A 102098-nucleotide genomic window follows, 5' to 3' on the forward strand; every position below is an offset into this window, starting at 1 on the left:
TTGGTGGACGGGCCTGATTTTCCCGCTGATATCAAACCTGGAGCCACAGCCGCAAGAGATTATTTAAACGAAATTAAACAAAACGAAACACTTGATTGGACATTTTTCAGTCCCGCAATCGAAATGCATCCGGGATCGTCCGGCATAAGAGTTGGAAAATACAGAACTTCATTAGAATCGCCTGTTTTTGATGAAAACGGAAGAAGTATTTTGTCTGTGGAAGATGTTGCAGTTGCTTTAGTTGATGAGCTGGAACAAAATAATCACATTCGTGAGCGTTTTACAGCTGCTTATTAATTCTTTCTTGATATATTAAAATTTCGGCGGCACCAAAGGTGCCGCCGAAATTTATTTTTAATCAAATATTTTATAAATTCATAAACAACTTCGGATTGACCGGAGTATTGTTTTTATGTACTTCATAATGTAGATGCGGTCCAGTAGAACGGCCGGAATTTCCTGATTTTGCAATCACTTGACCTACTTTTACTTTATCATTTGTTTTTGCGACCAATTCTGATAAATGTCCGTAAAGCGTTGCTAAACCATTTCCGTGAGAAACAATCACGCAGTTTCCGTAGCCACCTTTTTGTCCTGAGAAAATCACAGTTCCGGCAGCTGTTGCAACAACGTCAGACCCGAATGGCACTGCAATGTCCAAACCTTTATGAAACTGCATCTGATCAGCTTCAGCAGGAGGATTATTTCTTTCAACAGGAACTTTAGAAGTAGCTGCAACAGATTTTTTTGAAGAAGCAGATGGTGCAGAAGCTACAGGCGAACTTGCCGCTTTCGGGGTAACCATTACTTTGACTTCTCTTTTATTTCCGTAGCTATCGGTAAGTTCGATGATTTTTTCTACAGGCTCAGCTTTTACTTCAGGCTTCGGAGCAGCTGCTACCGTTACAGGTTTTTCAGCAGAAGTTTTTACGGATGCATATACTGTTTTAAAAGGAATAGGATTTTTTCTGATTCCGAAATTCGAAGAAATGTAACCTTCACTTGGCATTCCCAAAGGAACCTGCATCAATTTTTTCTGAAGATCCATCAGGTATTGGCTGTATCTGTTTGATTGTTTTGCGAGATAAACAGAATTGGAAATACTGTCATTATTCAAAACCATAAGCTTCTCATTCTTAATGTTTTTTGACTTTAAAAATGAATTCAGCTGTGCGACCGTCTGATCTACCAGACCTAAATCTGTTTTCATCTTTAAGTAATCGACGCTGTCTTTTTCGGTATTTATTTTAACCAGATTTATTTCGTAATTCTTGTTGTCTTTTTCTGAAAATAATTTGGCAATGAAAATACTCTGTACAAAAACGAGCAGCAAAAGTCCGCCAAGCAGGAAGTTTACTTTCTTTTTGCTTTTTAAAAAATTCTTCATTTCTCTTTCTTAAAATTTAAACGGTTTTAAGGGTGCAAATTTAATTAAAAATAATGTTTTGAAGATATTCTTAAATTAAATTTATAATAGTTTGTAATTAACGGTGTTTTAGACATTTAATTTTATCACAATGTTAAATTTTTAAAAAAAGGCTTTTATAGGATGGTATAATTTCTGATAATCTTTGTTTTAATATATTTGCAGTTCACATTTCAATTATGGCGAAAAAGAAAACAATTTCAGAATCTAACAATTCGAAAAAGGCTAAAAATGATATTTCAGTAGGAGTTTTAGGCAGCGGAAGCTTTGCAACGGCTATTGTAAAAATGCTTGTCGAGAACTGTAAAACAGTGCATTGGTGCGTAAGAAGCGAATTTGTAAAAGGAGCTATTGAACTTCGCGGCCACAATCCGAATTACCTTACGGCGGTTAATTTTAACCTCAAACATTTAAAGCTTACAACAGACATCAACGAATTGGTTTCGGCTTGCGATGTTGTGGTTTTGGCGACACCGTCGATTTATCTTTCAGACGCGATGGATAAAATGAATTGTGAGTACAAAGACAAAATATTTGTTTCGGCCATTAAAGGGATTATTCCTAAAGTGAATGATGTCGTTGCACATTATCTGAAAGAGGAATTTCAGATTGGTTTTAGAAATCAGGCCGTTATTGCCGGGCCTTGTCACGCAGAAGAAGTTGCTATGGAAAGGCTTTCTTATTTAACGGTTGCAACCGTGGAAGACAAAACTTCCGACAAGCTGGTCAATATTTTCAGCTCAGATTTTATAAAAGTAAATTCCAGCAAAGATATTTTAGGAAATGAATACAGCGCAATTCTTAAGAATATTTTTGCAATCGGAGCAGGTATTGCGAGCGGATTAGGATACGGAGACAACTTTACGGCGGTTTTTGTATCAAATGCGATCCGTGAGATGGAAACTTTTCTTGAATCAATTTACGAGGCGCCAAGAGACGTCAACGAAAGTGCTTATTTGGGAGATTTGCTGGTGACGGCTTATTCTTTATTCTCAAGAAACAGAAATTTAGGAAATCTTATCGGAAAAGGATATACCGTAAAATCTGCAATTCAGTCGATGAATATGGTTGCCGAAGGGTATTACGCCGCAGATTCTATTTATCAAACAGCAAAACAAAAGAATCTTAAATTACCAATTATAGACACGATCTACGGAATTCTTTATGAAGGAAAAAATGCAGAAAAACAGTTTAAAAAATTGACTGCAAAACTGAATTAAAAAATTAAAAAAGTAATTAATAAAACATCAGTAAGTTATTTGCTGGTGTTTTTTTGTTTTTAAAAACTTAATAATCTTAACAGCTTAAAAATACTTAATGGTTTAAAAACTTAAGATTTTAAAATATGGAATTAACCATGTTAAAAATCATTAAACACAATTCTAATTTAAAAGTTTTCACGAAATTCGTAGTAAATTTACGTTATGCCAAATTCACTTTTAAGCAGAACGCCAAAGCCGAAATACGATGTTGTTTTAATCGGAGGCGGTATCATGAGCGTTACTTTAGCAACTTTGCTTCATGAGTTTGATCCGGATCTTGATATTGCGATTTTTGAGAGGCTCGGAAGATTTGCCAAAGAAAGCACAGCAGCCTGGAACAACGCGGGAACAGGGCATTCCGCTTTTTGTGAGCTTAATTATACTCCCGAGAATGAAGATGGAAGCATAGATATTTCCAAAGCAGAAAAAATTGCCGAACAGTTTGAAATTTCGAAACAGTTTTGGTCTTATTTGATCGATAAAAAGTATGTTCAAAATCCTAAAGAGTTTATCAATTCATGTCCTCACATGAGTTTGGTATTTGGTGAAAATGATGCCGAATATCTTAGAAAACGCTACGAAACAATGAAAACATCTCCGCTGTTTTCTGAACTCAAATTCTCCACAAACCATGATCAATTAAGAGAATGGATTCCTTTAATAATGAGCAAAAGAAATCAAACCGAAGTTATGGCAGCATCTAAAACCGACTTGGGAACCGATGTCAATTTTGGAAGTTTAACCCGAAAAATGGGAAGGCATTTGCTTGAAGATTCCAACGTAGAGGTTTTTTTATATCATGAAGTAAAAGATATTGATCCCAGAGATGACGGAAAGTGGGAAATGAAAGTAAAAGACAGAATTAATAATCATAAGCAGGAAGTCGTCGGAGATTTCGTATTTATAGGAGCCGGAGGCTATGCTTTGCCATTATTGGAAAGTTCAGATATTGAAGAAAGCGAAGGTTACGGTGGTTTTCCTGTTTCAGGAGAATGGCTGGTGACGCACAATCCGGAACTTGTAGAAAAACATTATGCAAAAGTATATACGCAAGCGACGGTAGATTCACCGCCAATGTCGGTGCCGCATTTGGATTTAAGGATAATTGATGGTAAAAAAGCCTTATTATTTGGACCTTTTGCAGGATTTTCAACCAAATTTTTAAAAGAAGGCAGCTATCTTGATCTTCCGGAAAGTGTGAATACAAAAAATATAAGGTCGCTTTTCGGAGCTTGGTGGCACAATATTCCTTTAACGAAATATCTGATAAGACAGGTTGCCATGACAAAATCTCAAAGGATACAGCATTTGAGAGAGTTTGTAAAAGATGCTAAAGAAGAAGACTGGGAACTGAAAGTAGCCGGACAAAGAGTGCAGATTATTAAGAAAGATGAAAAATTGGGAGGAAAACTGGAGTTCGGGACCGAGGTTGTTGTCAATAAAAAAGGAACGATTGCATCTTTATTGGGCGCATCACCAGGCGCTTCAACAGCAGTTTTTGCTATGCTGAATGTTCTTGAAAAATGTTTTCCTGAAAAGCTACACGGCGAATGGAAAGAAAAATTATTGGAAATGGTACCATCTTACGGGCAAAAGTTATCTGATAATCCTGAGCTGACTGAAAAGATAAGAGCGTACAGCAAAGAAAAACTAGAACTGAAATATTAAATATAATAAGGAATAATATAAAAATAATTCTTTATTATTACCAATTACTTATTACTCATATCATGGAAGAAGTTGTCGTAAAACCGATCATTGCAAAAGAGCTTTTGGCATCTCTTCAAACAAAATTTGAGGAGGAAAAGCAGGTTATTGTTCATTGCTGTTTTCCGGCGTCGCCTTATTTGGGGAATCTCATCAGAATATGGAATACCACTTATCTTATTGATCAGGTTTCGGGGCATCAAAGCAAGCTCATACATGCAGAAAACATCACATTGTTCCCAAATTGGACGATTGTTCCGTTCATGAGAGATTTTTGGTTTACTTTAATATTTTCGGGGCTTCCAAAAGATTGTGTAAGCTTTGATTTTAAAGAAATTATTCCCGAAGAAGGAGGCTTTTTTGTAAAATCTATCAAAAGAAATTCGTCGGATATCTACAGAATCAAAATTTCAGAGTAAATTGTTTTAGATTTAAAAAAATGAAAAAACACATTATTTTCTTTCTTTTTCTGCTTCCGTTTTTTGGATTTTCACAAGCGAATAAAATTCATTCGAAAGAAATTAAACAAATCAAAAAATTTCAGCAAGATCTTAATAAAGAATATTTAGATCCAAAAGAAACGCCTTTAAGAGAAGATAATTTCAAAAATTTTAAAGCTCAACCTTTCTTTCCGATCGATTTAAAATACCGTGTGAAGGCGAAATTTATAAAAACAAAAAATCCGCAACCGTTCGATCTTCCGACTTCTTCGGGAAAAACAAAATCATACCGCGAATATGGAAAAGCGACTTTTGCTTTAGACGGAAAAAATTACACTTTAACGATTTACCAAAGCTTAGATTTAATAAAGCTGAAAAAATATAAGGATCATCTGTTTCTTCCGTTTCGTGATGCAACCAATAACAAAGAAACCTACGGCGGCGGAAAATATATGGATCTAAAAATTCCGCAAAATGATACCATTATTTTAGATTTCAATCAATCTTATCAGCCTTATTGCGCTTATAATGCATACGATTACAGCTGTCCGATCGTTCCGGAAGAAAATAAACTTGCTGTGGAAATCCGCGCCGGTGTTATGTATGAAGATATTTACCATCACTAAAATAATATGATAGAATTAAAATTTTATGAGCCGGAAGACTTGGCCGAGCTGAATTATGTTTTGGACGAAATACAGTCTCAATTTACGGCTACAGCAAAGCAAGCGCTCGAAAGAATTGAAGAAAGAAATCAAAAAGAAGACTTTTTTGCTTATCCGATCACGATTTTTTACAATGAAAAAGCAGCGGGCTTTTTTGTGCTTGATTTTGGAGCTGATAAGTTTGACCTTACTGAAAATCCGGATTCCGTTTTGCTTCGTTCATTATCGATTAATCCTGATTTTCAAGGAAAAGGTATCGGAAAGTCGGCAATGCTTGAGGTTGATCATTTTATAAAAGAACATTTTAAAGATTGCAATGAAATTGTTTTGGCAGTAAATGAAAAAAATACTTCTGCGTTTCAGCTGTATACTAAAACAGGATATTTGTATGAAGGAAGACTAAATCAAGGCAGAAATGGGCCTCAATTTGTGATGTTTAAAAAACTTCAGAATATTTAAATCTAAACTTTAGTTTGGCGTGATACTTTCAATTAGATTTGGCAACACCAAATTATAAATTATGCAAGTATCACTTCAAAATCAGGTTGCAGTCGTCACCGGAGCGTCGAGCGGAATAGGAACCGGAATTGCCAAATCTATGGCTGAGGCCGGCGCAACTGTAATCGTGAATCATTCATCCGAAAAATCTTTAGAAAATGCTAAATCTGTTTTAAAGGAGATCACCGATGCCGGAGGAAAAGGAATTACTTATCAATGTGATGTTTCCAAGGAAGATGAAGTGGTGAAAATGTTTAAGGATGTAATTGAAGAATTCGGTACGGTTGATATTTTAGTAAATAATGCGGGGATTCAGAAAGATGCAAAATTTACAGAAATGACCCTTGACGACTGGAATGCGGTAATCGGAGTGAATTTAACCGGGCAGTTTTTATGCTCAAGAGAAGCAATAAAAGAATTTCTTCGCCGCGGTATTGATCCTTCACGATCTTTGGCTTGCGGGAAGATAATTCATATCAGTTCGGTTCACGAAATAATTCCCTGGGCCGGACACGCCAATTACGCGGCAAGTAAAGGAGCCATAAAAATGCTGATGCAGACATTGGCTCAGGAATATGGAGCAGACAAGATTCGCGTAAATTCTATCGGTCCGGGTGCGATACAGACGCCTATCAATAAACAGGCTTGGGAAACCGACGATGCTTTGAATTCTCTTTTAGAACTAATTCCGTACAACAGAATTGGACAGCCAAAAGATATTGGGAACTTAGCTGCTTTTTTGGTAAGCGATCTTGCTGATTATATTTCCGGGGCAAGTATTTTTGTAGATGGCGGAATGACGAGCTTAGAAAGTTTTTCCGAAGGTGGATAAAGTATTACTCAAAAATCTGCTGAATAATTTCAAGGGAAGCCGGAGTTTTAAAATCTGAAATATGATAATGATAATACACTAAAATACTGTCTAAAAAATCCTTTCTTTTGGCTGATGGAATCTTTATTTGGTAAGGATTCTGTGAAGAAATAACAGTTTTCCAAAGAATAGAATTGTCATCATCAAAAAAATGATGGGTAAGATGATTTGAGAAAGTTCCTGTTTCCGGATCAAGGTATTTAGCATCTCCAAAAAGAGGTGCAACGCCCTGAATTTTTAAAATTTTTATTAAAAAAATAAGATGTGACTGATAATTTTTATTGTTAAGTTCATCAATAAATTCATCAATACAGTTAAATAGGTTGAGATTTTTATTTTCGTTTCTTAAAATTTGGTTTAAGAAGTCTGCAATAAAAAAAATCACGGTGTTGGCTTTAATATCCATGTATAAATCATTGATATTTAGCATTTCAAATCGTGAAACAGTTTGCATAGCACTGCTTTTTCCCGAAAGAATTGAAAAGTTCAATTTATTTAAAGGTAACAGAAAAGCCTTTTTTTTGTTTTTCTTACTGTAAATTCCTTTTAAAAAATAGGTATTAAAACCTTCTTCTTCAGTAAAACAATGCAAAATAGCATCGTTTTCGCCATATTTCAGAAAAGAAAGTAAAAAGCCGTTTTGTGAATTCATTAATTGACAACGGCTATTTTTGCGGTTGCTTTATCACTTGCATCTTCATTGGTCATCAAAACAAAATAAATTCCCGATGCCACTCTTTTTCCTCTTTGATTATTAAGATCCCATTCATAATATCCGGATCTTGCTACTGCAGAATGTACAATATTTCCGGCTGCATCCGTGATTCTTATATTTGTTTTTTCTGCCAATCCTTTGATGGTGACTTTCCCTTTAAACTGCGAATAAACAACAGGATTTGGATATACCAAAACGTTTCCGAAATCAGAAGTCACATCGCCAACATCGCCCTGATAAGTAACAATACCTTCGTAAGTCACAAAGTATACTTTTCCGGTTTTTCTGTCAACCTTGATATCGGTAACACTATTGGTAGGAAGTGGTGAATTTTCTTTGGTAAAATGTTTTATAGTCCTTTCACCCGAATCCGAAAGGTAATAAACGCCGCCACCGTCTACAGAAACCCATTTTTGGTTTCCTCCATCAACCTCAATCTGTAAAATCTGCGAATCTCTGAAAAGCTCTTCTGCAAGACCTCCCTGTTCAATAATGATAGGTTCTACCTGGGGATCATTTTTAATTTCGGTAACAGCATTTGGCAAAATCCTCAAACCCGCATCTGTTCCTATCCAGGCATCACCTCCTTTATCAAAAGCAACAGCAGTACTGCCGAATGAATTGGCTGGTAGACCGTTGGACTCGGTTAATAGATATTGTGTGTCATCTGAAAAATTGCTGGCCGTCTTTTTATAATCATATACTACAAAACTATTGGTTCTCGGCAAAGGAATCCAAAATAAATTCTCGTATAAAAGAGGTTGCTGTATTGCAGCACTGGTGCCCATATTTTTTATAGAAAAGCTATCAGATGTATTATCATAAACAGAAATTGCAGAAAGTCCATTATCATATGCGATAGTTGCAAATAAATTGTTTTGATCATCATATGCAAATCCTACGGGTCTGCGGGATAAGGCATCCGAAGAATTCAAATTATAATATGTCACCAGTTCAAAATCTTTACTTCCCGAGTTATATTTCATTTTATAAATACCGTGCCCAGCAGCATTGTTGTAATTACTAAAATAAACCTCATTAAAATTTGCAGGATTGGCAATTGCGTCTAAAATATTAAAACTAGTTGTACTTCCTGTAAAAAAAGATGAATATATCCATTCCAAGCCATTAAAATAATAGAAGCCTGGATTTTTTGGATTATTCAAATTAGTGTTAAATCTACCCTCTCTACCTCCGGATGAAACTAGAAGTTGATTATCATTAAACAGTCTTATTTTGTAAGAATAATTAAAATAAGGTCCATCTGGCTTATAAGCAATATTATCTTCACTTTTTATGCCCGATACAATTGTACCGCAATATATTTTTGATCCTACTTTGGTTGCAGTATTGCAATTTTCTCCTACCGACACAGAGCCTGTGGAAGTTCCATTTGTAGTATAACTGTATATTCTGCTGCCGTCGGTAACAATAATGTTATCAGAATTTACAACCACATCGTTTACGTTTCCAAAAGTTTGCCCTAAAGGAGTTGAAACACCATTCGCATAAATATAAGTAGTCGTCGAAGATGAAAAAGCTAAAACAGACTCAGAATCTATATCCGTAAAATTACCCGCCATTTCTGAAGTCCAGGTTGAAAAAACCGGAAATGTGGTATTCATTTCATGGCTCATCAATCCTGTATTGGTTGCAGAGTATACTTTATTGTCTTTTATTGTTGCCTCATTGCTCGCTTGGTAAACTCCTCCCGTTACAAAAAATGCAGAATCTCCAAATTCCTTCTTTTTTAAATTAAAAATCGAAACACCATATCCAACGGAAACAGTTGCTAAATCTCCTGTAATAGAGATGTGATTGATCTTTTTACTTCCGGTATAGCCTGTTGCCAGAGGAATATCTACCACATAAATAATTCCATCAGGCGTAATGACATCCAAAGAGCCGTTTTGGTAACCTACAAGGCCAATTTTGGTTTGCGGATTATAATCAAAAGCTGAAATTTTTACTTCATGCAGGCCATTGGCTTTTGACAGCTTAGTAATTTCACCTGAAGAAACGGTGTAATAAAAAATTCCGTTTTCTGTTGCGGCAATTATTTTTCCGTTGTCTTCCTTCATGGCCAGGACATTATTGTACGAAAATAAATCTGCCCATTTTTTTGAAGAAATAGTTTGAGCATTCACAAATTGAAGAGATGCCAAAATACCAAGTGAAATAAAGAATTTTTTCATATTATGCTTTTATACTGCTGTCAATTGCCTGATTATTCCAGGAAATATGTTTTACATTTTTATTTGAATCAAAAAAGAAATCTATTCTTCCCAAAAGAAGGCCAGCCCAGCCAACCTGATTTACCAAAACGTTTTTCCCTTGTCTGTTTTTATAAGTTTGAGGTTCTGGTAAAAAAGTATGCGTGTGACCGCCTAAAATTAAGTCAATATTTTCTGTTTTTGCGGCTAAAATTTTATCACTTACTTTATTCGGCTCATCTTTATAATCGTAGCCGATGTGTGAAAGACAAATCACCAAATCACATTTTTTTTCGTTTTTCAGAAAGTTGGAATAATGTTGCGCAACATCAATCGGGTCTGAATAAACCGTTTCGCTATATTGCTTTTTGCCAACCAAACCGTCCAACTGGATTCCGACCCCGAAAATTCCAACCTTAATTCCGTTTTTATTGAAGATTTTATATTGTGAAGTTTTTCCGTCTAAAATAGTATTTTTAAAATCATAATTCGAACAGATAAAAGGAAACTTTGCATTCGGTAAAACCTTCAAAAATCCGTCCAAACCATTATCAAAATCATGATTTCCCATCGTTGAAGCGTCATATTTCATCATCGACATAAGCTTGAATTCCAGTTCGCCGCCAAAAAAATTAAAATAGGGTGTTCCCTGAAAAATATCACCCGAATCAAGAAGTAAAACATTATTTTCCTGATTCCGGATCTGCTGGATCAAGCTTGCTCTTCGTGCAAAACCGCCCTGATTTGGGTTTTTTGTATAGGTTTGATCAAAAGGTTCAATTCTGCTGTGTTGATCGTTTGTATGAAGAATGGTCAATTTATTGGCAGATTTAATTAGATTTAAATTCAACTCTTCAGCCATCATCATATTTGGAACTAAAGCCATTGCCAAAGTTCCGCCACTTATTGTTTTTAAAAAGCTTTTTCTGTTCATTACTTCTTACCGATAAAATTTAAACGAACATCTTCTTTAGGATTAATTTCAGAACTATTTTTAAAATATTCAATAAATAAATCTCTAAGCTTGATTCCTGTTGCGATTGATTCCCCTTTTGCGAAAAATTTCATATTATCGCCGCCCAAAGCCAGATAATCGGACGTTGCAATGTAATAATCCTGATCCGGATTTACTTCCTTTCCGTTGATTAAAGATTTGGTCAATTGTCCGTTATTTGTTTCGATGTATAAATGTGAAACAGGATTATTCACCTGAGTTTTTGCATAATAATCAAAAAGTCCCTGCAAATCTGCTCCTTTCATTTTTACAATAATCACTTCATTTTCGAAAGGCATTACTTCAAATACGCTTTTCAGTAAAATATCTCCTTTTCCGATCGTTGTGCGGATTCCTCCGATATTAATCAACGCTGCATCAACATTTTTTTTAAGATTTGCTTTTGCCCATTTGTCGGCGCCATCAAAAGTATAATCTGCTAAAAGATTTCCCAAATTACTGTTATCACCCTGTTTTGTAAGATTTACGCTGGTGTAAGAGATTTTTTGATTCATCTCTTTATCTAGTTTTTCTTTGTAAGGTTCAATAATTTTTACAAACTCCTCATCATTTTTCAGCTCATTATTAATAGAAATATTTTTCTGAGTCTGCACACCGGCAACTTGTAACGAAGTTGTTTTACAGGCTGTAAGTGAGATCAGAGCAATTCCCAGTAATAAGAATTTGTTTTTCATAATTTCTTTTAGTAAATGCAAATATAATTATATGTATAATAAAACATTATCATTTGTTACAAATTCTTAGTCTAATTTATTAAATTTGAAAAAAATAATTTTAAAAGATGAGTATTTTAAAAGGAGTTGGTGTTGCTTTGGTTACACCTTTCAATGAAGATTTATCTATTGATTTCGACAGTTTGACAAAGCTTGTTGACTACAATATTGAAAACGGAACCAATTATTTAGTTGTTTTGGGAACTACAGCAGAAGCTGCAACGCTTTCTGATGAAGAGAAGAAACAGGTAATCAATCATATCATTAAAGCTAATAATAAACGTCTTCCTTTGGTGTTGGGAATTGGTGGAAACAATACGATGGAGGTGAAAAAACAGATCGAAGAAACAGATCTTTCAGATTTTGAAGCTGTACTTTCTGTATCTCCATATTACAACAAACCGAATCAGGAAGGGCTTTACCAACATTATAAAGTGCTGGCTTCAACAGGAAAAAATATCATTATTTATAATGTTCCGGGAAGAACTGGACAAAACGTTGAAGCGGAAACAACTTTACGTTTGGCAAAAGAGTTTCCAAATTTATTTTTAATAAAAGAAGCTGCGCCCAACATTTTGCAGTATTTTGATATTTTAAGAAAGAAACCGGACGGATTTTCTTTAGTTTCCGGTGACGACGAATTTACTTTACCTGTCACTTTAGCTGGCGGAGACGGTGTTATTTCTGTAATTGGACAGGCTTATCCTAAAGAGTTTTCTACAATGGTGCAATTAGCTTTTGAAGGAAAAGTAAAGGAAGCATATGAAATTCACAATAAGTTGGTAGAAATCACACGTTTGATTTTTGCAGAAGGAAATCCTTGCGGAGTTAAAGTTATTCTTACAGAAAAGGGAATCATTAAAAATTATTTAAGACTTCCTTTAGTTCCTGCATCAGAAGGACTTTATGCAAAAATTAAGGCTGAAATGTCGAAGATTTAAAATAATGAATCGTCAAAAGTAATTAAATTACTCTTCAAGATTGACAATTTAATAATTAACAATAAAATGGTGAAAGGCTTTCTGCTTTTCACTTTTTTAATTACAAAAATAATATGAAACTAATCAAAGCGACAGAAAAAGATATTCCTTTAATTCAGGATTTGGCAAAAAGATCGTGGGAAAACGCTTATGCAGAAATACTTTCCAAAGAGCAAATGGAATATATGCTGAATACGATGTATTCCACAACTGAAATTTCACAGCATTTAAAAACCCCCAATTATCATTATTATCTTGTGTTTGACGAAAACCTGAATCTGTTTGACGGGTTTTTAGGCTACGAAAATCAATATGAAAACAATACGACAAAACTTCACAGAATTTATCTTGTGCCCGAAAGTAAAGGAAAAGGTTTAGGCAAAAAAATTTTGGAATTTTTAAATGAAAAAACCTTAAAAAGTGGTGATACAAGAATTATTTTAAATGTAAATAAACACAATTCCGCAAAGAATTTCTATGAATCACAAGGATATAAAATTTATGGCGAAGGCGTTTTTGATATCGGAAATGGTTTTGTGATGGATGATTATTTAATGGAGAAAAAAATATAAAGAATCAAATGATTTTATTTCTTTAAATCATTAAGAGATTTTACTCCACTTATTTTTTCCTTTGTAATATTGAAGATAATAATTTTTGATAATCTGATGTTCCGTTCTTGCGAGCAAAGGATCTGCTTCAAGAATTTTCTCAACCATATTTTTGGTATTTTTGATAATTGCAGCATCATTCACCAAATCAAGTCTTTTGAAGTCGACAACACCGCTTTGCTGAGTTCCCAAAATATCTCCCGGGCCGCGCAATTGCATATCGACTTCGGAGATTTTAAAACCGTCATTGGTTTCGGTCATGGTTTTAATTCTGGTTCTGCTTTCCGTAGTCAATTTATCGGAAGTCATCAGAATACAATAACTCTGTTCTGCACCTCTTCCGACACGGCCACGCAACTGATGAAGCTGCGACAAACCGAATCTTTCGGCACTTTCAATCACCATTACAGAAGCATTCGGAACGTTGACGCCAACTTCAATTACGGTCGTTGCAACCATGATTTCGGCTTTTCCGGATGCAAAATAATTCATCGCAATGTCTTTTTCATCAGGTTTCATTCTTCCGTGAAGCATCGTCACATTATAATCTGAAAAAGCATTCATCACATGCTCCAAACCTTCCATTAAATTTTTATAATCTAAAGTTTCGGATTCTTCGATTAAAGGATAAACGAAATAAATCTGTCTGCCTTTTCTGATTTCATCACGACAGAAATTATAGATAAAAGTTCGGTCTTTTTCCCTTCTGTGAGCGGTAATGATTGGTTTTCTCCCAACCGGCATTTCGTCAATTACAGAAACATCCAGATCCGAATAAAAGCTCATCGCCAAAGTTCTCGGAATGGGCGTTGCAGTCATTACCAAAATATGCGGCGGAATTTTATTTTTGGCCCAAAGTTTAGCTCTTTGCGCAACACCAAATCTATGTTGTTCGTCAATGATTGCTAAACCAAGATTTTTAAATTTCACTTTATCTTCCAAAACGGCGTGAGTTCCAATTAAGATGGAAAGTTCACCATTTTCAAGCTCTTCGTGAATGATTTTTCTTTCCGAAGCTTTTACAGATCCGGTTAAAATACGGACTTTAATATCGGTGTTTTTGAGTAAGTCTTTGATTCCGTTGTAATGTTGCTGAGCGAGAATTTCAGTCGGAGCCATCAAACAGCTTTGAAAACCGTTATCCATCGCAATTAACATCGTCAATAAGGCAACCATCGTCTTTCCTGAACCCACATCTCCCTGCAAAAGCCTGTTCATCTGAATAGGCTTTTTCATATCCAGGCGGATTTCTTTTAAAACTCTTTTTTGGGCATTCGTTAGATCAAAAGGAAGATGATTTTCATAAAAACCTGTAAAGTAATCGCCAACAACAGGAAAAGGATTTCCGTGCGATTTTGTTTTGTGATGAGCTTTTTTTAAACCAAAACCCAATTGAAAAAAGAAAGATTCTTCAAATTTTAACCTGAAATCGGCTTTCTCTAAATATTCTAAATTTTCAGGAAAATGAATGTTTAAATAAGTGCTTTGTCTCGACAAAAATTTCATCGATTTTATTAGATATTCCGGAAGGTTTTCCTGAATGAGACTAGGGATTTCTTTGCAGATATTTCTTAAAATTACCTGAAAAAACTTTTGATTGAGTCCTCTTTTTACAAGCTTTTCCGAACTTGGATAAATAGGGCGCAAACGGTTGTCTTTTTCTTTTTTTTCATCCAGCTCGATTTCGGGATGAGGCATTGAAAATTGGTTATTGAAAACATTAATTTTTCCGAAAATAAAAACTTCACGATTCACCGGAAGCTGCTCTTTCAGCCATTTTGAATACTGAAACCAAACCAAATCCATACTTCCTGTATCATCATTGAATTTGGCGGTGAGTCTTTTAATTTTACCATTATGAATTTCCTGAACATTACTTATTTTTCCTTTCAGCTGAATTTCAAGATTGCTTTCCTGGAGATTCCCGATTTTATAAACTTTATTTTTATCTAAATACCGGATCGGGTAGAAGTGTAAAAGGTCTTCCACAGTGGAAATTCCCAACACATTTTTGATGAGTTTAGCACGTTCAGGACCAATTCCTTTTACATATTCTATGGATGTTTCTAATGTCAGAAGCTAAATATTGAGGCACGAATTTCGGGAAAATTTGGAAATAAAAAAAGCTTTCACATTTGAAAGCTTTATGTTTTAATCTTTTATTTTAGAATTGAATTTTCTCTGGAAATCTTCCCATTCTTCCCTCGTTTTTATTTTTTTGTAAAGATCATTCGACATTAATGAAAGATAAGGTTCCAATTCTTTTGCAGACAATTCTCCTTGCAAAATGGTAATGGGAGCGCCGCTCTCATCTAAAAATACGGTGCTCGGAACGGCTCCCACATTCATAAACTGTGTAAATCCATGTAAAGAGTTTCTTCCTTTTTTCTGCGCTATATTTTCATTTGAAAATGTTCTTCCGAATATTTCGATTTGTTTTTTTTCTTCCGCATTAAATTTTACAGGATAATAACTTTCGTTTAAAACTTCTGCAATCACAGCGTGTCCGTACGTTTTTTTATCCATTATTTTACACGGTGCGCACCAATCTGCATAAAAATCGATAAGAATTTTTTTTGGTTTTATTTTTTGAGCGCTTATTGCTTCTTCGATAGTCATCCATTTTACCTGAGCAAAACTTAAACTTATCAAAAAGATAAAAAATACGCTTATTGTTTTTTTCATATTAATGTTTTTGATTCTTAAAGATAAACATAATTTGTTATCTTACCTCCTGCATTAGTTTTTTCACAACCGGAGATATCAAAATCAATACCACTCCCGCAATTACTGCGTATAAACCTAATTGTTTGTAACCTTCTGTGTATGTTATCAATGCGTCATAATTCGTAGATCCTTCTTTTGCTGTTGCCAAACCTGCACCGATAATTCCTGCAACATATTGTCCGTAAGCAGAGGCCAGAAACCACATTCCCATCATCATTCCCTGAAGGTTTTTTGTTGAAAGTTTGGTCATAATTGATAATCCGATTGGTGAAAGGCAAAGCTCACCTAAAGTAATGACAAGTAATGCAATTGTAAAGAAATTTAAAGAAGTGATTCCTTGTACATTAGCGAAGAATTTAGTTGCGAATAGAACGTAATAACCCAATCCGAGGAAAATAAATCCTAATCCGAACTTTATAATGGTGTTGGGTTCGATTTTTCTTTTGCTCAGCCAAATCCATAGCAAACCGATCAAAGGAGCCAGGAAAATAATGAAAAATGCGCCTCCTGAATTATTAACTCCATTTGGGTCTAAACCTAAAAGATCCTTATTTAAATTTTTGGCTGCAAAAATACTTAATGAACCGCCGCTTTGCTCATAAATTCCCCAAAATAAAATTGAAAACAGGATAAAGACTAAAGCTGCCCAAAGTTTTTTACGCTCATTAGGAGTTACTTTAGACATTTCATAGAATAAATAAATCAAAGTTATCGGACCAACTGTCCACATAAAATAATCTGTGTATTCCGGAACGGAAACCATCGTCATGATAATCGGAATAAATATCAGAGATAATATATAAACTCCGTATTCCTTCCATTTTGGCATTGGTATAGATTTAACTTCTCCTTCTTCCTGCAATAAAGGATTTCCGGGTTGAAGCCCGATTGTTCCTAAACTTTTTTGAGTAAATACAAAATTAATCAAACTGATTACCATTACAATTGCAGCCAAGCCGAACGCGATATTCCATCTCATATTTTCAGGAATAGTTTCTCCAAAAAGTTCGCCTTTGCCGATTGCAATACATAAATAACCGCCCAATAATGCTCCTAAATTGATTCCTGCATAAAAAAGCGAAAAACCTGCATCGGCACGTGAATCGTTTGGCTTGTAAAGCTGCCCGACCATTGACGAAATATTAGGTTTAAAAAAGCCTGTTCCGACAACAGTAAATGCAATTCCCAAAAAGAAAAACTTGTGTGGATCGGTTGCTAAAATTAAGCTTCCGACAATCATTAAAAGACCACCCCAAAAGAGTGATTTTCTAAAACCTAAAATTTTATCGGCAAAAAGTCCTCCAATAAATGTGAAAGCGTAAACAAACGCCTGTGTTGCGCCATATTGAAGATTGGCTTCTTTTTCGTGAAAATTGAGTTGTGAGATCATAAAGAAAACCAACATTCCTCGCATTCCGTAGAAGCAAAAACGTTCCCACATTTCGGAAAAGAAAAGGCTCCAGATTTGTTTCGGGTATTTTCCTTTGAAATTTTGTATCTCGTCGAGAGTTAGGTTCATTTTATAGAATTTTTTATTTAACGAAAATAGAAAAAACCACCGAATAATCAGTGGTTTTGTTTTGTATTTTATTTTTTAGAAAAATTAATTTACTCCGTGCATCATTCTTTTCAAAATAGGAGATATCAATGCTAAAATTGCTCCTGCAATTCCGCAAAGAATTACAAATACCATGAAAAAATCAAATAAATTATGAATTTCAAATCCAACAAAACTATTGTAAACCGTTGGAATTTGTTCTTTATTAAGAAGAGCTAACTGATCTGAATTCAAAGTAACTTTTTTATCTAATACATCCTGAAGATTAAACCCTAACTCTGTAGCCTTTTGGTATTTATCTCCTGTTGCGGGTAATATTGAACCTAAAGTTCCTGATAAAGCATAACCTGCAGCATTAGCAATAAAAAATACTCCAAATAAAAGGGATGCAAATCTTTTTGGCGCTAATTTCCCTACCAAAGATAAACCGATTGGGGATAAACAAAGTTCTCCCATTGTCTGGATTAGATAAAGTAAAATCAACCATTTCACTGCAAGTAATCCCGTATTTCCTAAATCTTTTACATTGTAGGCGATAATTAAGTAACTCAAAGCGATCAAACCTAGTCCAATTGCTTGCTTTAAAGGCGAAACCGGCTCTTTCTTGTTTGCTCTTAATTTGTCCCAAAGCATACTGAAAGGAACTGCTAAAACAACGATAAATAAACCATTAAAGATCTGAACCATTGATGGCGGCATATTCCAACCAAAAATATGTCTGTCCGTTTGGTTATCTGCAATAAAGGTTAAAGATGATCCTGCTTGTTCAAAAGCTGCCCAAAAGAATATGATGAAAAAAGATACGATATAAATTACCCAGATTCTATCTCTTTCTATTTTGTTTTCAGTTGCAGACATAATTAAATAAGCCAAAGCAAGTCCCATAGAATAAATGAATGGATAGATTACTGCTTTCACAAATTCTCCCATTCCAACAGAACCAAACCCAACTTTTTCAACAAATAAATATTGAAATCCGAAGAAAGTTACTAGAAAAACAACAACTGCAATACCAATAGATTTTCCGGAAAATTTGGCAGTTTGTGATTCACCTTCTTCAAAATCTTCTGCTGTGCTTTCACTAGGCAAACCACCAATTGGTCTTCCTTCTGGTGTTACAACATATTTGTTTTTAAGTAAAATGAACATTAATGTTCCAATCGTCATTGCGATAGAAGCTGCTAAGAATCCCCATTTAAAAGCGTGAATGTCTCTCAAACCGTTAGAATCTTTTACATCTCCTAAAAATGGACAGATAAATTGACCTAAAAATGCTCCCAAGTTAATCCCCATATAGAAAATTGTAAATGCAGAATCTAATTTAGATTTTTCCTGCTTTGGATAAAGGCTTCCCACCATCGAAGAAATATTTGGTTTGAAAAACCCATTCCCGAAAATGATTACCCCTAAAGCAATCCACATTAATGTTTGTGCTGATCCTAAATTGGAACCAAATGTTGATGCACTCATAAACATTAAAAATTGTCCAAGTGCCATTAATGCTCCTCCTACAATGATACAGTATCTATTTCCTAAAAATCGGTCAGCGATAAAACCTCCCAACATTGGTGTTAGATAACATAGAGCCAAAAAGCCACCATATATTATAGTAACCTCTCCTTCTTTCATTAATAGAGAATTTACCATAAATAAAGTAAGCAATGCTCTCATTCCGTAAAAGTTGAAACGCTCCCACATCTCTGTTCCGAATAGAACCCATAATCCTTTAGGGTGCTTAGTCTTCGACTGAACTGCTGTATCCATATATAATTGTTAATTTTTTGTTAAGACCCACAAATATAGTTTTTTTTGAGTTTTTGACAAGTTTTTTGCTTATTTTAAATAAAAAAAGCTGTAGAATTTTACCTACAGCTTTAGTTATTATTAAGAAATAGGATTAGTGACCTTTTTCTCTCATGATTTTATTTAATCTTTTTAGCATGGAAAGCCCTAATAATGTTGCGAAAATCAATAACGCAAAATTCACCAAGAAATAATTCATTTTGTTGTCATAGCTGTACCATGTACTTGCCAAAATTCCTGAAAGCTTGTTTCCTACGGAGTTGGCAAGGAAGAATCCACCCATCATCAACGCGGTAATTCTTGCGGGAGAAAGTTTGGAGACAAAAGATAATCCCATTGGCGAAAGGCATAATTCACCAATTGTAATGACTCCGTAGCTGGCAACAAGCCACCAAGGAGATACTTTCACGGCTCCGTTGTCACCGGCCATTACCGCCAAAACCATGACTAAACAGGAAAGCGCCGAAATGAATAATCCCAAAACAATTTTGGTAGGAGTGAGCGGTTCTTTGCCTCTTCTCCTCAGCAATGTCCAAATGCCTACAATTATTGGCGTTAAAACAATTACCCAAAACGGATTCACCGACTGGAATAATTCTGTGTTATATAAAAAGATCTGATTTTCAGGATTTTTTTCAAGCATTTCGCGCTTTTCGGGGGAAATGTTTTTAAAATAAATATCTTTTCCGGTTTCTTTGATCGATTTTCCGTCCGGACCTTTTTGAGATTGGTATTGATCGTCATAAACAGGCACTTCTTTGTCTTTATAGCTTGTTCCTTCAACCATGTATATACTTTCCAAAGGCTTTTCTATTGATGCAGGCACGCTTCTGTCTGTATAATAATTTGCCCATCTCGTCAAGGCTGTTCCGTTTTGCTTGAAAACCGCCCAGAAAAACATGCTTATCAAAAATATAGAAAGTAAAGCGCCAATGGATGTTTTTTCCTCTGGTTTTGCTTTAAAATAAAGTGAAACATAAAAATAAATAACAGGAATACATGCAAAAATAAAGGCATCCGAACTGTCGCTTCCGAAAATATTATTTGGAATAAACCAACCGATGGCTCCGGCAACAATTGCAGGTAAAAAAACTTTCATTAAAATTTCCGAAAGCTTTGTGTCGCCTTCCTGTACAGGCTTCATTTTTGCTGCGTGGATATAATGTTTTCTTCCGATCGTGAAAATCACCATACCAATCAGCATTCCGACTCCGGCAGTGATGAAGGCTTCGCCCCAACCGTATTTATTTCGCATAAAAGCTGCGATAAGGTTACAGATAAACGCGCCGATATTGATTCCCATATAGAAAATATTGTATCCGGAATCTTTGTTGGCTTTATAAGGTTCTTCAGAATATAAGTTTCCTAAAAGTGTAGAAATTGTAGGTTTAAAAAAACCATTTCCGACAATAATTAATGCTAAAGACCCATAAAACAAAGGCAATTCTTTGAAAACTCCCATCCCAATATATCCTGCAGCCATCAAGATACCGCCTAAATAAATTGATTTTATATATCCTAAAACCCTATCTGCTAAAAAGCCACCGATGAAAGGAGTAAGGTACGTCAAGGCAATATAAGTCCCGAAAATATCATCAGCAGTTTTATCGGGAAGCCCGAGACCGCCTTCGAAACCAGCTGGTTCTATGACATAAAGAACGAAAATTCCGAGAATCAGATAATACCCGAAACGCTCCCACATTTCAGTAAAAAAAAGATAAGGTAATCCTTTAGGATGTTTAGTCTTCATATTTTCAATTTTTTCAAAAATAGGTTTTTAATTTTAATTGATAAAATGAATTGGAATTTCATGTAATGATTAATGAAATTAATATAAAAATCCCTCTCAAAATATTGAAAGGGATTGTATTTTATATTGAGCAAAATCAATTTTATTTACAAATTCTCTAAAATAAAATCAGTCATTTTCTGATACAATTGCGGTCTTGTCTGCCCGCCGTAAATTCCGTGGTTTTTATCCGGATAAGCCATGAAATCAAACTGTTTTTTGTTTTGAATCAAAGCTTCCGAGAATTCCATAGAATTTTGAAAATGTACATTGTCATCGGCTGTTCCGTGGATTAATAAAAGTTTTCCTTTTAATAAATTTGCATATTCGGTTGGTGAATTTTTGTCGTATCCGTCAGCATTTTCCTGAGGTGTTCTCATGAATCTTTCGGTGTAAACAGTGTCGTAATATCTCCAGTTGGTAACCGGTGCAACTGCAATTCCGGCTTTGAAAACATTTGCTCCTTTTGTCAGCGCCAGGCTCGTCATATAACCTCCAAAACTCCATCCGAAGATTCCGATTCTGCTTTTGTCAATATACGATTGGTTACCGAACCATTTTGCTGCTGCAATCTGATCTTCAATTTCGTATTTACCTAAATTCATATAAGTTACTTTCTTGAATTTAGCGCCTTTATAGCCCGTTCCGCGTCCGTCAACACAAGCTACAATGTAACCTTTTTGTACCAAATGATTGAACCAAATTGCATTCCCATTATCCCAAGAATTGGAAACCTGTTGAGAACCCGGGCCTGAATATTGGTACATAAACAACGGATATTTTTTATTTTTATCAAAATTTTTAGGCTTCATAATCCAAGCATTCATCTGATCTCCTGCTTCGTTTGGAATGGTGAAAAATTCTTTTTCAACGAAATTATCGGCTTTTAATTTTTGAAGCTGCTCGTTGTTATTTTGAAGTTCTTTCACGACTTTACCGTTTCCGTCTTTTAAAACAAACGTGTAAGGTTTTGATGCGGTAGAAGATGTTTCGATAAAATAATTGTAATTTTTGCTGAAATTGGCAGAATTGCTTCCTTCCGGATTTGAAATCAGCTGTGCTTTTCCGTTTTCAATATTGATTTTAGAAATTACTTTATTGGTACTTCCTTTTTCGGTTGTCTGAACGTAAATTTCTTTCGATTTTTGGTTAAATCCATAATAATCAGTCACTTCCCAGTTTCCTTTTGTGACTTGTTTTTTCAGTTTTCCATCTTTATCATACCAATATAAATGACGGAAACCATCTCTTTCAGAACCCCAAAGGAAAGAATCGTCTTCCAAAAATTCTAAAGTCGGGCTGTCTGTATCGATCCATTTTTCGTCGGTTTCTGTGAAAAGTTTCTGAACGGCTCCAGTTTTTGTATTTACTTTTAAAACGTCAGATGCATTTTGGATTCTTTCGGAAGTAATTAAAACTATTTCGTCAGCTTTTGCGGTCTGAATCACATTTGGAATGTAATAATTCTTGAAAGAACTTAAATTGACAGGCATCGTTTTTCCGGAATCAAGACGAAATAACTGCGCTGAAACAACAGAATTTTTTTCTCCTGCTTTTGGATATTTATAACGCATTTCCTGCGGATACAAAGACTTTCCGTAAATTGGAATATAGATTTCCGGAACCTGACTTTCGTCTGATTTTACGAAAACAATCGCATCCGAATTTTTAGTCCATTCAAAAAGCCTTGCATGCCCGAATTCTTCTTCGTAAACCCAATCTGCCAAACCATTCAGAATAGAATTTTTCTTTCCGTCGTTGGTAATTTGCGTGATTTTCTCGGAACTTAAATCCTGAAAAAATAAATTGTTTTCAGATACAAATGCTACTTTCGTCGCATCAGGTGAAAATCTTGGTTCCTGAATTGGTTTTCCATTATTCAGGCTGATTGTTTTTCCGTATTTCAGATCTTTTACATCAAACTTTCCTAAAAAAGAATGTCTGTAAATTGGCTGACTTTTTTTTAAAAGTAAAATTTTTGATTCATCATCAGAAAATTCATAGCTTTCAAATTGCCCATCTACAATATTTCCTTCTTTCTGGGAAGTTTTGTAAGAATATTTCGCGATTCCGGTTGGTTCGATCACAAGATAATTTTCGCCGTTTTTCATAGAAGCGATTCCGGCAACACCTTTTCCGCGGTAATATCCTGAATATATTTTGTCTAAAGTGATTTCCTGCGCCGCTATATTTTGAAATACAGCAAAAAGGCTGAGGCTAAGTAATAATTTTTTCATTTTTAAAAATAAAGAATTCAAAGATAACAATTTTATCAAAAAATATTAAAATAATATGCTTTGGCAAAAAAATTGAATAGATTTATATCAAATAAATAATTATGAAAACGAACGCAAACGATCAGAAACTAAACCGCTACGAATTTGAAGATCAAATTGTATATACAGGTTTTTCAAATTTTAAAGATGCTGAAGCTCAATCGCAGAACGAAGGCGGAACATTGGTTGAGGTTGCTTTTAAAGACGGAAATGATAATCCGCAAGTTACTGATGAAGCAGGTTTAATAGAAAAAAGGATACATTATTTTGTTGATGCGGGGCCGGAATATAAATTTATCCATTCCACAGATCCGGGTTTCAGACAATATGCTGATGAACTTCAGAAAATTAAAGCAAAACTGCGTCAGGATGCGCCCGATGAAAGATATATTACCAATTTCGAAATTGAAAACGCAGAAGATCCGATTATTGTGCTTAAAAATGACGGATTTGAATCGGTGACTTCAAGAGAGCGCTCAAAATACCTGAAAAACGCGCATGTATATGAAATCGGAGTTTCTATATCAAAATCTTAAAATCTAAATAAAATGAGCAAGAAATATTCGGAAAAAGCTCAGGAAAAAGTAGGAGATGTAATGAAAGAATTCAAAGAAGGAAAGCTGAAATCATCTTCCGGAGAGAGAGTTACAGATAAAAAACAGGCAGTCGCCATTGGAATATCTGAAGCCAGAGAAAAAGGTTTGAAAGTGCCGAAAGAGAAAAAGAAAAAAGATTAGTCTTGAATAAAATGTCCGTGAAATTTTCACGGACATTTCTATTATTTATTTGTTTTGATTGTAAAGAATCTTGTAATATTCATCGGCCATTCTGTCGCTGTTGAATTGATCTTTTACGTCATTCATTGCGTTTTGCTGGATCTTCATCCATTTTTTTGGATCATCGTAATAAGTTGGAAGGATTTCATTTTCAAGGATTTCGTATAACTTATTTAAGTCATAATTATCCTGTTCGTAAATGCTCATATTCGCATAATCTGCTTTAGGCACGACAAAAGAATTTTCACCATGTTTCGCAAACTCCGGAATCCAGCCATCGTCTGTAGAAAGGTTGACAGAACCATTCATTGCAGCGGTCATTCCTGAAGTTCCCGAAGCTTCTCTCGGAACTCTCGGATTGTTTAGCCACAAATCTGAACCCTGCTTTAAAGACTTACTTAAAGAAAGTTCATAACCTGTAAGAACCGCCATGTTTTTGTGGTTTTTACTTTCTTCAACCAAAGTATTGAAAGTAGAAATTGCAGAATAATCCATCGGATAAGGCTTTCCGGCCCAAATAATCTGTACGGGATATTTCGGATGATTCAACAATTTATAAAATCGGTCTTTATCATGAAGCAGCATATCGGCGCGCTTGTAGCCTGCAAATCTTCTCGCCCAAACCATTGTGAAAATATTGGGATCAAACAAATTTCCTGTCTGATCGGCAACTATTTTGAATAGTCTTCTTTTTAACTGCTTTTTGCGGTATTCAAAAACGGTTTCATCACTTTCATCTTTAGCATTGTAAAGCGGCTTGTCGGACCAATATTTGAATTCCTGAGCATTCGTGATAGATTTGATTTCACAAATTCCCGGATATTTGCTCCACATTATCCTTGAAATAACGCCGTGAAGCTGAGAAACGCCGTTTGCAATTCTAGACATTTTCAAAGCACAAAGCGAGTGATTGAAAACTTCGCCATCCGCACCTTCCAGTTTTTTGGCTTCTTCCATGCTCAATCCGGAAAAATAAGACATATCGTAACACAATTTCAGGTTATGTTTTTCGTTTCCTGCTTCTTCTGGAGTATGGGTTGTAAAAACTAATTTTTCTCTTACTTTATGGAGATTTCCGTTATATTTTTTTAATAAATGAAATGCAGCAGGAAGCCCGTGAGCTTCATTAAGATGATAAACATCTCTGTCAATATTCATTTCATCTAATAACCTTGCGCCTCCTTTTCCCAGCAAAATATATTGCGCCAGCTTTGTGGCTTCATTGGCATCATAAAGTTTGTGACAGATTGTTTTTGAAACATGATCGTTTTCAGGAACGTCCGTAGAAAGCAAAAACATCGGAGCCGTATTGAAAATCTCAGGATCCAAATACCAAACTTTCACCCAAACCGGAGCACTGTGGATTTCTATCTGGAATTTTATTCCCGTATCTTCAAGGAAACTGTACAATTTTCTCGTCCATGTCGGCTGTAAAGTCTGATCATGATTTCTTGCCTGGTCATAATAACCGAATTTCCAGAGAATCCCGATCCCGATAAGATCCTGCTTCAGATTATAAGCGCTTCTCATGTGAGATCCTGCTAAAAATCCTAAACCACCTGAATATATTTTTAGAACCTGCTCAATGGCAAATTCCATCGAAAAGTAAGCAACTTTTTCAGAATATTCTGGGTTTATAGCGTAAGGTATTTTAAAATTTTTAAAATCCATTCATTTAGTTTTTTGATTATGTCAAAGGTATTAATTATGAAAATAAACTCTACATTAATATAAGGTAAATTATTTTTAAAAGTATCTTTCGAATAGTTTTTTTGCTTATCTTTAAATGTAAATTTTTGATAATCAAAAGCTTCAATAAATAAATTGAGTTTTACTTATCCTTTTTAATAATAAAAATATTGATGTATGAAAAAATTATTTTCGGAGGAAGATTTGATCAAGAGTTTGAGTTTATATCACCTGAATCGCCATTTGAAGAAAAAACCGATGGAAAAATACCATCGTACAATAGACGAATCTCCGCTTCACGACCGCGAAAAATATAGAAAGAAAGCAGAGATTTTACTTCTCAATTCTTTTATGCACCATTTTCCTGATGTGCAGTTTGAAAATTTTACCTGCGAAAGTCCTGATTTTATTGCAAAATTCAATGACAAAAAAATTGGAATTGAATTGACCGAAGTCATCAATCATCTTGAAATGAAGAAGGTTGAGAGCAATTTGAACAAGATTTTCCGTCAGGCAGAAATATTATTGGAACAAGAAGACACTACGAAATATCGTGGTGTTTATTTTTTGTCATTTCATTCAAATATTAAATTTGATACTTCGGAAGAGCAGCAGGAAAACGTGCTTAACATTTACAGAAGCATCAAAAAAAAGAAGGCTGTAGGTTGTGTGAAAAGCATCAGAAAATCCTCTCACCGCAGAAATGTTTTTATTACTCATGAATACAATATGAATCTTTTTGATGAGTTGTGCTCTGAAAAAATTTTAGAATTAATTGAAAAAAAGAATGAGAAATTTCCATATTATGACACTTCTGTTGACGAATGTTGGCTAGTGATTGTGTCGGACATGAATTCTCTTGCTTCACGATATACTTTTATTCAGGACAAAGAGCATTTGGAATCAGTAAAAAGCCCTTTCCATAAAATTTTTCATCTGGAAAATCTTTGTGGTAATATGACAAGTATTAAATAGGACAATTTTCGTTGAATCTAAATAAATAGTTTTGTTTTTCAATCAGCTTTTGTATTGAAATATATTCTAAATAGTTAATAAATTACTTTAAAATATTAATTATTAGTAAATATTTTATATTTTTGTTGAAATAAAACTATTTGATATGAATAAAATATTACTTTCGTTTCTCTTGTTGTTTTTTATTAATTTTTCTTATGCACAAGCAGATTGCGGAACAGCAATCAGTGTGTGTGGAAATTCTGATATTAACTATTCTCCGATAGGGATCGGAAATATTAATGAAAATCTTGGAGGATGTTTGCAGGCTAGTGGTGAGCATAACTCGATCTGGTACAAAATTACTATCGGTACCAGCGGCACACTTACTTTTAATCTGGTTCCAAATGACCCAAATGCCGATTATGACTGGACTATGTATGGGCCGAATCGTGCTTGTGGAAATTTAGGCGCACCAATCCGATGCAATGGCGCAACCACTGTTGGTGTGGGTGCAGCTACCGGGCTAAATATGGTAAGTATTATTACAAGCGCTCCAGGAGGTTCAATATTTCCTTATTGTAGATTTCTAAATGTAATAGCAGGTGAAACTTATTATCTGTATATCGATAATTGGGTTGGTAATGCAGTTAATGTTGTAGCTCCATTTTCATTGACATGGGGTGGTACCGCTACATTGGCGTCACCGTTTACAGATCCTGCGCTCACGCCCAATCCGTTTGTACCACCGGGGATTCCAAGTGCTACACCAAATGCTCCTAATGAAATTGTTGCTTGTACGAATCCGGCTGTTTTTGACTTCAGTACTTTATCTACGGGCATTTTAAATGGAAATGTCAATTTTGAAATAAGCTATCACACGAATGCTAACGACGCACTTGATGGTTCTAATCCTATTTTAGCGCCTCAAGCTGTTAATATTGTAGATACCTATTTTTATAGTATACATTATCAGGATCCTGTTGATCCGAATAATGCTTTGAATGCTTGTAAAGAAATAGGAAGATTTAAATTTGATCTTCGAAATATTGTAGCCAATGACGCCACCTTGACAGAGTGTAATAACAATAATCAGAGCACAGCTATATTTGATCTTACAACGGCTAATATTAATAATGATCCTGCAAATACAATACAATATTATCCCACAATTAATGATCTCAATGCAGGAACAAACGAAATAATGAATCCTACAACATATACCTCCGCAGCAGGAAAGGTAGCTGTAAAAGTAACATCTCCCTTCGAATGTACAGATATTGCAACAATAACATTGATGTTTCATCCTGTGGTGACAGTAAATGAGACTATTCTGAGATCTTGCTTTATTGAGGCTAATCCTTCGACAGCTTCCTTTGATCTTACAACAGCGGCAGTAACTGCACAAGCCGGGGCAGTGAGAGAATATTATACTTCATTAACAGATGCTGAAAACGGAACTAATCAAATACAAAACCCTACGATGTATATTGCTCCAAACGGGACAGTATATGTAAAAGTATTCAATGCTCAGGGATGTTATGCAATTGCTAAAGTGGATTTAATTGTTTTGGCTCCGATTTGTTCTACAGTTTTGGAAGATAAAATTATTTGTATAGAAGACCAGACAACACTGGATGCAGGACCGGGATTTGATGAGTATGAGTGGAGTAACGGAGCAATTACACAAACAACAGATGTTGGTGTTGGGACATATTGGGTAAACTTAAGAACCGGAGAATGTACCACAAAACAGACCGTAAAAGTTTATTCTTCTGAGCAGCCTGTAGTTTCAAGTATTGATGTTTCAAAAAATACTATTACGGTAAATGTTATGGGTGGAACTGCTCCATACCAATACTCGATGGATAATGTCGTTTGGCAGGATTCTAATGTTTTCACCAATATTTCAAGAGGTGATCATAAAGTGTATGTAAAAGATTCTTACGATTGCGATCCTATCGAAATTGTGGTTGTTGTACCAAACCTGATTAATGTGATTACCCCAAATGGTGACGGAGCAAATGATATGATCGATTATTCCGCATTAGCAGGAAAACAGAATCTTGTATTTACTATTTTTGACAGATATGGAAAGAATATTTTTCAGGCTAATAAGCTTAATGGATATAAGTGGGACGGAACATCAGGTGGCAAAAAAGTTCCTACCGGAAATTATTGGTATTCTGTAACATGGAATGAAAATGATAAGAGAAATACGCCGATCAAATATACAGGTTGGGTAATGGTAAAAAACAGAGACTAAGCATTGAATAAAAGTAAATTAGTAATTAAAAACCATCTTCGGATGGTTTTTTTTGTTTAAATGACTCTTAAAAACTATTTAAAAAACTTTTGTATCTTTAAAATAATCAGACAGGAATAATATTTTTCCGTTTTCACAAAACTGAATAACTGTACAGATATCATTTTCATAAATACCTTTTCCAAGCATATTTCCTAAAGAAGTTGTCTGGTAAAAATATTTGTTATTTCCTAAAGAAAAAATCTCCGAAACCGACCATTCAATATTTTCGTAGCGTCTGAAAATAGCTCTGAACAAAGCTAAAATCCTGTTCTTTCCTGAAATTTCTTTAGCCGGAGGAATCCAAATGGTGCTTTCATCCGTAAACCATTTTTCCAGCTGATCGGTATTTAAAGAATTTAGATCAATCATGAAATTGGTTATCTTACAAATCATAGACGGCAATTTACAGTTATATACGTGAAAAACACTAACTTGGTTTTTATTTTAATCATTATGAAAGATCTATTTATAAAACGTTTTGAGTATTACAAATCGCTCGGTGACAAAACTTTTGAACAGCTTTCGGAAGAAGATTTTTTTTGGCAATATAATGAAGAAAGCAACTCAATTGCTGTAATCGTAAAACATATTGCAGGTAATATGCTTTCGAGATGGACGAATTTTTTAACAGAAGACGGAGAAAAATCCTGGCGAAATCGTGACGAAGAATTCATCAATACTTTTAAAACAAAAAATGAAATTCTGGATTATTGGGAACAAGGCTGGAAATGCCTTTTTGACGCCTTAAGTCAAATTAATGATGAAAATTTATATTCAACAATTTATATAAGAAATGAAGCGCATTCCGTGATAGATGCGGTTTTCCGCCAGCTTGCACATTATCCTTATCACATCGGACAAATCACTTATATTGCTAAAATGTTAAAAAATAACGATTGGAAAACACTTTCAATTGCAAGAAATAAATCTCAGGAATTTAATTCTGAAATGAAAAATAAGCTTTCAGGAAATAATTTTGGAACAAATTCTTCGCCTGTTTGTTTTCAGAACAGCCCGGAAGTAAGAGACGGATACAAGCAATAGACTGAATCGATTCACAATTCATATTTAAATTTATTATCTTTGCAGTCACAAAATTTCAGGAACAATAAATGTCTCAATTTCATCGAACTGCCGCATTTCATACTCTTGGCTGCAAATTAAATTTTGCAGAAACATCTACCATTGCTAGACAATTGACAGATGCAGGTTATGATAAGGTAAGCTTTGATGATAAAGCAGATATTTATGTAATTAATACCTGTTCGGTCACGGAAAACGCCGATCGTGAATGCAAACTTCACGTAAAAAGAGCGATGAAAGCCAATCCTGAAGGTTTGGTGGTGATTGTCGGATGCTATGCACAGCTGAAGCCTGAAGAAATTTCACAAATTACAGGTGTAGATTTGGTTCTTGGAGCCAAAGAAAAGTTTAATATTTTAAGTTATCTTGATGATTTGGAAAAATCTGAAAGTGAAGGCATCGTTCATTCGTGCGAAATTGAAGAAACCGATTTCTTTATCGGAAGTTACTCGATTGGAGACAGAACCAGAGCTTTCCTGAAAGTTCAGGATGGCTGCGATTATAAATGTACTTATTGTACAATTCCTTTAGCAAGAGGAATTTCGCGTTCGGATACGATCGATAATGTTCTTAAAAACGCCAAAGAAATTGCCGAAAGAGATATTAAAGAAATTGTTTTGACAGGTGTGAATATTGGTGATTACGGAAAAGGCGAATTTGGAAACAAAAGACACGAGCATACTTTTTTAGATTTAATTTCAGAGCTTGATAAAGTTGATGGAATTGAAAGAATCCGTATTTCTTCCATCGAGCCAAATTTGTTGAAAGATGAGAGCATCGAATTGGTTTCTAAAAGCAAAAGTTTTGTCCCGCACTTTCATATTCCTTTGCAATCGGGATGCGACGATTTATTGAAAAAAATGAAACGTCGTTATCTGACGAAATTGTACAACGACAGAGTCAACAAAATCCGCGAGGTAATGCCTGATGCGGCAATTGGTGTTGATGTGATTGTAGGTTTTCCGGGAGAAACTGAAGAAAAGTTCATGGAAACTTATAATTTCCTTAATGATCTTCCTATCAGTTATTTACATGTTTTTACCTATTCTGAAAGAGAAAATACGGAAGCTGCCGAAATGGAAGACGTAGTTCCTGTTCCTGAAAGGAAAAAACGAAACAAAATGCTTAGAATTCTTTCCGAAAAAAAGAAAATGGCATTCTATCAAACCCAGCTTGGGAAAACGTTTCCCGTACTTTGGGAGCACGAAAATAAAGACGGTAAAATGTACGGTTTCACAGAAAATTATGTGAGAGTACAAAAAGATTTTGATCAGGCATCTGTAAATCAAATTGAATTCTTGAATTTAGAAAAAATCCTGTCAGATGGCACGGTTTCTGTGCAATCGTCTTACGAAAGTTTTTTAGCAAAAGCTTAGTCTGTTTGCTATATTTCCACTACATTTAATCTTTAACGTTTTAAAATATATTCTTATGAGAGATAAGTTTTTATCTTGGGGAATTTTATTGGTACTTGCTACATGGGCCGTGGCATTGCTGATCAGAGCACATTACTGGATTCCGATACTTTTAACGGCAATTTACGCATTAGGAGTGTATAATGCTTACCAGACAAAACATGCTATTTTAAGGAACTTTCCTGTTTTAGGATATTTAAGGTACTTTTTCGAAGGTATTTCTCCGGAAATGCAGCAATATTTCATCGAAAGAGAAACCGACGGAAAGCCCTTTCCCAGAAATCAGCGTTCTGCGGTTTATCGTCGCGCAAAAAATATTAGTGATACCGTTGCGTTTGGAACGCAGCTTGAGGTAAATCATCGGAAATATGAAGGCATAAAACATTCTATTTATGCTAAATCTCCGAAAGAAGAGCTTCCGAGAGTTTGGGTTGGCGGCGAGCAATGTTCGCAGCCTTATCATGCATCGTTGTTTAATATTTCGGCAATGAGTTTTGGTTCTTTAAGCGACAGAGCACAAATGGCGCTCAACAGGGGAGCTAAAAAAGGCAATTTCTATCACAATACCGGCGAAGGGGGAATTTCGGATTACCATCAGGAAGGAGGTGATTTGTGCTGGCAGATCGGAACCGGATATTTTGGTTGCAGAGACGATGAAGGAAAATTTAACCCGGAATTGTTTAAAAAATATTCAAATCTTCCGACTGTAAAAATGATTGAAATAAAACTGTCTCAAGGTGCAAAGCCAGGCCACGGTGGAGTTTTGCCGGGAATAAAAAATACACCGGAAATTGCAAAAATTCGTCATGTCACACCGGGAATTACCATTATTTCACCGCCATCACATTCTTCTTTTTCAGATGCAGCAGGATTGTTAAGATTTGTGAAGCAATTAAGAGAACTTTCAGGAGGAAAACCGGTTGGCTTCAAATTATGCATCGGTGATACAAAAGAGTTTGAAGATATTTGTGTGCAGATGAATGTATTAAAAATTTATCCTGATTTTATCACTGTTGACGGAGCAGAAGGTGGAACCGGCGCCGCTCCGCCCGAGTTTTCTGATGGAGTGGGAATGCCTCTTGAGCCGGCCTTGATTTTTGTAAACAGAACTCTCCATAGCTATAATTTGAGACATAAATTAAGAGTGATTGCAAGCGGTAAAGTTTTGACAAGCCTTGATATTTTAAGAGCCGTTGCAATGGGTGCCGATATGTGTAACAATGCAAGAGGATTTATGTTTTCTCTGGGTTGTATTCAGGCTTTGAGATGTAATAGCAACAATTGTCCGACAGGAGTTGCCACGCAGGATAAAATGCTGATTAAAGGTCTTGATGTGACTGATAAAGCCGAAAGAGTTTATCATTTTCACAAAAACACATTACATACCTGCAATGAATTAATAGCTGCAGCCGGACGAAATTCTTACGAAGAAGTTGATGCCACAATGTTCATGCGAGGAGATGAGTTTGAGCATCTATCCGATAAGTATTTTCCGGATATTTTAGGAAATGTGAGATAATAATTTAGATAAAAAAAAGCGCTTCGAGAATTTCGGAGCGCTTTTTGGTTTTTAAATTTTAATATTTTTAAGGTCTTGGAGTTGTTTTATACACCTGGAAATTAAAAATAAACGTTCTGTTTCTGAAAGAATATCCACTGTAATTATAATGAGCATCTCTTGCAAATGCTGCTCTTGAAGGCACGATAATCACTCCCTGCAAGTTATAATTCTCATCATCGGCCTTATTGAAAGCTTTAAATTTCTGCAAAGCTTCTCTGAAGCCTTCGATTTCATAATAGCTTTTTTGTTTTGCAGCATCAGTCGTTGCATTAGCAATTAACGGATCTTTATCAGGACCTTCGTCATCAATATAATAAAACTTAGGATCAACAACAGGAGCACCACTTCCGTCAAGCGGGCTGTAATTTACAAATTGCTCCGCAGTAAGAAATTTGGTTTCTCCGTCTTGATTTCCTGCAAGAGCGGTTCTTGCTCTCATCATTATTCTTGTAATATCCGTAGATCCGATTGGAGTTCCCGGAGTTGGCTGTGCGCCGGCTCTTTCGATGTAAATAACGCCTGAAGGTAATGTAACCGGAGCAGGAATCATCGCGCTCAGTTTTATTTCATCATCATCAGCGGTATCTGTTGCGCTGAAAGCTTTTATATTTCCTTGTGTGTCGAGGTAATTTTCATTCAGATATTTCTGAATAGCCTGATCGTCATAGGTGTTTTGTGTTGCGATGTCTGACGGCTCCACGTAGGTTTCCACTTCATCATCCTTCTTACAAGCTGAAAAACACAAAGATCCAGCAAGGATATATAAAAATATTTTTTTCATTTCAAAAAACTTTAATTACTTTACAAATAATATAACGGCAAAAGTATAAAAAATTATGAGAATAGATAAATTTTTATGGAGCATTCGTTTTTACAAGACCAGAACTGTTGCTACGGAAGAGATAAAAAAAAATAGAGTAGCCATAGGTGAATCTGTTGTAAAGTCATCCAAAGAAGTGAAAGAAGGCGATGTGATAAAAATCCGTAAAAATCAAATTGATTATAAAATTAAAGTAATACAGATCCCAAAAAGTCGCATCGGAGCCAAATTGGTTCCTCTGCATATCAAAGATGTGACCGATAAAGAGCAATATGAATTGCTGAAACTTCGCAAAATGTCGCAGGATTATTACCGAAACAGAGGCGAGGGAAGGCCTACCAAAAAAGACAGACGCGATATGGACGGGTATGTAGGAAACGATATAGATTCAGATTTTACCGACTGGGACGACTTTTTTGGTGAAAATGATCCCGATAAAGAAGAATAAAATGATTATAAATATAGTTTTTCGATGATTTCATTCATGATTTCTTCAGGATCTTTTGAGTCTGTGCTAATGCTGAATTGAGCTTTGCTGTAAAACTGATTTCTTTCAAACAAATGTTTGGCAATAAACTCGGGAAGATCTTCATCAGGAATATTAGCAATTAAAGGTCTTTTTTCTTTTTGCTTAGAAATTCTTTCAACTAAGGTGCTGATAGAAGTTCTCAGAAAAAAACTTGTAGAATTGTTATTAATGATTTCCATGTTGTTGTAATATACGGGAGTGCCGCCTCCAAGGCTCAACACAATGTTTTCCTTAGTGGCCAAGATCTCTTCTAAAGTTTCTTTTTCAAGCTTTCTAAAGTAGATTTCACCCTTTTTATCAAAGATTTCGGGGATTGTTGATTTATTCCGCTTACAAATTTCCTTATCGAGGTCGATGAGGCTGAAATTTATTTTCTCGCTTAATATTTTGGAAATGTGAGATTTGCCACTTCCCATGTATCCAACTAGTGAAATTATCATGAATTTATTTTGAACAAATTTGCGAAAAAGTTTTGAGAAATTAAAAAAAGTCATATCTTTGCACCACTTAAAACAAAGGGCATTACCTAAATGAATTTTGTATAAATAAGTGGCCGACTCGGTAGCTCAGCTGGTAGAGCAATACACTTTTAATGTATGGGTCCTGGGTTCGAATCCCAGCCGGGTCACTTAGCAAAAATATTATATTCTGTATAATTTTTTGCCTGCGTGGTGAAATTGGTAGACACGCCATCTTGAGGGGGTGGTTTCCTAAGGATGTGCTGGTTCGAGTCCAGTCGCAGGCACTGCAAATAAAATTTTGATAATTATAAATTTTATTCTATATTTATCAAATTAATGACCGACTCGGTAGCTCAGCTGGTAGAGCAATACACTTTTAATGTATGGGTCCTGGGTTCGAATCCCAGCCGGGTCACAAGTTTACTGAAAAGTAAATTTTTTTCATATTAATATTTTGTGATTTGGTGTTCAAAGGCTTCCTTCAGGAAGCCTTTGATTTTTTTAAATATTTAGGGATTAATCCAAATGCATATTGTCTATTAATCGTACTCCGTCTACCATCACAACAATAAATGCTCTATAATTTTTGTCCTTGTAGAAAAAGTCGGTTTCTTTTAAAGTTTTTTCATCAGCGATCATAAAATATTCCAGCTGCATTCCTTTTTGGTCATCAAAAACATGGGCAACCCTTTTATTGATTTCCGGAATCGAAACCGTTCTGAACCAATCGTTAACTTTTACAAGAGTTTCATAAATTATTTTTGAATCGTTTCTTCTGTGTTCCTGCAGTCTTTGGTTTCTTGAGCTTAATGCGAGCCCGTTTTCTGCTCTGTAAATGGCAACACCTGTTATCTTTACCGGAAGTTGTTCTTTTTGCACCATTTTTTTGATAATGGCAAGTTGCTGAAAATCTTTTTCCCCAAAATAGGCATTGTCCGGCTTTACCTGATTGAATAGTTCTTCAACCACGGTGCCCACGCCATCGAAATGTCCGGGTCTTGATTTGCCTTCCATTTCATTTTCCAGACCGTCGAAATCATAATGATGGCTTTGGGTTTTTTCGGGATAAATATCGTGTACTTCAGGAATGTATACAGCGTCTACTAATCCTGATTTTTCAAGAATTAAAATGTCTCTGTTGGTATCTCTTGGATATTTTTCTAAATCCTCGGCATTATTAAACTGTGTAGGATTTACAAAGATTGAAGATATAACAAGATCGTTTTCTGCTCTTGCAGCTTCATATAAAGAAAGATGGCCATTGTGCAATGCTCCCATTGTGGGTGCAAAGCCGATTTTCTTTCCCATTTCTTTCTGTCTTTCAATAAAATCCTGAAGCGTTTTTTTGTTTTTTAGAACTTCCATAGTTTGTTTTAATAGCAATTCAAAAATACTAAATTATCTTGTATTAATTTTTAAGATTTCATAGTTTGAACATGAGCATTATCGTAAAAAAATGTTAATTACATCAATGTTGGATGTTTTTTTGTAATTTTGCACATTCAGGATTATTTAAATAATATATAAAAAATTATATGCCCAATCAGAAAATACTGTACATTACCACAGAGATGTACCCTTATCAGGAAGACACAAATTTAGCAGCCGTGGTAAACAAGATGGCACTTAAAATGCACAATGAAGGCAATGATGTAAGAGTTTTTATGCCAAGATTTGGACAGATAAGTGAAAGAAAATTTCAGCTGCATGAGGTGATTCGCCTATCCGGGATGAATATTATCATTAATGATCTCGATCAACCTCTTATTATCAAAGTAGCTTCCCTTCCCGGAGAAAGACTTCAGGTATATTTTATCGACAACGAAGAATATTTTAAAAGAAAACAATATTATTTTGATGATGAAGGAAATGCGTTTCCGGATAATGACGAACGTGCTATTTTCTTTGCCAGAGGAGTTATCGAAACAATAAAGAAACTCAACTGGGTTCCTGACGTGATTCACCTAAATGGATGGATGGCTTCTTTTATTCCGGTTTATTTAAAAACGTATTACAAATCTGATACTTACTTCAAAGATGCAAAAATGGTTCTTTCATTATATAATGAAAAGGATGCACCTTTGGATAAAAGTGTTGTAGAAAAACTAAAGTTTGATAATATTTCCGATCTGGATGCGTTAAATAAACCGAGCTTTCAGAGTTTTGTTATCGAAAGTATGAAATATGTGGATGCAGTTGTGAAAGGAGATGAGTTCCTGGAAGGTGATTTAGACAAAGCTTTTAACGAAACTTCGACTTCAAAATCAGAGTATTTAGACATAGATTCAATCAATCAACTATATTAAAAGACATTTTGATGATTTACAATATTAAGAGAGCATTCACCATACTTTCTTTGGTGATTTTTGGTGGTGTATTGGTTTACAATTGTGAACCTGAACCGGATTCTTTAGGTGAGCAACTGTTTTTGGACGGTGCAGCAAACGGTAATGAAGTTTCCTACGATGTTATTGCATATAACATTAATAATAATGACAGCATAAGAAGTGATGCTTCCAAATTGGGATTGGCAACATTGGGCGCTTTTTCCGAAGGACAGTTTGGATTGCAAAAAGCTTCTTATTATACGCAATTAAGATTACCGGCTTATGATCCGGATTTTGGAGCAAATGCAACGGTAGATTCTGTAGTATTGGTTATAAAACCTCTTTATGCATCTGATTCTTTGACTACAACTACAAAGGATGATTATATTTTTCCGGATGGAGATGTTGCTGCTAAAAAAGTTGTAAACACTTATCCTGCAGTTAAATATGGAAAAGCAAAATTAAATGATGGTAAATTAACTGTTAAAGTTGAAGAAGTTACTGAATTTCTTGGAGGTTATAACGATATTGCTTATTCAGATAAAATCTATGCAACAGGAGTGGAATTAGGTTCTAAAGTATTTAATGGTAATGTAAATTCTGTTGCAATTACAAAAGATTCGGATAACAGCTCATTGTTTACATCCGATGCAGGATTTAGAATTCCTCTTGATTCTGATTTCTTCAAAACTAAAATTATTGATAAAGAAGGACAAATTGAATTAAAAGATGTTTCAAACTTTATCAGACATTTCAGAGGTTTAAAAATTTCTGTAGCAGAATCAGACGGATATTTGGTTCAGTTTTCTCCTTCAAATGTAGAATTGATAATGTATTACAAATCTGATAAGGTAGAAGGAAATACCACAACAAAAGTTCAGTCAACATATAAGTTCTCTGTAGGAAACGGAAATGCACATATTGGGCATTATAAGTATGAAAGAACTGGATCAGCTTTGCAGACTGCACCAGCGACAAATACAGCTACTGGCGACTTAAAACTTTTTACTCAGGGAATGGGTGGTAATTCTATTGGAATAAAATTCAAGAAAGAAGAAATTGACAAACTGAAAGAGCTATATCAGAAGAATAAAGCTGCCATTATCAGCGCAAAAATCAGAATGTACACAGATCCTACAAACTGGGATAATAAATATAAAAAACCAAATATCCTCACAATTGTGCAGGTAGATAAAGATGCTGAAGGTAAGCCAAAAACAGACTTTACTCAAGATATCCTATTAATGTCAGGAACTCCAAATTTTGCTTACATTAGAGTTTATGACTTAGAGAAAAATCCTGCAAAATATGAGTTTACAGTGACGCAATCTTTAAAAAATATTGTAGAATCTGGTGAAAATTATGAAAATAGATATTTCAAAGTAGATATGGGAACTTTCCTTGCAACTTCTACAGGAAATACTTTAGCAGGATATCAGTATACATCCAGACCTTATTCTACGGACAGAGCCGTTTTTGTAGGTTCAGATCCTAATAATCCGGATGATCCTGAGAATCCTTCTCGTGAAATCAAACTAATAGTTACTTACGGTACTAAATAATAATATTTTAAAAAACTTAATCAAATTATGTGTGGAATAGTTGGTTATACAGGTTTTCAAGATGCCTATGACATTGTTATTAACGGATTGAGAAGACTCGAATATAGAGGATATGACAGTGCCGGAATTGTTTTAGAAAGCAAAAACAATGCATTTAGTGTCGAAAAAACAAAAGGTAAAGTAGACGATCTGGTCAATATATCAGGTCAATTAAAGGGTGTTGCAAAAGTAGGAATGGGGCATACCCGTTGGGCAACTCACGGAGTTCCTAGTGATAGAAATTCTCACCCGCATTTGTCAAATAATGGTAAAATAGCAATTGTGCATAATGGTATTATCGAAAATTATGATACTATTAAGATAATGCTTACCAGCAAAGGCTTTACTTTCAAATCTGAAACAGATACTGAAGTTTTGGTAAACTTGGTTCAGTATTTTATGGATCTCAATGCTGAAACAGATTTTCCTACAGCGGTAAGATATGCACTGAATGAAGTGTATGGTGCTTATGCAATTACTGTAATGCACGAAGATTATCCCGGCGTTTTGGTCGTGGGAAGACTGGGCTCGCCTTTAGCAATTGGAATTGGTGAAAAAGAATATTTTATTGCTTCAGATGCTTCTCCGTTTGTAGAATTTACAAAAGAGGCTATTTATTTAGAAGAAGGGCATATGGCTATTCTTTCTTTAGAAAATGGTGTGGATATCAGAACAATAAACGATAACTCTAAAATAGAACCTGAAATTCAGGAATTGAAGCTGAGTTTAGAGCAAATAGAAAAAGGAGGCTATGAGCATTTTATGCTTAAAGAGATCTTCGAACAGCCAAAATCTATTCACGATACCATGAGAGGAAGACTTCTTGTGGAGGAAGGTATTATAAAAATGGCAGGTATTTGGGATCATGTTGAGAAATTCAAAAATGCCAACAGAATTATCATTATAGCTTGTGGAACATCATGGCATGCAGGCCTTATCGGTGAATATCTTATCGAAGAATTTGCGAGAGTTCCTGTTGAAGTAGAATATGCTTCAGAATTCAGATACAGAAATCCAATTATCACAGATAAAGACGTGGTGATTGCAATTTCTCAATCCGGAGAAACCGCTGATACGATGGCTGCTTTAAAATTGGCTAAAGAAAAAGGAGCATTCATTTATGGTATTTGTAACGTTGTGGATTCTTCAATCGCAAGAATTACAGATGCTGGTTCATATACGCATGCAGGTCCGGAAATCGGAGTTGCTTCTACAAAAGCATTTACCGCTCAGCTTACCATTCTTTCCCTTATTGCTTTAAAATTAGGAAAACATAATGGTAATTTAGGAAATGCAGAATTTATGAGTTTAATTGCCGAACTTAATGCGATTCCAAAAAAGATAGAAGAAGTTTTAGAGGCGACTCACGAGCTCACTCAGGAGATTGCCAAAGACTTTATTGATGCTACCAATTTCCTTTATTTAGGAAGAGGTTACAATTATCCGGCAGCATTAGAAGGAGCTTTAAAATTAAAAGAAATTTCGTATATTCACGCAGAAGGATATCCTGCAGCTGAGATGAAGCACGGCCCAATCGCTTTGATTGATGAAAATATGCCGATTGTAATCATTGCGCCTAAAAAAGGACATTATGACAAGATTGTAAGCAATGTTCAGGAAATTAAAGCAAGAAAAGGAAAAGTAATTGCGGTTGTCAATAAAGGAGATAAGCAGGTAAGCGCAATGGCAGATTATGTGATTGAAATTCCTGAAACTTCAGAATGTTTTTCACCAATCGTTGCGTCTGTTCCTTTGCAGCTATTAGCTTATTACATAGCAGTATACAGAGGTGCCAATGTTGACCAGCCAAGAAACCTTGCAAAATCTGTTACAGTAGAGTAAAAATACTTGCAAATAAAATAAATTTAGATTTTTTTCGTTATTCTAAAAAAAATCTTAAAAGTTTCTTAAAAAAATTATATATTTACGGCTTAATTATAAAAATTAACATGAAAAGGATATTTCTTTTATTATTGTCTGCGTCGGTAGCGTCGGTATCTTGTTCAGGTGGTGCATCTTCAGCAGGGAAACCTGGAACAAAAGGAGAATTGATACCAAGAGAAAAAACAAAATCATTTGTAGCAGAAAGACCATACGGTATGGTTGCCATTCCTGGCGGGTCTTTCATCGCAGGTTTAGCTGATGAGTCTTTCACAGGTACACCTGAAAAAGCTGCACTAAAAACTGTAACTGTATCATCATTCTTTATGGATGAAGCAGAAACTACTAATGCAGAGTATAGGGTATTTATCAACTATGTAAGAGATTCTATTGCCAGAACAATGCTTGCAGAAGCAGCTGGTGAAGGAGGCGAAGGCGGTGGTAGAGGACAAAGCATCGGAGACTATGCTTACCTTGCTAAAAAAGAAGAAGATTTAACACCATATCAGGAATATCTTGAAGGAGCAGGAGGAAGAGACGGCTATGATGAGACTAAAAGATTGGACTGGAAAATTCCTTTACACTGGAATACCACCAAATATCCTGATGTAGAATATGCTGAAGTACTTGAATCTATGTATTTACCGGTATCTTCAAGAATAGGAAGCGAAAGAATTTTAGATGTAAGTAAACTAAAATATAACTACAGATGGGGTGATATGGAAACTGCACTTGCTGAAAACGAAAGAGGTGTAAATTACCTTAGAAGTGAAAGTATTGCAATCTATCCCGATACTACAGTTTGGGTAAAAGATTTCCATTTTACATATAATGAGCCTTTATTTGAGCAGTATTTCTGGCACAAAGCATATAAAGATTATCCTGTAGTTGGGGTAACTTGGGATCAGGCAAGAGCATACTGTAACTTCAGATCTAAGTTAAAATCTGATTATAACGAAAGCTTAAAAAGAAAAAAACAAAGACCTTTGCAGTTCCGTCTTCCAACTGAAATGGAATGGGAATATGCTGCAAGAGGAGGTAAGCAGAACGCTACCTATCCTTGGGGAGGTCCTTACTTAATGGATGACAGAGGTTGTTACCTTGCAAATTTCAAACCGAAAAGAGGTGATTATATGGAAGATGCCAAAAAAGGTACTTACACTTATACAGCTCCTGTAAAGAAATTCAAGAAAAACGAATTTGGTTTATTTGATATGGCAGGAAATGTTGCTGAATGGACATTATCTGCATACAATAATTCATCTTATCTTTTCTCCTCAACACTCAACCCTTCTACTAAAGATACGGAAGATGCTACAAGATCTGTAAGAGGTGGCTCTTGGAAAGATGTTGGCTATATGTTGATGACTGGTGCAAGAGACTACGAGCACAAAGACTCTGCTAGAAGTTATATCGGGTTCAGAACTGTACAGGATATTCCGGAAGCTTCTGTTAAAGTAAAAAGAGTTAACAGATAATCTTTCAAATAAATTATTTTCAGTGCAATTTTATTTAACATTAAAAAAAACTAACTTATATGTTTAAGACTAAAGATGCGTGGATGAATTTCTTTTATTCATTCGGTGCTGCAATTGTAATTCTTGGAGCTTGGCTTAAAATTACTCACATTACATTTGGACCTATCAATGGTAACATCGCTCTTACTGTAGGGCTTGTTACAGAGGCAATTATCTTTATTATTTTCGCTTTTGACCCTCCGGCAGCTGAAGAGTCTTACCATTGGGAAAATGTTTATCCTGAATTATTAGATAAGCATGCAAACCCAAACCCGTTACATTCAAATGTTTCTTCTAAAAATACAATTGATCATTTTGCTGAATTAGAAAATTCTTTATCTGGTAAATTAGATAAGATGCTTCAGGATGCAAAACTAGATGTACAATTATTTGACAGATTAAGAACAGGAATAGACAAATTCTCAAGTTCAGTAGATCAAATCAATCAAACTGTTGACGTATCTGCTTCTACACATAAGTATAATGAACAATTAAATAAAGCAGCTCAGCATATGGAAAGTATGAATGCTTTATATGCAATGCAGTTGGAAAACGGTCAGAGACAATCAGACTTTGCTAAAAGATTTGTTGAAGATATGCAGAAATCTGCGGAGCATTCTGAAAAGTTCAACCAAGAATTACAAGGTTTAACATCTAATCTAAACAGCTTAAACAGAGTATATGGTGGAATGTTAACAGCAATGAAGTCATAATCCCAAACCATTATTAATTAAAAACTAAAGAAAAGAGAATGGCAAAAGGAAAACAGACTCCACGTCAGAAGATGATCAACCTGATGTATTTGGTGTTCATCGCGATGATGGCCCTAAATATTGATGCAGAGATCATCAGATCATATTATGATTCAACAAAAGCATTAAATGAAACAAGAATTTTAACAGAGCAGAAAAATCAGGATATCTTTGAGGTAACTCTTGCAGCGAAAGCACAACAGGTTCCGGATACTTATGCTCAGCCTTGGGAAGACTATAAAGTTTTAAAAGCTAAAATTGATGACTTGGTTGCTTCTGCACAAGACATTAAGGTTACATTAAAGAAAAAATCGGAGTTTGTCGATTTAGATCCTAAAACAGGAAAAGAAATTGATGTAAGTGAAAACTTTGCAGCTCTTAATAATAACGAGGCTACGATTGATTATTTCTTTAAAGAAGGAGATGAGAATTCTCCATCTGATAATGCATTAAAGCTGAAAGCTAAAATGGATGATGTAAGAAAATACATCGTTGCAACTTTTGGTAATAATCCTCAGCTTGAAAAATTAGTGGCTAGAGCTAATAAGTCTATCATTGCTGAATATCCGCAAGGTAAGTCTCCTAATGGTAAGACTTGGTTTCAGAATAAATTCTACAATCAGCCTTTAATTGCAGCGATGTCGAATCTTGAAATTATTCAGAATGATGCAAGAAACGTACAGTCTGACGCATTAGCATTGTTATTACAGGAAAAAGTAGATGCAAGCATCAAGTTTAATCAATATGAAGCGATCGTTTCTGCTCCGTCAGACATTCAGTCTGGTAAGAAAGCTGAAGCAGTTGTAATGTTAGGAACATATTCTAACAGTAATAAAATCAGAATGACTGGTGTAAGCAGACAAGAAGATGGTAAAGGATATCTTCCTTTAAATACATCTGGTCTTGGAGAACGTAAAATTGGAGGTGTAATTACTTTGATGGATGCGAGCGGGAAAGCTCAGGAATTCCCTTTCACACATACTTATAATGTGATTGCTGGCCCTCAACAGGTGAAACTTGAACAAGGTATGCTTCTTTCTGCTGATAAAATGAATGTGATGTATAGAGGTTTACAGAACCCTGTTACAGGATCTATTCTTGGTGCAGATAATTCTAAATTATCATTATCAGCTTCTAGTGGATCGGTAACAAATACTGGAAAAGGTAAATGGAATATTAAACCAACGACTGGAAATACTATCAACTTAACACTTTCCGGAACAGACCCAACAGGTAAGAGAGTTTCGCAGGTATTTGAATACAGAATTAAAAATGTACCTCCGCCGCAAGGTCAGATGAGAGGTCAGAATGTTCTTACAATGCCAGCTACTTCGATTAAAAACCAAACAGTACAGGCTGCGATTCCAGACTTTGATTTCCCTGTATCTTTCACTGTTACCGAATTTATGGTTCGTGTACCTGGTAAAGCTGCAATGTTAGTTAAGGGTAATTCATTAAGTGACGCAGAAGGTTTATTGAAAAATGTTAGACCTGGAGATATCGTTTCAATTATAGAAATTAAAGCGACAGCTCAAGGATTGGATGGTCAGATAATTAAGAGAATTACTCCAATCATTATAAATGTTCCATAAGATTAAAAAGCAATTATTATGAAAAAATATATTAGCAGTCTTTTAGTATTAGTTTCAGGGTTTGTATTTTCCCAAACTATTCTAAATGCTTCTTCTCCGGAAGAGTTCAGACAAATGAGAGCTGAAAATATGAGAAAAGTGGGAGATACTGTTATTAGTAATAAGGTTACACCACTTGAATACGGATTTGTAGATGATAAAGACATCCTTAAAAGTATGTTTGTATGGGAAATTATTGATCTTAATGATAAAATAAACCAGCCATTTTATTACGATAATCCAGACGGTTTGTTATCTAAAAATACAAGATCATTATACCAAATTCTTCTTGATGCAGCTTTAAGCGGTCAAATTGAGGAAGTTTATAATGATGAGAATTTTTCAGACAAACTTTCTCCTGATGCTATCAGACAAAGATTGGAAAAAGTAGTGATCAACGATGCTGCGATAGATATTTTAAATTCTGGAAGACAGCTTACTGAGCAGGAGAAAAAAGAATATACAGATATTTTCCAAACTACAACGGATAAAGTGAAGGTTCTTAAAATTATGGGAATGTGGTTCATCGATAAAAGAGATGGTCAAATGAAATACAGACCTCTTGGTATCGCTGCGATGGGACCAGATCCTGCAGTTCAAGGTGTTTATGATGCAGAAGGTAACCCAATTGCTGGTAAGGATGAATTAATTGATCTATTTTGGGTGTATTATCCAAAAGCAAGAGATATCTTAGCAAATAATTACGTTTATAACAAGAAAAATTCGGCTGCCGATTTATCTTTTGATGATGTAATTAATGCGAGAAGATTTTCTTCAATTATTTATAAATCTTCTACAGGTTTAGGTGATGGTATGATCAAAGATTACATTCCTAGAAACGCTGAAGAGCAGATCGAAGAAAGTGATAGAATCAAAGGACAGATTCTTCAAATGGAAAATGATATGTGGAATTACTAAATTTCACTTGATATTTATAAAAAACCTGAGTACTTTTACTCAGGTTTTTTTATTATGAAAAATGTAGAATATATAATAGTTGGTGATGGATATGCCGCACTTTTTTTTGCACATCAGTTAACGCAGAATAATAAATCATTTGTTATTTTTTCTGAGGGTAAAAAAAGTGCTTCACAGATTTCTGCGGGAATTATAAATCCTGTAGTTTTAAAAAAATTCACTACATTTTGGCTTGCTCAGGAGCAGTTAAATTTTTTAAAATCTTCGTTAAAGGAAATTCAATCATATACAGCTTCAGATTATTTAATTGATGCGCCAATTCATAGGATTTTTCATGATGAAAATGAACAGAAACTTTGGCTTAAAAAATCACAAACTGATGAGCTTTCAGGTTTTCTGGATCAAGAGTTTAAAAGTTTAAACATTGTTAATAATCCTTTTGATACCGGAAAAGTAAAGCAGTCCGCAAGATTAAGCGTCCATGGTTTTTTTAAGGATTTGTTATCATTTCATGAGGATAACTCACGACTGATCAAAGAAAAATTTAATTATGATCTTCTTGATGTTTCAAAGTCTTCTTATAAAGAAATCACTTTTAAGAATATTGTTTTTTGTGAAGGAATGGCTGTGAAAAGCAATCCGTATTTTTCAGATATCGAGGTAATTCCAAATAAAGGACATCATATTGAAGTACAACTTTCGAAACCAATCTCCGAAAGCTTAACGATCAAAAAGAAACATTTTTTATTTCCGTTAAAAGATAGTTTGTTCTTTTATGGAGGAACTTATGACAGAGAACAAACCCATGAATCTATTGATGATTCAGCGGTTGAGCAGCTAAAAAAAGGATTGTCTGAGTTTTATCCTCATGATTTTACTGTTGAAGAAACTAATTTTGGCTTCCGACCGACCGTGAAAGATAGAAGGCCTATAATAGGAAGACACTCTGAATTCCCAAATTTGTATGTTTTTAATGGTTTGGGCGCCAGAGGAATTTTAAATGGATGCTATTTTTCTAAAAGTTTGTACGACTTTATAGAAAATAATACGGATCTTCCGCAAGAGATTTCTCTCGAAAGATTTAAAATAAAAGACGCTAATTAAGAGCCTTTTTTGATCAATATTATTTATTGTGAAGCCATTTTTGATTCAGCTTGATTCTTTTTACTGTGAAAAAGCACCATATCGATGTCTTTTTTTAGAAATGTAACTTCATTTTGTGTTTCCGTATACTGATATTGGTTGTCTTCTGTAGAAAATTCCGGTGTTTCACGATTTTTTTTAAGTTCGTATGTTTTCCCGTTTAGATGAACTATTACAGTATTTTTCGTATTATTAGTAATAATTTCCATTTCTTCACCGTGGCGATCTGAAACTACTTCTTTACTAATATCGTCTTTAGGAGCTTCCTGAACGGTGGCGATCGTATTATCGGGGTCCTTAGCCGAATGTTTACAGGCAGCTAATGTAAGGATTATAAAAAATCCAAATAATATTGTTTTCATTGTGAATGGTGATTTTTGGTGATTATTTTGGTTTGATATTACTTGGTAAAAATACAATTATCATTCCATTATTTATGTTAAATTTTAATAATTTAAATAATTTAACTATTTATTATTGTGTTTATTTTATTTGAAATACAATAATTTTGATTATTACTAGCGATTTAATCATTAATATTCGTAATACACGTCAAGTTTTGTCGCATTACAGCGATAGCTTTGCTGTATTAAAATATTAAGGCTATGGAATTACCGTTTTATTTGTGTTTCAGAGAATTTGAAAGAAAATATTATAATGATCTTGAACAATGGTTTGAAAAATATCATAATACCAATGAAATTGATTTTTTGAAATGTTTGACAGAACTTTACAAACCGTATTTGAGTTACAGTTTCGTGAAAGATAAGCTTCAGACCGACGCAGTAATCAAAGTAAAGAATTGCTTTTTTTCGCACAATGAAAATTTCGGAATTTCATTTAATTTGGATGATAATATCAAAAAGACTAAAAGCTCAAAACTCAGCAATATTTCCGAATGGAAAACCATTACCATGATGGAATATGCTCAGCATATTTTGGATAAGATAAATACATATTTTCACCAGAACAAGATTTCAAAAGAAAACGAAAACATCCTGAATTATCTAAATCACTATAAAATCATCACTGCAAAAGAAAAAACAGGATATTGTATTGATTATAATTTGCATCAGAAGACGCTGCCATTTTTAAAAGCATATCTTCCATGTTTTGGAAGTACTGTAAATATTTCTTTATACCGCGATTTTTATTTTTCTCTGGTGCAGATTGCAGATTTTATTGATGAGAAACTAAAATCTGTAGAAGCTTTTGAATATAGTATTTACAGCGAACTTAAATCCGAAGCAACCATCAAAATTCACATGAAGGATCAAAGTTTCCTGACGATTTGTAATTAACAGCAAACATTCATATTAATTATATTGTTGTTTGAATCAAATGTATAAATGTATTCAAACAAAAAACAGATCAATTGATCTGTTTTTTTATTTTGCAGAGAGGAAGGGATTCGAACCCTCGATACAGTTACCCGCATACTACCTTTCCAGGGTAGCTCCTTCAACCACTCGGACACCTCTCTATTTTGAAGACTGCAAAAATAAACTATTTTGTTGAATTAACAAATGATTAATTTCAATTAGTTGTCACTTCGCCACACAGGCTTTTTGAAAAGTTGTCTGCAAAACTTCCGTTATAATTAGGATTGTTGATCAAATGCATGGCTTTTGTAATCGCACTTTCGGCAGTCATATCTTTACCGCTTATTGCTCCGATTTTAGCAAAAATATTACTGTTTTCATATTTTCCGAATGAAATTCCGCCTGATATACATTGGCTTACGACTACGATTTCGGTACCGTTATTTCTTATTTCCTGAAGAGTTTGCTGTGTTTTGTCACTGCTAAAGATCGTTCCTGAGCCAAAAACCTGCAAGATCAGGACTTTCATTTTAGGGATTTCTTTAAAATGATTAAGCTTCATTCCCGGAAAAATTCTCCAGAATAAAATATCTTCGGAAATATGCTGATCGACATGAAATTCGATTTTCGGATCACAACGGTAAAGATTATCTTTAACAATGTTTAAATGAACTCCGGACTGCCCGAGAATTGGATAGTTCGGACTCGAATAAGCGTCAAAATACTCGGCGGAATACTTCAAAGTTCTGTTTCCTCTTAATAGTTTATATTCAAAATAAATCGCAACTTCCTGGATCACGGCTTCATTGTTTTCGTACAAGCTGGCGTAATATAAACTTGTCAGAAGATTTTCTTTAGCGTCGGTTCTCAAATCTCCGATTGGTAGTTGAGAGCCTGTTAAAATCACAGGTTTTTTCAGGCCTTTTAGCATGAAACTTAATGCAGAAGCGGTATATGACATAGTATCTGTTCCATGAAGAATCAGAAAACCATCAAATTTTGTATAATTTTCATGAATATAATTGGCGATAACCTTCCATTCTTCAGGGCCCATATCGGAAGAGTCGAGCGGTTCTGCGAAAGGATGTACGAAAACTTCACATTCCATGAGCTTCATTTCGGGCATTTTCTCAAATATATTACCAAAATCAAACGCGCGGAGGCTTCCGGTTTCGTAATCTTTTTCCATACCGATTGTACCGCCGGTATAGATAAGCAGGACTTTTCTTTTCATACTTTTTATTAAAGAATTATAGGCTGTATCAGCTTCAGAATTTCAAAATTACGTTAATTTGCAAAGATTTGAAAATAGATGGAAGATTTAGCTAAAATTTACGAGTATTTAAAACAGTTTTTAACCGAAGAAAGATTAAGGAAAATAGAGCATTTTTCACCCGAAAGTTCAGATTTTGTATTGCCGGTTTTGGAAGATGTTTACCAGTTTAGAAATGCAGCGGCGATTGTACGTTCTGTAGAAGCTTGCGGATTTCATAAAGTTGTCGCTTTGCAGGAAGAAAATAATTTTGAACCCAATCTTCGGGTTACAAAAGGCGCAGATACTTGGGTAGAAGTAGAAAAACTGCCACGAAATATAGAATCTTTACAGAAAATTAAAGATAAAGGCTACAAAATTGTTGCTGTTTCTCTTGAGAACAACGCCAAAATGTTACCCGATTATGAAATCACAGAACCGATTGCATTAGTCTTCGGAACCGAACTGGAAGGTGTTTCGCAAGAGATTTTAGACTTTTCGGATGAAACTTTGGCCATTCCAATGTATGGTTTTACGAGAAGTTTTAATGTTTCTGTTGCTGCTTCAATTTGTATGTATGAGCTGAAGCAGAAATTACTCAAATCAGATATTGATTATAAACTTAATGAAGAAAAACTGTTGAAAATGAAAATCCGTTGGGCCGTAAATTCAATGCGAAGTGGCGAGCAGATTTTTGAAAAGTATTTAAAAGATAATAATATTGAATTTTAAACTTAACGGTTAAATCATCTTATTGTAATTCCAGGCAGCGACAAAAACTCCTGCTGTTTCCGTTCTCAATCTTTGATTTCCAAGAGAAACAGCTTTTATGCCTTTTTCGGCTAAAAATTGAATTTCTTTATCAGAAAAATCACCTTCCGGGCCAATAAGAAAAGTGTAGTTTTCTAATTTTGGAATAAAATTAAGCTCAGTTCTTTCTAAATTTTCATTACAATGAGCAACAAAAGTATTTTCAGAATCAATATTTTTTAGAAAATCTGGAAGTTTTGTTAAATCATTAATTACAGGAAAATGAAATCTCAAGCTTTGTTTTGAAGCAGCAATTGCTTGTTTCCTGATTTTATCAATATTCAAATTTTTGCGTTCGGTTTTTTCGGTTTGAAGAATTGTAATTTCAGAAATTCCCATTTCTACAGCCTTTTCAACGAAAAATTCTATTCTGTCGATATTTTTTGTCGGCGCAATCGCAATATGTAGTTTTGGATTGAAATCTTGCGTAAATTCTTTTATTTCTGAAACATCAAGGCTTGCTCTTTTTACTTCCAAAAGCAATTTTCCGGAAGCAAGATTTCCTTTTCCGTCTGTAATGTAGATTTCTTCACCATTTTTCATGCGAAGAACTTTTACGATGTGCTGTTGTTCTTCATCATTGATGATTGCTTTTCCGTCGATTATTTCTCCAAAAAAAAGTTTCATAGAAAAAAAAGGTTATTATTTTTAAAACGAAATCTCATTATCACTTAAAAACGCGACACCGGTTTTTATTGTAGTATAAACGTCACCATCGCAGTCTCTGTAAGAACACATATAGATTTCCTCAACCCAAATGTTGTTCATAAAAATCATATTCAAATATTCGTTTTTTCTTAAATTATTTTTGATGGACAAATAATCTCCTTCTTTTGGTTCGTAAGGAAAGCTGAAAACATTTTCGGAATTTATTTTTTCTAAAACCTCTTCCTTTACATTTTGAATATATCCAATATCCGAACTCGCCATTAAGTAATCTTCGTCTTCAGATTTTTCTGAAACTTCATTTTTTCCTGTAATCGTTTCCAAAACCCAGTAATATTTTGAGTTCTTTTTAGACTGTGTTCCAAGAATTTTTTCTTCTAATAATATTTTCATAAATCGTATTTAGACGTCGCCGTCGTTCTGATATCGGTAAATTCACCTCTTTCAAATTTCAATTGTGCAACCATTGCGATCATCGCTGCATTGTCTGTTGTATATTCAAATTTCGGAATATAAATGTTCCAGCCTAATTTTTCATTATTGTCTTGCATTACTTTTCTCAATTCAGAATTTGCAGAAACTCCGCCGGCAATTGCAACTTCTTTTATATCTAAATCTTTTGCAGCTTTTTCCAATTTATTCATTAAAATTTCAATAATGCATTTTTGAACGGAAGCGCAAAGATCGTTCATATTTTCTTTAATGAAATCGGGGTTTTTCTTCACTTCCTTCTGGATAAAATATAAAACCGAAGTTTTTATACCACTGAAAGAATAATCGTAATTGTCTAATCTAGGCTTGTTAAATTTGAAAGCATCAGGATTTCCTTCCTTTGCCAGCCTGTCAATAATAGGTCCGGCGGGATAATCTAAATCGAAAATTTTACCGATTTTGTCGAAAGCTTCACCTGCTGCATCGTCGATTGTTTTTCCGATGATTTCCATTTCAAAATAATCTTTCACCAAGACAATCATTGTGTGTCCGCCGCTTACCGTAAGACACAGAAAAGGGAATTTTGGCGGCACAGGATTTGCATCTTCGATGAAATGCGCTAAAATGTGCGCCTGAAGGTGATTTACTTCTATTAAAGGAACGTTTAGACTCATAGCCAGAGACTTAGCGAAAGAAGTTCCAACAAGAAGTGATCCCAAAAGTCCTGGGCCTCGGGTAAAACCTATGGCTGAGATTGCATTTTGTTGTATATTTGCTTTAACGAAGGATTTTTCAACTACGGGAATGATATTTTGCTGATGAGCTCGTGACGCAAGCTCAGGAACAACGCCTCCATATTCTTTATGGATTTCTTGGTTTGCGGCGATGTTTGACAGTATACAATTCCCTTTGATAATGGCTGCTGAAGTGTCGTCACAAGACGATTCGATACCTAAAATTATAGAGTCACTCATAGTAATGGCAAAGTTAGAGAATAATAACGAAAATGAGAACAAAAAATCAGTAGCTGAAAACTTAGGAGATCAGGTACAAAAGACGGTTGATAATGTTCAGGAGACTGTGAAAGAGGCTTCTGAGCTTGCTTCAGACGCTATAAAACATCCGGTAGAGACGGCTCAGGAATTTGGAAAACAGGCCGCAAAAGATGTAACCAGCTATTCTTGGTGGGCAAAATTATTGCTTATTCTTTTTTGGATAGGTATTTCGTTAATTGTTATTATTTTAATCGGAATCAATCTTCCGGTTACCAAAAGATGGGCTGCTAATCAGGCTTTGCAAATCGTTAACCGTGATTTTAAAGCAGAAATGTCTACAGAAAGCGTTGAAGTCAATTTTTTTGGTGATGTTACCATAAAAGGCTTAAGAATAAAAGATTATAAAGGTCTGGAATTTATTAAGGCGAGAGAATTTATTGCCAATTCCGACTGGTTTTCTTTAGCAACCAACATTGGAAAAGAAAATTCTTTGAGCTTCAATGCTTTGACTCTTAAAGATGCAGATGTAAAAGTTATTACTTATAAAGGAGACAGTATTTCAAATTTCATCCGTTTTACTCAGCTTTTTGACAGCGGAAAAAAACAAGATCCTACCAAACCGCCTTTTCAGCTCAATGCAAGATTAGACCTTATTGATTCTAAAGTTTCTATTGTTAATCAAAATTCACCAGGCGAGCCAGGAAAATGGCTGACAGCCACAAATGTAAATTTAAGAGCTCCAAAAGTAAAGATAAACGGATCTAATATTTCTGCTCAGATCAACAATTTTACTTTTACGACCAAAAGATGGGGCAAATCTCACTTCGTAGAAACTTTTTCTACAGAACTTTCTATGACGGAAGATTTTCTTGCATTGCGGGATTTAACATTGAATACAGATCATTCATTATTACAGGGAAATATTAAATTTAATCTTAATAAAGGATCTTGGGCCGATTTTGCAGATAAAGTAAGTTGGGATATGGATCTTAAATTAGGCAGCCAGCTGAGCGGATACGATATTAGCTATTTTGTGACCAATTGGGACAATTTTGTTCCTTTCAATATCTCCGGAAAAATGACCGGTCCACTGAATAAATTTACGTTAGAAAACTTTCTGATCAGAAATCCTGATGTGAACATTGCTACCCGAAAAATGAATCTTACCAATTTACTGAAAGGTAATTTCTTAATTCAAACCAATGATCTTTCTGCAGATTTTACGTATAAAGATCTGAAAGCCATGATGCCAAATTTCATATCATCAAAAATGAAAAATTTCGCTGATGATTTTGGAAAGTTAAAATACAACGGAACGGCAAAAATCACCCCAAAACAGGTTTATGTTTCTTCCGGAAACCTTATGACAGGAATCGGACAAGCAAAAATATCAGACTTTTCATTAACAGATTATAGTTCTGCAATGCCAAAATATGCAGGATATGCTGAAGTGAAAGATTTGAATACATCGGTAATCACCAAAAGTAAAACCGTTGGTCTTATTTCCGGTAAGTTTAATGTAAACGGACAAAGTTTCGACGTGAATACAATGCGAATCAGTACAAAATCCCAGATTTCCAGCATTGAAATAATGAATAAAGAGATCAATAATCTTTATCTGGACGGTTTGCTCGATCACAGAAAATACAACGGATTGATTACCGTAAACGATGAGCAGGCAAAAGCGACTGTAAAAGGGTTGATTGATTTTAGCAGTTCAAGAATTTCAGCAAATATTGATGCTAATGTCACGTATCTGAATATGAATTATTTCACCGATAAACCGGGAAGTCAAATCGTAAGCGGCCAGATTAACGGAAAAATGTCGATGACAAATCTTAATGATCTGAATTTGGATGTCGATGCCAATAATATCAATTTTGCAACGGCTACACAAAAATATCATATTCCGAATGCAAAAGTGAAAACGTTTATAGAAGGCGGAAACCGTGTGATTGACGTAAATGCTCCCGGAGCGGTCGACGGAAAGATATCGGGAAAATATAATCTTGCCGATTTGGCCGAAATGGTAGAAAATGGTTTAGGAAAAATTTTGGTAGGACCGCCGCCGAGAAAATTATATCGCGGGCAGAATTTCACCATGAATTTTGATGTTCAGCAAGGATTGGTAAGTTATTTTATGCCGGATCTTAAGCTTCCTCAAGGGGCAACGGTACAAGGAGAATATGACGGAAACTCAAATAATTTAATTTTAAATCTTGATGCAGCTTCCCTGAAATATGTAATGACCAAAAAAGAGGAAATTACAGATGCTGATGTCGCTTTGGCCAACGCAAACCCCGATTACAAAGTAAATGAAAGGGAAAATATCACCCGAGACAGCGCAATGGTTGACAGCGTTATGGTAAGAATCAACACGGCTAATCTCGATCAGCAGCTTTATGCAAAAATAAAAAGAGTAGAGTACAATAAAAATATACTTAAAGATATTATCCTTACCGGGAAAAACGACAATAATACAACTCTTCGAATCGCCACAAGTTTCAAGCATGGCAGCCCGGAAGACGAATTGGATGATAATCTGAAAAATTATGCTGTTAATTTTAATCAGTCCACCAATCCGGATGGTGATTACGTTTTCAGATTTGAGCCGACGGAAGTTAATTTTAATAATGTAACGTGGTCGATTGACACCAGTCCGGAATTGGATCATTATATAAGTTACAGAAAGAAAACTAAAGATTTCGAGATCAGAAATCTTAAAATTTATTCAGACAAAAGTTCGTTGCTGATTAATGAATCTACTTTTAAATCTATTAAAGATTTTTACGTTGATGCTGAGATTCAGGATTTTGCGATAGAAAAGCTTCTGGAAATGCAGGCTGGTGGCAATCCGATGGATATCAAAGGTTTAGCCAACGGAAACGTGAAGATAAGAATGGATAAAAACACTTTGCAGCCATTGGTAGATCTTACCGTTGATGATATAATGATGAACGGGAACGATATGGGCGATCTTACAATTTCTGCGGTGAACGGCTTTTCTTTAAATGTTTACGACGTAGATGTCAAAGTAACTTCTGCGGGAATAATAGGAAATAATAATTTGCATTTAACGGGTACAGTTAATAACAATACACTTTCACCAACTATTGATTTGGTGGCTCAGCTGCAAGAGTTTGATTTAGCCTTTACACAGCAGTTTGTACAATCGATTTTCGGGAATTTAAGAGGAAAAGCAACCGGTGATTTGAAGATTTCCGGAACTTTGAAAGATCTAGATTACAGCGGAGATATTGCATTAAAACAATTTGGATTAAAGCTTCTATTCACAGGAGTTGATTATTCTTTTGATGATACAGTGATACCGCTTTCGAGAGGTTTGGCGATTCTTAATAATATTGGAGTTCACGATGGAAGATCAAATTCTCAAGGGACAATTTCCGGAGCAATACAGTTTGAAACTTTATCGTCAATGGGAGTCAACCTTGTAATGAGGGCTGATAATCTGCTGATGCTAAGTACGACACAGAAAGAATATGATCTTTTCTGGGGAAGGGTTTACGGACAGGGTGATTTGTATGTCGATGGCCCGGTTTCGGCGCTCAACTTGTCTACACCCAACATGAAAGCACTGAACGGAAGTACTTTTACTTTTAACTCCAGTTCAACATCAAACGTTGAAGAGTTTAAGATGCTGAGATTTTTAAAAGAAGGAAAAGACGGATTTGTAACATTAGAGGAAAAGAAAAAGTCAGGCGCCAATATGAATATTGACTTTAGCCTTGATGTAGATAAAGGAACTACTGTAAATGTTTTGGTGGGTGATGATGTAGGAAATATTACAGTAAAAGGTATTGCCGATGATCTTAGATTCCAGATGAGCAGACAGGGAAATATCGCTATGAACGGCTCATATATGGTCGACAGCGGAACTTTTGTTTCTAAGGCGATTCTAAACAGGACTTTCCAGATTCAGAAAAACAGCAGCATCCGATGGGATGGTAATGCGATGAAGCCTGCTTTGGATATCACTGCCAATTACGTAAGAATGGTTTCCAATGCTGGAGAATATCTAAATATGGGTCAGCTGCAGCCAATCAGTATTTTGTTGCAGGCCAATATTACCAATACGTTGGATGATCCGGAAATAGCATTAAACGTGACCGCTTTGGATGTTTCAAGTCAGGTGAAAGAAACTTTAGCAGCAAAAATCAATCAGACCGAAGGCGAAAATGTGTTACAGTTTGGTTCCATTCTTCTATTAAACAGTTTTAATGTTTCAAATACCGGCGGAGTAAATATTGATGCAGTTGGTGTAGCGGAATCTTCTGGTTACAATATGCTGTTAAAACAATTGGGATCAGTCTTGAACACGATGAGCAACGAATTCCAGATTGACTTAAATTATGTAAGAGGCGATCAGTATTCTAATACGGGAGACAGAGCCAACGCAGGTGTAAGTTTTGATCTTTCCCCAAGAGTTACCGTGAAAACCGGGTTGGGAATTCCGCTTAGTAAAACGGAAGGTACAGATACCAACTATCTCTCAGGAGAAGGATCTATAGAGTATGATATTTCTAAAAAGAATGACGGAACTTTATTATTAAGAGGATATTCTAAGCCCACCAACATTGGTATGGGAATCGGTACGACATCAAGTAATGGCTCTGCCAATCAAGCTTATGGAGGCGGTATCGTATGGAGTAAAAGCTTCAATTCTTTCTTTAAAAAGAAGAATAAAGACAAAAAACAGCCTGCTGCTAATACTCAAATAAAAACAGATTCCACAACATCATCCCCTAAATAATCTGAATATTTTAATGATTTTTATCATCTGTGTTAATTATTGTTAATGTTTAATATATTTTCTTTAGTTAATTTATTTTTCTTAATTTTGTAAAAAATTTATTGATTTTTTAGGAAAAATATAATTTCACAATATGAACTATCAACTGGACGAAATAGACAAGAAGATTCTTGATTTCTTAGTAGAAAACACAAGAATGCCTTTTACAGAAATTGCTAAGCAGATGGATGTATCTGCAGGAACAATACACGTAAGAGTGAAGAAAATGGAAGATGCAGGTATTATTTTAGGATCATCTCTTAATTTAGATTATGGTAAATTAGATTACCATTTTACGGCTTTTATCGGGATTCTTTTGACAAAATCAAACCGCACACAAGAGGTTTTGAAAGAGTTGGGAACAATACCAAACGTAGTAGAAGCTAGCGTTATTTCAGGAAAATATAATATTTTCTGTAAAGTAAAAGCTAAAAATACTGAAGACGCAAAAAGAATAATTTATCAGATAGACGACATTCAGGATGTGATGAGAACTGAAAGTATGATTTCTATGGAAGAATACTTAAGTGATAAAAACAGATTGATCAACGCGATCTCGATTTAATCAAATTTTAGACGATATAAATACCAAAGAACTTATGAAATCATTCATAAGTTCTTTATTTTTGCATTATGGAAAAAGAGTACAGTTATTTTGATGAAGATCCGAAAAAAGGATTGGGTTTTATTCTGACACTGGCTTCATTGCTGTTGTTTACAATAATGGGCTTAGGAATTGATGTTGACGAATATTTGCAACACGAGTATTTGAATATACCGACATGGTATTTTTATATTATTTTTTCAATTGATATTTTGATGATGATCAGTTTGGTGCTGATGTATTTTTACAAAAAAATAGGAATTTTTACTTTTCCGGCTTTGCTGATTCTGCATTTCTTTATGCATAATTATTATCTATCAACATTTTTGTACACAGACGTTACCAATCTTTTCCTTTTTACGGGATTTGGAATGCTGGCAATTATTCCAAAATGGAAGTTCTTTAGATAATTGAAATTTAAAATAGGCTTAAGATCTTTTTAAGTTATTAAGAATAATTTAGCTCTTATAACGAAATTATTGCTCCGGCGGAACAAAATGTGTGTAGCAATAAATATTGTAGAAATAATGAGTTCCGTAGGAGCGGAATTTTAATCTTAAATTTACAGCATAAAAAAAGCATCCAAAAAACGGATGCTTTTTTTATTTCAATTTGAAATGTTTATGCTAAAACTCTTTTCACAGCTTCTTTTACAGCAGCAGCGTCAATTTTGTATTTCTTCATCAATTCAGCAGGTGTTGCAGATTCTCCGAAAGTATCATTTACAGCCACAAATTCTTGTCTTGTAGGTCTCTTTCTTGCCAACATTCCTGCAATAGATTCTCCTAAACCACCTAAATAATTATGCTCTTCGGCAGTAACTATTTTTCCTGTTTTTTCAACTGATTTTAAGATGATTTCTTCGTCTAAAGGCTTAATTGTATGGATGTTAATCACTTCACAAGAGATTCCTTCTTTTTCAAGTTCATCTGCTGCCACCAAAGATTCCCAAACCAAATGTCCTGTTGCAACGATCGTTACATCAGTTCCTTCTTGTAAAAGAATACCTTTTCCTATTTCGAAAGGCATATCTTCCGGCATAAATACAGGTACAGTCGGTCTTCCGAATCTCAAATATACAGGGCCCTCAAAATCTGCAATCGCAATCGTAGCAGCTTTTGTCTGGTTGTAATCACAAGGATTGATTACGGTCATTCCCGGAAGCATTTTCATCATTCCGATATCTTCCAAAACCTGGTGAGTTGCGCCGTCTTCTCCTAAAGTAAGACCCGCATGAGAAGCACAAATCTTTACATTTTTCCCTGAATAAGCGATAGACTGACGAATCTGATCGTAAACCCTTGAAGTAGAAAAGTTAGCAAAAGTACCTGTAAATGGAATTTTTCCTGTAATGCTCAAGCCTGCAGCAAGTCCCATCATATTTGCTTCAGCGATGCCTACCTGATAAAATCTTTCAGGTGCTTTTTCGATGAATTTTTCCATTTTCAAAGAACCGATAAGGTCTGCGCAAAGCGCTACAACATTTGGGTTTTTATCGGCCAATTCAGCCAATCCTGCTCCAAATCCCGAACGAGTATCTTTTTTTTCTGTATATGTATATTTCATGAGGATTTTTAAATGTTTTTTATTGAATCATGTAACCTTTCGGTTTCATTTTTTTCTAATTATTAATTAAGATTGCTTATTATCAATTATGTACTTATAATTAATAATCTGCCGGAGCTTCAAGGTATAATTGTTTGAAAGCCGTATCCAATTGTTCATCATTTGGGGCTTTACCATGCCAAGCGTGAGTTCCCATCATATAATCAATACCGAATCCCATTTCTGTATGAAGAATAATTATTACAGGTTTTTCCTTTCCTGTTTCAGTTTTTGCTCTTTCAAGAATTGCAATCACTGCTTCAAGGTCGTTACCGTTTTTTTCTTCTAAAACTGTCCATCCGAAAGCTTCCAGTTTTGCGTGCAAATTTCCTAAGCTTAATACATCATCAGTATCACCATCGATCTGACGGCCGTTGTAGTCAATCGTTGAAATGATATTATCAACCTTATTGGCAGCAGCATACATTAAAGCTTCCCAAACTTGCCCTTCCTGCAATTCTCCGTCTCCGTGAAGAGAATATACCAAAGAATCGTCACCGTCTAATTTTTTTCCCTGAGCAACTCCAAGAGCCACAGAAAGACCTTGGCCAAGAGATCCTGAAGCAATTCTGACTCCTGGTAAACCTTCATGAGTCGTCGGATGCCCCTGTAATCTTGAATCCAATTTTCTGAATGTTCTCAATTCATCAACCGGAAAGAAATCAAATCTTGCCAATGTAGAATAGAAAACCGGCGAAATATGTCCGTTTGAAAGATAAAAATGATCTTCGTTTTTTCCTTCCATTGTGAAAGGGTGGTTGTAGTTCATCACCTTTCCATAAAGTGCTGTAAAATATTCTGTACAGCCTAAACTTCCGCCCGGATGCCCTGAATTTACAGCATGAACCATTCTTAAAATGTCTCTTCTGATTTGTGTAGTAAGAGATTTCAGCTCTTCAATACTTTTACTCATTTTATAGGATTTATTTGCCTGCAAATTTACAATTTTTTAATGGCTTACCGAAATGCAAAAATCCGGGCGTAAAACACCGGATTTCTTATGACACTTTTGTCAAAGTTTAAAATCTTTGACAAAGTTTTGGGAAAAAGTAGAGTCTCGCAGCCCGACTTGAGCGGAGCTCTTTTTGCGAAACAAAAAAGCGGGAGCGGAAGGCGGAAATAGCTGCCAAAAATCTAAACCACCTTCAAATAATTCTTATTCTTAACCAACCAGAGACCAATAAACGTCAACAACCCATTTAGAATAATCAATTCTACACCAATACGATAATCGGTGTAAGTGGTAACCGACAAATTGATCAAATAAGTAATAACAGGAGCTAAAAGCGTTACTGCAAGAATTGAATATTTTTTTGATATTTTAAATTTGGTGAAAATTCCAAAGGCAAAAAGCCCCAAAAGCGGTCCGTATGTATAACCTGCAATTTCCATGATGAGATAAACGATCGATTTGTCATTCATCGCTTTGAAAACCATTATCAGAATAAAGAATACAACCGTAAACGTTAAATGTGCTTTCATACGAATACGTTTTTTCTCTTTCTCTGTTTTAGTTTTGTTTTCGTTAATATTAAGTAAATCAACGCAATACGAACTTGTAACCGCCGTCAAAGCGCCATCCGCAGAAGGGAATAATGCCGAAATCAACCCGATAATAAAAATAACGGAAATAACCATCGGAAAATGCCCCTGAAGTGATAAAGCAGGGAAAAGATCGTCTCCCATTATATTCGGAATATTTCCGGTGGCATCTTTAAATCCAAAAACATTAGAAATAGATTCTTTACCTTCAATAATATTGGTGATTTGTGCATATTCTGCACCATTCTGCAATGCAAAAAGATAAAGCAAGCCGCCTAAAAAAAGGAACGCAAGATTCACAATAAGTAAAGTTCCTGCAAAAGTCAGCATGTTTTTCTTTGAGTTTTGAAGATTGTCTACAGAAATATTTTTCTGCATCATTTCCTGATCAAGACCCGTCATAGCAATCGTTATAAAGATACCGCCTAAAATGGTTTTCAGGAAAAATGTCTTAGAATTAGGGTCAAAATTGATAAAGTGTGTATAGTTTTTCTGTTCGAGAATGGTGTACGCTTCGCCGAAAGATAAATTTAAATTTGATAAAATATATACGATACAAGCAATTAAACTGATTATCATAAAGGAAGTCTGTAATGTATCTGTAATTACAATGGTTTTTACGCCGCCTTCAAAAGTGTACAAAAGCACCATAAGTAAAAGTACCATTGCAGTCACCCAAAACGGAACACCCAAATCTTCCAATAAAAAAATCTGCAAAACATTTACAACCAAATACAATCTTGCAGTTGCACCAATGGCCCTTGAAACAATGAAAAATACCGAACCAATCTGATGAGCTTCTACATTAAATCTTTTTCCTAAATAGGTATAAATAGACGTAAGATTCATCTTATAATACAGCGGAAGCAATATGGCGGCAACGATAAAATAGCCGATAAAAAAGCCAATGACCATCATGTAATATTCGAAACCGCCAAAAATATATTCGGTTCCTGTCATTTTTCCGACAGTTCCGGGAACGGAAATAAAAGTCACGCCGCTCAGGCTGGTTCCTATCATCCCGAACGCCACGAGCCACCATTTACTTTTTTTGTTTCCGATAAAAAAGGATTGGTTATCAGAATTTCGGCTTGTGAAATAAGAAATCACCAAAAGGCCGATGAAATATATAAAAACAAAAAGCAAAAGTGTAGTTCCCGGATTCATGCTTAGATTTTAAATTTTAGCAAATATAGTTTTTTTCGATTCTACAAAAAGAAAAACCTTTCGGTGGTTATTCCGAAAGGTCATTTTTATTAAAGTTAAATATAAAAATCAACTTAAAACATCCTGCAAATCTTCATTTTTCTGAAAGGTTGCTTTCGCAAACGGGCAAAGCGGAATGATTTTTTTGCTGTTTTTTCTTGCAAAGTCTACTGCTGCAACCAGCATTTCTTTTCCTACGCCTTTGCCGTTGTACGCTTCTTCTACTTCCGTATGATCGATAATAAATCTTTCTTCGCCAGCCCAGGTATATGTCATTAATCCTGCACGTTTTCCATCAATTAAAGCTTCAAAGCTTCCGTGTTTTTCGTCGTTTTTTTGTTTTACTTCTATCATATTAAGAAAATTTGGTTTGAATTTCTATATTGTTCGTTAATATTTTATGTATCGGGCAGGCATCTGCAATTGCATGGAGCCGTTTTAGCTGATCTGCATTCACATCTGAACCTTCAAAACTAATGTTTCTTTTAAAAACGGCCAACTTCGTCAGAGGGAAATTTTCAAGTTCTACTTCTACATTAATGTTGTCTATATTCCATTCTTTTCTGTCAATATACATTCTCAAAGTGGCTGCTGTACAGCTTGCTAAAGAGGTTGCTAAAATTTCAAAAGGATTAAAGCCTTCATTTTTTCCGCCTTTATCAATCGGCTCGTCTGTGATGAGTTTGTTGTCGCCTGCGACGACTTCGGTGTAATATTTTGTTTTTCCTAAACTTGCTTTTACGGTTACAGCCATTTATTTAGTTTCTTTAATTTTAAAGTAAATTATAAGGTTATTAATTTTTTACTTGATTTTTAAAACTTTCAATTTTATCATTTAATTCTTTCAGCATATCAGGATTGATCACACCACTTTCCAGGTCAAAATTTTCATAAAACTTTGAAAGAGAAAAAGTCTCTTTTACGTCTGCCGCAAACTGAGGAAAAAATGTTTTGGCTGTATTCATCACATTTCCGCCGCCGTAACCTCCCGGAGAAGTGCTCATCAAAAGCATTGGTTTGTTTTGAAAAACTTTTACATTGATTCTTGAAGCCCAGTCAAAAATATTCTTGAAAGCTGCGCTGTAAGACCGGTTGTGTTCCGCAAGCGAACAAATAATAGCATCGCATTCTTCAATTTGCTTTAAAAATTGGTGAGCTTCATCAGGAAATCCTTTCTTTTCAAGATCAACCGAAAAAACAGGCATTGAATAATCATTAAGGTCAATTAAATTGATTTCATCTTCCTGAAAACTTTTCAGGACAAACTTTACCAATTCTCTGTTGATGGATGTGGAAGAGGTACTTCCTGCAAATGCTAATATTTTCATGTTGGTTTAAATTCAAGATTTAATTGAAAGCTTACTTTCTGTTTAAAATGGCTTTCGGAAGCGGAACAAACTCGCTTTCATCTCCCGGAACTAGAGGAAAAGCATCATGATTTTGATCGTTCCAGTCTACTTTTGCTTTATCGATTAATTCTTTGTCTGAATTTACAAAATTCCAGAAAATAAAACGTTCCTCATCGAAAGGTTCGCCTCCGAAAAGGTAAACTGTTGCGTTTTCGCTCATCTCAAATTCACACAATTGAGTGTTTTTAGCAACTAAAAGTTGTTTTGAGCCGTAAGAATTTCCGTCTGTGGAAACCGTTCCGTCCAAAACATACATTGCAGCTTCACCATAAAGATCTTTTCCGATGCTGACTTTTTTTGCTTCTTTAGTTTTAATTTCAATAAAAAATAATTTGCTATGAACCGGAACAGTTGATTTTCTTCCGAAAGCTTCTCCTGCAATCAATTTATATTGAATTCCGTCTTCTTCCCAAACAGGAATTTCATTAGCTTCGATATGATGAAAAGTAGGTTCAGATTGTTCCAGATGTTTCGGCAGACCGACCCAAATCTGAAAACCATGAAGTTTTTTATCTGTATTTCTTAAATATTCCGGCGTTCTTTCTGAATGTACCACGCCTTTCCCGGCTGTCATCCAGTTTACGGCTCCGGGTTTTATTTCAAGAGCGCTTCCGATGCTGTCTCTGTGAAAAATTGAGCCTTCAAGAAGGTAAGTTAATGTTGAAAGTCCGATGTGCGGATGCGGCGGAACGTCGAGATTCTGATAATCTTTCAGTTCGGAAGGTCCCATGTGGTCGATAAAAACGAATGGTCCAACCGCTCTTTTTTCACGGAAAGGCAAAAGTCTTCCCACTAAAAAGTTACCTATATCTGCTGATTTTTCTTCAATGATAAGTCCAATGTTTGACATGATATCAATTTTTATTTAGGCTAATTTAGTTAATATTTATAATGTTTATGGTACTTTAGAAAAATTAAAGTTGAGCATATCCTTCAAATCTTTCACTTACAATACGTTTCCATTCAGGATGTTTTTTGATGTATGCGAAAACGTATGGACAAAACGGCAACAATTTTTTTCCGCTGTCTTCAATGTACATTAAAGTTTTTTCTACAACTGCGGCGGCTGCGCCTGTTCCTGCCAATTCGGGATCTGCTTCTGTATGAATCAAGGATATTTGATGGCTGGTTTCTTTGTAATCTATAAATGCGAAATGGCTGTTTAATTCTATTTCAAATCGCTTTTTTTCTTCGTTTTTTACTAAAGGAATGTTTTCAAATTCTGGTTTCATGATTTTTGTATTAATATTGGTAAATGTATTTTTAATTTTAGTCTTATTTTTTAGTGTAAGAAATCAGGGTTTTCGATTATTATTTTTTTAATAAATATTGGCAACGTAAAGGCGCAAATTTTTTAATTTTATGTTGTTTTCAAAGCGCAAGAAAATAAGTTTTCGAATTTATATACTCAATCAATTTTATCAAAGATAAAATGCTCGCGCCTTTAAAATAAAAGCTTGTAACTAGCTTTGCGCCTTTGCGTTTTACCAACTTTAAACTAATCCTCCAAATACCCAAATTTTCCTGTATTGAAATCTTCAAAAGCCTGCATTATTTCTTCTCTGGAATTCATCACAAAAGGGCCATGTGGGAAAATTGGCTCGTTTAATGGCTCTCCGCTGATAATTAAAACAATAGAATCTTCTGTTGCTTCGATTGTGAAAGTTTCGCCACTATTTTCAAACAAAACAAAATTGTTGGTTGGTGCTTTTTCTTCACCATTCACAATAATATTTCCTTCAACCACCAAAGCTGCGGTATTAAAATTTGCAGGAAAATTAAAATTTGCTTTTCCACCGGATTTTAATTTTGCATTCATCATATTAACAGGAGTGAATGTAAATGCAGGACCTTTGTTTCCGTCATATTCTCCGGCGATGATTTCAATAAATCCGTTTTCACCCAAATCTGCTTTTTTCATTTCAGAATTTGAAATAGCCTGATATTTTGGCTTGCTCATTTTATCTTTTGCAGGAAGATTCACCCAAAGCTGAACCATCTGAAATATTCCGCCTTTTCTGGACCATTCTGTTTCGTGATATTCTTTGTGAAGTATACCGCTTGCAGCCGTCATCCATTGCACATCGCCTTCACCAATTATTCCGCCGCCGCCAGCGCTGTCGTGATGCTCAACTTTTCCCTGATAAGCAATCGTAACGGTTTCAAAACCTCTGTGCGGATGAACGCCAACTCCTCTCGGCGCTTCTGATGCGTTAAAATGAAACTTAGAATTATAATCCAGCATGATGAAAGGATCCATTCGCTTCATATCAAGCTTTTGAGCACTCGGAATAAAATTATGCACCCTAAAACCGTCTCCTACAAAATGTGCAGGCTTTGGCGGAATCACTATTTCTACTTTTTTAGTTGTCATAATATTGTTGTTTTAATTTTAAACAAAATTAGGACACCTTTATGTTAATTACATTGATGTGTGATAAGTAAGAATATTGATGAACAGAATCTGCAAAATTTGCTTAATCTGTGATGAAAAATTTAAGACAGCTATTCTTCAGACTTCATATTTCTTCCGTCCGAAACGTGGAGTCTCCTAAAAACTAAGGCTGATAAAATAGTTAAAACTCCAACTGTAAGAAAAGTGTAACGGAATGCGTTGTGTGTTTCATGTTGAATCAGTTCGGGGCTGTTTTCATAGATTTTTAAAACGATAAGACCAAAAGCGATACCGAAACCAATTGCCAATTGCTGGTTTACAGACAATAAAGAGTTTCCGCTGCTTGTCTGAAAATTCCTCAAATCTGCAATAGAAATTGTATTCATTGAAGTAAACTGAATCGAATTAAAAAAACCTAAAATCGCAATAATCGGAATAAACCAAAGTAGAGAAGTGTGAATATCCGGAATTGCCAGACAACAAATCAAAGTTCCAATGATAAAAGTATTTACCATTAAAGTTCTTTTGTAGCCGTATTTATTTAAGATTTTAATAACAGAAGATTTCCCGAACATCGCTGTCAAAGCCATCGGAGCAATAATCCAGCCTGAAACAACCGCCGATTGGCCGTACGCAATCTGAATCATCAAAGGAAGCAACAGCGGAACAGAACTGATTCCTAATCTTGTGGCGAGATTTCCAACAATTCCGACGCGAAAGGTACGAACCTGAAATAAGTTTAATGGAAAAATAGGGTTTCCTCTTTTTTTGGCGTGTCTGTAATAATAATAAAGGAATAAAAATCCTAAAATAAAAACTACTAAAACAGGCGTGATATTCTGAATATTGCCGAAAAGTTCTAAAGAAATGGAAAGCAGAAGCGAAGCCGCAGCAAAAATCAAAAAGCCTTTTAAATCAAAATCGGGATCTTTTGAATTGTAATTGGGCATGTATTTTAAGCCTAAAATGATCCCTAAAACTCCGATCGGAACATTGATCAGGAAAATCCAGTGCCATGAAAGATAATCTACCATATAACCGCCGACCAAAGGCCCCAAAACAGGTCCGATCAAAGCGGGAATGATGGCGAAATTCATTGCTTTTAACAATTCATTTCTGTCAAATGTTTTGATCAAAGCCAGTTTTCCGACAGGAGTCATCAAACTTCCGCCAACTCCCTGAATTACTCGCGAAATTACCAATTGCGTAAGGTTTTGAGAAAGCGCACAAAAAACCGAGCCAATGCTGAAGAGAACCAATGCAAAAATAAATACTTTTCTAGTTCCAAACCGGTCTGCCAAAAATCCGCTTGCAGGCATAAAAACGGCTAATGTCAAAACATAACTGATAATTGCATTCTGCATATCGAGCGGCGACTCATTCAGGTCTTTTGCAATCGAAGGTAAAGATGTATTAAGGATTGTAGAATCGAGCATCTGCATAAAAATGGCAGTTGCAAGAATCAACGGAAGGATTTTTTTTACGGTTTGGCGTGGTGATGTTTTTTCGAACATTGTATAAAATTAAAAAGTCCTGTGAGATTTCACAAGACTTTCTTATTTATTTTCTGGGTTTTTCTACTCCTATCCAAGCTTCACCTTGTCTTTTTACCTGACTCAGCGTGAAGTTTTCAAAATCATCGGTTTTATATTCTATATTGTCCGTATTTTGCTCAAAAGGCATGATGTAAAAGAAATCTTTATCTGTCTTATCGGTTTTAGTTCCTTTCTTTACAGTAGGCATATACTGTGTCTGGAATTTGTATTTCGGAAGATATTGTCTCAGCGAAGCATAGAATTTTTTATCTTTCTCACTCGGAACAATGTCTACGATTTTAAATTTATCATTCTTTCTGTCAACCCAAAGATAAAAATTGGTCTGTTCCCCTGTTTTTCTGTTTAAAGAAGCAAAGCCAAAAAATTCTTTTGGTACAAGTTCTTTTATTCTTTCAGGATCTACTTTTGTAAAGTATTGTCCTTGCGAAGGGTCCACATACGTTTCCAGATTGTACATCAATACAGAATTGTTCTGAAAATTTTTGTTTTTAAAATATTGGTCTAAAGATAATTCTGCTGTTTCTCTAAGATCTTTTCCTGTTGCATCCAGCTTTTTGGTAGGATTTTGAGGATTGATCTTTTTTACAAACTCATAAAGCACAACAGGTTTTATATCTTGCAGGTGAGGATACGTCTTTAGGTTTTCCGCCTTTACAAGCCAATAATATTGCTGATAATAATCTTCTTTTTCATTATCTTTTACGGTTTTGTACTTGAGAGCTAATTTTTTAGAGCTAAGATATTTTCCGTATTTACCTTGTCCGAAAGCGAAACTTACAGATAGTAAAGCAAAAAAAATAGTAATGTTTCTTTTCATTTTACAACAGAGATTTTTTTAATTTTTCAAATATAATTATTTATTAGATAATAAGTTTAATACTTAGTTAAATAATCTCAATATTATTTACGTATTTAATGAAAAATCCTGTACGGATACAGGATTGATAATTATTATTCAGATTTAATAAGAAGTTTCGTGCACTTTTACAGCCCGCCCGCTCGGATCGTTCATTTTCTTGAAAGCTTCATCCCATTCCAAAGCAATAGGCGTGGAACAGGCTACGGAAGGCACGGAAGGTACGGTTGCCGCTGCTGTTTCACTTGGAAAATGCTCTTCAAAAATTGTTCTGTAGCGATATTCTTCTTTGTTTTGAGGAGTATTTAAAGGAAATCTGAATTTTGCATTCGCCATCATTTCGTCGGTCACATATTTTTCTGCAATATCTTTCAGCGTGTCAATCCACGAATATCCTACACCGTCTGAAAATTGTTCTTTTTGTCTCCAGGCGATAGATTCTGGCAAAAGATCTTCAAAAGCTTTTCTTAAAACCCACTTTTCGATCTTTCCTTCAGCTTTATTGATCATTTTATCTTGTGGATTTACGTTCATCGCAATATCCATAAATTCTTTGTCCAGAAAAGGAACACGTCCTTCAATTCCCCAGCTCATCAATGCTTTGTTGGCTCTTAAACAGTCGTAAAGGTGAAGTTTTCCCAATTTCCTTACCGTTTCATCATGAAATTCTTTGGCATTTGGTGCTTTATGAAAATATAAATATCCGCCAAACAATTCATCGGCACCTTCTCCTGAAAGCACCATTTTGATCCCCATTGATTTAATAACTCTTGCTAAAAGATACATCGGCGTGGAAGCCCGAATTGTTGTAACATCATAAGTCTCTAAATGATAAATAACATCACGAATTGCATCCAAACCTTCCTGAACCGTAAAGTTTACTTCATGATGAACCGAGCCGATATGTTCGGCAGCTTTTTTTGCAGCCGCCAAATCCGGTGATCCTACCAAGCCGACCGCAAAACTGTGCAATCTCGGATACCAGGCTTCTTGCGTGTCGCCGCTTTCAATTCTTTGTCTTGCGTATTTTGCAGTAATTGCAGAAATAATAGACGAGTCTAAACCTCCCGAAAGCAAAACCCCATAAGGAACGTCGCTCATCAATTGTCGGTGAACAGCATCTTCCAGTCCTTTTCTGATTGCCTGAATATCTGTAATGTTATCTTTTACGGCTTCAAAATTTTCCCAATCTCTTTTGTACCATTGCTGAAGCTGAATACCATCTTTATTGTAAACAAAATGCCCCGGAAGGAAAGTTTCAATGGTTTTACAGATTCCTTCCAAAGCTTTTAATTCTGAAGCTACATAATAGTTTCCGTTTTTGTCCCAACCCTGATAAAGCGGACAGATTCCCATGTGATCGCGAGCAATCAGGTAAATGTCTTTTTCAATATCATAAAGCGCAAAGGCAAAAATCCCGTTTAATTTTTCTATAAAGTCTTTACCATATTTCTGATAAAGAGCCAAAATCACTTCACAATCCGACTGCGTTTGAAACTTGTAATCCGGAAATTCTTTTTTTAATTCACGATGATTATAAATTTCTCCATTCACGGCCAAAACAATTTTTCCGTTTTCAGAAAACAAAGGCTGTTTTCCTGAAGTTGGATCTACAATTGCCAGTCTTTCATGGGAAAACAATACTTTTTCATTTTGGAAGACTCCGCTCCAGTCCGGGCCTCGGTGACGGATTCTTTTAGACATTTCTAAGACTTGAGGTCTTAATATTTCGGTTTGTTGTTTGGCATCAAACAAGCATACAATTCCACACATGTTTTTATTTTATTTGAAAGCAAAAATAGATTTACAATTCACAAAATGCAATTATTATTTCAATTAAACTAAATATTTTTGTAAATTTAAAATATTTAATGTAAAATTTACTTATTTGGCGTAGTTTATTAGGCTTTAGATGAAATTTTTTCTTTTGAAAGAACTTGATCCTTACAAGAAATAAAAACTTTAAAAAAATTATTAAATGATAATAAATAATTCAAAAAAAAGTTATTCCTTTGTGGCTCGAAATAATTTTTTTTCATCATTTGTGTTTTTACCTCCTTGTAATAATATTGCAAGGAGGTTTTGTTTTATTCTGTACCAATCAAAGCTCCTGACACGTTCCATGCGCTGAAACTTGTGCCTTCCGAAGCGCCTTGAGGTATTTTTACCTGAATTGTATGTTTGCCGGCTTTTAAATCACCCAACTGAATAAAGTTTGGATTGGTAACGGTTCCCGGACACCAGTTTGATCTGCTTAAATCTGAAGATGAAAGTCCGTCCGCAAAATTTCCGGATGCAGGATTGAATAATCGGTAAGATCCGCAATCTGTTCTCCAAGGAACAAAAGAAAAGCTCATTTTTCCGTCTAAATAGATTGAATTTGGTTTTGGAATAAATTCGTCGCCGTTTTCCCAGCCGCCGTGTCCTGTTGTAATGTATCTCAATTGAACGTTTTTAAGATCTTTTTCTAAATTAAATTCCACAAAAAGCCCTTTTTCATTATTGAACATTGTCGCGTAATCTTGACCCGCCATTTCCATAATGTTGGTCGTATTGAAAAGCGGAATTACCTTATTATTTTTGTGTACGATCTGATCGCTTTTGTGAATTGTAACTTCCAAACTCACTTTATGACCGCCTTTGTCATAATTTCCAATGAAAGTACCAATCCAGATTTCTTTGTCTGAAAGCGAAGGTTTCAATTCTGTAATATCCTGACGGAAAGAGCTTATCGTTTGCCATTCTTTCCCTTTTAATTGAATATGATTAAACTTATCAATTCCAAAAGAAGTAAAAAAACGCATCATTTCTACGCTTGGATCATAATTTTCCGTTGATATTACGCCTTGATATTGCTTGCCGTTTCTGTTTTCATAAACAGGAAGTGTTTTTGCTCCTTTTTCAAGCCCGTCGAAAAAAGACATTGATTTGTTTTCGGGAATAAAAAATACAGTCCCGGTTCTGTCGTAAGCGTCGCCGTTGGATTGTTGCTGCAATTCCACAAAAATATTTTCACCTTGAGAAATTTCCGGAAACTTTACTTTTTTTAGAATAATCGTTCCGTTGGCAAATCTTTTTATGTTTTCATCAGATTTTGATTGGTCTGAAAAGTTAATGATTTCGTTTTCAAAAACCTTTAAAGTAGTAAATCTGCTTTTCCAAAGAAGATCTTTGTAGCTTAAAAGATCAGTTGTTTTTATCGGTTTATTGATAATGTTTTCAATTCCTGTTTTTTTGATTTTTTTAATAGAAGTTGCTGTTGTAGCGGAGTTTCCGTTGCGTTCAATTTCTAAAACCAGACCTAAATTTTGCCCAAGACTTGAAGGTCCGCCTTTTATTTTCAGATCATTGGTATACCAAATTTCAATTGTGTTTGAATTTATTTTTGTAACTGCTTTTTTACAATTATAATCCAATATTTTTTTAGTTTCTGAAGTAAGTTCAAAGTTTTGTTTGGCAACAGATTCTGAATCGGAAGTTGAAATGATATTTTCAGCGTTTAAAAATCCATAAGAAATGATCGTATTGGAAGGTTTTTCTATCTTGCTGATTTCAAAAGGATAATCATTTTTCTGTTCTTTTACTTTTGAATTTAAAATATAGTTTTCACCTGCATTTACCCAAACAATTAAAGGATTTTGATTGGGCTGCACTTTTCCGTTGTAAGAACTTTCGTATTGGATTTCGTAAGTCTGAGCAAAATTCAAAGTAAATAAGAAAATAAAAAAGCTGAATAAAAAACTTTTAAGCATAATATAATGATGGTTTTTACAAAGATAAAGTTTTGTGCAAATAAAAAAACTACTCCAAAAATAGAGTAGTCTGTATATTTTAATTTTCGAATAATTTTAAGCTAATCTTTCGATCAAAGCCATGTAAAATCCGTCGTAGCCTTCACTTGGCATTACTTTTTCTTCTTTTAACAATTTGAAATCCGGATTGTTTTTAAGGAATTCCGCAACCTGCTCGTTATTTTCAGATGGAAGAATTGAGCATGTCGCATACACCATTTTGCCGCCTTTTTTAAGGATTTTAGAATAATCCTGAATGATTTGCTGCTGTTCTTTTTTGATTCTGTCGATAAAATCCTGATCGATTTTCCATTTGCTGTCCGGATTTCTTTTTAAAACTCCTAAACCTGAACATGGCGCATCGATCAAAAGTCTGTCGGCTTTTTCGTGAAGTCTTTTGATGACTTTGTTGTCAGAAATTAGACGTGTTTCAATATTGTGGGCTCCGGCTCTTTTTGCACGGCGTCTTAATTCTGCTAATTTCCATTCGTAAATATCCAAAGCGATGATCTGTCCTTTATTGCCCATCAAAGCGGCTAAATGAAGTGTTTTTCCACCTGCGCCTGCGCAAGCGTCCACAACTCTCTGGCCTTCTTTTACATCAAGGAAATATCCTATTTTCTGGGAAGAAGCATCCTGAACCTCAAACAATCCGTCTTTAAAAGCGCTCGTGAGGAAAACATTCTTTTTCTCTTCAAGCTGCACGGCATCAGGATAATTTTTTACGCTGTAAGAAACTACGTTTTCATCAGATAAATCTGAAATAAGCTCTTTTGTTGAGGTTTTCAAAGAATTTGCTCTTAAAACTGTAGGAGCCTGCTCGTTTAAAGCTTTCATTTCTTTTTCCCAGTTGGCGCCCAATTCTTTTTCTAAAGTTTCGGCAAGCCATTCGGGAATAGAATGTTCGATTGCTTTTGTAGGAACCGTTCCTTTTTTAAGTTTAGTGATAATATCGGCGATTTTGATGCCTTCAAATTCCTCAAATCTTTTATAATTGCTTTCGCTCCAAAGAAGATAAGCGACGATCAATTTATAAATATTGTTGGGCTTTACTCCTTCGCCCATATAATATTCCAAACGTTTTTTCCAACGGATGATGTTGTAAAAAATCTCGGAAACAACGGCTCTATCTTGGCTTCCCCACTTTCTGTTAGCTTTTAAAAGTCTTTCGATTACTTTATCGGCATATTTATTTTTCTCGAAAAAAGTTTCTTGTAAAGCATCGTGAATTCCGATCGCTAAATTTCTGTGAATAAGTTCCATAATTGCTGTAAGCTGTTTGAACTTGCAAAAATACGAAATTTATAAATGTTATTTGTTATGAATTATAAGTTATGAATTATAAGTTTTATTTTGCTTTTACTTTTTAAATAATCTAAATAATTTGAATGTTCAGCATTGTTTAAATAAAAAATACATTTAATGTGGAAATCTTTTGAACTCACAATTCATTATTTTAACTCATAACTCAAAAATCCTACCTTTGCAGAAATTAATAATAATGAGTGATCCTATACTTTGTCCGAAATGCAGCTCAGAATTTACATATCCAAGCGATAATATGATGGTTTGTTCGCAGTGCTTTTATGAATGGAATCCTGAAGAATCAGCTGCTGAAAGCGACAATGCCGGAAAAATTTTAGACGCCAACGGAAACGAATTGCAAGACGGAGATTCTGTAGTTGTAGTAAAAGATTTACCTGTAAAAGGCGCCCCAAAACCTGTAAAAGCTGGAACTAAAGTGAAAAACATCCGTTTGAGACCGGAAAGCGATCATAATATTGACTGTAAAATTGATGGCTTCGGATCAATGGCCTTGAAATCTGAATTTGTAAAGAAAGCTTAGCTCGCAAATGGCTTAAATTATAGCAAATAAAAAAGGAAAAGATTGGACAGTGTAATCTTCCAAAGACTTAATTGCAGGAGAATGCTAATGTCTGTCTCATTTGGCGGAAGAGAATTAACCAAAAATTTCCTTATTCTGTTGTTGTATTACAAATGTAGGAAAACCATTGAAAATCAAATTGATAATTATTAATAATTTATCCACAAACTAACATTAACGGTCTAAAAGAAATGTTAATTATTGTTCAGAAAACGAAATATTTACGTTGCCTTCAATTTTCTGGTCAGTATAAATGATGATTTCCTTGGTTTTTAATTTCAGTTTATTCCAGTAATGGTTTCCCGCAAATCTGCTTTCCAAAACTTGAGAATCGATCCCGTTTTCTTCAATTTTTATTTGGTGAGGAAAATAAGCAAACCGGGAAATTGCAAAGTCTGAAATTTCAGGTTCTGTAAAAATATTTACTTCTCCAAAAAGCTTGGCAACATAAGTGTTGTAAGGATTTTTGTAAGTTTCTTCGGCGGAATCATTTTGTATAAGTCTTCCGTTTTCAAGAATAATAATCTGGTCGAGCCACGGAATAATATCCTGCAATTCGTGTGTAGAAATAATTAAAGAAATATTTTTTTCTTTCACATATCGGAACAGCTTTTCACGAAGCTCAATTTTACGCGCAAAATCAAGATGACTGAAAGGCTCGTCCAGTAAAAGTAATTTTGGAAGCACGGAAAGCGCTCTTGCAATCGCAACTCTTTGCTGTTGTCCGCCGCTCAGATATTTAGGAAGTACATTTGCAAATTCAGATAATCCAACAACTTCCAGAAGCTCGTTTACGGTTTCTTTTTTCTTTGCTAAATTGATGTTTGAAATAAATTTACCTACATTTTCGGCAACGCTCGCATAAGGCATCAAATCAAAATTTTGAGCCACAAACTTCATTTCACTTTCTCCGGGAACCAGATTTCCTTTTGGCCCTAAGAGTTTTTTATCCTGAAAAATAATTTCACCTTTTTCCCAATTCAGCAAACCATAAATAAGATTCAGCAGCGTAGATTTTCCACAACCGCTTTCTCCGGCTAATGCTATTATTTTTCCTTCATCCAATTTCAGATTAAAGTTTTGAAACAATTGCTGTTCTTTATGATGTGAAAAATAGAGGTTGTTTATTTCTAAAAGCATAATACAAAAGTAAGTTTTTTACAAAAAGGCTCAACTTTTTTTATTACTTTAGCGTGACATTAAATTTTATTAAAATGAAAAGAAAACTGTTTTCCCTTGCCATTCCGGCGTTTTTTGCTGCTGCTGTAATTGTTTCGTGTACAAAAGAAAAACCTGTAACCAGCGAAAGTAATGATGTGACGACTACGAAAGATGGAAATCAGTATGCGCTTGATACTCTGAACAGTAGAATTGAATGGAAAGGATATAAAGTATTTAAATCTGAAAATACCAGCCATTTTGGAACAATCACATTTGAAAGCGGTGATGTTACCGTGAAAGACGGAAAGCTGGAAAGCGGAAAATTTGTTACTGATATGAATTCTTTGACTTCTGTAGATTTAAAAGATGATGCAGATCAAATGAATAAGCTAAACGGACATCTGAAAAGCGCAGATTTCTTTGAAACTGAGAAATTTCCTACCGCTTCTTACGAAATTACAAAAGTAACTCCGGTTGCAGAAGGTGATTACAACACACTTTTGGATGGTAATTTGACGGTGAAAGGAATTACAAAACCAATACAGTTTAAAGCCAATATTGCAGTAAATGAAGGAGAAGTGAGCATTGCAACTGAACCAAAAGATATTAAAAGAGAAGAATTTGGTGTGAAATTCCAAAGTCCGGCGGAAAACGGTGTCATAAAAGATGAAGTGACTCTTCAGATCAATGTGAAAGCTTTGGAAAAGAAATAACCTTTCATTACAACTAATAAATTTTAAAATCTGTCTCTTGTATGAAGACAGATTTTTTTTATGAAAATTTCAAAACTTTTTTAAATTGAAAACCTTATTTTTGCAGATATATTTTTTGAAAGGGTTTAAGATAATGACAGATAAGATAGAGGAATTACTGATTGAAGTAAATGGTTTCAGCGCAACATCCAAAGATGAAATAGAAAATTTTCGAATCAAATATAATGGTAAAAAAGGGGTTTTAAATGATTTTTACGAAGCATTAAAAACTATTCCCAATGACCAGAAAAAAGAATTTGGGCAGAAAATTAATTCTCTGAAACAGGCTGTTGCTGCAAAGTTGGAAGATTTTAAAAATACTTCCGGATCTTCTGTTATCATTGAAAAAGAAGATCTTACAAGACCCGCTTTTCCTTTGGATCTGGGCTCAAGACATCCTATTAATCTGGTGAAAAACAGAATAATTGAAATATTTAAATCCATTGGTTTTGCCGTTGCAGACGGACCCGAAATTGAAGATGACTGGCACAATTTTACAGCTCTGAACTTACCCGAATATCATCCGGCAAGAGATATGCAGGATACTTTTTTTATCGAGCAAAATCCCGACATTCTTTTGAGAACGCATACATCTTCTGTTCAGATTCGTTATATGGAAGAAAATCAGCCGCCGATAAGAATTTTATCTCCGGGAAGGGTTTTCAGGAATGAAGCGGTTTCTTCACGTTCGCATTGTATTTTCCATCAGATCGAAGGTTTGTATATTGATGAAAATGTAAGCTTTGCAGATTTGAAACAGACGATTCAGTTTTTTACAACCGAACTTTTCGGAAAGTCTAAAATCAGAATGAGACCTTCTTATTTTCCTTTTACCGAGCCAAGCGCGGAGATTGATGTGTATTGGGGTTTAAACTCTGAAACAGATTACAGAATCACAAAAGGAACGGGCTGGCTGGAAATCATGGGATGCGGAATGGTAGATCCTGCCGTTTTGAAAAATGTAAATATTGATTCTGAAAAATATTCCGGTTATGCTTTCGGAATGGGTATTGAGAGAATTGTAATGCTTCTTTATCAAATGAGCGATATCCGAATGTTTTTCGAAAATGATATCCGAACTTTGGATCAGTTTAAGACTTTATAAACGATAAAATTATATAAATAAAACCTGTGAATTTCACGGGTTTTTTTAGTATTAATTGATGAATTTCATAGATAAAAAATTTAATTGCACAAAGCAAGCTGTATTTTTATAAGATTGCTTAATTTTACATTAGTGATAAAACGCTGCAACAAAAATTATTCACACCATAATATTATTTTCGTTGAAGATTTTAATGGCTTCAACAGCATATGTTATTACAGACTGGTAACGGTTGTTTTTGTTGAGTTGATTGAAAAATAGGATTAAATATGAAATCAAAATATGTTCTTTCAAAATTGTTGAATTTTAAATCAAGAAAAATTGTTCATTATTCTCTTATTTTATGCATTTTACTGATACAGCTTACTATAGCCGGATTTTTTTATAATGAATTTATTAATAGTAAAAATTTAAGTTTTATTGAAAAACAGCTGAAAGAAGTTCAATCATTGGAGAAATTGACTGATAATTCAAGAAGTGAACTTTTAAATGCACAAAAACATCTTCAGAAATTTTTTGAAAGTGAAGATGATAAATATTTGAAATCCTATTTCAATTCTGTAAACAAATTGGGTGAAAACCTCGATCGTATCAATCATTTTACAGATAAAAATCCAAGATTAAAAAACATCTTATTATCAAAGAAAAAGGATTCGTTGGGAACAGGGAACCTAAAATTATTGATAGATTCAACGTATCAATTTTCTACAACATCCAATTTTAAAATTCGTGAAAAATTACCCGAATTAAAAAAGTATGATTTTAATTACCAATTGGAAATTCCTGAAATACAAACCCAGACTTATACAGATACAATCGAGAAAAAGGGTCTTTTCGGACGTTTAAGAGATGCAATATCCGGAAAAGTAAACGTGAAAAAAGACAGCACAGTTGTTACGGTAAAGCAGGGCGACGGGCCGGATATGGCAAAAATACAAAATGACTTGGACAGTATTGTTAATCAGGTTAATAACCATTATTTCCGAGAAATTAAGAAAACACAGCTGAATGTTACTCAAAATCAGGATAATAACGGTAGATTTTATAAGGTTTTTAATAATCTTCTTATTTACAGTAATGGCTTAATGAATATTTATGAGTTTGCAATCAAAGATTCTAAAAGCGATCTTGAAAAAGAATATGCAGAACAAAATTCACTGAACAATAAAATCAGAATGTATCTCGTACTGGGCTTGATGATTTTGATGTTTATTGTTTCAGTATTGATCATGTATTTCACAAGAATGGCCTTTATTTATGAATGGAAACTGAACGCCGCAAATAAAAAAGTTAAAGAAAACCTGAATTTTAAAACCCGAATTTTGGGGATGCTCAGCCACGAATTTAGATCACCTTTGAAAATTATAGGCATTTTCATCAACAGAATTAGCAACAAAACGAAAGATGAAAGTATAAAAGAATATCTAAAATCAATAAGTTTCACCAATAATTCTTTATTGATACAGGCCAACCAAATTCTCGAATACGCCAAAGATCCAAAGAAGAAAAATAAATTGGTGCCTGTGGTTTTTAATCTTAAGAATGAAATACAATCAATCTTAAACTCTGTGGAACCTTATCTAGAAACACGAAACAACAGATTTGTCATTCATGAAAATATAGATCCTGATTTAATGGTTTATTCGGACAATACGAAAATCAATCAGGTTTTTATGAATATTATAGGAAATGCAAATAAATTTACCGAAAACGGACAAATCACTGTGACGACCAAAACAGAACTTGTAGACGAAAATACAGTTTCCTTGATAACAGAAATAAGCGATACCGGTGTTGGGATTTCCAAAACTGATCTTGAAAAAATATTTGAACCTTATTATCAGGGAATAATATCTGAAGAAGTCGAAAATCTCGGTGCAGGCCTTGGATTGAGCCTTTGTAAAGAAATTGTGGAGTTATATTCCGGAAATATATCTGCAACCAGCGAACTGAATAAAGGGACAACGGTAGCTTTCAGCATTAATTTAAGTATTAATAACCGATAAATGAACCACCAAAATCATAAAAAGACTACTTATCTGCTTGCCGACGATCACAGTCTTATCAGACAGGGCGTTGTTTTTCTTATAGAAGATTTGGGGCTGGATTGTGAGATTCTTCAGGCTTCAAATTTACAGCAGGTTTTAGATTCGATTAAAGTAAATACGATTGATATTGCCGTAATAGACGCCCATTTTCCAGACGGAAACAGCCTTACGATTTTACCGGAAATTAAAAAGCTAAGTCCCCAAACCAAAATCTTAATTTTTACCGGAATTGATGAAAATACACAATCACTAAAGTTCATCAATGCAGGGGCCAGCGGATTTCTAAGCAAGTTGAGCGATGAAGATATTATAAAACAAGCCATTCTAAAAATGCACAACGAAGGAGAATATATTTCTTCGGTAACGCAGGCTTTATTATTGAATTCTTTGCGAGATCCTAATCTCATCAATCCACTTTTCAGCTTGTCTGAAAGAGAATTGCAGATTGCAAAAATGTATGCCGAAGGATACGGAAATCTGGAAATAGCAAATGATTTGAATATTAAACAAAATACGGTAAGCACTATCAAAAAGAGAATATTTGATAAATTAAATATTGAAAATATTGTAGAACTTATTGAGTTGATTAAAAGTCATTAAACATCTTTAATTGTTGTCAAACAGCTGATTTTAAAGGATTAGTTATTAAGCGGAAATTAAAATTCCGCTTTTTTGTAGAAAAATATCTACAACTACAGCGATATATATCGATATGATTTGTAATGACCTTATGCTAATCTAGTGTTATCTTTGTATCAATATAAAGGTTATTTTATTGTAATCGTAAATATAAAGCTTTTCAAATACGATTTTATAACTTTATTTATGATTTAATTCTGAAATTATTTAAAAGACAACATTATTTTTAAAATAATATTTTGTATTGGTGTGGCAACACAGATGATGAAAACTTAAAGTATCATTAATTACGGAGTCTTAAGGGCTCTGTAAATGATACTAAAGAAACACAATTTAAGGAGGTTAAAAACACAAATGATATGTCGCAACAGATTTAAAACTCTGTAATGACAAAAACGCAATTTTTGAAAAAAGATTCTAGAAACAAAATGATGAAAAACTAGAGTATCATTACAGAGTCTGTAAATAATACTTAAAAAGAAACACAAATTCAGAGGAGGTTAAAAACACAAATGATGAAATGTCACAGCAGAATTTAAAAATTCTGTAAATGACAAAAACACAATTTTGAAAAAAAGGTTCTAGAAACCAAAGTGATGAAAAACCCTAAGGTATCATAATTACAGAGCTTTAAGCTCTGTAAATGATACTAAAAACAGAAACACAAACTCGTAAACAGTTCTAAGAACACAATGATGAAACCTCAAGAACAAGCGTACATAAAAATGTACGCTTGCTTTTTTGTAATGTTTTTTTAGAAGCGGTTGATCAAAATCCATGAAGTCCCGTCACCCTGAACGATAATACCTCTTCCCAAATTTTCACCCGATAATCCATAAGATCCACTGTTGGCAGGCTCTCCAGGTATATAAAGACTATTATTGGTAAAAGTGATATTATGTATGCCGCTACTTGCAGGATTACCTTTTATAATATGATAAATCCTTCCTTTGTTTGAAGCAGTCGCTTCAGGAACTGTAATGTCACCAGTTGCTAAAATCGTATGATCATTATTTTCTAGAGTTCCTGTACTCAGTGTACGGATTTTAGTTCCCAAAGAACCGTTTACCTCCAATGTAGATAACGGAGTTTCAGTATTCATTCCAATTTTTCCGTCAGATTTTATAACCATTCTGTTTGCCGGATTTATACTACCATTTGGAGTAGTGGCAAAAACAAGTTTTCCGGGCATAGAAGAGGAAGAAACGGTTCCTGTATTATCGACTTCAGAAGCGACTTCGGCAGCAATTGAAAAAGGGGAAACTGGGTTTGTGGCAGAAAGAGAAAGGTTAAATCCATTATAGCGTATGCCTCCTAGCCGGTCTCCGTTTTGTACAATAGAAGGATTTAGTGCGCTTGTACCTCTGGCACGGAAGACATCTAAATCCATATCATCAGTCGCTACTGTACTTGAAGTGGAAAAAATTGCATCTTTAGTCCCATCAGAATGCACATGAAACGCGCCTCTAGGTATTTGAATCCCTACCCCTACAACTCCCATGTGATAAATGGTTTCCGTATTGCTGTTTGATTTTGTATCATCTGTCGTGGTGAGTAATGATGCACCCTGATTATTCCAAGGTTCTTTCACTGTATCCAAAGGCTTCCAAATGCCGGCAGCAGAATCCCAAAAATGAAATCCTTTTGAAAATTGAGGATTTGTAGTTGTACCTGTTCCAACAATATCATTTATGAGAAATAACAACTGTCCGTTTTCCAATCCATTTTCGGATAAATCACTTACCCTTGGAATCAGAATTCCATCTTTCGAAGTGTTTGAGCCGTTGTCATTAGTTCCGGCGATATGTAGTGTAGTTACAGGAGTAGCAGTATTTACACCCACGTTACCTTGTTGTGCATAGGTAAGCGAAGTTGTAAATACAGCGAAGATCATAATTTTTTTCATGAGTTTCTATTTTTAAATTTATTGTAAAAATTTTAGTTATTAATGATAAATATAATTTTTTTTATTAATATTTTAAAATTAAATATGAAATTTTACAATATTGTAAGAACTTATGCTTAAATATTACAATAAGTATTTAATGATTAAATACAAAAAATGTCTGCGAAATTCACAGACATCTTTAATGTTAAATAATAAATAGATCATTTGGAAAACTTCATCGGATATTTTACATTTTTAAAATCATTCAGACTGGCTTTTAAAGATCCTACAGCTAGTTCTGCTTGAAGCAGCATTGGAACATGGTTGGCATCATTGGTCACCCACATTGTTACGCCTTCTTTTTCTTTAAATACCCTACCGCTTTTTACGGACGGAATAATTTTAAGACAATTGATGGTTCCAAATTTTGTTTTCAAGTTTTCTGTACCTACAACTCGCAGCTGAAAAGGAAACATTTCATCATCAATCCAGACATTCATATTGATTACCGATCCTATTCTCAATTCATTCGAACTTTTACTTCTTAAATAATAAAAGCTTGACAGCATATCCTGTACACCTTTTACTGATTTTATGGTTTTGGAGCCATTTGCCGGAGTTTTTTTATCGGTAAGCACCAAAGTATGATTATCATGATTAAAAACCGTCTGTAAATGCTGTCTGTAGCTACCTTCCTTTACATTTCTCACATAAAAGCTTGGCAATTCTGTTTGCATATTGATGTAGCTTTCGTAGAGATCTTCTACCTTGAAAAATGCTTTTACAGCACCGGTTGTTTGCCCTGTTCCTCGTGCATAAAGATGTGGTTTGCCCTGAAAATTTACAATTCTTGTAGATAAATTGGCAGTTCCTGCATTTAGAAAACCATAATGAATTCTAAATGTCAGTGATTCACCATTAGCAATATTTTTAATTTGGGAATTTCCAAGAAAAGAAACAAATAGTGCGATGAAAAAAAGTATTTTACTCATAATCATATATTTTACAAAAATACTGCCAAATTTTTAAGCAGAATTTTAAATAGCATTTGATAAATCTCAGTTATTTATTTAGACTGAATTAAATATGCTTCGCATTAAAATTAGTAAATTTGCAGTTACACATAAATTAAATTATCTATAATTATGATAACGACCGACATATTGATTATTGGAGCAGGACCGACAGGACTTTTTGCTGTATTTGAAGCAGGTTTGCTAAAAATGAAATGCCATATCATCGATGCGCTTCCTCAACCCGGAGGTCAGCTTGCAGAGTTGTATCCTAAGAAACCAATTTTTGATATTCCGGGTTATCCATCGGTAAATGCAGGTGAATTGGTAGATAATTTGATGGAGCAGATCAAGCAGTTTCAGCCAGGTTTTACGTTAGGCGAAACGGCGGTTTCTTACACCAAAGTTGATGATGAATGGTTTGAGGTTGTTACCAACAAAGGAACGGTACACAGAGCCAAAGCCATTGCAATTGCGGGAGGTTTGGGTACTTTTGAGCCTAGAAAACCTGCCATCGAAAATGTTGCTGATTATGAAGAAAAAGGCCTTGAATATTTTATCAAAGAACCTGAACATTTCAGAAATAAAAAAGTGGTAATTGCCGGCGGTGGAGATTCTGCTTTGGATTGGAGTATTTTCTTATCAAATGTTGCAAGTGAAGTGACGTTGATTCACAGAAGAAACGAATTCCGAGGAGCTTTGGATTCTGTAGAAAAAGTACAGGAACTAAAAAATCAGGGTAAAATTAAATTAATTACTCCTGCTGAAGTTACCGCAATAAAAGGTGACGGAAAAGTAGAAGCAATCACCGTGGTAAAAGATGGTGAAGAAGCTTATGATCTTGAAACCGATTATTTTATACCACTTTTCGGATTGACGCCAAAATTAGGCGAAATAGCTCAGTGGGGATTAAATATTGAGAAAAATGCGATCGTTGTAAATAATGCACTTGATTATCAGACAAACATCAACGGAATTTACGCAATTGGTGATATCAACACATATCCAGGAAAATTAAAATTAATTCTTTGCGGTTTCCATGAGGCAACATTAATGTGCCAAAGTGTTTACAACAGGTTGAATCCGGGTAAAAAATTCGTATTAAAGTATACAACCGTAAGCGGAGTAGACGGATTCGATGGAAGCCGAAAAGAAGCGGAAAAAGCGGTTGTGAAAAAAATTGACTAAAATTATGTCAGATATTAATATTAAGATTACCGATAGAGAAGGCGTAGCTCACGATATTGTTGCTCCGACAGATATGTCAATGAATTTGATGGAAATCATCCGTTCGTACGAGTTGGCAGAAGAAGGAACGATTGGGGTTTGCGGCGGAATGGCCATGTGTGCTTCTTGTCAGGTTTACGTGATTAATGATCCCGGGTTGGTAGAAATGGGCGATGAAGAAGATGCAATGCTTGCGGAAGCTTTTCATGTGAAAGAAAACAGCAGACTGGGATGTCAACTGCATATTGCCGAAGAAATGGAAGGTCTTGAAGTAGAGATTGCTCCTTATCCTTAGAAAAAAAAATTTAAATAAAAACCGTTCGAAATTTCGAACGGTTCTTTTTGTTTACAATAATTGTTTCTTATTAATTTTTAGAAGGCTGAAATTTTGGATGTCCTACTTGCCATAGTGCAAATGAATAAATATCTGCATATTCTTGGAAAACTACATCTAAATCATTTGTGAAGTGCCCATTTTGATAGTTGATATAAAGCAAAACAGGTTTTTGAGAAGCGGAATTATTCTGTAAAATTGCAGCAAATTTGCCAGGCATCCAAGGAACAACTCTAGAATCATTCATACCACTTCTTATGATAACTGCGGGATATTTTTCTCCTTTTTTTACTTTGCTTTGCGCATCCATTTCTATAATATGTCTGGTATCTTCTTCTTTTTTTAACGTTCCGATTTCAGGAATTTGATTTGGTCCGTTTGCTGTTACTTCTGTGCGTAAGGTATTCGTCATTCCTACTTCAGCAATTGCAACGGCAAAAAGATCAGGTCTTTCTGTGATGGCTCTTCCAATTAATACCCCTCCCATGCTTACACCATTTCCGATAAGTTTTGAAGGGGAAGAATATTTTTGATTAACAAGATATTCTGAACAAGCAATGAAATCTTTCCAAGTATTGGGTTTGGTAGCTTTCATACCGGCTGTATGCCAACTTTCACCTTTTTCGCCACCGCCCCTTACATGAGCATAAGCAATTACCACACCTTGCTCCAGTAAAACAGAAAGCATACTCGAAAACTGAGGCGTGTAAGAAACTCCATACCCTCCATATCCTGTGATATAAGCAGGACTGCTGCCATCCATTTTCATGTTTTTCGGATAAATAATAGAAAGCGGCACCATTACTCCGTCATGGCTTTTTACTTCGACTTCTTTTACTTGGTAAAGTTCTTTATAATCAGGATAATCTCCTGTTACATCAAAAGTTTTGCTCTTTGATGCGACTCCTTTATTAGAATTGTATTCATAAATACTGTAAGGACTAAGCCAACCGTAATTAAAGCATAAAAGGTCATCATTTTCACGCGCATTTAAGGATCCCGAAGTATTTACTCCATCAGGTAAGGGTATTTTTTTTGTGTCAAAAGTTTTAAAATTGATCTGATACTTATCCTGATTGATTCCGTCACTTAACCCATAATACAAATAGTTTTTAGAATTACTAATGTTTGTAATCACTTTATCGGTTTCAGGAACTAAAATTTTAGCGTTATCATAATCAGGGTTGTTTAAGTCTGTAATTCCTACTTTATAATTCGGAGTATTTTTATGAGTTAAGAAAAATAATTTATCGTTTTTTATAAGGTATTCTGTAATTTCATCAGAAGGTGAAATCAGAGCTTTCCAACTTATTTTCTTGTCTTTTACTGTAGAGTAGGGAGCATAGAATACCGGATTTTCTGATTTTGTAGAAGTAATTCTTAAGATGATGTATTTGTAATCATCAGTAAAATAAATACTAGTAAATTGTTCCGGAAGAATACTTAGTTCTGGATACTTTTCTCTGGATGCCAATACAATATCATTGTCGGAATTTGTACCGATTTGATGAAGCATGGCCTTCATGTCTTTCAGCAAATTATTACTTTTCGGATCACCTGTACTCATTTTTGTATAGATCAGAGATTTGCTGTCTGGAGTAAATTCAAAACCAAATTCGCTCCAGATAGGACCTAAAATATCGGTTAAAAGTTTTTTTGTAGATAAATCTAATATCCTTAACTCACAGATTTCTGCACCCGCTTTGGAAAAAAGTATAGCCATTCTTTCGCCTTTCGGATCAACTGAAAAACTGGTTATTTGAGTATCTTTTCCCAATGTTTCAGGGTCAAACAATAAAGTTTCTTTTCCCGTGAGAATATTTTTGGAATAGAGTTTTGAAAGTTTTGCGTTTTTTATAGTTTTCCCATAAAAATAAGTATTTCCAACCTGAGTAATGCGTCTATAAGAATCTCCACCCATTTTCTGTACTTCTTTCATTCTTTTGAAAAGAGCATCACGATTAGGAATTTTATCGATTACACTATTGCTGAAATCAGACTGAGTTTTAAACCAAGATTGCACTTCAGTATTCTGAGTATCTTCCAGCCAACGGTAATTATCGGTAATTTTTGTTCCAAAATAATCATCCACAACTGTTTTTTCAGGAGATTTTGGGTAATTGTATTGAGCCAAAAATAATTGACTCAAAAATAAGCTTATAGATAGAATAATATTTTTCATAAATATATTATGTGATAAATTGGTATCTGCGAATGTAATAAATTTTATTACTCAAAATCAAAAATATCCAAAATCAAACGACTTTGGATATTCAATATGTTATTTTGGGCTGTTATTTCTTCGGAATATTCGCTAAAATATCTTTAAAGAAGCTCCAGAATTTCTGGGCTGAAGGAATATTTGCCTTTTCATCGGGAGAATGAGCTCCTCGGATGGTTGGCCCGAAGCTTACCATTTCCATTTCAGGGTAATTGGCTCCGATAATTCCGCATTCCAAACCTGCGTGGCAAGCGCCAACATGAGGCTTTTCTTTGAACTTTTCTGTATAGATTTTCTCCATCAATTTAACTATTTCTGATCCAGGTTTTGGCTTCCAGCCGGGATAAGAACCGCTGAATTCTACGTTCATTCCTGCTAATTCTGCAACCGATTTTAACTGCTCAGAAACAGAATCTTTTGAAGATTCCACAGAAGATCTCGAAAGATTCAGAATTCTTAGGTTTCCACCATTTAATTCAACTCTTGCAATGTTATTTGACGATTCTACAAGATCTTTTACATCCGGACTCATTCTGTAAACTCCGTTGTGAAGAGATTTTAAAACCAAAATAATTTTCTTTGAATCTTCTTCGGAAAGCGCTTTTTCAGAACTTGTTGAATTTTCTAAATTGATGTGAAGATTAGGTTCAATGGAAGCAAATTCTTCTAAAATATCTTTTTTAAGATTGGTAGTTACCTCTTCGATAAATTCATTGGCATGTCTTACCGAAACAATTGCGAAAGCCTCTCTGGGAACTGCATTTCTCAAGCCTCCGCCGTCAATAGAAATCAGCTGAATGTTTTGATTGGCTAAACCTTTATATAAAATTCTACTCAGGATCACGTTAGAATTTCCAAAACCTTTATGAATGTCCATTCCGGAATGCCCACCTTGTAAACCTTTCACTTCGATTCTTACGATTTGGCCTTTTGCAACTTCTGTATTATATGACTGATTTATCGTAACATCGATTCCGCCAGCGCAGCCGATGTCGATTTCATCATCTTCTTCGGTATCTAAATTTAACAGAATTTCACCCTTTAGCTGGCCGGGCTTTAAACCTAAAGCTCCTGTCATTCCTGTTTCTTCGTCAATCGTAAATAAAGCTTCCAATTCAGGATGCGGAATGTCTGAACTTTCCAGAACCGACATGATTGTCGCAACTCCCAAGCCATTGTCTGCGCCCAAAGTAGTGCCTTTTGCCTTTACCCAGTCGCCTTCGATTTCCATTTTGATTCCTTCTGTTTCAAAATCAAAATTTACATCATTATTTTTCTGGCAAACCATGTCGAGATGAGATTGCAGCACGATAGATTTTCGGTCTTCCATTCCTGCGGTGGCAGGTTTTTTAATAATTACATTTCCTACTTCATCCATCGAAGTTTCCAGACCTAAATTTTCACCAAATTCTTTGATAAAAGCAATTACTTTTCCTTCCTTTTTTGATGGTCTCGGAACCGCATTCAATTTGGAAAAATTCTTCCAGATAACTTGCGGTTCTATATTTGATAGTTCCATAAAATTTATTTTTCTCAAAATTACAAAATTAAAAATGCTCCTGAAATTCAGAAGCATTATTTTTAAAAGCAGGAAGCCGGTTTAGCATCCACATTCTCCGTAAATCGGCGTTGTTACAACTGTGCCGTCGGGTTTTTCAATGGTAAGAGTACCTTCAAATAACAGGGCTTCTTCATGCTTTATTTTTTTTCCTTTTATAGAGATTTTATAATTTTCATTCTCTATTTCTTTGGTGATTTCATCGTCAACTTCCATATCGCTTGATGAGATCAGATTCATAGCCAGCCTTTTTCCGTCGAGCTTCATATAGGCTGTCTTTCCTGCATCATCGGCATAAATGTATTTTTCGTTTTCAAAATCTGCTTTGTTTTTCGCAAAATAGCAAGAGCATTCTTTGATCTCTTTTGGAAAAGGAAATACATCAACTAAGATTTTTCCTGAAGCCGAATCTGTTTTTACCGAATCCTGAACAATCGTAAGTGAATCCTGAGATGCGGGATCTGTAACGGTTTCTTTTTCCTTTTTACAGGCAATTAATAAAAACGCTGAAAAGAAAATGATAAAATATTTCATTTGTTTATTTTTTTTATTATCCTCTTGCTCTTTCCAGAAGAACCATCATCAACAATGATAAAACTACTAAACTTTCGTCTTCATCGTCAATATCGATCAGCCTGTCCAGCTGGAATCTTCTTCCAAACATTGAAGGCATTTTTTTTAGCTTAAAATATTCTTTTCCGTCTATTCCTTTTACGGTGTAAGAAGGGTTTAGGAAATATCCGGTAAACAATCCGATGATCGGGATCTCTCCAACCATGTTATCGAAAAACTTTACCCAGGCATTGTCTTCTGAGATCGTAAATTTAGCCTTATCAGATTCATCTAAAACATCATAAGTGGATTTCCAGATCGAGCGCATCCCTTTTCGGGCCAATCTTCCGAAGTTTTTTGTGTTGATGGCATCCTTTATAGAATAAGAAGCGTTAAAATCTATCCATTGATTGGCCTGAATTCTGAAAAGCTCCTTTGTTTTGCTTTCATCGTTGAAAACGACAACATCTTCTTTCAGCTTAAACATTTTCTGGCGCACATACGCCACATAGTTTCCGTGCTTATCGGTAATATTGAAATCGCTGGCAAGAGTTGTGATTTTAAATTTGAAATCCAGCGGATAATTGAGGTTATTAAGTACCATTTAGTTTACTTTTTTCATATATTCATCAAAGATAAATGTTTTGTGAGGATTTAAGAATTAAAATTGTTAATTATAAAGGTCAAAAATTTAGTTGTTTAGCTATAATTATTAAACTTTAAATCAAACAATCAACGATTGACTGACAATTAAAATTCTCAACTTTAATTCTTATTTTTGCATTTATGGATTATCCAAGTAAAGTATTGGCAAAAGCGGTTGAGGAAATATCGGGCCTTCCGGGGATTGGCAGAAAGACAGCGCTGCGATTGGCTCTTCATTTGCTAAAACAGCCCGGCTCGAGAGCGACGGGCTTGGGAAATTCTATTATCAATCTTGTGAATGAAATCAAATACTGTAAAGAATGTCATAATTTTTCAGATTTTGATATTTGTGAGATCTGCAGCAATGATAAAAGAAGTGATGAGCTGATCTGCATCGTTGAAGATGTGCGTGATGTGATTGCCATCGAAAATACCGGGAAATATAAAGGAAAATACCTTATTTTAGGTGGAAAGATTTCTCCGATGGAAGGAGTAGGACCTCATCAGCTGAACATTCCAAGTATCGAAAAAAAACTGCAGGAAGGTAAAGCCAAAGAATTTATTTTTGCACTGAGCGCTACAATGGAAGGCGATACGACAGCATATTATATTTATAAAAAGTTTAAAAGTTCCGGGATCAATTTTTCGAGTATAGCACGAGGAATTTCGGTAGGAGATGAGCTGGAATATGCTGATGAGATCTCTTTGGGAAGATCAATCATCAACAGGCTTCCATACAACGAAAAGGACTAAAATGAAAAGGAAGCTTTCAATAATCATCGTCAATTATAATGTAACGCAACTGCTGAGAAATTGCCTGTTGTCGATTAAGCGGTGTGTGACTGATATTGATTATGAAGTGATTGTGATTGATAACAACTCAACAGACAGCTCGTGGGGCGATCTCATTCCTGAATTTCCAAAAGTAAATTTTATAATTTCTAAAAAGAACGAAGGTTTTGCCAAAGCAAACAATAAAGCCATTGAAACCGCAAACGGAGACTATCTTTTAATTTTAAATCCCGATACGGAATTGGAAGGGTTTTATATGAAGGATATTTTAGACTTTGCAGATTCCAAGAGCAATTTCGGTTGTCTTGGTATAAGAATGCATGACGCCGAAGGGAATTTTTTACCTGAAAGCAAACGTTCGGTTCCGGATATGTTTAATTCTTTTGAAAAGCTGTTTACCAATTTTAAAAAGAAAGATTCAAAATCTTATTACAGAAACGATATCGGCGAATTTGAAGTTGCAGAAACAGAAGTGATTACTGGTGCTTTTTTTCTTGTAAAAAAAGAGGTTTATCAAAAGGTTGGCGGTTTGGATGAAGCTTATTTTATGTATGGTGAAGATATTGATTTGTGCTATACGTTACTGAAAAACGGCTATCAGAACTATTATTATGGCAAAGCTTCGATTCTGCATCACAAAGGCGAAAGTACCGTAAAAGATGAGCTTTATCTCGAAAGATTCTACGGAGCCATGCACATCTTTATCGATAAATATTATAAAAGCAACAAGCCTCTGCAATATTCATTTTTAAAAGCTGGACTAAGGCTCAGACATCATATAGAACGGATCAAATTAAAATAAAAAAGCAACTCAATCGAGTTGCTTTTATTTATCTTAAATAATTATTTTATTATTTGGAAGCAGGTACAGATACCGGAGCCGATTGAGAAGCTGGTGCATTCTGAGTAGGTGCTTCTGTTTTTACAGGAACTGGCTGTACAGGTGCTGATTTTGTAGGTTTACCGGTTACCACAACGCTTATCATAATAAGAATGATGATTACCGCGCCCAAAGACCAGGTTGCTTTTTCCATAAAGTCGTTGGTTCTCTGTACTCCAAACTGTGCAGAAGATGCACCTCCAAATGTACTTGAAAGGCCTCCACCTTTTGGGTTTTGAGCCATAACAACGATTACCAATAAAACGCTGGCAATCATAATAAGAACCATCAATAGTGTAAATATAGTATCCATTAATTTGATATCTTTTAGAATGGGCAAATTTAATCTTTTTTTATCGAATGGCAAAAAAAGATGTTAGCAAATGTTGATAAAATAAAAAGCGGCAACATAGTCACCGCTTTTATAATATTTAAATTATTCTTATTTGAAATCAGAATCTTTTGCCTGATTCACCTGATAAGATTTTACTTTCATGGTCATATCCATTCCCATTTGGGTTACAGAGATCGTGTAAGGCATTTTTACGCCTGCGACTTCTTTGTAATCAGAAAAAGTAGTTGGAATGGTCACTTCTTTCCCCTGAACTTTTGTAGTTTCAGTTTCCCCGGTTTTAAGACCTGTTTTTACGCTGTAATAATAAGTTTTATTATCAGTTTTTACAACATAAGAATCTTCACCGTTTACCTTTTCAATTCCTGCCAATTTGTAATCTCCGGATTTTTTGAAACCTAATTCTTCAAAAAGTTCAGTGTTTTTCAAGTTATCAGCAATTTCTTCTTTGGTCATGACTACTTTGTTCCCCATTTGCTCAGAATAACCTGACTTTCCGTCAAAAACCTGTTTTTGCACAGTTTGGCCCATTGCAGATACTGTTGTGATCTCTTTTCCACCTTGAGCTTTAACTATTTTAAAATCAATGTTTTGACCCTGCATCGAAATAGTAGCTTCGCTTGTGATAGAATTTATTTTCTGCACAGCAGATAAACCTCCAATTGCATTGATATATTTGTCTGCAATTGAAGCAACGGTAACACTTGCATCAACCTTCTGTGCAGTTGGTTTTGCAACAGGGTTTGCATTGCTGTCATAATACTTTACAGGATAACCCAATTTTTCTAAACCTTCAGAGATTTCAGATGCTTTACCTGCAATGAAAATTCTGCTTTGATTTGGATAAACAGTAGCTTTCACAGCGTTTGAAACATCTGCAGCAGTTACTTTATCAATAGATTTTAAATAATTAGTATAAAAATCTGCAGGAAGATCCTGAACTTTTTGGTTAACAGCAAATCTTGCAATCGTTGCAGGCTGTTCCAAAGCTAAGATAAAGCTTCCTTTTAATTTTGCTTTAGCATTTGCCAATTCGTCTGGTTTTACTGAAGAGATAGCATTGATCTCGTTCATGAATTCTTTTACAGCCTTATCGGTAACTTCATTTCTTACGCTTGCTTCAGCAGAGAATTCTGGAGAAAATTTGCTTGCGGTCATGCTTGAATAGGCACCGTATGTAAATCCGTTTTTCTCTCGAAGATTCATGAAAAGTCTTGCTTCACCACCACCTCCTAAGATGTAGTTTGCAATTGTAGCAGGGAAATAATTAGGGTCTTTCATTTGCAGCGTATTGATGTTTCCTACAGAAACTACAGATTGTACCGCAGAAGGCACGTCTACTACATTGATCTCGGTTTTGGCTACGTTAGAAGCCGGCTGTAAAGGTGCGAAAGTAGTGTTGGCTTTTTTCCAGTTGCTGAATGCCTTTTCAACCATCGGCTTTATTTTTTCATACTTTACATCGCCTACAATTACAAGATAAGCATTATCCGGAGCGTAATATTTTTTGTAAATATTCTGTACGTCGGCTAGCTGAATTTTGTTAATTGATTCTACAGTTTCAAATTCCCCTCTTGCTGTATTTTTTCCGTACGTTAATGCTCTTGAAACTTTCGAAGCAATAGAAGAAGTATTTTTTTCGTCAGCTTTTAAGCCTTCGATTGCTCTTTCTTTTGATTTTTGAACTTCATCAGCAGAAAATTTAGGGTTGATGATTGCATCAGACATTAATCCCAAAACTTCCGGGAAATATTTTGAAAGTGAATTCGAAGAAGCTCCCGATGAAGAAAATCCGATGTTTGCGCCTAAGAAGTCTACTTTTTTGTTGAATTCGTCTTTGCTTAAAGTTGTCGTTCCGTTACCCAGCTGATCCGCCATGATTTGGCTTACTCCTACAACTTCACCTTCGTAATAAGGAGGTCTGTCCATAGAAAGGCTCATGTTTACTCTTGGCAGTTTGTTGTTTTCAACCACCATTACGGTTAAGCCATTTTTAAGCTGGAAAGTTTTTGGTTTTGCAATATTGATTTCAGGAGTTGGTCCCGGCTTCGGCATTGCATTAAGATCTATTTTTTGGGCAGAAAGCATTCCTGTGAATAAAAATGCTACCGCTATATATGTTAATTGCTTTTTCATTTGTAAAATTTAATTTTTAATAATCCTTATTTAATTGTTGATATTTATAAGATTTAAAACTATTAATAAGGTTTAAATCTAATATCTTGAATCTATTTTAAAAGATTACTTTTTTTCAGGAACGTAATTAATGATTACTCTTTGGTTAGGATTAAGATACTTTTTAGCAGCATTTTGAAGATCTTCTCTTGTGATTGATCTGTAAATGTCTATTTCTTTATTGATTAAGTTGGTATCTCCCATCAATACATGGTTTGTTGCCAAAGAAGCAGCAATCCCCTGAATACTTGAATTCTGATTTACAAACTGATTTTCATATTGGTTCTGAAGCTTTTGGTAATCTTCCTTAGAAATCAATGTAGTCTGAAGTTTTTTGATTTCAGCATCGATATCTGCCTGTAAAGTAGCTTTCGATGTAGTTCCCATCGGAATTGCGAAGAATGCAAAAATACCGTAATCTTCAAGACCTTGGTTGAAAGCAGCTACTTGAAGCGCCTTTTTCTCCTGATCTACCAATTTTCTATATAAAACTGAAGATTTTCCGCTACTTAAATAAGAGGAAAGCATATCTAAAGCATACGCATCTTTTTCTTTGTTACCTGGTGTTCTGTATGCAAAAATATAAGCAGGAAGCTGAATGTTTGGATCTGTCGCCGTTACTTCTTTTTCCTGAGTAATTGGAGCATCTTTCGGGAAGTTTTTAGGATAAGTGGTTCCTTTAGGAATACCTCCGTAATATTCTTTGATCCATTTTTTAGTTTGTTCAGGGTTGATGTCTCCCGCCACGACTAAAGTTGCATTGTTCGGAACATAATATTTTTTATAAAACGCTTTAAATTCATCTAATTTTGCTGAATTCAAATCTTCCATAGACCCGATTGGTGACCAATGATACGGATGGTTGGTAAAAAGATTCTTTAAAATAGCTGTAAAAAGATTTCCATAAGGTTTGTTGTCTAAATTTTGTCTTTTCTCCTCTTTTACAACTTCTCTTTGCGTATCTACACCAATTTGGTTGATTTGTGCATGACGCATTCTTTCAGCTTCCATCCAAAGTCCTAGTTGCTCGTTGTTTGAAGGGAAAGTTTCGTAATAATATGTTCTGTCATTACTTGTATTGGCATTGTTTTGTCCACCATTTGAAGATACAATTTTAAACCATTCGCCTCTTTTAATATTTGGAGTTCCTTCAAATAAAAGATGCTCAAAAAAATGGGCAAAACCCGTTCTACCTTTTACCTCATCTTTAGAACCAACATGATACATTACACCTGTGGTAACCACCGGTGCGGTATTGTCCTGATGAAGAATTACATGCAGGCCATTTGGCAAAGTGTACTCTTCGAATTTGATTTGTTGTGCATTTAGCATTACTCCAAAAAAAGCAGCTGCTACAGCACTAAGAAGTCGTTTTTTCATAAATAGAAATTGTTTTATCAATTAGTACTAAATTTACTGTATTTGTTACAAATAAAAAATCTACATATTCAAATGTAGATTTTAAATTTAAAATATAAATGTTCTAAATCAACATTGTTCAGCTATCATATACTGACCGCCGCCAATTGGTGAACTTACGGCGCATCCCATCCCAGCTCCTCCGCTCATTGGTGCGCAGCTATCGCAATGATGCATAGATATAACCTGACCAGATGCACAAGTCATTCCGCAAACATTGTCCCCTGTTCCTCCAGTTAATTTTTTAAGTTCGTTTCTAGAAAGTTTTTTTAAATTTTTCATTTTAATAAGAATTTTAATGATGTGTTTTGTAATGTTACGAAAAATATTTCAACTATAAATATGAATATTGTGTTTTTTTTAATAAATATGAAAATTTAAGAATCCCTGAATCGAACTATCAAACGGCAATCCTTGACCGTTGGACAGGCGAAGGAATATACGGTTACTGATTAGAACTTTACATTTTCTTCTGAAATTATAAAAAGTAAAGGGGTCTGATTTTTGCTACAGACACCCAGAAGTAAAAATTGAAATAAAATGCCTAGTTCGACAAAAGTTTTAGTGGTGGATGACAGCCCCGCAATCGTTGATTCTATTGAGATGATGCTTGATTTTGAAGGATTTCAGATTGGAAAATTTTATAAAGGTTCAGATATGCTGAAAACATTGGATAGCCAATCCAAACCCAATGTTATTTTGATGGATATGTGGCTTTCCGGGGAAGACGGAAGAGATATTTGTAAAGTCATCAAGTCAGACGAAAACCTGCGGGATATTCCTGTTTTAATAATGTCTGCAAGCAGAGGATTGGAACAGTCGGCTTTAGATGCCGGTGCAGACGCTTTTATCGCAAAACCGTTTGATTTGGGGGATATGGTAGACAGAATAAAGCATTATGCAAAATAACAACACATCTTTATAAATATAGAACAGCAAAATAATAATTTGCTGTTTTTTTATTTTAAACCTTAAATCCTTGATTGTTAAAAATTTGAATTCTCCTTATAATACACTAATTTTGTGTTCCCAAATTTTTTTGCTGTATGGATTATCTGAAAGGACTCAATGAATCACAATATGAAGCCGTTACCACTTTACAAGGACCTTTGATGGTGCTTGCCGGAGCAGGTTCCGGAAAAACACGTGTGCTTACGATGCGTATCGCTCATTTGATTACCAATGGAGTAGATCCTTTCAATATTTTGGCGTTGACCTTTACCAATAAGGCGGCAAAAGAAATGAAAGAACGTATCGCAAAAGTTGTCGGACAAAGCAATGCGAGAAGCCTTTGGATGGGAACTTTTCACTCTGTTTTTGCAAGGATTTTGAGAAGTGAGGCGCATTATTTGGGTTATCCTTCCAATTTTACGATTTACGATCAGCAGGACGCGCTCAATGTTATCAAAAAGGTGCTGAAGGATATGAATATTGACGCTGATCTTTATAAACCTAAAAAAGTTCAGGCAAGAATTTCGACTTACAAGAATAATTTAATTACCGTAAAAGCATATTACAACAATCCGGAACTGATTGAAGCTGATGAAAAAGCCAATATGAAATTCATCGGGAAAATTTATCAGAAATACGTTGAACAATGCTATAAAAACGGTTCAATGGATTTTGATGATCTTTTGTTGAAAACCAATGAATTGTTGACAAGATTTCCGGAAGTTTTAGCGAAATATCAAGACAGATTCAGATATATTTTGGTGGATGAGTATCAGGATACCAATCATTCGCAATATCTGATCGTGAAAGCTTTAGCCTCAAAATTTGAAAATATCTGTGTGGTTGGAGACGATGCACAGTCGATTTATTCTTTCCGTGGAGCGAATATTTATAATATTTTAAACTTTAAAAAAGATTATCCGGATGCGATGACGGTCTCTTTGGAACAAAATTACCGCTCGACACAGAATATTGTAAACGCTGCGAATGCGGTGATTTCAAAAAACCTTCAGCAATTTAAGAAAAATGTTTTCAGTGATAATGAAGAAGGGGATAAGATCAAAATTTACCGCTCACTTTCCGATGCTGATGAAGCCAATTTTGTTGCCGGAAATATCTGGGAACTGAGAAATCGTGACCAGAGAAAATACAGCGATTTTGCTATTCTGTATCGAACAAATTCTCAGACGCGTGCTTTTGAAGATGCTTTGAGACGTAAAAATATTCCGTATAAAGTCTACGGAGGTTTGTCATTTTATCAAAGAAAAGAAGTTAAAGATCTGATCGGTTATCTGCGTCTTTTGGTGAATGAAGACGATTCTGAAGCTTTAATGCGAATCATCAATTATCCAACGCGGGGAATTGGCGATACAACGCAAAATAAGCTGATCGTTTTTGCTGATGCTCAAAATGTTTCTGTTGCTAAAGTTTTAGATAATCTTCCGATGTATGCGCCTCAATTAGCTTTTAATAATGGCGTTCTTACAAAGCTGAATGATTTTTGGTCAATGATCAAAGCGTTTAAAGTATTGCTAAAAACCGAAACCGCTTACAATGTTGCGATGGAAGTTGCCAAACGAAGTGGTTTAATCAAGTTTTTAAAAGACGATCAAACTCCGGAAGGAATTTCGCGGATAGAAAACGTACAGGAATTGATGAACTCGATGCAAGGTTTTATTGAAGAGCAGATGCAGTTGGAAGACGGAGATCCGAGCTTGCCGAATTTCCTTGAAAACATCGCACTTTCCGCTGATACACAAAGAAAAGATGATGATGAAGATATGGTTTCTTTAATGACGATTCACCTCTCAAAAGGTTTGGAATTTCCTGTTGTTCATTTGGTTGGACTCGAAGAAAATCTTTTCCCGAGCTTTATGAGTTCTGCAACGAGAGAAGATCTTGAAGAAGAAAGGCGTTTATTTTATGTTGCGCTCACAAGAGCTGAAAAACAGGTGTTTTTTTCTTATGCGGTTTCGCGTTTTCAATGGGGCAAAATTACAGATGCAGAGCCTTCGAGATTTTTAAGTGAAGTTGACGAGCAATATATAGAATTTTTGAATCCGGCTATAGAAAGCAGATTTGTAAATCATTCCGGGATTACTTCAAATATTTTTGATGAATATCCAACAGAGCCGAGAAGTTTCAAAAAAGTAGAAAAGAAAACGATCGAACGTACCGAAAAAGATAAGCCAATCGCCGAACCAAGAAAGCTAAAACCGGTAAGCACCGCAAAGATCATCAATCCGAGCGGAGCCTCTTCACAAGATATTGAAGTGGGCGACAAAGTAAGACATGACCGTTTTGGTATTGGTGAAGTTAAATTTTTAGACGGAACAGATCCTCAGAATATCAAAGCAAAAGTGATTTTTATGCACGAAGGCGAAAAGAATCTGATCTTAAAATATGCTAAACTAACGAAGATTTAATTTTCATTGCGAAGCAATCTCGAAACAAACGTCTCATAAATTTCAAGATCAATTTTAAAAATCTATGAAAAAATTTCTTTTTACAATATGTCTGTTTCTGTTTTCGTTTCCTTTATTTTCTCAGGAATACAAGACGCTAAGCAACATTCATTATTACGATGAAAAGATCAATAAATCGGATGCATATATTAATGAAAGATGTGTTTTGGATATTTATGTTCCCGAAAATATAAAGAATTTTTCAACGGTTATTTGGTTTCACGGCGGCGGAATCACCGGCGGACATAAAGATATTCCCGAAGAATTAAAAAATAAAGGAATTGCCATTGTTGGCGTTAATTACAGGTTGTCTCCAAAAGTAAATGCTCCGAAATATATTGAAGATGCCGCTGCGGCAACAGCTTGGGTTTTCAGGAATATTAAAAAATATGGAGGAAGCGAAGATTTGATCTTTATTACAGGCCATTCGGCGGGTGGTTATCTTGCTGCAATGGTTGGTTTGGATCAATCGTATTTAAATAAATATCAGATAAACGCAAATCAATTGGCAGGAATTATTCCTTTTAGCGGACAAATGATCAGCCATTTTACGACAAGAAAAGAAAAAGGAATTGATGAGCTTGATGCAAGAATTGACGAAATGGCGCCACTTCATTTTATCCGGGCCGATGCTCCGCCGCTACTTTTAATTACAGGTGACCGCGAAAAGGAATTGCTCGGAAGATACGAAGAAAACGCATATATGTGGCGAATGATGAAGCTGAAAGGCCACAAAGAAACAGTACTTTACGAACTTGACGGTTTCGATCATGGCGCAATGGCACATCCCGCATTTCCATTACTTTTAAACGAAATTAAAAGGGTTGAAAAACTGAAGAAAAGCAACAAATAATTTTTTTTTAACTGAATATTAATTTTATTTTTTCTGCGAAACGACAAAAGCAACCATTGCTTTATTAAGTTCATTCTGATAAGCTTCGTCGGTATTTTTAAATCCGTGGTTTCCTTTTTTTACAATAATCAAAGAATGCTGCGTATTTGTTTTTCTCAGCATTTTCTTTAACCTTTTTGAGTGTCTTATTGGTGTTACTTTGTCTTTATTTCCATGAAGAATTAAAGTAGGAACCGTGTTTTGAGTATAATTCAATGGAGAGATTGTTTTGCAGAATTCTACAATTTGCTTTTTATCGGTTTCGGCATTCATGCCTGTAATTCCCATGATGAGCTTATTTCTTAAGGTTATAATTTTTTTTGAAATCAAACCGACAAGAAAAAGCAACGGTTTTGGAGCTCGGGTGTGCAATAATCTGTTCATATCCGAAGGCCCGAAGTTATCGATTACATAATTTACTTTTGCTGAATATTTTGAAAGTTCCGGGTCTCCGATAAATTCGTGATCTTGTGTATAAGCCGTCAATAAAGAAAGATGGGCTCCTGCCGAAACTCCCCACATTCCTATATTTTCAGCATCAAGATTGTATTTTCCAGCATTTTTACGAACCCAGCGTACAGCGTCTTTAGTATCTTTTATAGGTTCCGGAAAATGAATTTGCTGATTAACCAAACGATAATTGATACTTATAACTGCATAATTTTCTTTAACAAGTTTTAGAATTGTACTTTCTACATAATTGTCCGGTTCAATTATTTTGTCGCCTTCCACCCAAGCGCCGCCATGAAGATATAAAACAACAGGTATTTTTTTATCAGATATATTTTTAGGCCTGTAAATATCCAGAAGTACAGGATTTCCATCATCACCGTTTTTGTATGCGATATTCTCTGAAACGTCGGTTTCTTGCTCAAGTAAAATACTTCTAGGCTTTTGTCCGGAAATTATTGATACAAAAAATAGAATAAAAAACAGGCCGAGGAAAAACCTGCGGATCACGGTAATGCTTGATTTCATATAGAATATTTAATGAGGTTGGTTATTTTACTAACTCCTCAAAAAGTTTACCAAAAGTAGTATTCAGATCTTTAGATTTTCCGGGATGAGGTTTTGAAGTTTGCACAACAGAGCTTCTCACCGCGGTCAGCCAGCGAAAACGTTCAGGAATTTCGAGCTGAGCGATTGGTCCGCCATTTTTTTCGCCATTGGCAATTTTTTGAAAGCTTTGCAGGTTTTGAAGGATATCTTCATAATCGAGTTCACTGCGCATCAGCCTGAATTTATCTGGACATAAATAAAATTCTACACGAATAAATTTTTCTTTTTTTGAAAACATAATGAGCCCAATATTGAAAAACTCTTCTCTTTCAACCTTCGGTACCAAGCGTATTACCGCGTATTCGTATATTTTATCCTCTTGCATTTTTGGCTTCGTTTACAAAGATTTGAGAATTTTCTAATCGTGTTTTCAAAAACTGAAAATACACTTCACGAATTTCATCCGGCGATTCTTCAGCATCATTCCAATGCAGCCAGTCTTGAGGAATTAAATTAACAATTTCCCTGAAAATAACATCATTTAAAACCTCTTTTGCAAACAGATCGGCTTCATCCAGTTTTGTCGCTTGTGGAAGTAAAACATGGTCTTTTACATATTTAAAAGGCGTTTTTGCTGCCGTATCAAAATTTTGCCATGAATGATGAAAATAAAATGAAGCACCATTATCAATCACCCACAATTCTTTATGCCACATCAAAAGGTTGGTATTCTTGAAAGTACGGTCGATATTGGTAATAAATGCATCCAGCCAGACGATTTTTGAAGCCAGAAGCGGATCAATTTTTACACTTGGATCATAAGCAATGGATTCTGAAAGATAATGCAAACCTAAATTTAAGCCTTCCGAAAGTTTCAATAAATCCTGAATTTCTTCATCAGCTTCAGTTCTTCCAAAATCGACATCCAAATTTGCGAAAACCAATTCCGGAATTTTCAAGCCTAAAGCTTCAGTGATTTTTCCGCCCAAAAGTTCTGAAATCAGCATTTTAACGCCATGACCTGCGCCACGGAATTTTAAAACATACTTAAAATCATCATCAGCTTCTGCCAAAGCCGGAAGAGAGCCTCCTTCCCGAAGCGGCAGAATGTAACGCATCACGGTAACCGTTCTTAAATCCAACATAAAGCAAAAATAAGATTTTACTTTGTGTTTAGTTCTATTTTTAATATTTTTAAATGAAATTATAGTTGTTGGTAAAACGCAAAGGCGCAAAGAAATAATTTTTATATGAATTTTTTTAAGACGCAAGGATTTTATCTTCGATAAAATTGATTGAGCTTAATTTACTAATCGAATCTTAAAAATTAAAATTTCTGATTTTTTTTGCGCCTTTGCGATTAATCAACAACTGAAAAAATAAAATATGAATATCATCAAAAAACAAAATATCATCATTTCAAACCCTGAAACCAGAGATTTTCTTGCAGATGCATTTTATCCGGAAACAAATGAAAAACTTCCATTAATAATTTTTGTTCATGGTTACAAAGGTTATAAAGACTGGGGCGCGTGGAATTTGATGGCAGAAAAGTTTGCCGAAGCAGGCTTTTTCTTTGTTAAATTTAATTTTTCTCACAATGGAACAACGGTTGGAGATCCTCATCAATTTGATGATCTTGAAGCTTTCGGAAATAATAATTATTCTAGAGAACTTTCGGATTTGGGAACAGTAATCGAATATTTTATCAAAGATCCTAAAGTTGATGATCAGAAAATTGTTTTGATCGGACACAGCCGAGGCGGTGGGATTTCTATTATCAAAACGTTTGAGGATGAAAGGATTAACGGATTGATTACTTTGGCAAGCGTTGATACTTTAGACCGTTTTCCAAAAGAGCAAATTGAAAACTGGAAAGAAAAAGGCGTTTATTACATTTTAAATGCAAGAACAAAACAGGAAATGCCTCATTATTATCAGTTTTATGAAGATTTTGAACAGAATGCGCTTAGTTTTGATGTAGAAAGAGCCGCGGAAATGGCAAAAGCACACTTCTTAATTATTCACGGTACAAATGATGAAAGCGTAAGCTTGAAAAGTGCTGAACATCTTCATATTCTTAACCCGATTTCTGAGCTTTTTCTGATTGAAAATGCCAATCATACATTTGGTGCAAAAGAGCCTTGGGAAGAAAAGAAATTACCAAAAGACCTGAATGTTGCAGTTGAAAAATGTGTTGATTTTATTAAAGATAAATTGTAAAGGTAAAAAAGAGCGAAAATTTCGCTCCTTTTAGTT

General features: G+C 34.9%; 92 protein-coding genes, 4 tRNA genes and 1 pseudogene (1 of these 97 cut by a window edge). 46 read left to right on the forward strand and 51 right to left on the reverse strand.

Translation table 11 applies throughout. The features are described from left to right. Positions 1–297, forward strand: partial view of an NAD(P)-dependent oxidoreductase gene (locus AC6CHK_RS12810; RefSeq protein ID WP_498096731.1) — the 3' end only. Its footprint begins 357 nt before the window's first position; only the last 297 of its 654 coding nucleotides appear in the window; its start codon lies beyond the left edge, outside the window; it ends in the stop codon at positions 295–297. 70 nt (positions 298–367) lie between these two features. Here AC6CHK_RS12810 and AC6CHK_RS12815 read toward each other — a convergent pair whose 3' ends face one another. Continuing rightward, a complete protein-coding gene (locus AC6CHK_RS12815) occupies positions 368–1387 on the reverse strand; it encodes a M23 family metallopeptidase (RefSeq protein ID WP_498096733.1) in 1020 nt (339 codons plus the stop codon). 218 nt (positions 1388–1605) lie between these two features. On the opposite strand from AC6CHK_RS12815, the gene AC6CHK_RS12820 reads away from it, so the two are divergent. The 6 genes from AC6CHK_RS12820 (at position 1606) to AC6CHK_RS12845 (ending at position 6830) form a co-directional block, all read left to right on the forward strand. After that, positions 1606–2646, forward strand: a complete 1041-nt coding sequence (locus AC6CHK_RS12820) for an NAD(P)H-dependent glycerol-3-phosphate dehydrogenase (RefSeq protein ID WP_498096735.1) — start codon at positions 1606–1608, stop codon at positions 2644–2646. A 204-nt stretch (positions 2647–2850) separates the two neighbouring features. Further along, positions 2851–4356 (forward strand): malate dehydrogenase (quinone), encoded by a 1506-nt coding sequence (mqo, locus tag AC6CHK_RS12825; RefSeq protein ID WP_498096737.1) that lies wholly within the window; start codon positions 2851–2853, stop codon positions 4354–4356. 62 nt (positions 4357–4418) lie between these two features. After that, on the forward strand, positions 4419–4814 hold the full coding sequence (locus tag AC6CHK_RS12830) for a hypothetical protein (protein WP_498096739.1): 396 nt from the start codon (positions 4419–4421) through the stop codon (positions 4812–4814). 20 nt (positions 4815–4834) lie between these two features. Next, positions 4835–5461, forward strand: coding sequence for a DUF1684 domain-containing protein (locus AC6CHK_RS12835; RefSeq protein WP_498096741.1), 627 nt, complete (start codon positions 4835–4837; stop codon positions 5459–5461). Positions 5462–5467: 6 nt separating this feature from the next. Further along, on the forward strand, positions 5468–5959 hold the full coding sequence (locus AC6CHK_RS12840; RefSeq protein ID WP_498096743.1) for a GNAT family N-acetyltransferase: 492 nt from the start codon (positions 5468–5470) through the stop codon (positions 5957–5959). A gap of 61 nt (positions 5960–6020) precedes the next feature. Further along, positions 6021–6830 carry a glucose 1-dehydrogenase gene (locus AC6CHK_RS12845; protein ID WP_498096745.1) on the forward strand — a complete coding sequence of 270 codons (810 nt, stop codon included), beginning with the start codon at positions 6021–6023 and terminating at the stop codon, positions 6828–6830. Between the two features lie 4 nt (positions 6831–6834). On the opposite strand, the gene recO is transcribed toward AC6CHK_RS12845, so the two are convergent. From recO to AC6CHK_RS12865, 4 genes are read right to left on the reverse strand one after another with little or no spacing between them, the layout of a single operon-like run. Continuing rightward, a complete protein-coding gene (gene recO, locus AC6CHK_RS12850) occupies positions 6835–7521 on the reverse strand; it encodes a DNA repair protein RecO (protein WP_498096747.1) in 687 nt (228 codons plus the stop codon). Further along, positions 7521–9779 (reverse strand): type IX secretion system anionic LPS delivery protein PorZ, encoded by a 2259-nt coding sequence (gene porZ / locus AC6CHK_RS12855; RefSeq protein WP_498096749.1) that lies wholly within the window; start codon positions 9777–9779, stop codon positions 7521–7523. Before porZ ends, recO begins: the two co-directional genes overlap by 1 nt. Position 9780: 1 nt before the next feature. Then, on the reverse strand, positions 9781–10731 hold the full coding sequence (locus tag AC6CHK_RS12860; protein WP_498096751.1) for a bifunctional metallophosphatase/5'-nucleotidase: 951 nt from the start codon (positions 10729–10731) through the stop codon (positions 9781–9783). Beyond that, complete coding sequence (locus tag AC6CHK_RS12865) at positions 10731–11486, reverse strand: 5'-nucleotidase C-terminal domain-containing protein (RefSeq protein ID WP_498096753.1); 756 nt, start codon at positions 11484–11486, stop codon at positions 10731–10733. Before AC6CHK_RS12865 ends, AC6CHK_RS12860 begins: the two co-directional genes overlap by 1 nt. 107 nt (positions 11487–11593) lie before the next feature. Here AC6CHK_RS12865 and dapA point away from each other — a divergent pair, with 107 nt between their 5' ends. Both dapA and AC6CHK_RS12875 read left to right on the forward strand, forming a co-directional pair. Next, positions 11594–12466, forward strand: coding sequence for a 4-hydroxy-tetrahydrodipicolinate synthase (dapA, locus tag AC6CHK_RS12870; RefSeq protein WP_498096755.1), 873 nt, complete (start codon positions 11594–11596; stop codon positions 12464–12466). Positions 12467–12579: 113 nt separating this feature from the next. Further along, positions 12580–13077, forward strand: a complete 498-nt coding sequence (locus AC6CHK_RS12875; protein ID WP_498096757.1) for a GNAT family N-acetyltransferase — start codon at positions 12580–12582, stop codon at positions 13075–13077. 30 nt (positions 13078–13107) lie between these two features. Here AC6CHK_RS12875 and recG read toward each other — a convergent pair whose 3' ends face one another. The 6 genes from recG to AC6CHK_RS12905 all read right to left on the reverse strand — a co-directional run bounded on the left by recG (position 13108) and on the right by AC6CHK_RS12905 (position 23230). After that, a complete protein-coding gene (gene recG, locus AC6CHK_RS12880; protein WP_498096911.1) occupies positions 13108–15192 on the reverse strand; it encodes an ATP-dependent DNA helicase RecG in 2085 nt (694 codons plus the stop codon). 75 nt (positions 15193–15267) lie between these two features. After that, positions 15268–15801, reverse strand: a complete 534-nt coding sequence (locus AC6CHK_RS12885) for a thioredoxin family protein (protein ID WP_498096759.1) — start codon at positions 15799–15801, stop codon at positions 15268–15270. 37 nt (positions 15802–15838) lie between these two features. Beyond that, a complete protein-coding gene (locus AC6CHK_RS12890; RefSeq protein WP_498096761.1) occupies positions 15839–17362 on the reverse strand; it encodes a peptide MFS transporter in 1524 nt (507 codons plus the stop codon). Between the two features lie 84 nt (positions 17363–17446). Continuing rightward, entirely contained in the window at positions 17447–19165 is a 1719-nt protein-coding gene (locus tag AC6CHK_RS12895) for a peptide MFS transporter (protein ID WP_498096763.1), read from the reverse strand. A 133-nt stretch (positions 19166–19298) separates the two neighbouring features. Continuing rightward, positions 19299–20954 (reverse strand): peptide MFS transporter, encoded by a 1656-nt coding sequence (locus AC6CHK_RS12900; protein WP_498096765.1) that lies wholly within the window; start codon positions 20952–20954, stop codon positions 19299–19301. Positions 20955–21100: 146 nt separating this feature from the next. Then, positions 21101–23230 carry a S9 family peptidase gene (locus AC6CHK_RS12905; RefSeq protein ID WP_498096767.1) on the reverse strand — a complete coding sequence of 710 codons (2130 nt, stop codon included), beginning with the start codon at positions 23228–23230 and terminating at the stop codon, positions 21101–21103. 101 nt (positions 23231–23331) lie between these two features. Here AC6CHK_RS12905 and AC6CHK_RS12910 point away from each other — a divergent pair, with 101 nt between their 5' ends. Together AC6CHK_RS12910 and AC6CHK_RS12915 are read left to right on the forward strand one after the other, a co-directional pair. Further along, a complete protein-coding gene (locus AC6CHK_RS12910) occupies positions 23332–23805 on the forward strand; it encodes a hypothetical protein (RefSeq protein ID WP_498096769.1) in 474 nt (157 codons plus the stop codon). A 12-nt stretch (positions 23806–23817) separates the two neighbouring features. Continuing rightward, positions 23818–24006, forward strand: coding sequence for a DUF6496 domain-containing protein (locus AC6CHK_RS12915; RefSeq protein WP_498096771.1), 189 nt, complete (start codon positions 23818–23820; stop codon positions 24004–24006). A 45-nt stretch (positions 24007–24051) separates the two neighbouring features. Here AC6CHK_RS12915 and glgP read toward each other — a convergent pair whose 3' ends face one another. After that, on the reverse strand, positions 24052–25716 hold the full coding sequence (gene glgP / locus AC6CHK_RS12920) for an alpha-glucan family phosphorylase (RefSeq protein ID WP_498096773.1): 1665 nt from the start codon (positions 25714–25716) through the stop codon (positions 24052–24054). Between the two features lie 195 nt (positions 25717–25911). On the opposite strand from glgP, the gene AC6CHK_RS12925 reads away from it, so the two are divergent. Then, on the forward strand, positions 25912–26709 hold the full coding sequence (locus AC6CHK_RS12925; protein ID WP_498096775.1) for a hypothetical protein: 798 nt from the start codon (positions 25912–25914) through the stop codon (positions 26707–26709). A gap of 145 nt (positions 26710–26854) precedes the next feature. After that, complete coding sequence (locus AC6CHK_RS12930; RefSeq protein WP_498096777.1) at positions 26855–28954, forward strand: FIDD domain-containing protein; 2100 nt, start codon at positions 26855–26857, stop codon at positions 28952–28954. A 78-nt stretch (positions 28955–29032) separates the two neighbouring features. On the opposite strand, the gene AC6CHK_RS12935 is transcribed toward AC6CHK_RS12930, so the two are convergent. Next, complete coding sequence (locus AC6CHK_RS12935; protein WP_498096779.1) at positions 29033–29389, reverse strand: nuclear transport factor 2 family protein; 357 nt, start codon at positions 29387–29389, stop codon at positions 29033–29035. Positions 29390–29449: 60 nt separating this feature from the next. Here AC6CHK_RS12935 and AC6CHK_RS12940 point away from each other — a divergent pair, with 60 nt between their 5' ends. The 3 genes from AC6CHK_RS12940 (at position 29450) to AC6CHK_RS12950 (ending at position 33013) form a co-directional block, all read left to right on the forward strand. Then, on the forward strand, positions 29450–30040 hold the full coding sequence (locus AC6CHK_RS12940; RefSeq protein ID WP_498096781.1) for a DUF1572 family protein: 591 nt from the start codon (positions 29450–29452) through the stop codon (positions 30038–30040). 68 nt (positions 30041–30108) lie between these two features. Beyond that, positions 30109–31455, forward strand: coding sequence for a tRNA (N(6)-L-threonylcarbamoyladenosine(37)-C(2))-methylthiotransferase MtaB (gene mtaB / locus AC6CHK_RS12945; RefSeq protein ID WP_498096783.1), 1347 nt, complete (start codon positions 30109–30111; stop codon positions 31453–31455). Positions 31456–31510: 55 nt separating this feature from the next. Further along, entirely contained in the window at positions 31511–33013 is a 1503-nt protein-coding gene (locus AC6CHK_RS12950; RefSeq protein ID WP_498096785.1) for an FMN-binding glutamate synthase family protein, read from the forward strand. 67 nt (positions 33014–33080) lie between these two features. Here AC6CHK_RS12950 and AC6CHK_RS12955 read toward each other — a convergent pair whose 3' ends face one another. Beyond that, positions 33081–33836 carry a hypothetical protein gene (locus tag AC6CHK_RS12955; protein WP_498096787.1) on the reverse strand — a complete coding sequence of 252 codons (756 nt, stop codon included), beginning with the start codon at positions 33834–33836 and terminating at the stop codon, positions 33081–33083. A gap of 55 nt (positions 33837–33891) precedes the next feature. On the opposite strand from AC6CHK_RS12955, the gene AC6CHK_RS12960 reads away from it, so the two are divergent. Next, entirely contained in the window at positions 33892–34323 is a 432-nt protein-coding gene (locus AC6CHK_RS12960; protein WP_498096789.1) for an RNA-binding S4 domain-containing protein, read from the forward strand. Positions 34324–34328: 5 nt separating this feature from the next. Here AC6CHK_RS12960 and AC6CHK_RS12965 read toward each other — a convergent pair whose 3' ends face one another. After that, the gene (locus AC6CHK_RS12965; protein ID WP_498096791.1) at positions 34329–34844 is read right to left on the reverse strand and encodes a shikimate kinase; all 516 of its coding nucleotides are present in this window, start codon (positions 34842–34844) and stop codon (positions 34329–34331) included. Positions 34845–34959: 115 nt separating this feature from the next. On the opposite strand from AC6CHK_RS12965, the gene AC6CHK_RS12970 reads away from it, so the two are divergent. From AC6CHK_RS12970 to AC6CHK_RS12980, 3 genes are all read left to right on the forward strand, one after another. Further along, positions 34960–35032: transfer RNA gene (locus tag AC6CHK_RS12970), tRNA-Lys, on the forward strand. 34 nt (positions 35033–35066) lie between these two features. Beyond that, positions 35067–35149 (forward strand) — tRNA-Leu (locus AC6CHK_RS12975). A 58-nt stretch (positions 35150–35207) separates the two neighbouring features. Continuing rightward, positions 35208–35280: transfer RNA gene (locus tag AC6CHK_RS12980), tRNA-Lys, on the forward strand. A gap of 101 nt (positions 35281–35381) precedes the next feature. On the opposite strand, the gene panC is transcribed toward AC6CHK_RS12980, so the two are convergent. Next, positions 35382–36230 (reverse strand): pantoate--beta-alanine ligase, encoded by an 849-nt coding sequence (gene panC, locus AC6CHK_RS12985; protein WP_498096793.1) that lies wholly within the window; start codon positions 36228–36230, stop codon positions 35382–35384. Between the two features lie 170 nt (positions 36231–36400). Here panC and AC6CHK_RS12990 point away from each other — a divergent pair, with 170 nt between their 5' ends. The 8 genes from AC6CHK_RS12990 to AC6CHK_RS13025 all read left to right on the forward strand — a co-directional run bounded on the left by AC6CHK_RS12990 (position 36401) and on the right by AC6CHK_RS13025 (position 46596). Then, positions 36401–37171: a glycogen/starch synthase gene (locus AC6CHK_RS12990; protein ID WP_498096794.1), complete on the forward strand. Its 771-nt coding sequence runs from the start codon at positions 36401–36403 to the stop codon at positions 37169–37171. Between the two features lie 11 nt (positions 37172–37182). Further along, positions 37183–38754, forward strand: a complete 1572-nt coding sequence (locus AC6CHK_RS12995) for a DUF4270 family protein (RefSeq protein WP_498096796.1) — start codon at positions 37183–37185, stop codon at positions 38752–38754. 27 nt (positions 38755–38781) lie between these two features. After that, entirely contained in the window at positions 38782–40635 is a 1854-nt protein-coding gene (gene glmS, locus AC6CHK_RS13000) for a glutamine--fructose-6-phosphate transaminase (isomerizing) (RefSeq protein WP_498096798.1), read from the forward strand. Positions 40636–40742: 107 nt separating this feature from the next. Continuing rightward, on the forward strand, positions 40743–42152 hold the full coding sequence (porK, locus tag AC6CHK_RS13005) for a T9SS ring complex lipoprotein PorK/GldK (RefSeq protein ID WP_498096800.1): 1410 nt from the start codon (positions 40743–40745) through the stop codon (positions 42150–42152). A gap of 59 nt (positions 42153–42211) precedes the next feature. Continuing rightward, positions 42212–42904 carry a type IX secretion system motor protein PorL/GldL gene (gene porL / locus AC6CHK_RS13010; RefSeq protein ID WP_498096802.1) on the forward strand — a complete coding sequence of 231 codons (693 nt, stop codon included), beginning with the start codon at positions 42212–42214 and terminating at the stop codon, positions 42902–42904. A gap of 38 nt (positions 42905–42942) precedes the next feature. Beyond that, the gene (gene porM / locus AC6CHK_RS13015; RefSeq protein WP_498096804.1) at positions 42943–44535 is read left to right on the forward strand and encodes a type IX secretion system motor protein PorM/GldM; all 1593 of its coding nucleotides are present in this window, start codon (positions 42943–42945) and stop codon (positions 44533–44535) included. Positions 44536–44553: 18 nt separating this feature from the next. Further along, on the forward strand, positions 44554–45492 hold the full coding sequence (gene porN, locus AC6CHK_RS13020; protein ID WP_498096806.1) for a type IX secretion system ring subunit PorN/GldN: 939 nt from the start codon (positions 44554–44556) through the stop codon (positions 45490–45492). 54 nt (positions 45493–45546) lie between these two features. Next, a complete protein-coding gene (locus AC6CHK_RS13025) occupies positions 45547–46596 on the forward strand; it encodes an NAD(P)/FAD-dependent oxidoreductase (RefSeq protein ID WP_498096808.1) in 1050 nt (349 codons plus the stop codon). 23 nt (positions 46597–46619) lie between these two features. Here the strand turns inward: AC6CHK_RS13025 and AC6CHK_RS13030 are convergent, their stop codons facing one another. Continuing rightward, positions 46620–46997 carry a hypothetical protein gene (locus AC6CHK_RS13030; protein ID WP_498096810.1) on the reverse strand — a complete coding sequence of 126 codons (378 nt, stop codon included), beginning with the start codon at positions 46995–46997 and terminating at the stop codon, positions 46620–46622. Between the two features lie 243 nt (positions 46998–47240). On the opposite strand from AC6CHK_RS13030, the gene AC6CHK_RS13035 reads away from it, so the two are divergent. Then, positions 47241–47936 carry a hypothetical protein gene (locus AC6CHK_RS13035; protein ID WP_498096812.1) on the forward strand — a complete coding sequence of 232 codons (696 nt, stop codon included), beginning with the start codon at positions 47241–47243 and terminating at the stop codon, positions 47934–47936. Between the two features lie 95 nt (positions 47937–48031). Here the strand turns inward: AC6CHK_RS13035 and AC6CHK_RS13040 are convergent. Together AC6CHK_RS13040 and AC6CHK_RS13045 are read right to left on the reverse strand one after the other, a co-directional pair. Then, positions 48032–48118, reverse strand: a tRNA-Ser gene (locus AC6CHK_RS13040). A 53-nt stretch (positions 48119–48171) separates the two neighbouring features. Beyond that, positions 48172–49191 carry an asparaginase gene (locus AC6CHK_RS13045; RefSeq protein ID WP_498096814.1) on the reverse strand — a complete coding sequence of 340 codons (1020 nt, stop codon included), beginning with the start codon at positions 49189–49191 and terminating at the stop codon, positions 48172–48174. Positions 49192–49269: 78 nt separating this feature from the next. On the opposite strand from AC6CHK_RS13045, the gene AC6CHK_RS13050 reads away from it, so the two are divergent. Further along, on the forward strand, positions 49270–49941 hold the full coding sequence (locus tag AC6CHK_RS13050) for a TrmH family RNA methyltransferase (protein WP_498096816.1): 672 nt from the start codon (positions 49270–49272) through the stop codon (positions 49939–49941). A 9-nt stretch (positions 49942–49950) separates the two neighbouring features. Here the strand turns inward: AC6CHK_RS13050 and AC6CHK_RS13055 are convergent, their stop codons facing one another. From AC6CHK_RS13055 to tsaD, 3 genes are read right to left on the reverse strand one after another with little or no spacing between them, the layout of a single operon-like run. Then, positions 49951–50646, reverse strand: coding sequence for an RsmE family RNA methyltransferase (locus AC6CHK_RS13055; protein WP_498096817.1), 696 nt, complete (start codon positions 50644–50646; stop codon positions 49951–49953). A gap of 21 nt (positions 50647–50667) precedes the next feature. Beyond that, positions 50668–51078, reverse strand: a complete 411-nt coding sequence (locus tag AC6CHK_RS13060; protein ID WP_498096819.1) for a hypothetical protein — start codon at positions 51076–51078, stop codon at positions 50668–50670. Continuing rightward, a complete protein-coding gene (tsaD, locus tag AC6CHK_RS13065) occupies positions 51075–52091 on the reverse strand; it encodes a tRNA (adenosine(37)-N6)-threonylcarbamoyltransferase complex transferase subunit TsaD (protein WP_498096821.1) in 1017 nt (338 codons plus the stop codon). Before tsaD ends, AC6CHK_RS13060 begins: the two co-directional genes overlap by 4 nt. Positions 52092–52095: 4 nt before the next feature. On the opposite strand from tsaD, the gene AC6CHK_RS13070 reads away from it, so the two are divergent. From AC6CHK_RS13070 to AC6CHK_RS13080, 3 genes are all read left to right on the forward strand, one after another. Then, positions 52096–56883: a translocation/assembly module TamB domain-containing protein gene (locus AC6CHK_RS13070; protein ID WP_498096822.1), complete on the forward strand. Its 4788-nt coding sequence runs from the start codon at positions 52096–52098 to the stop codon at positions 56881–56883. A 133-nt stretch (positions 56884–57016) separates the two neighbouring features. Beyond that, positions 57017–57487: an Lrp/AsnC family transcriptional regulator gene (locus AC6CHK_RS13075; RefSeq protein WP_498096824.1), complete on the forward strand. Its 471-nt coding sequence runs from the start codon at positions 57017–57019 to the stop codon at positions 57485–57487. 68 nt (positions 57488–57555) lie between these two features. Further along, on the forward strand, positions 57556–57936 hold the full coding sequence (locus AC6CHK_RS13080; RefSeq protein WP_498096825.1) for a hypothetical protein: 381 nt from the start codon (positions 57556–57558) through the stop codon (positions 57934–57936). A gap of 211 nt (positions 57937–58147) precedes the next feature. Here the strand turns inward: AC6CHK_RS13080 and AC6CHK_RS13085 are convergent, their stop codons facing one another. The 14 genes from AC6CHK_RS13085 to AC6CHK_RS13150 form a co-directional block, all read right to left on the reverse strand. Further along, positions 58148–59092 carry a transketolase family protein gene (locus AC6CHK_RS13085; protein WP_498096827.1) on the reverse strand — a complete coding sequence of 315 codons (945 nt, stop codon included), beginning with the start codon at positions 59090–59092 and terminating at the stop codon, positions 58148–58150. A gap of 100 nt (positions 59093–59192) precedes the next feature. Beyond that, a complete protein-coding gene (locus AC6CHK_RS13090) occupies positions 59193–60044 on the reverse strand; it encodes a transketolase (RefSeq protein WP_498096829.1) in 852 nt (283 codons plus the stop codon). 221 nt (positions 60045–60265) lie between these two features. Next, a complete protein-coding gene (locus AC6CHK_RS13095; RefSeq protein WP_498096831.1) occupies positions 60266–61840 on the reverse strand; it encodes a sodium:solute symporter in 1575 nt (524 codons plus the stop codon). Between the two features lie 108 nt (positions 61841–61948). Continuing rightward, positions 61949–62233, reverse strand: coding sequence for a GNAT family N-acetyltransferase (locus AC6CHK_RS13100; protein ID WP_498096833.1), 285 nt, complete (start codon positions 62231–62233; stop codon positions 61949–61951). 1 nt (position 62234) lies between these two features. Next, positions 62235–62633: an OsmC family protein gene (locus AC6CHK_RS13105; protein ID WP_498096835.1), complete on the reverse strand. Its 399-nt coding sequence runs from the start codon at positions 62631–62633 to the stop codon at positions 62235–62237. A 40-nt stretch (positions 62634–62673) separates the two neighbouring features. After that, positions 62674–63207: an NADPH-dependent FMN reductase gene (locus AC6CHK_RS13110; protein WP_498096837.1), complete on the reverse strand. Its 534-nt coding sequence runs from the start codon at positions 63205–63207 to the stop codon at positions 62674–62676. A gap of 31 nt (positions 63208–63238) precedes the next feature. Continuing rightward, a complete protein-coding gene (locus AC6CHK_RS13115; protein WP_498096839.1) occupies positions 63239–64138 on the reverse strand; it encodes a pirin family protein in 900 nt (299 codons plus the stop codon). Positions 64139–64202: 64 nt separating this feature from the next. After that, complete coding sequence (locus AC6CHK_RS13120; protein ID WP_498096841.1) at positions 64203–64520, reverse strand: GNAT family N-acetyltransferase; 318 nt, start codon at positions 64518–64520, stop codon at positions 64203–64205. Between the two features lie 266 nt (positions 64521–64786). Beyond that, positions 64787–65662 carry a pirin family protein gene (locus tag AC6CHK_RS13125; protein ID WP_498096843.1) on the reverse strand — a complete coding sequence of 292 codons (876 nt, stop codon included), beginning with the start codon at positions 65660–65662 and terminating at the stop codon, positions 64787–64789. A 131-nt stretch (positions 65663–65793) separates the two neighbouring features. Further along, complete coding sequence (locus AC6CHK_RS13130) at positions 65794–67197, reverse strand: MFS transporter (protein ID WP_498096845.1); 1404 nt, start codon at positions 67195–67197, stop codon at positions 65794–65796. A 46-nt stretch (positions 67198–67243) separates the two neighbouring features. After that, positions 67244–68056 (reverse strand): hypothetical protein, encoded by an 813-nt coding sequence (locus AC6CHK_RS13135; RefSeq protein WP_498096847.1) that lies wholly within the window; start codon positions 68054–68056, stop codon positions 67244–67246. Positions 68057–68200: 144 nt separating this feature from the next. After that, positions 68201–69868, reverse strand: a complete 1668-nt coding sequence (gene asnB / locus AC6CHK_RS13140; RefSeq protein ID WP_498096849.1) for an asparagine synthase B — start codon at positions 69866–69868, stop codon at positions 68201–68203. Positions 69869–70182: 314 nt separating this feature from the next. Further along, the gene (locus AC6CHK_RS13145) at positions 70183–71847 is read right to left on the reverse strand and encodes a GLPGLI family protein (protein ID WP_498096851.1); all 1665 of its coding nucleotides are present in this window, start codon (positions 71845–71847) and stop codon (positions 70183–70185) included. A 96-nt stretch (positions 71848–71943) separates the two neighbouring features. Then, positions 71944–73149 carry an RsmB/NOP family class I SAM-dependent RNA methyltransferase gene (locus AC6CHK_RS13150; protein ID WP_498096853.1) on the reverse strand — a complete coding sequence of 402 codons (1206 nt, stop codon included), beginning with the start codon at positions 73147–73149 and terminating at the stop codon, positions 71944–71946. A gap of 238 nt (positions 73150–73387) precedes the next feature. On the opposite strand from AC6CHK_RS13150, the gene AC6CHK_RS13155 reads away from it, so the two are divergent. Beyond that, positions 73388–73732 (forward strand): zinc ribbon domain-containing protein YjdM, encoded by a 345-nt coding sequence (locus tag AC6CHK_RS13155; RefSeq protein WP_498096855.1) that lies wholly within the window; start codon positions 73388–73390, stop codon positions 73730–73732. A 237-nt stretch (positions 73733–73969) separates the two neighbouring features. Here AC6CHK_RS13155 and AC6CHK_RS13160 read toward each other — a convergent pair whose 3' ends face one another. Next, positions 73970–74911 (reverse strand): sulfate/molybdate ABC transporter ATP-binding protein, encoded by a 942-nt coding sequence (locus AC6CHK_RS13160; protein WP_498096857.1) that lies wholly within the window; start codon positions 74909–74911, stop codon positions 73970–73972. 74 nt (positions 74912–74985) lie between these two features. Between AC6CHK_RS13160 and AC6CHK_RS13165 the strand changes: the two genes are divergently transcribed. The 4 genes from AC6CHK_RS13165 to AC6CHK_RS13180 all read left to right on the forward strand — a co-directional run bounded on the left by AC6CHK_RS13165 (position 74986) and on the right by AC6CHK_RS13180 (position 79437). Then, positions 74986–75645 carry a YceI family protein gene (locus AC6CHK_RS13165; RefSeq protein WP_498096859.1) on the forward strand — a complete coding sequence of 220 codons (660 nt, stop codon included), beginning with the start codon at positions 74986–74988 and terminating at the stop codon, positions 75643–75645. 133 nt (positions 75646–75778) lie between these two features. Beyond that, a complete protein-coding gene (gene pheS / locus AC6CHK_RS13170) occupies positions 75779–76789 on the forward strand; it encodes a phenylalanine--tRNA ligase subunit alpha (protein ID WP_498096861.1) in 1011 nt (336 codons plus the stop codon). 269 nt (positions 76790–77058) lie between these two features. Further along, complete coding sequence (locus AC6CHK_RS13175) at positions 77059–78795, forward strand: sensor histidine kinase (protein ID WP_498096863.1); 1737 nt, start codon at positions 77059–77061, stop codon at positions 78793–78795. Next, complete coding sequence (locus tag AC6CHK_RS13180; protein WP_498096865.1) at positions 78796–79437, forward strand: response regulator; 642 nt, start codon at positions 78796–78798, stop codon at positions 79435–79437. It begins immediately after the preceding gene. A gap of 793 nt (positions 79438–80230) precedes the next feature. On the opposite strand, the gene AC6CHK_RS13185 is transcribed toward AC6CHK_RS13180, so the two are convergent. Both AC6CHK_RS13185 and AC6CHK_RS13190 read right to left on the reverse strand, forming a co-directional pair. Next, positions 80231–81382, reverse strand: a complete 1152-nt coding sequence (locus tag AC6CHK_RS13185) for a hypothetical protein (protein ID WP_498096866.1) — start codon at positions 81380–81382, stop codon at positions 80231–80233. 203 nt (positions 81383–81585) lie between these two features. Next, positions 81586–82356 carry a DUF3108 domain-containing protein gene (locus AC6CHK_RS13190; protein ID WP_498096868.1) on the reverse strand — a complete coding sequence of 257 codons (771 nt, stop codon included), beginning with the start codon at positions 82354–82356 and terminating at the stop codon, positions 81586–81588. Between the two features lie 153 nt (positions 82357–82509). Here AC6CHK_RS13190 and AC6CHK_RS13195 point away from each other — a divergent pair, with 153 nt between their 5' ends. Further along, on the forward strand, positions 82510–83565 hold the full coding sequence (locus tag AC6CHK_RS13195) for an NAD(P)/FAD-dependent oxidoreductase (RefSeq protein ID WP_498096870.1): 1056 nt from the start codon (positions 82510–82512) through the stop codon (positions 83563–83565). A 4-nt stretch (positions 83566–83569) separates the two neighbouring features. Next, the gene (locus AC6CHK_RS13200; protein ID WP_498096872.1) at positions 83570–83899 is read left to right on the forward strand and encodes a 2Fe-2S iron-sulfur cluster-binding family protein; all 330 of its coding nucleotides are present in this window, start codon (positions 83570–83572) and stop codon (positions 83897–83899) included. 70 nt (positions 83900–83969) lie between these two features. Here the strand turns inward: AC6CHK_RS13200 and AC6CHK_RS13205 are convergent, their stop codons facing one another. The 4 genes from AC6CHK_RS13205 to AC6CHK_RS13220 all read right to left on the reverse strand — a co-directional run bounded on the left by AC6CHK_RS13205 (position 83970) and on the right by AC6CHK_RS13220 (position 88873). After that, a complete protein-coding gene (locus AC6CHK_RS13205; RefSeq protein ID WP_498096874.1) occupies positions 83970–86120 on the reverse strand; it encodes a prolyl oligopeptidase family serine peptidase in 2151 nt (716 codons plus the stop codon). Between the two features lie 112 nt (positions 86121–86232). Then, entirely contained in the window at positions 86233–87678 is a 1446-nt protein-coding gene (locus AC6CHK_RS13210) for an aminoacyl-histidine dipeptidase (RefSeq protein ID WP_498096876.1), read from the reverse strand. Positions 87679–87759: 81 nt separating this feature from the next. Then, positions 87760–88251: a hypothetical protein gene (locus AC6CHK_RS13215; RefSeq protein WP_498096878.1), complete on the reverse strand. Its 492-nt coding sequence runs from the start codon at positions 88249–88251 to the stop codon at positions 87760–87762. Positions 88252–88267: 16 nt separating this feature from the next. Beyond that, entirely contained in the window at positions 88268–88873 is a 606-nt protein-coding gene (locus AC6CHK_RS13220) for an LURP-one-related/scramblase family protein (protein ID WP_498096880.1), read from the reverse strand. 182 nt (positions 88874–89055) lie between these two features. Between AC6CHK_RS13220 and recR the strand changes: the two genes are divergently transcribed. Both recR and AC6CHK_RS13230 read left to right on the forward strand, forming a co-directional pair. Then, complete coding sequence (gene recR, locus AC6CHK_RS13225) at positions 89056–89667, forward strand: recombination mediator RecR (protein WP_498096882.1); 612 nt, start codon at positions 89056–89058, stop codon at positions 89665–89667. Between the two features lies 1 nt (position 89668). After that, the gene (locus tag AC6CHK_RS13230; RefSeq protein ID WP_498096884.1) at positions 89669–90508 is read left to right on the forward strand and encodes a glycosyltransferase family 2 protein; all 840 of its coding nucleotides are present in this window, start codon (positions 89669–89671) and stop codon (positions 90506–90508) included. A gap of 49 nt (positions 90509–90557) precedes the next feature. Here the strand turns inward: AC6CHK_RS13230 and secG are convergent, their stop codons facing one another. From secG to AC6CHK_RS13255, 5 genes and pseudogenes are all read right to left on the reverse strand, one after another. Then, positions 90558–90899 carry a preprotein translocase subunit SecG gene (gene secG, locus AC6CHK_RS13235; protein ID WP_498096886.1) on the reverse strand — a complete coding sequence of 114 codons (342 nt, stop codon included), beginning with the start codon at positions 90897–90899 and terminating at the stop codon, positions 90558–90560. Positions 90900–91028: 129 nt separating this feature from the next. Then, a complete protein-coding gene (locus AC6CHK_RS13240; RefSeq protein ID WP_498096888.1) occupies positions 91029–93074 on the reverse strand; it encodes a M16 family metallopeptidase in 2046 nt (681 codons plus the stop codon). 105 nt (positions 93075–93179) lie between these two features. Beyond that, the gene (locus AC6CHK_RS13245; RefSeq protein ID WP_498096890.1) at positions 93180–94493 is read right to left on the reverse strand and encodes a M16 family metallopeptidase; all 1314 of its coding nucleotides are present in this window, start codon (positions 94491–94493) and stop codon (positions 93180–93182) included. A gap of 108 nt (positions 94494–94601) precedes the next feature. Next, positions 94602–94739 carry a hypothetical protein gene (locus AC6CHK_RS13250; protein WP_498096913.1) on the reverse strand — a complete coding sequence of 46 codons (138 nt, stop codon included), beginning with the start codon at positions 94737–94739 and terminating at the stop codon, positions 94602–94604. 21 nt (positions 94740–94760) lie between these two features. After that, positions 94761–94814: pseudogene (locus AC6CHK_RS13255) on the reverse strand (bacteriocin-like protein); the annotation flags it as partial. Between the two features lie 258 nt (positions 94815–95072). Here AC6CHK_RS13255 and AC6CHK_RS13260 point away from each other — a divergent pair. From AC6CHK_RS13260 to AC6CHK_RS13270, 3 genes are all read left to right on the forward strand, one after another. Next, a complete protein-coding gene (locus AC6CHK_RS13260) occupies positions 95073–95441 on the forward strand; it encodes a response regulator (RefSeq protein ID WP_498096892.1) in 369 nt (122 codons plus the stop codon). A gap of 137 nt (positions 95442–95578) precedes the next feature. Then, positions 95579–97909, forward strand: coding sequence for an ATP-dependent helicase (locus AC6CHK_RS13265; protein ID WP_498096894.1), 2331 nt, complete (start codon positions 95579–95581; stop codon positions 97907–97909). A 64-nt stretch (positions 97910–97973) separates the two neighbouring features. After that, complete coding sequence (locus AC6CHK_RS13270; protein WP_498096896.1) at positions 97974–98801, forward strand: alpha/beta hydrolase; 828 nt, start codon at positions 97974–97976, stop codon at positions 98799–98801. Positions 98802–98825: 24 nt separating this feature from the next. On the opposite strand, the gene AC6CHK_RS13275 is transcribed toward AC6CHK_RS13270, so the two are convergent. The 3 genes from AC6CHK_RS13275 to AC6CHK_RS13285 are packed head-to-tail and all read right to left on the reverse strand — an operon-like array spanning position 98826 to position 100984. Beyond that, positions 98826–99818: an alpha/beta hydrolase fold domain-containing protein gene (locus tag AC6CHK_RS13275; protein WP_498096898.1), complete on the reverse strand. Its 993-nt coding sequence runs from the start codon at positions 99816–99818 to the stop codon at positions 98826–98828. A 22-nt stretch (positions 99819–99840) separates the two neighbouring features. Continuing rightward, positions 99841–100224, reverse strand: a complete 384-nt coding sequence (locus AC6CHK_RS13280; RefSeq protein WP_498096900.1) for a DUF3037 domain-containing protein — start codon at positions 100222–100224, stop codon at positions 99841–99843. After that, on the reverse strand, positions 100211–100984 hold the full coding sequence (locus AC6CHK_RS13285) for a HipA family kinase (RefSeq protein WP_498096902.1): 774 nt from the start codon (positions 100982–100984) through the stop codon (positions 100211–100213). The genes AC6CHK_RS13280 and AC6CHK_RS13285 overlap by 14 nt, the downstream gene beginning before the upstream one ends. Before the next feature lie 241 nt (positions 100985–101225). On the opposite strand from AC6CHK_RS13285, the gene AC6CHK_RS13290 reads away from it, so the two are divergent. Then, positions 101226–102062, forward strand: coding sequence for an alpha/beta hydrolase family protein (locus AC6CHK_RS13290; protein ID WP_498096903.1), 837 nt, complete (start codon positions 101226–101228; stop codon positions 102060–102062). Positions 102063–102098: the final 36 nt, after the last annotated feature.

The organism is Chryseobacterium sp. GQ58 (assembly GCF_059758895.1).

Excerpts from the sequence above, each read along its gene's own strand:
- AC6CHK_RS12815 (WP_498096733.1), bottom strand. The coding sequence starts at position 1,387 with ATGAAGAATTTTTTAAAAAGCAAAAAGAAAGTAAACTTCCTGCTTGGC.
- AC6CHK_RS12820 (WP_498096735.1), top strand. The coding sequence starts at position 1,606 with ATGGCGAAAAAGAAAACAATTTCAGAATCTAACAATTCGAAAAAGGCT.
- mqo (WP_498096737.1), top strand. The coding sequence starts at position 2,851 with ATGCCAAATTCACTTTTAAGCAGAACGCCAAAGCCGAAATACGATGTT.
- AC6CHK_RS12830 (WP_498096739.1), top strand. The coding sequence starts at position 4,419 with ATGGAAGAAGTTGTCGTAAAACCGATCATTGCAAAAGAGCTTTTGGCA.
- AC6CHK_RS12835 (WP_498096741.1), top strand. The coding sequence starts at position 4,835 with ATGAAAAAACACATTATTTTCTTTCTTTTTCTGCTTCCGTTTTTTGGA.
- AC6CHK_RS12840 (WP_498096743.1), top strand. The coding sequence starts at position 5,468 with ATGATAGAATTAAAATTTTATGAGCCGGAAGACTTGGCCGAGCTGAAT.
- AC6CHK_RS12845 (WP_498096745.1), top strand. The coding sequence starts at position 6,021 with ATGCAAGTATCACTTCAAAATCAGGTTGCAGTCGTCACCGGAGCGTCG.
- recO (WP_498096747.1), bottom strand. The coding sequence starts at position 7,521 with ATGAATTCACAAAACGGCTTTTTACTTTCTTTTCTGAAATATGGCGAA.
- porZ (WP_498096749.1), bottom strand. The coding sequence starts at position 9,779 with ATGAAAAAATTCTTTATTTCACTTGGTATTTTGGCATCTCTTCAATTT.
- AC6CHK_RS12860 (WP_498096751.1), bottom strand. The coding sequence starts at position 10,731 with ATGAACAGAAAAAGCTTTTTAAAAACAATAAGTGGCGGAACTTTGGCA.
- AC6CHK_RS12865 (WP_498096753.1), bottom strand. The coding sequence starts at position 11,486 with ATGAAAAACAAATTCTTATTACTGGGAATTGCTCTGATCTCACTTACA.
- dapA (WP_498096755.1), top strand. The coding sequence starts at position 11,594 with ATGAGTATTTTAAAAGGAGTTGGTGTTGCTTTGGTTACACCTTTCAAT.
- AC6CHK_RS12875 (WP_498096757.1), top strand. The coding sequence starts at position 12,580 with ATGAAACTAATCAAAGCGACAGAAAAAGATATTCCTTTAATTCAGGAT.
- AC6CHK_RS12885 (WP_498096759.1), bottom strand. The coding sequence starts at position 15,801 with ATGAAAAAAACAATAAGCGTATTTTTTATCTTTTTGATAAGTTTAAGT.
- AC6CHK_RS12890 (WP_498096761.1), bottom strand. The coding sequence starts at position 17,362 with ATGAACCTAACTCTCGACGAGATACAAAATTTCAAAGGAAAATACCCG.
- AC6CHK_RS12895 (WP_498096763.1), bottom strand. The coding sequence starts at position 19,165 with ATGGATACAGCAGTTCAGTCGAAGACTAAGCACCCTAAAGGATTATGG.
- AC6CHK_RS12900 (WP_498096765.1), bottom strand. The coding sequence starts at position 20,954 with ATGAAGACTAAACATCCTAAAGGATTACCTTATCTTTTTTTTACTGAA.
- AC6CHK_RS12905 (WP_498096767.1), bottom strand. The coding sequence starts at position 23,230 with ATGAAAAAATTATTACTTAGCCTCAGCCTTTTTGCTGTATTTCAAAAT.
- AC6CHK_RS12910 (WP_498096769.1), top strand. The coding sequence starts at position 23,332 with ATGAAAACGAACGCAAACGATCAGAAACTAAACCGCTACGAATTTGAA.
- AC6CHK_RS12915 (WP_498096771.1), top strand. The coding sequence starts at position 23,818 with ATGAGCAAGAAATATTCGGAAAAAGCTCAGGAAAAAGTAGGAGATGTA.
- glgP (WP_498096773.1), bottom strand. The coding sequence starts at position 25,716 with ATGGATTTTAAAAATTTTAAAATACCTTACGCTATAAACCCAGAATAT.
- AC6CHK_RS12925 (WP_498096775.1), top strand. The coding sequence starts at position 25,912 with ATGAAAAAATTATTTTCGGAGGAAGATTTGATCAAGAGTTTGAGTTTA.
- AC6CHK_RS12930 (WP_498096777.1), top strand. The coding sequence starts at position 26,855 with ATGAATAAAATATTACTTTCGTTTCTCTTGTTGTTTTTTATTAATTTT.
- AC6CHK_RS12935 (WP_498096779.1), bottom strand. The coding sequence starts at position 29,389 with ATGATTTGTAAGATAACCAATTTCATGATTGATCTAAATTCTTTAAAT.
- AC6CHK_RS12940 (WP_498096781.1), top strand. The coding sequence starts at position 29,450 with ATGAAAGATCTATTTATAAAACGTTTTGAGTATTACAAATCGCTCGGT.
- mtaB (WP_498096783.1), top strand. The coding sequence starts at position 30,109 with ATGTCTCAATTTCATCGAACTGCCGCATTTCATACTCTTGGCTGCAAA.
- AC6CHK_RS12950 (WP_498096785.1), top strand. The coding sequence starts at position 31,511 with ATGAGAGATAAGTTTTTATCTTGGGGAATTTTATTGGTACTTGCTACA.
- AC6CHK_RS12955 (WP_498096787.1), bottom strand. The coding sequence starts at position 33,836 with ATGAAAAAAATATTTTTATATATCCTTGCTGGATCTTTGTGTTTTTCA.
- AC6CHK_RS12960 (WP_498096789.1), top strand. The coding sequence starts at position 33,892 with ATGAGAATAGATAAATTTTTATGGAGCATTCGTTTTTACAAGACCAGA.
- AC6CHK_RS12965 (WP_498096791.1), bottom strand. The coding sequence starts at position 34,844 with ATGATAATTTCACTAGTTGGATACATGGGAAGTGGCAAATCTCACATT.
- panC (WP_498096793.1), bottom strand. The coding sequence starts at position 36,230 with ATGGAAGTTCTAAAAAACAAAAAAACGCTTCAGGATTTTATTGAAAGA.
- AC6CHK_RS12990 (WP_498096794.1), top strand. The coding sequence starts at position 36,401 with ATGCCCAATCAGAAAATACTGTACATTACCACAGAGATGTACCCTTAT.
- AC6CHK_RS12995 (WP_498096796.1), top strand. The coding sequence starts at position 37,183 with ATGATTTACAATATTAAGAGAGCATTCACCATACTTTCTTTGGTGATT.
- glmS (WP_498096798.1), top strand. The coding sequence starts at position 38,782 with ATGTGTGGAATAGTTGGTTATACAGGTTTTCAAGATGCCTATGACATT.
- porK (WP_498096800.1), top strand. The coding sequence starts at position 40,743 with ATGAAAAGGATATTTCTTTTATTATTGTCTGCGTCGGTAGCGTCGGTA.
- porL (WP_498096802.1), top strand. The coding sequence starts at position 42,212 with ATGTTTAAGACTAAAGATGCGTGGATGAATTTCTTTTATTCATTCGGT.
- porM (WP_498096804.1), top strand. The coding sequence starts at position 42,943 with ATGGCAAAAGGAAAACAGACTCCACGTCAGAAGATGATCAACCTGATG.
- porN (WP_498096806.1), top strand. The coding sequence starts at position 44,554 with ATGAAAAAATATATTAGCAGTCTTTTAGTATTAGTTTCAGGGTTTGTA.
- AC6CHK_RS13025 (WP_498096808.1), top strand. The coding sequence starts at position 45,547 with ATGAAAAATGTAGAATATATAATAGTTGGTGATGGATATGCCGCACTT.
- AC6CHK_RS13030 (WP_498096810.1), bottom strand. The coding sequence starts at position 46,997 with ATGAAAACAATATTATTTGGATTTTTTATAATCCTTACATTAGCTGCC.
- AC6CHK_RS13035 (WP_498096812.1), top strand. The coding sequence starts at position 47,241 with ATGGAATTACCGTTTTATTTGTGTTTCAGAGAATTTGAAAGAAAATAT.
- AC6CHK_RS13045 (WP_498096814.1), bottom strand. The coding sequence starts at position 49,191 with ATGAAAAGAAAAGTCCTGCTTATCTATACCGGCGGTACAATCGGTATG.
- AC6CHK_RS13050 (WP_498096816.1), top strand. The coding sequence starts at position 49,270 with ATGGAAGATTTAGCTAAAATTTACGAGTATTTAAAACAGTTTTTAACC.
- AC6CHK_RS13055 (WP_498096817.1), bottom strand. The coding sequence starts at position 50,646 with ATGAAACTTTTTTTTGGAGAAATAATCGACGGAAAAGCAATCATCAAT.
- AC6CHK_RS13060 (WP_498096819.1), bottom strand. The coding sequence starts at position 51,078 with ATGAAAATATTATTAGAAGAAAAAATTCTTGGAACACAGTCTAAAAAG.
- tsaD (WP_498096821.1), bottom strand. The coding sequence starts at position 52,091 with ATGAGTGACTCTATAATTTTAGGTATCGAATCGTCTTGTGACGACACT.
- AC6CHK_RS13070 (WP_498096822.1), top strand. The coding sequence starts at position 52,096 with ATGGCAAAGTTAGAGAATAATAACGAAAATGAGAACAAAAAATCAGTA.
- AC6CHK_RS13075 (WP_498096824.1), top strand. The coding sequence starts at position 57,017 with ATGAACTATCAACTGGACGAAATAGACAAGAAGATTCTTGATTTCTTA.
- AC6CHK_RS13080 (WP_498096825.1), top strand. The coding sequence starts at position 57,556 with ATGGAAAAAGAGTACAGTTATTTTGATGAAGATCCGAAAAAAGGATTG.
- AC6CHK_RS13085 (WP_498096827.1), bottom strand. The coding sequence starts at position 59,092 with ATGAAATATACATATACAGAAAAAAAAGATACTCGTTCGGGATTTGGA.
- AC6CHK_RS13090 (WP_498096829.1), bottom strand. The coding sequence starts at position 60,044 with ATGAGTAAAAGTATTGAAGAGCTGAAATCTCTTACTACACAAATCAGA.
- AC6CHK_RS13095 (WP_498096831.1), bottom strand. The coding sequence starts at position 61,840 with ATGAATCCGGGAACTACACTTTTGCTTTTTGTTTTTATATATTTCATC.
- AC6CHK_RS13100 (WP_498096833.1), bottom strand. The coding sequence starts at position 62,233 with ATGATAGAAGTAAAACAAAAAAACGACGAAAAACACGGAAGCTTTGAA.
- AC6CHK_RS13105 (WP_498096835.1), bottom strand. The coding sequence starts at position 62,633 with ATGGCTGTAACCGTAAAAGCAAGTTTAGGAAAAACAAAATATTACACC.
- AC6CHK_RS13110 (WP_498096837.1), bottom strand. The coding sequence starts at position 63,207 with ATGAAAATATTAGCATTTGCAGGAAGTACCTCTTCCACATCCATCAAC.
- AC6CHK_RS13115 (WP_498096839.1), bottom strand. The coding sequence starts at position 64,138 with ATGTCAAACATTGGACTTATCATTGAAGAAAAATCAGCAGATATAGGT.
- AC6CHK_RS13120 (WP_498096841.1), bottom strand. The coding sequence starts at position 64,520 with ATGAAACCAGAATTTGAAAACATTCCTTTAGTAAAAAACGAAGAAAAA.
- AC6CHK_RS13125 (WP_498096843.1), bottom strand. The coding sequence starts at position 65,662 with ATGACAACTAAAAAAGTAGAAATAGTGATTCCGCCAAAGCCTGCACAT.
- AC6CHK_RS13130 (WP_498096845.1), bottom strand. The coding sequence starts at position 67,197 with ATGTTCGAAAAAACATCACCACGCCAAACCGTAAAAAAAATCCTTCCG.
- AC6CHK_RS13135 (WP_498096847.1), bottom strand. The coding sequence starts at position 68,056 with ATGAAAAGAAACATTACTATTTTTTTTGCTTTACTATCTGTAAGTTTC.
- asnB (WP_498096849.1), bottom strand. The coding sequence starts at position 69,868 with ATGTGTGGAATTGTATGCTTGTTTGATGCCAAACAACAAACCGAAATA.
- AC6CHK_RS13145 (WP_498096851.1), bottom strand. The coding sequence starts at position 71,847 with ATGCTTAAAAGTTTTTTATTCAGCTTTTTTATTTTCTTATTTACTTTG.
- AC6CHK_RS13150 (WP_498096853.1), bottom strand. The coding sequence starts at position 73,149 with ATGGAACTTATTCACAGAAATTTAGCGATCGGAATTCACGATGCTTTA.
- AC6CHK_RS13155 (WP_498096855.1), top strand. The coding sequence starts at position 73,388 with ATGAGTGATCCTATACTTTGTCCGAAATGCAGCTCAGAATTTACATAT.
- AC6CHK_RS13160 (WP_498096857.1), bottom strand. The coding sequence starts at position 74,911 with ATGCTTTTAGAAATAAACAACCTCTATTTTTCACATCATAAAGAACAG.
- AC6CHK_RS13165 (WP_498096859.1), top strand. The coding sequence starts at position 74,986 with ATGAAAAGAAAACTGTTTTCCCTTGCCATTCCGGCGTTTTTTGCTGCT.
- pheS (WP_498096861.1), top strand. The coding sequence starts at position 75,779 with ATGACAGATAAGATAGAGGAATTACTGATTGAAGTAAATGGTTTCAGC.
- AC6CHK_RS13175 (WP_498096863.1), top strand. The coding sequence starts at position 77,059 with ATGAAATCAAAATATGTTCTTTCAAAATTGTTGAATTTTAAATCAAGA.
- AC6CHK_RS13180 (WP_498096865.1), top strand. The coding sequence starts at position 78,796 with ATGAACCACCAAAATCATAAAAAGACTACTTATCTGCTTGCCGACGAT.
- AC6CHK_RS13185 (WP_498096866.1), bottom strand. The coding sequence starts at position 81,382 with ATGAAAAAAATTATGATCTTCGCTGTATTTACAACTTCGCTTACCTAT.
- AC6CHK_RS13190 (WP_498096868.1), bottom strand. The coding sequence starts at position 82,356 with ATGAGTAAAATACTTTTTTTCATCGCACTATTTGTTTCTTTTCTTGGA.
- AC6CHK_RS13195 (WP_498096870.1), top strand. The coding sequence starts at position 82,510 with ATGATAACGACCGACATATTGATTATTGGAGCAGGACCGACAGGACTT.
- AC6CHK_RS13200 (WP_498096872.1), top strand. The coding sequence starts at position 83,570 with ATGTCAGATATTAATATTAAGATTACCGATAGAGAAGGCGTAGCTCAC.
- AC6CHK_RS13205 (WP_498096874.1), bottom strand. The coding sequence starts at position 86,120 with ATGAAAAATATTATTCTATCTATAAGCTTATTTTTGAGTCAATTATTT.
- AC6CHK_RS13210 (WP_498096876.1), bottom strand. The coding sequence starts at position 87,678 with ATGGAACTATCAAATATAGAACCGCAAGTTATCTGGAAGAATTTTTCC.
- AC6CHK_RS13215 (WP_498096878.1), bottom strand. The coding sequence starts at position 88,251 with ATGAAATATTTTATCATTTTCTTTTCAGCGTTTTTATTAATTGCCTGT.
- AC6CHK_RS13220 (WP_498096880.1), bottom strand. The coding sequence starts at position 88,873 with ATGGTACTTAATAACCTCAATTATCCGCTGGATTTCAAATTTAAAATC.
- recR (WP_498096882.1), top strand. The coding sequence starts at position 89,056 with ATGGATTATCCAAGTAAAGTATTGGCAAAAGCGGTTGAGGAAATATCG.
- AC6CHK_RS13230 (WP_498096884.1), top strand. The coding sequence starts at position 89,669 with ATGAAAAGGAAGCTTTCAATAATCATCGTCAATTATAATGTAACGCAA.
- secG (WP_498096886.1), bottom strand. The coding sequence starts at position 90,899 with ATGGATACTATATTTACACTATTGATGGTTCTTATTATGATTGCCAGC.
- AC6CHK_RS13240 (WP_498096888.1), bottom strand. The coding sequence starts at position 93,074 with ATGAAAAAGCAATTAACATATATAGCGGTAGCATTTTTATTCACAGGA.
- AC6CHK_RS13245 (WP_498096890.1), bottom strand. The coding sequence starts at position 94,493 with ATGAAAAAACGACTTCTTAGTGCTGTAGCAGCTGCTTTTTTTGGAGTA.
- AC6CHK_RS13250 (WP_498096913.1), bottom strand. The coding sequence starts at position 94,739 with ATGACTTGTGCATCTGGTCAGGTTATATCTATGCATCATTGCGATAGC.
- AC6CHK_RS13260 (WP_498096892.1), top strand. The coding sequence starts at position 95,073 with ATGCCTAGTTCGACAAAAGTTTTAGTGGTGGATGACAGCCCCGCAATC.
- AC6CHK_RS13265 (WP_498096894.1), top strand. The coding sequence starts at position 95,579 with ATGGATTATCTGAAAGGACTCAATGAATCACAATATGAAGCCGTTACC.
- AC6CHK_RS13270 (WP_498096896.1), top strand. The coding sequence starts at position 97,974 with ATGAAAAAATTTCTTTTTACAATATGTCTGTTTCTGTTTTCGTTTCCT.
- AC6CHK_RS13275 (WP_498096898.1), bottom strand. The coding sequence starts at position 99,818 with ATGAAATCAAGCATTACCGTGATCCGCAGGTTTTTCCTCGGCCTGTTT.
- AC6CHK_RS13280 (WP_498096900.1), bottom strand. The coding sequence starts at position 100,224 with ATGCAAGAGGATAAAATATACGAATACGCGGTAATACGCTTGGTACCG.
- AC6CHK_RS13285 (WP_498096902.1), bottom strand. The coding sequence starts at position 100,984 with ATGTTGGATTTAAGAACGGTTACCGTGATGCGTTACATTCTGCCGCTT.
- AC6CHK_RS13290 (WP_498096903.1), top strand. The coding sequence starts at position 101,226 with ATGAATATCATCAAAAAACAAAATATCATCATTTCAAACCCTGAAACC.